The 113,201-nt window shown below is 72.6% G+C and carries 99 protein-coding genes, 1 pseudogene and 2 riboswitches (2 of these 102 running past the window's edge); of the genes and pseudogenes, 44 read left to right on the plus strand and 56 right to left on the minus strand.

Features of this window, described 5'->3' with window-relative positions:
* Window positions 1–253: the 5' portion of a DUF7144 family membrane protein gene (locus NI25_RS09640; RefSeq protein ID WP_061442063.1), read on the minus strand. The gene continues 212 nt to the left of window position 1, outside the view; 253 of the gene's 465 nt are visible here — the first part of the coding sequence; it begins with the start codon at window positions 251–253; its stop codon lies off the left edge, out of view.
* Between the two features lie 293 nt (window positions 254–546).
* Here NI25_RS09640 and NI25_RS09645 point away from each other — a divergent pair, with 293 nt between their 5' ends.
* The 7 genes from NI25_RS09645 (at window position 547) to NI25_RS09675 (ending at window position 6,136) form a co-directional block, all read left to right on the plus strand.
* Entirely contained in the window at window positions 547–1,896 is a 1,350-nt protein-coding gene (locus NI25_RS09645) for a chloride channel protein (RefSeq protein ID WP_061442064.1), read from the plus strand.
* Between the two features lie 134 nt (window positions 1,897–2,030).
* Window positions 2,031–2,516 carry a potassium channel family protein gene (locus NI25_RS09650; RefSeq protein WP_228956378.1) on the plus strand — a complete coding sequence of 162 codons (486 nt, stop codon included), beginning with the start codon at window positions 2,031–2,033 and terminating at the stop codon, window positions 2,514–2,516.
* Window positions 2,517–2,591: 75 nt separating this feature from the next.
* Entirely contained in the window at window positions 2,592–3,185 is a 594-nt protein-coding gene (locus tag NI25_RS09655) for a MerR family transcriptional regulator (protein ID WP_061442065.1), read from the plus strand.
* Window positions 3,186–3,255: 70 nt separating this feature from the next.
* Window positions 3,256–3,442: riboswitch (cobalamin riboswitch) on the plus strand.
* Window positions 3,443–3,471: 29 nt separating this feature from the next.
* Entirely contained in the window at window positions 3,472–4,170 is a 699-nt protein-coding gene (locus tag NI25_RS09660) for an energy-coupling factor ABC transporter permease (protein WP_061442066.1), read from the plus strand.
* On the plus strand, window positions 4,167–4,523 hold the full coding sequence (locus NI25_RS09665; RefSeq protein WP_061442067.1) for an energy-coupling factor ABC transporter substrate-binding protein: 357 nt from the start codon (window positions 4,167–4,169) through the stop codon (window positions 4,521–4,523). The genes NI25_RS09660 and NI25_RS09665 overlap by 4 nt, the downstream gene beginning before the upstream one ends.
* Complete coding sequence (gene cbiQ, locus NI25_RS09670; protein WP_061442068.1) at window positions 4,524–5,273, plus strand: cobalt ECF transporter T component CbiQ; 750 nt, start codon at window positions 4,524–4,526, stop codon at window positions 5,271–5,273. It begins immediately after the preceding gene.
* Window positions 5,270–6,136 carry an ATP-binding cassette domain-containing protein gene (locus NI25_RS09675; RefSeq protein ID WP_061442069.1) on the plus strand — a complete coding sequence of 289 codons (867 nt, stop codon included), beginning with the start codon at window positions 5,270–5,272 and terminating at the stop codon, window positions 6,134–6,136. The genes cbiQ and NI25_RS09675 overlap by 4 nt, the downstream gene beginning before the upstream one ends.
* A gap of 20 nt (window positions 6,137–6,156) precedes the next feature.
* Here NI25_RS09675 and NI25_RS09680 read toward each other — a convergent pair whose 3' ends face one another.
* The 4 genes from NI25_RS09680 to NI25_RS09695 all read right to left on the minus strand — a co-directional run bounded on the left by NI25_RS09680 (window position 6,157) and on the right by NI25_RS09695 (window position 11,670).
* Entirely contained in the window at window positions 6,157–7,779 is a 1,623-nt protein-coding gene (locus NI25_RS09680; RefSeq protein ID WP_061442070.1) for an MFS transporter, read from the minus strand.
* A gap of 187 nt (window positions 7,780–7,966) precedes the next feature.
* A complete protein-coding gene (locus NI25_RS09685; protein ID WP_061442071.1) occupies window positions 7,967–8,614 on the minus strand; it encodes a TetR/AcrR family transcriptional regulator in 648 nt (215 codons plus the stop codon).
* 192 nt (window positions 8,615–8,806) lie between these two features.
* On the minus strand, window positions 8,807–11,107 hold the full coding sequence (locus tag NI25_RS09690) for a glycosyl hydrolase family 18 protein (RefSeq protein ID WP_061442072.1): 2,301 nt from the start codon (window positions 11,105–11,107) through the stop codon (window positions 8,807–8,809).
* 98 nt (window positions 11,108–11,205) lie between these two features.
* Complete coding sequence (locus NI25_RS09695; RefSeq protein WP_228955267.1) at window positions 11,206–11,670, minus strand: ATP-binding protein; 465 nt, start codon at window positions 11,668–11,670, stop codon at window positions 11,206–11,208.
* Between the two features lie 144 nt (window positions 11,671–11,814).
* On the opposite strand from NI25_RS09695, the gene NI25_RS09700 reads away from it, so the two are divergent.
* On the plus strand, window positions 11,815–12,633 hold the full coding sequence (locus tag NI25_RS09700) for a helix-turn-helix domain-containing protein (protein ID WP_061442073.1): 819 nt from the start codon (window positions 11,815–11,817) through the stop codon (window positions 12,631–12,633).
* Window positions 12,630–12,878: a DUF397 domain-containing protein gene (locus NI25_RS09705; protein WP_061442074.1), complete on the plus strand. Its 249-nt coding sequence runs from the start codon at window positions 12,630–12,632 to the stop codon at window positions 12,876–12,878. The genes NI25_RS09700 and NI25_RS09705 overlap by 4 nt, the downstream gene beginning before the upstream one ends.
* On the opposite strand, the gene NI25_RS09710 is transcribed toward NI25_RS09705, so the two are convergent.
* The 4 genes from NI25_RS09710 to NI25_RS09720 form a co-directional block, all read right to left on the minus strand.
* Window positions 12,865–14,022: an FAD-dependent monooxygenase gene (locus tag NI25_RS09710; protein WP_061442075.1), complete on the minus strand. Its 1,158-nt coding sequence runs from the start codon at window positions 14,020–14,022 to the stop codon at window positions 12,865–12,867. The two genes, NI25_RS09705 and NI25_RS09710, sit on opposite strands and share 14 nt — an antisense overlap.
* On the minus strand, window positions 14,019–15,425 hold the full coding sequence (locus NI25_RS09715; RefSeq protein ID WP_061442076.1) for an MFS transporter: 1,407 nt from the start codon (window positions 15,423–15,425) through the stop codon (window positions 14,019–14,021). The genes NI25_RS09710 and NI25_RS09715 overlap by 4 nt, the downstream gene beginning before the upstream one ends.
* Entirely contained in the window at window positions 15,422–15,544 is a 123-nt protein-coding gene (locus NI25_RS40470) for a hypothetical protein (RefSeq protein ID WP_267886330.1), read from the minus strand. The genes NI25_RS09715 and NI25_RS40470 overlap by 4 nt, the downstream gene beginning before the upstream one ends.
* Window positions 15,545–15,703: 159 nt before the next feature.
* Window positions 15,704–16,879, minus strand: coding sequence for a serine hydrolase domain-containing protein (locus NI25_RS09720; RefSeq protein WP_061442077.1), 1,176 nt, complete (start codon window positions 16,877–16,879; stop codon window positions 15,704–15,706).
* Window positions 16,880–16,983: 104 nt separating this feature from the next.
* Here NI25_RS09720 and NI25_RS09725 point away from each other — a divergent pair, with 104 nt between their 5' ends.
* Window positions 16,984–18,411: an MFS transporter gene (locus tag NI25_RS09725; RefSeq protein ID WP_078884574.1), complete on the plus strand. Its 1,428-nt coding sequence runs from the start codon at window positions 16,984–16,986 to the stop codon at window positions 18,409–18,411.
* Here the strand turns inward: NI25_RS09725 and NI25_RS09730 are convergent.
* Entirely contained in the window at window positions 18,378–18,974 is a 597-nt protein-coding gene (locus NI25_RS09730; RefSeq protein ID WP_061442078.1) for a TetR/AcrR family transcriptional regulator, read from the minus strand. The two genes, NI25_RS09725 and NI25_RS09730, sit on opposite strands and share 34 nt — an antisense overlap.
* A 147-nt stretch (window positions 18,975–19,121) precedes the next feature.
* Between NI25_RS09730 and NI25_RS09735 the strand changes: the two genes are divergently transcribed.
* The 5 genes from NI25_RS09735 (at window position 19,122) to NI25_RS09755 (ending at window position 24,270) form a co-directional block, all read left to right on the plus strand.
* A complete protein-coding gene (locus tag NI25_RS09735; RefSeq protein WP_061442079.1) occupies window positions 19,122–20,687 on the plus strand; it encodes a class I adenylate-forming enzyme family protein in 1,566 nt (521 codons plus the stop codon).
* A 24-nt stretch (window positions 20,688–20,711) separates the two neighbouring features.
* Entirely contained in the window at window positions 20,712–21,917 is a 1,206-nt protein-coding gene (locus NI25_RS09740; RefSeq protein WP_061442080.1) for an acyl-CoA dehydrogenase family protein, read from the plus strand.
* Between the two features lie 51 nt (window positions 21,918–21,968).
* Complete coding sequence (locus NI25_RS09745; RefSeq protein ID WP_061442081.1) at window positions 21,969–22,757, plus strand: OBAP family protein; 789 nt, start codon at window positions 21,969–21,971, stop codon at window positions 22,755–22,757.
* A gap of 85 nt (window positions 22,758–22,842) precedes the next feature.
* Entirely contained in the window at window positions 22,843–23,463 is a 621-nt protein-coding gene (locus NI25_RS09750) for a LysE family translocator (protein ID WP_061442082.1), read from the plus strand.
* Between the two features lie 27 nt (window positions 23,464–23,490).
* A complete protein-coding gene (locus NI25_RS09755; RefSeq protein ID WP_078884575.1) occupies window positions 23,491–24,270 on the plus strand; it encodes a GNAT family N-acetyltransferase in 780 nt (259 codons plus the stop codon).
* A 26-nt stretch (window positions 24,271–24,296) separates the two neighbouring features.
* On the opposite strand, the gene NI25_RS09760 is transcribed toward NI25_RS09755, so the two are convergent.
* A complete protein-coding gene (locus tag NI25_RS09760; RefSeq protein WP_061442083.1) occupies window positions 24,297–25,724 on the minus strand; it encodes a non-reducing end alpha-L-arabinofuranosidase family hydrolase in 1,428 nt (475 codons plus the stop codon).
* Window positions 25,725–26,132: 408 nt separating this feature from the next.
* On the opposite strand from NI25_RS09760, the gene NI25_RS09765 reads away from it, so the two are divergent.
* The 6 genes from NI25_RS09765 to NI25_RS09785 all read left to right on the plus strand — a co-directional run bounded on the left by NI25_RS09765 (window position 26,133) and on the right by NI25_RS09785 (window position 31,177).
* On the plus strand, window positions 26,133–27,566 hold the full coding sequence (locus NI25_RS09765) for an endo-1,4-beta-xylanase (protein WP_061442084.1): 1,434 nt from the start codon (window positions 26,133–26,135) through the stop codon (window positions 27,564–27,566).
* A gap of 136 nt (window positions 27,567–27,702) precedes the next feature.
* Window positions 27,703–28,542: a helix-turn-helix domain-containing protein gene (locus tag NI25_RS09770; RefSeq protein WP_061442085.1), complete on the plus strand. Its 840-nt coding sequence runs from the start codon at window positions 27,703–27,705 to the stop codon at window positions 28,540–28,542.
* Window positions 28,543–28,645: 103 nt separating this feature from the next.
* Window positions 28,646–29,119, plus strand: a complete 474-nt coding sequence (locus tag NI25_RS09775) for a cupin domain-containing protein (RefSeq protein WP_061442086.1) — start codon at window positions 28,646–28,648, stop codon at window positions 29,117–29,119.
* Window positions 29,116–29,835 (plus strand): SGNH/GDSL hydrolase family protein, encoded by a 720-nt coding sequence (locus NI25_RS09780; RefSeq protein ID WP_061442087.1) that lies wholly within the window; start codon window positions 29,116–29,118, stop codon window positions 29,833–29,835. The genes NI25_RS09775 and NI25_RS09780 overlap by 4 nt, the downstream gene beginning before the upstream one ends.
* Window positions 29,836–29,897: 62 nt before the next feature.
* The gene (locus NI25_RS37465) at window positions 29,898–30,140 is read left to right on the plus strand and encodes a DUF6411 family protein (protein ID WP_078884576.1); all 243 of its coding nucleotides are present in this window, start codon (window positions 29,898–29,900) and stop codon (window positions 30,138–30,140) included.
* Window positions 30,141–30,292: 152 nt separating this feature from the next.
* Window positions 30,293–31,177, plus strand: coding sequence for a hypothetical protein (locus NI25_RS09785; RefSeq protein WP_233520708.1), 885 nt, complete (start codon window positions 30,293–30,295; stop codon window positions 31,175–31,177).
* A gap of 60 nt (window positions 31,178–31,237) precedes the next feature.
* Here NI25_RS09785 and NI25_RS37470 read toward each other — a convergent pair.
* From NI25_RS37470 to NI25_RS09855, 15 genes and pseudogenes are all read right to left on the minus strand, one after another.
* A pseudogene (locus tag NI25_RS37470) lies at window positions 31,238–31,384 on the minus strand (toxin); the annotation flags it as partial.
* A gap of 1 nt (window position 31,385) precedes the next feature.
* Complete coding sequence (locus NI25_RS09790; protein WP_107071679.1) at window positions 31,386–32,762, minus strand: class I SAM-dependent RNA methyltransferase; 1,377 nt, start codon at window positions 32,760–32,762, stop codon at window positions 31,386–31,388.
* A 53-nt stretch (window positions 32,763–32,815) separates the two neighbouring features.
* On the minus strand, window positions 32,816–34,888 hold the full coding sequence (locus NI25_RS09795; RefSeq protein WP_061442089.1) for an APC family permease: 2,073 nt from the start codon (window positions 34,886–34,888) through the stop codon (window positions 32,816–32,818).
* A gap of 303 nt (window positions 34,889–35,191) precedes the next feature.
* Complete coding sequence (locus NI25_RS09800; RefSeq protein WP_061442090.1) at window positions 35,192–36,079, minus strand: lysophospholipid acyltransferase family protein; 888 nt, start codon at window positions 36,077–36,079, stop codon at window positions 35,192–35,194.
* A 100-nt stretch (window positions 36,080–36,179) separates the two neighbouring features.
* A complete protein-coding gene (locus NI25_RS09805; protein WP_061442091.1) occupies window positions 36,180–36,860 on the minus strand; it encodes a DUF1295 domain-containing protein in 681 nt (226 codons plus the stop codon).
* A gap of 42 nt (window positions 36,861–36,902) precedes the next feature.
* Window positions 36,903–38,129, minus strand: coding sequence for an aromatic ring-hydroxylating oxygenase subunit alpha (locus NI25_RS09810; protein ID WP_061442092.1), 1,227 nt, complete (start codon window positions 38,127–38,129; stop codon window positions 36,903–36,905).
* Between the two features lie 76 nt (window positions 38,130–38,205).
* Window positions 38,206–41,046: a PEP/pyruvate-binding domain-containing protein gene (locus NI25_RS09815; protein WP_061442093.1), complete on the minus strand. Its 2,841-nt coding sequence runs from the start codon at window positions 41,044–41,046 to the stop codon at window positions 38,206–38,208.
* A gap of 20 nt (window positions 41,047–41,066) precedes the next feature.
* On the minus strand, window positions 41,067–42,155 hold the full coding sequence (locus tag NI25_RS09820) for a class I SAM-dependent methyltransferase (protein ID WP_061442094.1): 1,089 nt from the start codon (window positions 42,153–42,155) through the stop codon (window positions 41,067–41,069).
* Window positions 42,143–42,985, minus strand: coding sequence for a thioesterase II family protein (locus tag NI25_RS09825; protein ID WP_061442095.1), 843 nt, complete (start codon window positions 42,983–42,985; stop codon window positions 42,143–42,145). Before NI25_RS09825 ends, NI25_RS09820 begins: the two co-directional genes overlap by 13 nt.
* A complete protein-coding gene (locus NI25_RS09830) occupies window positions 42,972–44,015 on the minus strand; it encodes an NAD-dependent epimerase/dehydratase family protein (RefSeq protein WP_061442096.1) in 1,044 nt (347 codons plus the stop codon). The genes NI25_RS09825 and NI25_RS09830 overlap by 14 nt, the downstream gene beginning before the upstream one ends.
* A gap of 3 nt (window positions 44,016–44,018) precedes the next feature.
* The gene (locus NI25_RS09835) at window positions 44,019–50,930 is read right to left on the minus strand and encodes an aminotransferase class I/II-fold pyridoxal phosphate-dependent enzyme (RefSeq protein WP_324610069.1); all 6,912 of its coding nucleotides are present in this window, start codon (window positions 50,928–50,930) and stop codon (window positions 44,019–44,021) included.
* A gap of 27 nt (window positions 50,931–50,957) precedes the next feature.
* Complete coding sequence (gene redM / locus NI25_RS09840) at window positions 50,958–52,556, minus strand: L-proline--[L-prolyl-carrier protein] ligase RedM (RefSeq protein WP_061442098.1); 1,599 nt, start codon at window positions 52,554–52,556, stop codon at window positions 50,958–50,960.
* Window positions 52,557–52,671: 115 nt separating this feature from the next.
* Entirely contained in the window at window positions 52,672–54,585 is a 1,914-nt protein-coding gene (locus NI25_RS09845; RefSeq protein ID WP_061442099.1) for an aminotransferase class I/II-fold pyridoxal phosphate-dependent enzyme, read from the minus strand.
* Complete coding sequence (locus NI25_RS09850) at window positions 54,582–54,845, minus strand: acyl carrier protein (protein ID WP_061442100.1); 264 nt, start codon at window positions 54,843–54,845, stop codon at window positions 54,582–54,584. Before NI25_RS09850 ends, NI25_RS09845 begins: the two co-directional genes overlap by 4 nt.
* A 71-nt stretch (window positions 54,846–54,916) precedes the next feature.
* Window positions 54,917–55,924, minus strand: a complete 1,008-nt coding sequence (locus NI25_RS09855; protein WP_061442101.1) for a beta-ketoacyl-ACP synthase III — start codon at window positions 55,922–55,924, stop codon at window positions 54,917–54,919.
* 372 nt (window positions 55,925–56,296) lie between these two features.
* Here NI25_RS09855 and NI25_RS09860 point away from each other — a divergent pair, with 372 nt between their 5' ends.
* The 7 genes from NI25_RS09860 to NI25_RS09890 all read left to right on the plus strand — a co-directional run bounded on the left by NI25_RS09860 (window position 56,297) and on the right by NI25_RS09890 (window position 62,198).
* The gene (locus NI25_RS09860; RefSeq protein WP_061442102.1) at window positions 56,297–56,542 is read left to right on the plus strand and encodes an acyl carrier protein; all 246 of its coding nucleotides are present in this window, start codon (window positions 56,297–56,299) and stop codon (window positions 56,540–56,542) included.
* Window positions 56,539–57,762: a beta-ketoacyl-[acyl-carrier-protein] synthase family protein gene (locus tag NI25_RS09865; RefSeq protein WP_061442103.1), complete on the plus strand. Its 1,224-nt coding sequence runs from the start codon at window positions 56,539–56,541 to the stop codon at window positions 57,760–57,762. The genes NI25_RS09860 and NI25_RS09865 overlap by 4 nt, the downstream gene beginning before the upstream one ends.
* 135 nt (window positions 57,763–57,897) lie before the next feature.
* Window positions 57,898–58,338, plus strand: a complete 441-nt coding sequence (locus tag NI25_RS09870; RefSeq protein ID WP_061442104.1) for a DUF6041 domain-containing protein — start codon at window positions 57,898–57,900, stop codon at window positions 58,336–58,338.
* 7 nt (window positions 58,339–58,345) lie between these two features.
* Window positions 58,346–59,236, plus strand: a complete 891-nt coding sequence (locus NI25_RS09875) for a DUF6206 family protein (protein WP_061442105.1) — start codon at window positions 58,346–58,348, stop codon at window positions 59,234–59,236.
* The gene (locus tag NI25_RS09880; protein WP_061442106.1) at window positions 59,223–60,020 is read left to right on the plus strand and encodes a 4'-phosphopantetheinyl transferase family protein; all 798 of its coding nucleotides are present in this window, start codon (window positions 59,223–59,225) and stop codon (window positions 60,018–60,020) included. Before NI25_RS09875 ends, NI25_RS09880 begins: the two co-directional genes overlap by 14 nt.
* A 26-nt stretch (window positions 60,021–60,046) precedes the next feature.
* Window positions 60,047–61,291, plus strand: a complete 1,245-nt coding sequence (locus tag NI25_RS09885) for a hypothetical protein (protein WP_061442107.1) — start codon at window positions 60,047–60,049, stop codon at window positions 61,289–61,291.
* A 253-nt stretch (window positions 61,292–61,544) separates the two neighbouring features.
* The gene (locus NI25_RS09890) at window positions 61,545–62,198 is read left to right on the plus strand and encodes a helix-turn-helix transcriptional regulator (protein WP_061442108.1); all 654 of its coding nucleotides are present in this window, start codon (window positions 61,545–61,547) and stop codon (window positions 62,196–62,198) included.
* 82 nt (window positions 62,199–62,280) lie between these two features.
* Here the strand turns inward: NI25_RS09890 and NI25_RS09895 are convergent, their stop codons facing one another.
* From NI25_RS09895 to NI25_RS09910, 4 genes are all read right to left on the minus strand, one after another.
* The gene (locus NI25_RS09895; RefSeq protein WP_061442109.1) at window positions 62,281–62,601 is read right to left on the minus strand and encodes a RedY protein; all 321 of its coding nucleotides are present in this window, start codon (window positions 62,599–62,601) and stop codon (window positions 62,281–62,283) included.
* Between the two features lie 22 nt (window positions 62,602–62,623).
* Window positions 62,624–63,799: an L-prolyl-[peptidyl-carrier protein] dehydrogenase gene (redW, locus tag NI25_RS09900; RefSeq protein ID WP_061442110.1), complete on the minus strand. Its 1,176-nt coding sequence runs from the start codon at window positions 63,797–63,799 to the stop codon at window positions 62,624–62,626.
* A complete protein-coding gene (locus NI25_RS40115; protein WP_420710809.1) occupies window positions 63,796–66,870 on the minus strand; it encodes a polyketide synthase in 3,075 nt (1,024 codons plus the stop codon). The genes redW and NI25_RS40115 overlap by 4 nt, the downstream gene beginning before the upstream one ends.
* A gap of 97 nt (window positions 66,871–66,967) precedes the next feature.
* Entirely contained in the window at window positions 66,968–67,774 is an 807-nt protein-coding gene (locus NI25_RS09910; RefSeq protein ID WP_228955312.1) for an AfsR/SARP family transcriptional regulator, read from the minus strand.
* A 518-nt stretch (window positions 67,775–68,292) separates the two neighbouring features.
* On the opposite strand from NI25_RS09910, the gene NI25_RS09915 reads away from it, so the two are divergent.
* Window positions 68,293–68,964 (plus strand): potassium channel family protein, encoded by a 672-nt coding sequence (locus NI25_RS09915; protein ID WP_061442112.1) that lies wholly within the window; start codon window positions 68,293–68,295, stop codon window positions 68,962–68,964.
* Complete coding sequence (locus NI25_RS09920; RefSeq protein WP_061442113.1) at window positions 68,964–69,644, plus strand: potassium channel family protein; 681 nt, start codon at window positions 68,964–68,966, stop codon at window positions 69,642–69,644. The genes NI25_RS09915 and NI25_RS09920 overlap by 1 nt, the downstream gene beginning before the upstream one ends.
* Before the next feature lie 101 nt (window positions 69,645–69,745).
* Here NI25_RS09920 and NI25_RS09925 read toward each other — a convergent pair whose 3' ends face one another.
* From NI25_RS09925 to NI25_RS09960, 8 genes are all read right to left on the minus strand, one after another.
* The gene (locus NI25_RS09925; RefSeq protein ID WP_061442114.1) at window positions 69,746–70,558 is read right to left on the minus strand and encodes a DUF3159 domain-containing protein; all 813 of its coding nucleotides are present in this window, start codon (window positions 70,556–70,558) and stop codon (window positions 69,746–69,748) included.
* A gap of 3 nt (window positions 70,559–70,561) precedes the next feature.
* Entirely contained in the window at window positions 70,562–70,960 is a 399-nt protein-coding gene (locus NI25_RS09930; protein WP_078884578.1) for an OB-fold nucleic acid binding domain-containing protein, read from the minus strand.
* A 94-nt stretch (window positions 70,961–71,054) separates the two neighbouring features.
* Window positions 71,055–71,738, minus strand: coding sequence for a response regulator (locus NI25_RS09935; protein ID WP_061442115.1), 684 nt, complete (start codon window positions 71,736–71,738; stop codon window positions 71,055–71,057).
* Complete coding sequence (locus NI25_RS09940; RefSeq protein WP_061442116.1) at window positions 71,735–74,305, minus strand: sensor histidine kinase; 2,571 nt, start codon at window positions 74,303–74,305, stop codon at window positions 71,735–71,737. Before NI25_RS09940 ends, NI25_RS09935 begins: the two co-directional genes overlap by 4 nt.
* A gap of 133 nt (window positions 74,306–74,438) precedes the next feature.
* Entirely contained in the window at window positions 74,439–75,131 is a 693-nt protein-coding gene (locus NI25_RS09945; protein ID WP_061442117.1) for an ABC transporter ATP-binding protein, read from the minus strand.
* A 276-nt stretch (window positions 75,132–75,407) separates the two neighbouring features.
* Entirely contained in the window at window positions 75,408–76,160 is a 753-nt protein-coding gene (locus tag NI25_RS09950; RefSeq protein ID WP_061442118.1) for a DUF3710 domain-containing protein, read from the minus strand.
* 1 nt (window position 76,161) lies between these two features.
* On the minus strand, window positions 76,162–76,713 hold the full coding sequence (gene dut / locus NI25_RS09955) for a dUTP diphosphatase (protein WP_061442119.1): 552 nt from the start codon (window positions 76,711–76,713) through the stop codon (window positions 76,162–76,164).
* Window positions 76,710–77,294, minus strand: a complete 585-nt coding sequence (locus tag NI25_RS09960; protein ID WP_061442120.1) for a PaaI family thioesterase — start codon at window positions 77,292–77,294, stop codon at window positions 76,710–76,712. Before NI25_RS09960 ends, dut begins: the two co-directional genes overlap by 4 nt.
* 57 nt (window positions 77,295–77,351) lie before the next feature.
* On the opposite strand from NI25_RS09960, the gene NI25_RS09965 reads away from it, so the two are divergent.
* Window positions 77,352–77,816 carry a DUF3093 domain-containing protein gene (locus tag NI25_RS09965; protein ID WP_061442121.1) on the plus strand — a complete coding sequence of 155 codons (465 nt, stop codon included), beginning with the start codon at window positions 77,352–77,354 and terminating at the stop codon, window positions 77,814–77,816.
* A 277-nt stretch (window positions 77,817–78,093) separates the two neighbouring features.
* Here NI25_RS09965 and NI25_RS09970 read toward each other — a convergent pair whose 3' ends face one another.
* The 4 genes from NI25_RS09970 to NI25_RS09985 all read right to left on the minus strand — a co-directional run bounded on the left by NI25_RS09970 (window position 78,094) and on the right by NI25_RS09985 (window position 81,679).
* Window positions 78,094–79,059: a hypothetical protein gene (locus NI25_RS09970; RefSeq protein WP_061442122.1), complete on the minus strand. Its 966-nt coding sequence runs from the start codon at window positions 79,057–79,059 to the stop codon at window positions 78,094–78,096.
* 13 nt (window positions 79,060–79,072) lie between these two features.
* Window positions 79,073–79,369 (minus strand): DUF4193 domain-containing protein, encoded by a 297-nt coding sequence (locus NI25_RS09975; RefSeq protein ID WP_003993510.1) that lies wholly within the window; start codon window positions 79,367–79,369, stop codon window positions 79,073–79,075.
* Window positions 79,370–79,774: 405 nt separating this feature from the next.
* Window positions 79,775–81,019, minus strand: a complete 1,245-nt coding sequence (locus tag NI25_RS09980) for a sensor histidine kinase (RefSeq protein WP_061442123.1) — start codon at window positions 81,017–81,019, stop codon at window positions 79,775–79,777.
* A gap of 6 nt (window positions 81,020–81,025) precedes the next feature.
* Window positions 81,026–81,679 carry a response regulator transcription factor gene (locus NI25_RS09985; protein WP_003993508.1) on the minus strand — a complete coding sequence of 218 codons (654 nt, stop codon included), beginning with the start codon at window positions 81,677–81,679 and terminating at the stop codon, window positions 81,026–81,028.
* Between the two features lie 427 nt (window positions 81,680–82,106).
* Here NI25_RS09985 and NI25_RS39665 point away from each other — a divergent pair, with 427 nt between their 5' ends.
* On the plus strand, window positions 82,107–82,280 hold the full coding sequence (locus tag NI25_RS39665; RefSeq protein WP_007387792.1) for a hypothetical protein: 174 nt from the start codon (window positions 82,107–82,109) through the stop codon (window positions 82,278–82,280).
* A gap of 297 nt (window positions 82,281–82,577) precedes the next feature.
* Here NI25_RS39665 and NI25_RS09995 read toward each other — a convergent pair whose 3' ends face one another.
* Complete coding sequence (locus NI25_RS09995) at window positions 82,578–83,396, minus strand: inositol monophosphatase family protein (RefSeq protein ID WP_061442124.1); 819 nt, start codon at window positions 83,394–83,396, stop codon at window positions 82,578–82,580.
* Window positions 83,397–83,404: 8 nt separating this feature from the next.
* Window positions 83,405–84,532: a ferrochelatase gene (locus NI25_RS10000; RefSeq protein ID WP_061442125.1), complete on the minus strand. Its 1,128-nt coding sequence runs from the start codon at window positions 84,530–84,532 to the stop codon at window positions 83,405–83,407.
* Window positions 84,533–84,705: 173 nt separating this feature from the next.
* On the opposite strand from NI25_RS10000, the gene NI25_RS10005 reads away from it, so the two are divergent.
* Both NI25_RS10005 and NI25_RS10010 read left to right on the plus strand, forming a co-directional pair.
* Entirely contained in the window at window positions 84,706–85,983 is a 1,278-nt protein-coding gene (locus tag NI25_RS10005; RefSeq protein WP_061442126.1) for an MFS transporter, read from the plus strand.
* Entirely contained in the window at window positions 85,904–87,262 is a 1,359-nt protein-coding gene (locus tag NI25_RS10010) for a D-arabinono-1,4-lactone oxidase (RefSeq protein ID WP_061442127.1), read from the plus strand. Before NI25_RS10005 ends, NI25_RS10010 begins: the two co-directional genes overlap by 80 nt.
* On the opposite strand, the gene NI25_RS10015 is transcribed toward NI25_RS10010, so the two are convergent.
* Complete coding sequence (locus NI25_RS10015; RefSeq protein ID WP_061442128.1) at window positions 87,186–88,064, minus strand: hypothetical protein; 879 nt, start codon at window positions 88,062–88,064, stop codon at window positions 87,186–87,188. The genes NI25_RS10010 and NI25_RS10015 overlap by 77 nt on opposite strands.
* 472 nt (window positions 88,065–88,536) lie before the next feature.
* On the opposite strand from NI25_RS10015, the gene sepH reads away from it, so the two are divergent.
* The gene (gene sepH / locus NI25_RS10020; RefSeq protein ID WP_061442129.1) at window positions 88,537–89,595 is read left to right on the plus strand and encodes a septation protein SepH; all 1,059 of its coding nucleotides are present in this window, start codon (window positions 88,537–88,539) and stop codon (window positions 89,593–89,595) included.
* Window positions 89,596–89,659: 64 nt separating this feature from the next.
* On the opposite strand, the gene NI25_RS10025 is transcribed toward sepH, so the two are convergent.
* Window positions 89,660–90,511, minus strand: a complete 852-nt coding sequence (locus NI25_RS10025; protein WP_061442130.1) for a sulfurtransferase — start codon at window positions 90,509–90,511, stop codon at window positions 89,660–89,662.
* 251 nt (window positions 90,512–90,762) lie between these two features.
* Here NI25_RS10025 and NI25_RS10030 point away from each other — a divergent pair, with 251 nt between their 5' ends.
* Window positions 90,763–91,566 carry a VOC family protein gene (locus tag NI25_RS10030; protein ID WP_061442131.1) on the plus strand — a complete coding sequence of 268 codons (804 nt, stop codon included), beginning with the start codon at window positions 90,763–90,765 and terminating at the stop codon, window positions 91,564–91,566.
* Between the two features lie 77 nt (window positions 91,567–91,643).
* Window positions 91,644–92,519 (plus strand): PhzF family phenazine biosynthesis protein, encoded by an 876-nt coding sequence (locus NI25_RS10035; RefSeq protein WP_061442132.1) that lies wholly within the window; start codon window positions 91,644–91,646, stop codon window positions 92,517–92,519.
* Window positions 92,520–92,564: 45 nt separating this feature from the next.
* Here the strand turns inward: NI25_RS10035 and NI25_RS10040 are convergent, their stop codons facing one another.
* From NI25_RS10040 to NI25_RS10055, 4 genes are all read right to left on the minus strand, one after another.
* On the minus strand, window positions 92,565–93,215 hold the full coding sequence (locus tag NI25_RS10040) for a thymidine kinase (RefSeq protein WP_061442133.1): 651 nt from the start codon (window positions 93,213–93,215) through the stop codon (window positions 92,565–92,567).
* A gap of 41 nt (window positions 93,216–93,256) precedes the next feature.
* The gene (locus NI25_RS10045; RefSeq protein WP_061442134.1) at window positions 93,257–94,450 is read right to left on the minus strand and encodes an alkaline phosphatase family protein; all 1,194 of its coding nucleotides are present in this window, start codon (window positions 94,448–94,450) and stop codon (window positions 93,257–93,259) included.
* Complete coding sequence (locus tag NI25_RS10050) at window positions 94,450–95,046, minus strand: DUF5998 family protein (protein ID WP_061442135.1); 597 nt, start codon at window positions 95,044–95,046, stop codon at window positions 94,450–94,452. The genes NI25_RS10045 and NI25_RS10050 overlap by 1 nt, the downstream gene beginning before the upstream one ends.
* A 94-nt stretch (window positions 95,047–95,140) precedes the next feature.
* A complete protein-coding gene (locus NI25_RS10055) occupies window positions 95,141–98,377 on the minus strand; it encodes a bifunctional GNAT family N-acetyltransferase/acetate--CoA ligase family protein (RefSeq protein WP_061442136.1) in 3,237 nt (1,078 codons plus the stop codon).
* Between the two features lie 202 nt (window positions 98,378–98,579).
* Between NI25_RS10055 and NI25_RS10060 the strand changes: the two genes are divergently transcribed.
* On the plus strand, window positions 98,580–98,861 hold the full coding sequence (locus NI25_RS10060; RefSeq protein WP_007445064.1) for an HPr family phosphocarrier protein: 282 nt from the start codon (window positions 98,580–98,582) through the stop codon (window positions 98,859–98,861).
* A gap of 127 nt (window positions 98,862–98,988) precedes the next feature.
* Here NI25_RS10060 and NI25_RS10065 read toward each other — a convergent pair whose 3' ends face one another.
* The 4 genes from NI25_RS10065 to NI25_RS10080 all read right to left on the minus strand — a co-directional run bounded on the left by NI25_RS10065 (window position 98,989) and on the right by NI25_RS10080 (window position 103,683).
* A complete protein-coding gene (locus NI25_RS10065; protein ID WP_061442137.1) occupies window positions 98,989–99,684 on the minus strand; it encodes a GntR family transcriptional regulator in 696 nt (231 codons plus the stop codon).
* 125 nt (window positions 99,685–99,809) lie between these two features.
* Window positions 99,810–100,562, minus strand: a complete 753-nt coding sequence (locus tag NI25_RS10070; protein WP_061442138.1) for a M23 family metallopeptidase — start codon at window positions 100,560–100,562, stop codon at window positions 99,810–99,812.
* A gap of 12 nt (window positions 100,563–100,574) precedes the next feature.
* Window positions 100,575–100,739, minus strand: a riboswitch (cyclic di-AMP (ydaO/yuaA leader).
* A 191-nt stretch (window positions 100,740–100,930) separates the two neighbouring features.
* Entirely contained in the window at window positions 100,931–102,319 is a 1,389-nt protein-coding gene (locus NI25_RS10075; protein ID WP_061442139.1) for a M16 family metallopeptidase, read from the minus strand.
* Window positions 102,316–103,683 (minus strand): M16 family metallopeptidase, encoded by a 1,368-nt coding sequence (locus NI25_RS10080; protein ID WP_061442140.1) that lies wholly within the window; start codon window positions 103,681–103,683, stop codon window positions 102,316–102,318. Before NI25_RS10080 ends, NI25_RS10075 begins: the two co-directional genes overlap by 4 nt.
* Window positions 103,684–104,019: 336 nt before the next feature.
* Here NI25_RS10080 and NI25_RS10085 point away from each other — a divergent pair, with 336 nt between their 5' ends.
* Window positions 104,020–106,476, plus strand: a complete 2,457-nt coding sequence (locus tag NI25_RS10085) for a DNA gyrase/topoisomerase IV subunit A (RefSeq protein ID WP_061442141.1) — start codon at window positions 104,020–104,022, stop codon at window positions 106,474–106,476.
* A gap of 6 nt (window positions 106,477–106,482) precedes the next feature.
* On the opposite strand, the gene NI25_RS10090 is transcribed toward NI25_RS10085, so the two are convergent.
* Window positions 106,483–107,586 carry a CobW family GTP-binding protein gene (locus tag NI25_RS10090; protein WP_061442142.1) on the minus strand — a complete coding sequence of 368 codons (1,104 nt, stop codon included), beginning with the start codon at window positions 107,584–107,586 and terminating at the stop codon, window positions 106,483–106,485.
* A 318-nt stretch (window positions 107,587–107,904) separates the two neighbouring features.
* On the opposite strand from NI25_RS10090, the gene NI25_RS10095 reads away from it, so the two are divergent.
* Window positions 107,905–108,483, plus strand: a complete 579-nt coding sequence (locus tag NI25_RS10095) for a DUF6082 family protein (RefSeq protein WP_061442143.1) — start codon at window positions 107,905–107,907, stop codon at window positions 108,481–108,483.
* Between the two features lie 100 nt (window positions 108,484–108,583).
* A complete protein-coding gene (locus NI25_RS10100) occupies window positions 108,584–108,820 on the plus strand; it encodes a hypothetical protein (protein WP_079187841.1) in 237 nt (78 codons plus the stop codon).
* Window positions 108,821–108,958: 138 nt separating this feature from the next.
* On the opposite strand, the gene NI25_RS10105 is transcribed toward NI25_RS10100, so the two are convergent.
* Complete coding sequence (locus NI25_RS10105) at window positions 108,959–110,131, minus strand: citrate synthase/methylcitrate synthase (RefSeq protein ID WP_061442144.1); 1,173 nt, start codon at window positions 110,129–110,131, stop codon at window positions 108,959–108,961.
* A gap of 133 nt (window positions 110,132–110,264) precedes the next feature.
* Here NI25_RS10105 and NI25_RS10110 point away from each other — a divergent pair, with 133 nt between their 5' ends.
* The 3 genes from NI25_RS10110 to NI25_RS10120 form a co-directional block, all read left to right on the plus strand.
* Window positions 110,265–111,530 carry a citrate synthase gene (locus tag NI25_RS10110; RefSeq protein WP_061442145.1) on the plus strand — a complete coding sequence of 422 codons (1,266 nt, stop codon included), beginning with the start codon at window positions 110,265–110,267 and terminating at the stop codon, window positions 111,528–111,530.
* A gap of 54 nt (window positions 111,531–111,584) precedes the next feature.
* Window positions 111,585–112,532 (plus strand): sucrase ferredoxin, encoded by a 948-nt coding sequence (locus tag NI25_RS10115; protein WP_061442146.1) that lies wholly within the window; start codon window positions 111,585–111,587, stop codon window positions 112,530–112,532.
* A 133-nt stretch (window positions 112,533–112,665) separates the two neighbouring features.
* Window positions 112,666–113,201, plus strand: the beginning of a protein-coding gene (locus NI25_RS10120) for an ATP-binding protein (protein ID WP_078884580.1). The gene runs 1,207 nt beyond the window's last position; the window shows 536 of its 1,743 coding nt (coding positions 1–536); it begins with the start codon at window positions 112,666–112,668; its stop codon lies off the right edge, out of view.

Genomic DNA, 113,201 nt, shown 5'->3' on the forward strand with positions numbered 1-113,201 from the left:
TGACGTGGAGGATCCCCCAGCCGGTGAGGTTCATCTCGTAGACGTAGGTGCCGATGCGGGCGTAGACGTCGTCCTCGGCGATGGCCGCGATGCCCTGCAGGACGGCGAGGGCGCCGTTCAGCAGCAGCAGTACGCCCGCGAAGACGACGCCGCCGGTCACCCAGCCGCTGGCGCGGTCGCCCGAGCGCTGTGCCCAGGAGGCGTCGCCGCCGTGGGACGGCCGGCCGGGAGAGGGTTCGGCGTGCTGGCTCATGAGCGGAGTCCTTTCTGTGTCCCCCGTACGGGGCGGCTGCCCACCGGCGCCGACGGCACCGACAGGTCTGTTAGAGCCTGCGGGCGTCCGCGGTCCCCGGCCACGTGGGTCCGCCGGACGGGTGAACCGCCCTCGGGCGTGCGCATGCGGGTGCCCGCCGACTGGCGTTGACTGAGGCCACCCGCGGCCACGGGTGACGCGAGGGCCGGGGCGGAAGAAGGAGGGCGTGTGACGAGTCGGCCGCTGCCCCGGCGGGGCCCGCTGTCCGGGCGCGGACGGCGCGCACGGGTTCCGTGACCGCGCCGGCGAACGCCGTTCCGGACCGGGCCGAGCAGTCGCTGCGGCAGACCCTGCTCAGCCCCGGCTACCGGCGGCTGTTGCTGCTGTGCGTGCTGCTCGGCGTTCCCATCGCGCTGGCCTGCTTCTTCTTCGTCGGGCTCCAGCACGAGTTGCAGCACTGGGTGTGGACGTCGCTGCCCGAGGCGGCCGGTTACGACACCCCGCCCTGGTGGTGGCCGCTGCCCGCGCTGTTCCTGGCCGGGCTGATCCTGGCGCCGATCGTGACCCGGATGCCGGGCGGCGGCGGCCATCTGCCGGTGAACGGCCTGGGCGGCGCGCCCGTCGGCCCCCGTGCCCTGCCCGGCGCGGTGCTCGCCGCGCTGGCCACGCTGCCGCTCGGCGTCGTACTGGGCCCGGAGGCCCCGCTCATGGCGGTCGGCAGCGGGCTCGCCCTGCTGGCGCTGCGGCGGGCGGGCGCGGGCGCGGACCAGCGGGCCAGCGCGATCCTCGCCACGGCCGGCTCCACCGCCGCGATCTCCACCATCCTCGGCGGCCCGATCGCGGCGGCGGTCCTGCTCGTCGAGGGGGCGGGGCTCGCCGGGACGCAGCTGGTCGCGCTGCTGCTGCCCTGTCTGCTGGCCAGCGCGACGGGCGCCCTGGTCTTCACCGGCTTCGGGCAGTGGACGGGGCTGAAGATCGGCGCGCTGGCCCTGCCCGAGCTGCCGCCGCAGGCCGGTCCCGACGCGGGCGACTTCCTGTGGGGCCTCCCCACGGCCGCCCTGATCGCCGTACTGGTCACGCTGGCCCGCGGGCTGGGGCACCGCACGGTCACCTGGACCCGACACCGCACGGCGGCCCGCACCGTCGTCTGCGCCACCGCGGTCGGCGTCTGTGTCGCCGCGTACGCGCTGATCACGGGCCGTTCCCCGGCCGGGGCCGCGCTGTCCGGGCAGGCCACCCTCGCCGAGCTGGCCGCGCACCCGCACGCCTGGTCCGTGGGGGCGCTCGTCGCGCTGGTCGCGTGCAAGGGGCTGGCCTGGGGCATCGCGCTGGGCGCCCTGCGCGGCGGCCCGATCTTCCCGTCCGTGCTGCTGGGCGCGGCGACCGCCCTGGCCTGTTCCGGCCTGCCCGGATTCGGCGCGGCCCCGGCCCTCGCCCTCGGCATCTCCGCCGCGGCGGCCGCGGTGACGGGGCTGCCGCTGGCCAGCGCGGTCCTGGCGGTGCTGCTGATGGGGCGGGACGCCCACGACCAGATGCCGCTGATCGTCATGGCCTCGGTCGTCGCCTTCGTCGTCGCCCAGCTGGTGCGCCGGGACGGCCCGGGAGCGGGCGGGGCGCCGCCGACGGGAGCGGCGGAACGGTGACCGACCCGACCGGCCCTGAAGACCCCGGCCCCACGGACCGGACGGACCCCGCGGCCCGCGAGGCCCCCGCGGACGGAACGGACGGCCGGGACGCCCACCGCCGTACCGGCCGGGACGCCGTCGGGCCCTGGCTCGTGCGGGTCGGGATCGCGGCCGCCGTGGTCGTCGCCTACTTCCTGCTCCCCCTCGACCACCTGGGTCCTCAACGCCCCGTGCTGAGCTGGGTGCTGTTCGCCGTCCTGCTGACCGTCGTGGCCGTCCTGCTGCTCCGGCAGATCCGGCACGTGCTCCTCGACCGTCCGGACAGCCGGCCCGGCGTGGTCATCTCCCTGCTGATCGTCCTGTCCGTGCACGTCTTCTCGGCGGCGTACTACACCCTGGCCAAGCAGCCGGGCGAGTTCAGCGGGCTGCACACCAGGATCGACGCCCTGTACTTCACCGTGGTGACGCTCGCCACCGTCGGGTACGGCGACATCACCCCGCGGGGCCAGGCCGCGCGGGTCGTGACCGTCCTGCAGATCACGTACAGCTTCGTCTTCCTCACGGCGGCCGCCACCGCGCTGACCACCCGGATGCGGGACATGGTGGTCCGACGGCCCGAGCGGGGCCGCTTCCGCTGAGGCGGGCCTTGAAACTGCCGCCGCGTCACCTCCTGGCCTCGGTCGCACACGCGCGGAGGAGCCCGGAGGAACTGCATGACCCACACGACCGGCGGCACCCGGCGCATCGGCGAACTCGCGCGGGAGACCGGGCTGAGCATCCGCGCCCTGCGCCACTACGACCGGCTCGGGCTGCTCACCCCCTCTGCCCGCAGCGAGGGCGGCCACCGCTGCTACGACGCCGACGACGTCCGGCGCCTGCACCGGGTGCTGGCGCTGCGCAGCTTCGGGCTCCCCCTGGCGCAGATCCGCGCGGTGCTGGACGACGAGCCGGACCACGATCCGGCGGAGCTGATCCGGCGCCGGCTCGACGTCGTCGAGGAGCGGCTGCGGCAGACCGCCGAGCTGCGGCTCCGGTTGCTCGGCGCGCTGAGCGCGCTGGACGCCGCGGCCGACGGTTCGACCGAGGCTTATCTGGACGTGATCGAGGAGATGACCGCCGTGGAACGCCCGCTGACGCCGCAAGAGGTCGCCCGCCTGGGCGAGGCGCGCCGCCGCTGGGCCGCGTCGCTCGGCGAGGAGGAGCTGCGTGCGCTGCACCACAGGCGCGCGGAGATCTTCGCCACGATGGGCGAGGACGAGAGGCGGCTGATGTCCGAGCGGCGACGCCAAGCGTTTCCGCAGCCCTGAGGCGTGTGGGGCGGTCCGGAGGGGTGTCCGTCCGGCCCGAGGCCCGCTTGTGCCCACCCCCGTGGGAGCACTACTGTCGCCACGCCTTGGTGAACGGGAAATCCGGTGTGATGCCGGTGCGGCCCTCGCCACTGTGAATCGGGAAGTCCGGCTCCGGCCCTCGCGGGCAGCCACTGGATCGCTTGCGATCCGGGAAGGCGGAGCACGGGCGGTGGTACCCGTAAGCCAGGAGACCGGCCAAGGCGCGTCGTCCATCCACGAGGTGCTGGAGAGGGTCTGCTGAGCCATGCACATAGCCGAGGGCTTTCTGCCGCCGGCGCACGCGATCGCCTGGGGTGTCGCGTCCGCGCCGTTCGTCGTCCACGGAGTCCGGTCACTCACCCGTGAGGTCAGGGAGCACCCGGAGAGCACGCTGCTCCTCGGCGCCTCCGGAGCCTTCACGTTCGTCCTGTCGGCCCTGAAACTGCCGTCCGTCACCGGGAGTTGCTCGCATCCGACGGGCACCGGTCTGGGCGCGATCCTGTTCCGGCCGCCGATCATGGCGGTCCTGGGCACCATCACCCTGCTCTTCCAGGCGCTGCTGCTCGCCCACGGCGGGCTGACCACGCTCGGCGCCAACGTCTTCTCGATGGCGATCGTCGGCCCCTGGGCCGGGTACGGCGTCTACCGGTTGCTGCGCCGCTGGGACGTGCCGCTGATGGTCACCGTGTTCTTCGGCGCGTTCGTCGCCGACCTGTCCACGTACTGCGTGACCAGCGTGCAGCTTGCGCTGGCCTTCCCCGACCCGAGCAGCGGATTCCTGGGCGCGCTCGGCAAGTTCGGCTCGATCTTCGCCGTCACGCAGATCCCGCTCGCGGTCAGCGAGGGCCTGCTCACGGTGATCGTGATGCGGCTGCTCGTGCAGTCCAGCAAGGGCGAACTGACCCGGCTGGGCGTGCTGCTGACCCGGTCCGGCGAGCAGAAGCGGGAGGCGGTGGCCCGATGAGCCGCAACGCGAAGATCAACGCCCTGCTGCTGCTCGCCGTGGCCGCGCTGGCCGTACTCCCGCTGGTGCTGGGGCTGGGCGACCACAAGGAGGAACCGTTCGCCGGGGCCGACGCGGAGGCGGAGACGGCGATCACCGAGATCGAGCCGGACTACGAGCCGTGGTTCTCCCCGCTGTACGAACCGCCGTCCGGGGAGGTCGAGTCGGCGCTGTTCGCGCTGCAGGCCGCGCTCGGCGCGGGCGTGCTGGCGTACTACTTCGGGCTGCGCCGGGGCCGGCGGCAGGGCGAGCAGCGGGCGACGGCGGCCTCCGAGGCCGCGTCGGTGTCGCGGGACATCCCCGAGGGCGACTGAGTGCTGCCGATCGACGCGGCGGCGCACGGCAGTCGCTGGCGCCGCCGCCATCCCGTGGACAAGGCCGTGCTCGGTCTCGGCCTGACCGTGCTGGCGATCTCGCTGCCGCCCTGGCCGGGCGCGGCACTGGTGCTGGTGGCGGCGCTGGCGGTACTGCTCGGCCCGGCGGGTGTGCCGGGGCGCCGGCTGTGGCGGGCGTACCGGGTGCCGCTGGGTTTCTGTGTGACGGGTGCGCTGCCGTTGCTCGTCCAGGTCGGGGGGCCGGACGGGTTCCTGACGGCGGCCGACGGCGACGCGGTGCGCGCGGGCGAGCTGCTGCTGCGCACCTCGGCGGCCTCGCTGGGGGTGCTGCTGTTCGCGTTCACCACGCCGATGTCCGACCTGCTGCCGCGCCTGGTGCGGGCCGGGGTGCCGGCGCCGGTCGTGGACGTGGCACTGGTGACGTACCGGATGAGTTTCCTGCTGCTGGACTCCGTGCGCCGGATCAGGGAGGCACAGGCGGCACGGCTCGGGCACACCACCCGGGCCGCTGCCTGGCGTTCGCTCGGCGGGCTGGGCGCCACCGCGTTCGTGCGGGCCTTCGACCGGGCGGCGCGGCTCCAGTCGGGGCTCGCCGGGCGCGGGTACGACGGCACCCTGCGCGTGCTGGTGCCCGAGGCCCGCGTCTCGGTGCCGTTCACGGCGGCGAGCGTCGCGCTCCTCGCGGCGCTGGCCGGCCTCACCCTCGTACTGGAAGGACCCCTGTCGTGAGCGAACCGGTGCGATCACCGGAACCGGCCCCCGCCCCTGCCCCGGCCTTGGTCGCCCTGCGGGGCGCGTCCTTCGCCTACGAGGAGGGCCCCGAGGTGCTGACGGGGCTGGACTTCGCGGTGCGCGAGGGGCGGGCGCTGGCGCTGCTCGGCCGCAACGGCAGCGGCAAGACCACGCTGATGCGGCTGCTCAGCGGCGGACTCAGGCCGCGCACGGGGACGTTGACGGTCGGCGGGGAGCCGGTGACCTACGACCGCAAGGGGCTGACCCGGCTGCGGACCACGGTGCAGTTGGTGGTGCAGGACCCGGACGACCAGCTCTTCGCGGCCTCGGTCGGCCAGGACGTGTCCTTCGGGCCGCTGAACCTCGGTCTGCCCGACGCGGAGGTCCGCTCCCGGGTGGCGGAGGCGCTTGCCGCCCTGGACATCGCGGGGCTGGCCGACCGGCCCACGCATCTGCTGTCGTACGGGCAGCGCAAGCGGACCGCGATCGCCGGGGCCGTCGCGATGCGGCCCCGGGTGCTGATCCTCGACGAACCGACCGCCGGACTCGACCCGGACGGGCAGGAGCGGCTGCTCGCCACCCTGGACCGGCTGCGGGCCGCCGGCACCACCGTGGTGATGGCCACGCACGACGTCGATCTCGCCCTGCGCTGGTCGGACGACGCCGCCCTGCTCACCCCGGGCGGTGTGCGCACCGGCCCGGCCGCCGCGACGCTGGCCCGCACCGACCTGCTGCGCCAGGCCGGGCTGCGGTTGCCGTGGGGCGTCGCGGCGGCCGGACTGCTGCGGGCGCGGGGGCTGTTGCCCGACTCGGCGACCGGTCCGCGCACGGCCGAGGAACTGGCGGCGCTGGCCGACTGACGGAACGCGGGCCCGGGGGGTCAGCCCCCGGTGCGGCTCGGCTCGGCGTCCCGGTGCCGGGCCGTGCGCTGCGCGGACTCCTCCTCGGCGGCCCGCCGGGCCCGGCGGCCGGGCAGGACGGCCAGGACGACGGCCGTCCCGGCGGCCATGATGATGCCGCCGACCAGGCTGGTCGTCGAGACGCCGTGGGCGAAGGCCTTGTGCACGGCGTCGGCGAGGGCCTGCGCCTGCTCGGGGCCGGCGGCCGGGTTGGCGGCGAGGCGCTCGGCGACCGCCAGTCCCCCGCCCACCGAGTCCTGGGCGGTGTCCAGCGCGGCGGCCGGGAGCCGGTCGCCCACCAGGCCGGACAGTTCGTCGCGGTAGGAGGTGCCGAGGAGCGAGCCCAGGACGGCGATGCCCAGCGAGCCGCCGAGCTCCAGCGCGGTGTCGTTGGCGCCGCCGCCGACGCCCAGTTCGCTCTCCGGGAAGGATCCCATGATGGTGTCGGTGGCCGGGGAGACGCTGAGGCCGATGGCGAGGCCGAGCAGCAGCATCGGGGCGAGGAAGTCGGCGTAGGTGGAGCCCTGGTCGATCAGGACGAGCAGGAAGACGCCGACCGTGCCGATCGCCATGCCGGAGCCGACCATGGCCCGCACGCCCAGCTTCGGGGTCAGCCGCCCGGTCACCGCCGCGCCGACGAACACGGCACCGGCCAGCGGCAGCAGCCGTACGCCGGTCTCCAGCGCGCCGTAGCCGAGCACGAACTGCAGGAACTGGGTGGCGTAGTAGATGGCGCCGTAGGTGCCGAAGAAGAAGAACAGCACCGCCAGCATGGAGCCGCTGAAGGGCCGCAGCAGGAAGCGCCGGACGTCCAGCATGGGGTGCGGGTGGCGCAGCTCCCAGGCCACGAAGGCGATCAGTCCGACCCCGGCCACCACGGCCGCGGCGACGGGACCGGCGCCCCAGCCGAAGTGCGGGCCCTCGATGGTCGCGTAGACCAGGCTGCCCACGGAGACGATGGAGAGCAGCCCGCCGACGTAGTCGATGCGGCCCGCGCCGGCCGCCTTCGACGGCGGTACGAGGATCAGCGCGCCGACGACGGCGAGGACCGCGACGGGGACGTTGACCAGGAAGGTGGAGCCCCAGGCGTGGTCCTCCAGGAGCCAGCCGGCGACCAGCGGCCCGACCGCGATGGCGAGTCCGGAGGTGGCGGTCCAGGCCGTGATGGCGCGGGCCCGCTCCCCCTTCGGGAAGACCGCGACCAGCAGGGACAGCGTGGCCGGCATGACCACGGCGGCACCGACGCCCATGATCGCGCGGGCCGCGACGACCAGCCCCGTCTCGTGCACCAGGCTGCCCATCACCGAACCGCCCGCGAAGATCACCAGACCGGTGACGAGGGCACCGCGACGGCTGTACTTGTCGCCGATCGCGCCGAGCACCAGCATCAGCGCGGCGTACGGGACGGTGTAGCCGTCGATGACCCATTGCAGGTCGCTGCTGCTCAGGCCCAGGTCGGCGGTCATGTCCGGGGCGGCCACGATCAGGGACGTGTTGGCCATGACGACGATCAGCAGGCTCAGGCAGAGCACCAGGAGAGCCCACCAGCGCCGGGCGTAGGGCCCGGGCATCTTCTCGACGGGGGTGGTGGCCAGTAGGGGCATGAGGGCTCCCGGGAAACGAGCGAGGGCGACTTAATTGCCCATAGACGTGCAGACAAGAGCAGAGTAGTTTGTTGCACACGGGCGTGCAAATAAGGCGCCCACCGGTCGGGGGCGCCTGCTGAACGGGAGGGGGCCTACTCGGCCGGGACGGACTACTCGGCCGGGACGGCTACTCGGGCGGGAGGGACTACTCGGCCGGGACGGGCTTCGCGAGTACCGCCGGGCTCACGTTCTCGACCACGGCCCGCGCGGACCGCTCCGGAACCCCGGCCGCGATGAGGATGGCGGCTGCCGCCCGGGTGCCGTCGTCCTCCAGGGCACCGGTGTTGACCTGCTCGAGGAGCGCGACGACCATCGCCTCGAGACCCGCGCTCAGTACTGCGGGCGGCAGGTGGGCCGGGAAGACCCCGTCCCGCTGGCCGCGCTCCAGGATGGCGGTGACCTCGGCGCGGGCCGGGGCCAGGATCTCGGCCACGCGCTCCACACCCAGGTCGTGCCGGGCCAGGGCGAGCAGCATGCGGTAGCGGTCGCCCACGGGCCACATCAGCAGCGTGAAGTGCGCGAGCGCGCGGTCGGCCGGCTCCGCAGCGTCCGCCGCGTCGGCCATCGCGGAGCGCAGCACCTCGGACGCCTCCTCGGCGAGGGCTTCGAGGAGCGCGGCGCGCCCCGGGAAGTGACCGAAGAGGGTGCGCCGTACGACACCGGCGGCGCGGGCCAGCTCCTCCAGGGTGGTGTCCGGGTTCCGCCCCAGCTCCCGGCGGGCGGTGGCCAGGATGCGCGCCCGGTTGGACCGGGCGTTGCGTCGCTGCGGCTCGCGGGCGACGGGCTTGCTCACGGGAACCTCGGGGCGGGACGGTGCGGGGCGGGGGGCAGAGCCCGCTGGTACGGGGGGCCATTCTGGCACGGCGGTCCCGCACCGGGCCGCACCGCCACCGCTCCCGCGGGGGGCGACCGGCCCTGCCGCCCTGCGGGGCCGGTCGGCCCTGCCGCCCCCGGGTGAGGGCGGCAGGGCCGGTCGCGCCTCGCCTCACTCCAGTCCGTCGTCCAGCGCGGTCATGAGCCGGCCGTCGGGGGCGTCGCCGGACATCTCCCAGACGAAGCCGCCCAGCAGTCCCCTGGACTTGACCCAGTCGGTCTTCTTGCCGATCGACCAGGTGTCGTCGAAGGACCACCACTGGCCGCCCGGACCGGTGTAGCCGAACGTGGACACCGACTCCTCGTCGTGGTGGACGGTCATGGACGGGTAGCTGGCGATCAGGTTGCCGTAGCCGCGGACCCCGGCCTCGGCGGGGAACTGCCCGGGTGCCGCGCCGTTGGCGTCCTGCCACTCACCGGCGACGCCGCCCTCGCTGACGCCCTGCCAGCCGCGCCCGTAGAAGGGGAAGCCGACCGTCAGCTTGCGCGGGTTGACCCCGGCGTCGAGATACGTCTGGATCGCGTTCTCGATGCTGAAGTGGAAGGGGTAGGGGTCCTCCGCGTCCGCGTAGAGGTTGGACGCGTGTCCGGTGCGGCTGGGCTCCCAGGAGTCGTCACTGCCCGAGCCGTGGAAGTCGTACCCCTGCACGTTGGCGTAGTCGAGGGAATCGAAGATCTTGGTCAGGTCCCAGCCGGACTCGATCTTCGCGGGGTCGGCCGGGGTGAAGGCGGTGAGCAGCTTGTGCTCGCCGCCGAGCGCGTCGAGCTGCCCCCGGAACTCGGCGAGCAGCGCGGTCAGGTTGTCCTTGTCCTGGGCGCCGTAGTGGTTGCCCGGGTGGCCCTCCGCGCCCGGCCACTCCCAGTCGATGTCGATGCCGTCGAAGATGCCGGCCGCGGTGCCGGGACCGCCGGCGCCGTTGTAGACGGGCAGGTTGCCCTTGATCCACACGTCGATGCAGGACTCGACGAACTTCTTCCGGGACTCCGGTGTGGCGGCGGCGTCGGAGAAGAACTTCGAGTACGTCCAGCCGCCGAGGGACACGACGACCTTCAGGTGCGGGTACTTGGCCTTGAGCTTCTTCAGCTGGTTGAGGTTGCCGCGCAGTTTGCCCCAGCCGTCGTCGGCGACCCCGTCGACGGACTGGGCGGCGGACATGGGCCGCGCGTAGTCGGCGTCCGCGTCACCGGCGCCGGTGCCCTCGTCCGGGTCCTGCGGGTTGCCGGAGGTGCCCTTGGTGACGCCCGCCTGGCAGGTGAGGTTGGTCGGGTCGAGGTTCTCGAAGGCGTAGTTGACGACGTCCAGTTGCTTGGCGGCGCCGGAGGTGTCGAGGTTCTTCACGAAGTACTGGCGTCCGTAGATGCCCCACTGCACGAAGTACCCGACCTTGAGCTGCTTGCCCTCGCCCGCCATGTCGTCGGTGGTCACCTTCACGGCCGCGGAGGCCGCCGAGGAGTTGTCGGCGGTGTCCCGGGCCTTGACGGTGAAGGTGTAGGCGGTGGCCGGGGAGAGGCCGTCCACGGTGGCGGTCGCGGTGTCCGCACCGACGGTCTTGACGAGGGTGCCGCCGCGGTAGACGTCGTAGGCGGCCACGGCCACGTTGTCGGTGGCCTTGTCCCAGGCCAGGTCGACGCTGTAGGCGGTCTTGCCGGTGGAGCGCGGGTTGCCCGGCGCGGTCGGCGGCGTCGGGTCGGTCGACGGGTCCACCGTCTCGACGGTGAGCGGGGCACTGGCCGGCCCGACGTTGCCGCGCTTGTCCGTGGCCCGGACGGTGAAGGTGTAACTCGTCGCGGGGGTCAGATCGGTGACGGTCGTGGAGGTACCGCCGGTGGTGGCGACCGTCTCGGTGCCCCGCAGCACCTCGTAGGTGGTGACGGGGTGGTCACCCGGCTCGGCCGCGGCCCATTTCAGCGCGACCGTGTGCGCGGTGACCGCGGTCGCCTCCGGCGCGCCGGGAGCGGCCGGCGGTATGTCGGGGCTGCCGTCGCACTTGTCGCCGTTGATCGTGCAGCCGGTCGGGGTGCCGACCGGGCCGGTCGCCGAGAACTGGTAACTGTAGGGCTCCGTGGTGCCGCCGGCCGGCACCTTGCCGTTGTAGTAGGCGTTCTCGACGGTCACGTGGCTGCCGGAGACGGTGGCCTCGCCGTAGAGGTGCCCGCTCACGGACACGCCGGGCGGCAGGTCGAACTCCAGGGTCCAGCCGTCGGAGGCGGCCGTGCCGTTGTTGTGGACGACGTACTTGCCCGTCCAGCCGGACCCGTTGCTCTGGGAGCTGAAGGTCGCCGTCAGCGTCCCGGCCGCCTGCGCCGGCGTCGCGAGCGCGGTGAGCGCCGCGAGCGGCAGCAGCAGCGCGGTCAGCAGGGCGGCGATGCGCGATCTCGTACCGGTCAGTGGTGGTCTGCGCCTGTGGTACATGGCTCTCCCTGTGGTGGTGGGGTGGTACAGGGGTGAGGTGAACCGTGCGCGCGTGAGGGAGTTGAGCGCCCACAACGTAGAAGGTCTGGACCAATGCGTCAACAGGCGAGGGGCGGTGCCGAGTACTCCGCCCACACCGTCTTGCCCGGCCCTCCGGGCCGCGGGTGCCGGCCCCAGCGCTCGGCGAGCGCGGCGACCAACAGCAGCCCCCGGCCGCCGGTGGACTCGTCGTCGGGTGCGCACACTCCCTCCGGCTCCGGCGGCAGGCTCTCGCCACGGCTGTCGGTGACCTCGATCCGCACAGTGCCGCAGGGCGCGTTCGCGTGCAGGCGCAGGTGAAAGTCCCGGCCGGGGACGTGGCCGTGCCGCACCGCGTTGGCGGTCAACTCGCCGAGCACCAGCACGATCTCCTCGTGCGGACGGGTGCCGTACGGGATGCCCCAGGTGTCCAGCCGGTGCGCGGCCAGTCGGCGGGCGAGGCGGGCACCGCGCGGAGTGGAGGTGAAGCGCATCTCGAACGTACGCCTCAAGGCACCGGGGGCGAGGACGGGTTGGTTCGTCATGCCGACAACGGTGCCGTCGGTCGCGTAGCGTGACCAGTGGTGACGCACCGACGCGGCCCGGTGTACGCGCGGCGCCGCCACGGGTACGAGCCGCGCGGCGTAACGGGTCCGCCGGGACGGCGTTGGGGCAGGGAGGCGGTGCCGATGAGCGAGGGTGCGGACACGTCCGGACAGACGGTGGTCGCCGCGTTCGGCCAGACGATGAAGACCCTGCGGGTGCGGGCGGGCCTGGAACGCGAGGAGTTCGGGCGCCGGATCGGCTACTCGGCGGCCACCGTGGCGTCGTACGAGCAGGGGCGGCGCATCCCCGCGCCCAGGACCATCGAGCGGGCGGACGAGGTCCTGGACGCGGGCGGGTTGCTGACCGTGTGGAAGGAGCAGGTGGAGCGGGCGCAGTATCCGGTGTTCTTCCAGGGGATGGCGGCGTTGGAGAAGGAGGCCCTTGAGCTGCTCATGTACGACACTCACGTCGTCAACGGCCTCCTTCAGACCGAGGAATACATGCGGGCCCTCCTCGCCATGCGGCGCCCGCCACTGGATCAGGAGACGATCGAGCAGCGTGTGATCGCCCGGCTCGCCCGGCAGGACTTGTTCGACCATCAGGCCGCTCCATTACTGAGCTTCGTCATGGACGAGGCAGTGCTGCTTCACCGATACGGCGGCAAGACCGTACTGCGGGGACAGTTGGAACACCTGCTGCTGGTCGGCGACAAACGCAACGTGGAGATCCAAGTCATGCCGGTGGACTGCGAGGACAACGCGGGCGTGAACGGACCCTTCACCGTGGTCACCCGCAAAGACGCCAAGAAGTTCGTGTACTCCGAGGCTCACGCGACCAGCACCCTGGAGACCGACCCGGAGCAAACGGGGCTCGCGGCGGCCCGCTATGGGATTATCCGATCGCAGGCTCTCAGTCCGCGAGAGTCACTGAAGTTGATCGAAGGGTTGTTGGGATCGCTATGAACAACGCTGAATCCGCGGCCATCGCGTCCGACCTCACCTGGTTCAAGAGCAGCTACAGCGGAACAGAAGGCGGCCAGTGCCTCGAAGTCGCGTGGCTCAAGAGCAGCTACAGCGGAACCGAAGGCGGCGACTGCGTCGAAATAGCCGCAGGCACACACGCTGTCCTCGTCCGGGACTCCAAGGCCGCGCCCGGCCCCGTGATCCGCGTGTCGCGCGAGGCGTGGGCGGGGTTCATCCGCCGCTGAGCGCGCGCAGCCGTTCGTTGCGCTGCTCCAGGGCCTCGGCCGTGGTCGGGAACAGGGTGCCGCCGCCCGCGCCGACCCGGTCCTGAGTGCGGGTCACGAGGTCACGCGCCCCGCGCTCGTACGCGGCGAAGCCCGCCATGTGGTCCCCGTCGGCCAGGGCACCGGCCAGGTGGTACGCGCCGATGAGGGCGAGGCTGGTGCCCTGTCCGGTGAGGAACGACGGCGCGTGCGCGGCGTCGCCCGCCAGCGCCACCCGGCCGCTGGACCAGCGGGGCATGCGGATCTGGCTCACCGCGTCGAAGAACAGGTCGTCCGCGTCCTCCAGGGCCGCCAGGATGTCCGGGACCTTCCACCCGGCGTCGGCGAACACCTCGGCGACCAGGTCCCGTTGGGCCTGCGGATCGCCGAACGCGTCGTGGGGCGGTTCGGGCCGGGCGAAGTTCAGGAAGGCGTGTACCTCGTCGTCGTCTCCGACGGCGTAGAGCGCGGCGGTCCTGCCCGGGGTGTTCCACATGACCGTCTCGTGGGACAGGCCGAGGGTGTTGGGCATGGTGAACACGGCGAAGCAGTGGCCGAGATACCGGTGGAACCGCTTCTCGGGGCCGAACACCAGCTCCCTGGTGCGCGAGTGCATGCCGTCCGCGCCGAAGACCAGGTCGAAGGTACGGCTGCCGCCGCCGCGGAAGGTGACGTCGACGCCGTGCCCGGACTGGTCGAGGGTGTCGACGGAGTCGTCGAACAGGAACTCCACGTCGTCCCGGACCGCCGTGTACAGCGCGTCCGTGAGGTCTCCGCGCCGCACCTCCAGGTCCCGCCCCGTGGCACCGCCGGTGACGGCGTGCGGGTGCAGGGAGGCGATCTCACCGCCGTCCGCGTCGAGGAAGGTGAGGCGGCGCAGGTCGATGTGCGCGTCCCGCAGTCGCGGCAGGAGCCCCATCCGCTCCACCACGTCGAGGGCGGGGCCGCGTACGTCGATGGGGTAACCGCCGCTGCGGATCGTGCGCGCCTTCTCGACGACGGTGACGGCGTATCCGTGGCGGTTGAGCCAGTGGGCCAGGGCGGGGCCGGCGATGCTGGCCCCGGAGACGAGGGCCGTGGGCCTGGGCTTGGCGCGGTGCTTGGTGCGGGACGCGGTGCGGGTCATGCGGTGACTCCCTTGCGCAGGGTGCGGGTGACGAACAGGGCCAGGGACGTGACGACGCCGGCGACGACGAATCCGGTGACGTAGGCCGATTCGGCGGCGACCTCCGAGCCGGAGGGGGTGGCGGCGGTGAGGAGCGCGCCGCCGAGCTGGCCGCCGACGGCGTAGCCGAGGACGCGGCTCACGAGGATCAGGCTGGTGGCGATGCCGGTGTCGTTACGGTCGACGGCGGTGGCGGTGCTGGTCATCATCGCCGTGACGCACAGCCCGTTGGCCAGCGCGATCAGCGCCTTGCCGACGACGAGGTGCCAGACCTCGCTGTGCACGGCCGCCAGGGCGACCAGGGAGACGGCCATCATGACGACGCCGGCGGTGACGACGGCCCGGGAACCGAAACGCCGGTCGCCCATGCCGCCGAGCGGCCCGGCCAGCGTCGCGGCGACGGCGCCGGGCAGCAGGAAGACGCCGATCTCGGTGGCGCTCGCTCCGAAGCCGTATCCGTCGCCGCGCTCGTCGAGCAGCTGGGGGACGAGGTAGACCGCCATCGCGGTGCCGAGGCAGATCACGAAGGTCAGTACGCACGCCTTCCAGATCGCGGGCCGGGCCAGCATGCGCAGGTCGATCATGGGCGAGGCGGCACGCCGTTCCACCCGCACCCAGCCGGTGACGAACGCGGCCAGGACCAGCACGAGGGCGACGAGCACGAGCGGCTGGGAGGCCGCTTCGGGCGCCAGCGCGAGGACGAGCATGAGCGTGACCAGCATCCCGCTCAGGAGCAGCAGGCCGGGCCAGTCGATCCCCGCACCGTCCGTCCGGCCCGGCGGATCGGCGGGCATCAGCCTGTTCACCAGCAGGGTGGCCCCGACGACCGCGATCGTCGGAAGGGCGAACATCCAGTGCCGGGAGAGCTGTTCGGCCACCGGACCGGCCGACAGCATGCCGACCATGCCGCCCCCGACGAAGAGGCCGCTGACCACGCCGATGGCCACCTTGGACTCACCCGCGGGGAGGTGTTTGCGGACCACGATGAACGACAGGGGCAGCGCGCCCACCATCGCGCCCTGGAGGACCTGACCGAGCAGCAGCACGGGCAGGTTCGGGGCGAGGGCGGACACCGTGCCGCCGGCCGAGACCACCGCCATCAGCAGGATCAGGACCCGCTTGCCGCCGTAGCGGTCACCGAACTTGCCCGCCAGCGGGGTGACGAGCGCGCCGGTGATGAGGAGGACGATGCTGAGCAGGGCCCCCTCCGACTGGCTCATGTCCAGTTCGCGTTCCAGGAGCGGGATCGTCGGTGACACCACCGATTCCAAGGCGCCCGTGGACAGCGCCAGCAGGCCGAGGGCCCCGACCGCGGCCTTCCCGATGCGGGCCGGTGGCGCGAGGGTGGTCGTCGTCGCGGTCATGAGCGACCGGCCGCGGTCGCACCGGCCGGCTCACCGGTGCCGTGCGCTTCCTGCTCTCCCTGCTCTTGCTGCTCTCCCTGCTCTTGCTGCTCTTGCTGCTCTTGCTGTCGGGTCGTCATCTCTGCCTCCTTGTCCGTGCGGGCGCCGTCCGCGGGCGGTACGGCGGTCCCTGGGCGACGGGAGGCAGAGTGCGGTGACGCCCGCGCGCCGGGCGTCATACCCGGGAGCCAACGTGGAGGTACTACCGGGGTAGGGGGTGGGGACGGCGACCGGGTCGGTCAGAGGTGGGTACCGATCCGCAGGAAGGCCTGGAGGAGCGGAGCGGGCGGTACGGCCGGGGAGACGACCTGGGAGCCGAAGTGGACGGCGACCATGTCGAGGCCGGGCGAGACGAGCAGCCGCTGGCCGTGGATGCCGCTGGCCAGGTAGGAGCCGTAGGGGTCGTTCGGGATCCACCACAGGTCGTGGTAGGAGAGCGTGGCCGGTGAGTCGGGCGGCGCGGCGGGGAACCGGACCCGGCGCGGATACCCGTCGGGGACACCGCTGGTGATCGTCGTCGCCACCTCCTCGGGCACGACCTGACGGTCGCCGACGGCTCCGCCGCAGCGCAGCATCTCGCCGAGGCGGGCGACGTCGCGCGCCGTGGCGCTGAAACCGCCGCAGGCCGCCTCCACGCCCTCGCCGTCGAGGACGTAGTAGGCGTCCTCCTCGGCACCGATCTTCGACCAGATCATCTCGCTGAGCAGCGCGGAGGTGGTGAGTCCCGTGACCCGGCGCAGCACCTCGGCCAGCGCCTCGACGTTGCCGTTCTCGTAGCGGAAGCCGGTGCCCGGCCGGCCGGTGGCGCGGGCCGTCAGGAGGTGTTCGCGGATGGTGGTGGGCCCGTTGTAGCCGAACGGCCGCAACTGCGGGGCGACGACGGCGTGGTAGCGCTGGGCTTCCATCGCCTTGTCGAAGGGGCGGCCCGCGTAGCCGACCTCGGTGCCCATGTGCAGCAGGTCCTGGACGGTGGCGTCGCCGAAGGCGGTCCCCGCGAGTTCGGGGACGTAGCCGTGGACGGGGGCCGACCGGTCCAGGAGTCCCTGGTGGGCCAGGGTCGCCGCCATCAGACCGAGGTACGACTTGGCCGCCGAGGCGTTGAAGTGCGGGGTGTGCGCCTCGGTGCCGTGCCGGTAGGTCTCGTGGACGACCGCGCCCCCGTGCAGCACGAGGAACGCGTCCGTCTCGGCGGCGGCGAACAGGTCCTCGAGCTTGGTGGTGGTGCCGCCGAGCTCGATGTCCAGCGCGTGCAGATCGGCGGGGCGCCCGGGCAGGTCGCGGGCGGGCTCCGGGCCGCGCCACACGCGGCGGCTGGGGGCCAGTTCACGGCCGGCGGACGTGAAGCGGCGGATCCAGGCGGGGTCCGTGTAACCGCGGGTCCAGCGGAGATCACCGAGCCGCGTCGGGTCGTTCATGGACAACTCTCCCCCTCCAGGGTCTTGAACAATGACGCCGCTAACGTACAACCTGTTCGACATCGGGGGACAGAGTCCTTCCTCCAGAGCCGCAGGAGAGCCCCATGGTCGAACCGTCCACACCCGCGCCGCCCCGCGAGCCCGCCGCCACGGCACCACCGCGGCCGGTGTTCGACCGCCGACGGGCCTGGCTGATCACCGCGTTGATCGTGGCGTTCATGCTGATCAACTACGCGGACAAGTCCGTCCTGGGCCTGGCGGCCGTGCCGATCATGGACGAACTGGGGATCAGCAACAGCACGTACGGAATGATCTCCAGCTCGTTCGCCCTGCTGTTCAGCCTCTCCGGGCTGATCGTCGGCTTCGTCTCGGCGCGCGTCTCCAGCCGGGTCCTGCTGTTCACGATGGCCGTCGTCTGGGCGGTGGCCCAACTGCCCGTGCTGGTCGTGGCGTCGGTGCCGGCCCTGGTGGCCGGACGCGTGCTGCTCGGGGCGGCGGAGGGGCCCGCGGCCTCGATGTCGATGCACGCCCTGTACAAGTGGTTCCCGGCGAACCTGCGCGGCCTGCCGTCAGCGCTGCAGATCAGCGGTGCCGCGCTGGGCACGCTGTTCGCGGCGCCGGTCGTGACCTGGCTGATCACCGGTTTCGGCTGCCGCTCCGCCTTCCTGGTGCTCGCTGTGACGAGCGTGGTGTGGAGCCTGGTCTGGTGGAGGGTGGGGCACGACGGCCCCTACGGCGAGGACCGCGCGCCGGGCGCCGATGACGACGCTTCGCGCGACCGCGACCGCGACCGCGCCCCCGCTCCGCGGAAGCGGCTGCCGTACCGGCACCTCCTGCTGAACGGCACGGTCCTCGGCAGCGTCGCCGGGGCGTTCGGCGCCTCCTGGGCGCTGGCGTTGAGCCACGCCTGGCTGCCCGTCTACCTGCGCACGCAGCTGGATCTGACGCCGGGCGCCGCCGCCGGGCTGATCAGCGCGATCTCCGGGTTCAGCCTGGTGCTGCTGCTGTCGGTGCCGCCGCTGGTGGACCGGCTCCGCCGCCGCGGCCGCTCCGCCCGATGGTCGACCGGCGCCCCCCAGGGGATCGCGGTGGTCCTGGCGGCCGTGGCCATGGCGACCTTTCCCTTCGTCGACGGGACGGTGCCCCATCTCGTCCTGCTCGCCCTGGCGTTCGGCGGTCACGCCATCGTCTTCCCGCTGCACTACATGACCGCCTCCGCCGTGGTCCCGCCGCTGCAGCGCGGGGCGGTCTTCGGCGTCGTCGCCGCGACCGGCACCCTGCCGGGCCTCGTCGCCCCCTACCTGACCGGGCGCCTGCTGGACTCGGCGGACTCCGCCGGCGCCGGCTACACCCACGCCTTCCTGCTGTCCGCCGCCGTCATGCTGGTCTGCGGGTTTCTGGCGCTGGTGGCCATCCGACCGGAACGGGACGCGCGACGGCTGGGCCTGGCCGTCCGGGCGGACGGCCCCCGGACAAACGCCTCCCGGGCGGACGCCCCTCAGGCGGACGGCTCGAAGCCGCTGGCCCAGTAACGTCCGCGCATCGCCAGGTCGAGCAGCATCCGCACGACCTCCTCCGCGGGCAGGGACGGCGTCTCCTGCTCCACCCACCAGCGCAGTACGCCGAGCTGCTCGCCCACCCAGACCCGGGCGAGCAGCTCGGGGTCGATGCGCGGTTCCACCGCGTTGCGCTCCGCGCGGGCGCGGAACTCCTCGGCCGTCACGCGTGCGCAGGCGTCGGCGAACATCTGGAGCGGCTTTCCGTCACCCTCGCCGCGCAGCACGATCCGGTACAGGTCGCGCTCCTCGCGCGCGTGCCGCAGCATCTCGAGGACCGGCTTGCCCGTGAAGCCGACCGCGCTGTCGGCCATGGCGGGGGCCAGCCGCTCGGCGAGCCCGGCCAGCAGGTCGTCCGTCACCCGGGCGAACAGGTCCTCCTTGTCCCGGAAGTGGGCGTAGAAGGTGGCGCGGGCCACGTCCGCCCGCTCGGTGATGTCCTCCACGGTCAGCGCGGTGAAGCCGCGCTCCAGGACCAGTTCGACCAGGGCGGCGCCCAGGGCACGGCGCGACCGCCTCGTCCGTCTGTCCTCGGCCATGGGCCCTCCTCGATCGTCCCGCCCGGTGCGGTGCCCAGTGTAGGAGACTCTTGACACTCAACCAGTTAATGAACAACCTGTCTGTAATTGATCTGACTGTCGACTTCCGACTCCCACCGCCCTGTACCCGCTTACGGAAGCAGCCCCATGAACCTCGGCACCTACCTGACGCGCAGCGCCCGCTACTGGCCCCAGGCCCCGGCCCTCGTGTGCGGCGACCGCTCCTGGACCTTCGCGGAACTGGACGGTTCGACCGGCCGCCTGGCCTCCGCCCTCCGCGCCCGTGGCCTGCGCCCCGGCGACGCGGTGGCCTCGCTCGCCTGGAACCGCGGCGAGCTGGTGGAGGTGGAGTTCGGCCTGTACAAGGCCGGGTTGACGCGTGCACCGATCAACGCACGCCTCGGCCGCGGCGAGATCGAGCACATCCTGCGCTACGCCCCGGTCCGCGCCCTGATCTTCGACGCCGCCCACCGCGAGGACGCCCTGGCCGCCATCGCCGCGGCCGGCACCGGCTGCCTGCCCGTCCCGCTGGACGCCCCCTCGGCACCGGGCCCCGACGAGGTCCCGTACACGACGCTCCTCCAAGAGGGCGACGAGGCACCGGACCTGGTGGAGGTGGGCGAGGACCAGCCCTGTGTCCTGAACTTCACCTCCGGCTCCACGGGGGCGCTGAAGGCCGCGGTGCAGACCGTCGGCAACCGGCTCGCCAACATGCGCAAGCTGCTGATGTCCGACGAGTCCCGCCCCCGCCCCGGCACCCGCTATCTCGCCTGCGGCCCCATCACCCACGCCACCGGAATGGGCCTGCTGGCCGGCGTGTTCGGCGGCTCGACGACGTACGTCCTGCCGGCCTGGAGCCCGAAGAGCTTCCTGGAGACGGTCGAGCGGGAGCGCATCACGGCCACCTTCCTCGTGCCGGCCATGGTGAACACGGTGCTCGCCCACCCGGGAGCCGCCGACCACGACCTGTCTTCGCTCACCAGCGTGCGCGTCGGCGGCGCCCCCATCTCGCCCCAGCGGCTGCGCGACGCGGTCGAGTTCTTCGGCCCCGTGGTCGCCCAGGGGTACGGCCTCGGCGAGACGACCAGCGTGGTCGCGGGCCTGAGCGGCGCGGAGATCGCCCGCGCCGTGAAGGAGGACGCGGAGCTGCTCCAGTCCTGCGGCCGGGCCACGTACGACACCGAGGTGCGCGTCGTCGACGAGGCGGGCCGCGAACTGGCACCGCGCGAGGTCGGCGAGGTCATCGTGCGCGGACCCGACTGCGTACGGGAGTACTGGCGGGAGCCGGAGCTGTCGGCCGAGACGTTCCGCGACGGCTGGGTGCACACCGGGGACCTGGCGTGGATGCGGGAGGACGGCTACCTCTTCCTCGTCGACCGCAAGAAGGACATGATCATCTCGGGCGGCTTCAACATCTACTGCACCGAGGTCGAGGCCGCGCTCTACGAGCACCCCGCCGTCCAGGAGGCCTGCGTCGTCGGCGTCCCGGACGAGCAGTGGGGCGAGGCCGTCAAGGCCGTCGTCGTCCGCCAGGCCGGGAGCGAGGTCGCCGCGGAGGAGCTGATCGCCTTCTGCGCCGACCGCCTGGACCGCTTCAAGAAGCCGCGCTCGGTCGACTTCACGACCGGACTCCCCCACAACCGCAACGGCAAGCTCGACCGCAAGGCCGTCCGCGAGCCGTACTGGGCCGACGCCACCCGCCGCGTCAACTGAACGATCCCTCTGAGGAGTTATGCAGTGACCTTCTCCCTCCGCCCCGCCCACGACGACCCGAGCACCGCCGAACTGGTCGAGCGCCTGCGCGACTACCTGGACGGCGAGCTGGCCGACTACGAGCGCGAACGCGGCATCACCCACGCCGCCCGCCTCACCCGCGCCGACCTCGAACCGGTCTGGCGGCGCAGCCGCGAACTCGGCTTCTACGGCATCCACCTGCCCGAGGAGTACGGCGGCCAGAACCTCACGTACACCCAGCTCGCCGCGCTCAAGGAGGAGGTGGGCGCCTCCGGACGCGTCCTGTCGCACTGCGTCCTCGGCGACATGGGCGGACCGCTGCGCGCCGGCGACATCCTCAAGCACGCCACGGAGCAGCAGCTGGACACCTATCTGCTGCCCCTGATCCGCGGCGAGCGGGCCTGCTGCTTCTCCCTCACCGAGACCGACGCGGGATCCGACGTCCGTTCCATGCGCACCGTCGCCGTACGCGACACCGGCGACGGCCGCGACGGCTACCGGCTGACCGGCCACAAGGTCTTCTCCTCCGCGGGCCCCTTCGCGGACTTCGCGATCGTCGTGGCCCGGATGGCCGGGACCGGGGAGCGGGAGGGCGACAAGCCGCGGTTCTCCGCCTTCCTCGTGGACCTCGACAGCCCCGGCTGCCGCGTCGAGGACGGCGCGACGCCGATGTCGGGCGAGCACATCGAGAGCGACGTCGTCCTTCAGGACTGCTACGTCCCCGCCGCGAACCTGCTCGGCGAGGAGGGCGCCGGCATGCGCATCGCCCTCGGCCGTGTCACCACCAACCGCCTGCTGCACTGCCCCACCGTGCTGGGCGCCACCCGCCGCGCCCTCCGGCTCACCCTGGACCGGACCCGCACCCGCCAGGTGGCCGGGCAGCCCCTGCTGATGCTCCAGGCCATCCAGCACAAGGTCGCCGACATGGCCACCGAGCTGTACGCCGCGCGCTCCATGACCTACGCCGCGCTCGCCGCCCTCGACCAGGGCCGCGAGGTCCCCGCCGAGGCCTTCATGTGCAAGCTGTTCGTCGCCGAGTCCGCCTTCCGGATCCTCGACCAGGCCGTACAGATCCACGGCAAGGAGGGGCTCACGCAGGGCAACGAGATCGAGTACCTGTTCCGCAAGATCCGTATGTTCCGCGTGCTCACCGGAACGTCCGAGATCCAGCGCAACGGCATCGCGAAGGTCCTCGCCTTCCAGCACTGATCCGGCACAGGCGGCGCGTTACGGCCACCCGGCGCAGGGGACTCGCCGCCCATGACACTCACACGGCGCACGCACCGCTCGCGCGGCTCCGGCCCGGGGGCGGCCACGAGCATCGGCCTCGGTGCCGCGGCAGGCCTCACGGCGGCGGCCGGTCTCCTGCTCGGCCGCAAGGCGGCCACGGCCGGCCGGATCGGCAAGGGGCACCCGCTCAAGCACCGCGCGCTGGACCTGGCGGCCGGGGCCCTGCAGCGGAAGTACCCGCTGGAGGCGATGAGCACGTACCTCAACGGCTTCCACATGTACGCCGACGACATGGGCCGGCAGGTGGAGGCCACGCACCTGTGCATCCACCTCCGGCACGACCTGCACCAGTGCGTGATCTTCGACCGCAACGCGCCCGACGCCCGCCTGATCGGCATCGAGTACATCATCACCGAGGAACGCTTCCGCTCCCTGCCCGAGGACGAGAAACGGCTCTGGCACAGCCACCACTACGAGGTGAAGTCCGGCATCCTCACCGCCCCCGGCATCCCCGACCTGGCCGAGCACGCCTACTTCGAGGACCTCGTCACCACCTACGGCAAGACGTTCCACACCTGGCAGTACGACCGTGACGACTTCCCCTACGGCATCCCCCAGCTCATGATGGGCTTCACCGAGGACGGACAGGCGTCGGACGAGATGATCCGGGCCCGGGACGACAGGCTCGGCCTCTCGACACCGGGCAAGCGCGAGAGGCGGGCGGACATCCCCGTGCCGGACGTGGCCCCGGGCGCCAACGCGTGGGAAAGCGGCCGCACGGTGCAGACCCGCATCGAGGAGACCGGCTTCAAACGCTGACCGCGCGCCCGTCCGCTCCCTCCACCGGGCGGTTACGGGCAAGGCCGCCGACCGCGCCCGACGGTGCGGATGTGACACTGGGCGTGTGCTCGTACAGTTCTCGACCGCGGCCGGTGTCCTGGCCGTGCTGACCGTCGTGCCCGGGCCGGACATGGCCGTCGTGACCAAGCGTGCCGTCGCCTCCGGCCCGCAGGACGGACTGCGGACCGTGGGCGGGATCACCGCGGGACTGCTGGTCTGGGGCGTACTCACGGTGGCCGGCCTCGCCGCCGTCCTGGCCGCGTCCGCCGCCGCGTACACCGTGGTCAAGCTCGCCGGCGCCGCCTACCTGGTGTTCCTCGGCGTCCAGGCACTGCTGCAGAGCCTTCGCGGCCGCTCCGAGACACCGGCCGCGGCCGTCGCCCGGCCGCGCGGCAACCCCTGGCGGACGGGCCTGGTGAGCAACGTCCTCAATCCCAAGATCGCCGTCTTCTACACGGGCCTGCTGCCGACGCTGGCCCCGGCCGGGCTCGCCCCGCACACCGGCATGGCCCTGCTGGTCCTCGTCCACGCCCTGCTGACCTCGGTGTGGCTCGGCGGGTACGTCCTGCTGCTGTCCAGGGCGCGCGCCTTCTTCGAGAGGCCTGCCGTACGCCGTGGCATGGACCGGGTCACCGGCGTCGTACTGATCGGATTCGGACTGAAGGTCGCCGCGACCCGGCCCTGAGCAGCCCCACCGGGAAGGGAGAGCCCGATGACGAACGACAACGCCCCGGTACTGGGCAATCCGGTACACGCCGATCCGGTACTCGGTGACCCAGTACCCGGTGACCCGGTGCTCGACGACCCGGTGCTCGACGACCCGGTGGGTCAGTCGCTCGGCGCCCGGCACGCGCCTCTCGCACGCCGCCTCGGCCGGGCCGCCACCTACCTCCCGGACGTGGCGACCTTCTCCGCCGTGTCCACCGACCCCGACGCGGCGGACTGGGCCGACCTCGCCGAGCTGCTCGGCTCCGGTGCCTTCGCCGACATGTTCAGCTGCCCGGCCCTCCCCCCGCCGGATTGGGAGCCCGTCTTCAGCCTCGAAGGCCGCCAGATGATCTGGTCCGGAGCCGCCCGTCCCGACCGGCCGGGCTCGGAGCCCGCCGCGGGCGTGGCCGAGCTGGGCGCGGACAGCGTGCCCGAGATGCTCGACCTCGTCGCGCGGACCGAGCCCGGGCCCTTCCGGCCGCGCACCCGCGAACTGGGCACGTACCTGGGCGTCCGGGTGAACGGCACCCTGGTGGCGATGGCCGGGGAGCGCCTGCACCCTCCGGGATGGACCGAGATCAGCGCCGTCTGCACCGCTCCCGAAGCCCGCGGGCAGGGCCACGCCGCCCGTCTGATCAGCGCGCTCGCCGCCCGCATCCTGGCGCGCGGCGAGCGCCCTTTCCTCCACGTGGCCGAGACCAACACCGGCGCGATCGCGCTGTACGAGCGGCTCGGCTTCCGGACCCGGCGGCCGGTGACCTTCCGCGGCTTCCGCACTCCCTGAGACCGCCGCCCAGATCCTTCTCCGGGTCAGCGCCGCAGGGTGAGGACTCCCGGCCGCCACGGCAGTTGGTCGTAGGGTCCGCCCGCGTTCGGGGACTTGCCCTGGTAGAGGAACTGCAGGTTGCAGGGGTCGATGGTCATGGTCTGGTCGGGGTTGTCGCGGACCAGGTCGCCGTGGCTGATGTCGTTGGTCCAGGTGGCGCCGCTGTTGGCCTTGCCCGCGAAGGGGTTGCCCTCGCTCGCGGCCTGCGGGGTCCACGAACCGCTCAGGCTGGAGGCGGTGAAGGAGCGGAAGTAGCGCCCGTTCGCGCCCATCGCCTCGACGATCATGAGGTACTGGTTCTGACCCTTGACCTTGTAGACCTGTACGCCCTCGAACAGGTTGGCCTTCGTGTCGCTCATGACCGTCGTGTACGAGGACCCGAAGTTGCCCGGGAAGTTCCCGATCGGCATGCTCGCCCGGTAGATCTTGCCGTTGTCACCGGCGAAGAACAGGTACATGTTCTGGCCGTCGGCGATCAGGGTCTGGTCGATCGGTCCGGTGTCGGAGCCGGAGATGCTCCCGGTGAACAGCGGCTGCGGTGCGGACCAGCCGTTGGGGTTGGTGGGGTCGCTGGACGTGCGGTAGATGAAGGGCCACGCACCCCACTGGTACGCCAGCACCCAGACGTTCTTGGGCGCGAAGTAGAACAGCGTGGGCGCCACCGCGGCCTGGCTCATCCCGGTCTGGCCGGCCGACGCCATGTCCGACCAGTTCGTGAAGGGGCTGAACATCATCGAACCGTAGGAGGATCCCGACACGTTCGAGGCGTAGACCAGGTGCTTGCCGTTGTGCGTGACGGTGGTGAAGTCCTTCACCGCGGCCCACCCGTTCGCCGGCTGCGCGAGCACACCCGTCGACGTCCACCGGTACGTCGACGGAAGGGAGCACGAGCCGTCCGTCGGCGGCGTCCCGGTCAGCCCGGTCCACTTCTGGTTGCTGCCGCCGTTGCACGTCCCGATCTGCACCGCCGTGCCGTTGGCCGTACCCGCGCCCGCGGCCTCCAGGCACAGCCCGGACTCCGCCCCGACGACCGTGCCGTCGGAGTTCACCCGCCACTGCTGGTTCGCACCGCCGGAGCAGGACCAGATCTGCACCCGCGTACCGGGCGCGGTGGCGTGCCCCGGAACGTCCAGGCACTTGTCGCCGTACACCGTCAACTGGTCGGCGTCCGTCGAGGTCCACTGCTGGTTGGCCCCGCCCCAGCAGTCGTACATCTGCAGCAGCGCGCCGTCGGTCTGGCTGCCGCCCACCACGTCGAGACACCGGTTGGAGCCGACACCGCGCAGGGCGCCACTGCCGGCTGCCTGAGCGGGGGCGGCCACGAGTGTCGCCGCCAGCGCGGCCAGAGCCGCGACCACGGCGGCGAGCACCGCGGACGCACGCCCGCGACTGGATCTTCTACCTCTGTGCATGGGAACTCCCTTGCAATGGAGTGACACAGCCTGTTCGCAATCTCGAACATCGGTCGGAGTGTCGAGCGCTCCGCATCCTAGAGAGCCGATGAGCGTCGTCAATACCTCTCGCACGTATCGCCCGGCATGGCGAAAGCTTTCAGGCCGCCTTCTTGCGCGATACCGCGCTCTACCAGAACGCCCCAGCCTCAAAGGCCCACACTGGGCCAGGGCTTGTTCCACGAATACCGAGACCGAAACTTTCGAAAAGAATCAGAAACTTTCTGTGTCGAAAGTATTGACCGGGCACCGTCAAAACCGAATCATCCCTGTCTGGGAAACCGGCCGCAGATCGACATCCCGAACAGGCCGCCACCGCGCATCCCCGCGCTCCAGCCCTCCCGTGACCACTACCTTGGAGGCACAGCCATGGGCTCATACGCCCTCCCCAGACCCGACATCCGCCGGAAGGCGCGCGGCCTGCTGCTGGCGCTGGTCGTCGGCGCCCTCGGCACGGCCACCGCACTGGTCTCGCCGCCGGCCGCACACGCCGCCGAGAGCACGCTCGGTGCCGCGGCGGCGCAGAGCGGCCGCTACTTCGGCACCGCCATCGCCTCGGGCAAGCTCGGCGACTCGACGTACACGTCGATCGCGAACCGTGAGTTCAACATGGTGACGGCCGAGAACGAGATGAAGATCGACGCCACCGAACCGCAGCGGGGGCAGTTCAACTTCTCCGCCGCCGACCGCGTCTACAACTGGGCCGTGCAGAACGGCAAGCAGGTGCGCGGTCACACCCTGGCCTGGCACTCCCAGCAGCCCGGCTGGATGCAGAGCCTCAGCGGCAGCGCACTGCGCCAGGCGATGATCGACCACATCAACGGCGTGATGGCCCACTACAAGGGCAAGATCGCGCAGTGGGACGTGGTGAACGAGGCCTTCGCCGACGGCAGTTCGGGTGCCCGGCGGGACTCCAACCTGCAGCGCACCGGCAACGACTGGATCGAGGTCGCCTTCCGCACCGCCCGCGCCGCGGACCCGAACGCCAAGCTCTGCTACAACGACTACAACGTGGAGAACTGGAACTGGGCCAAGACCCAGGCCATGTACTCCATGGTCCGCGACTTCAAGCAGCGCGGCGTGCCGATCGACTGCGTCGGCTTCCAGTCGCACTTCAACAGCGGCAGCCCCTACGACAGCAACTTCCGCACCACGCTGCAGAACTTCGCCGCCCTCGGCGTCGACGTGGCCATCACCGAACTCGACATCCAGGGCGCCCCGGCCTCGACGTACGCCAACGTGACCAACGACTGCCTGGCCGTCGAGCGCTGCCTCGGCATCACCGTCTGGGGCGTGCGCGACAGCGACTCGTGGCGATCGGAGCAGACGCCGCTGCTCTTCAACAACGACGGCAGCAAGAAGCCCGCCTACACCGCCGTCCTCAACGCGCTCAACGGCGGCGACACCACCACGCCCCCCGCGGAGGGCGGACAGATCAAGGGCGTCGGTTCGGGCCGCTGCCTGGACGTGCCCAACGCGAGCACCACCGACGGCACCCAGCTCCAGCTGTGGGACTGCCACAGCGGCAGCAACCAGCAGTGGGCCGCCACCGACGCGGGCGAGCTGAGGGTCTACGGCGACAAGTGCCTGGACGCCGCCGGCACCGGCAACGGCTCCAAGGTCCAGATCTACAGCTGCTGGGGCGGCGACAACCAGAAGTGGCGCCTCAACTCCGACGGATCCGTCGTCGGCGTCCAGTCCGGCCTCTGCCTCGACGCCGTCGGGAACGGCACGGCCAACGGCACCCAGATCCAGCTCTACACCTGCTCCAACGGCAGCAACCAACGCTGGACCCTCACCTGACGTGACAGCCTGCCGGTCCCGGGTCGCCGCCACGGTGGCGGCGGCCCGGGACCGTCCGTCGCGGGAGGGCGCCTCCGGCGACCGGTCGCCCTTGGACGGTGCCCTTCCTGGACCGGGCGGCTCGTACACTGACGAAATGGAGGGGCATACGACCACCCCCGGGACCGCTGCACGTCCGGCGCCCGTCTTGCGGAAGTACGTCGACTCGTATGTCGGCTTCGACCTCCGCGGGCTTCCTACGGGGGTGCACTGCGGCCCGCCGAGCCGCGCGCTCACCGCGGTGATCAGCCTGTCGGATCCTCTGGAAGTGGCGGCGGGCGTCGACGACGGGTCACCGGTCACCCGATTCGACGGCGTGGCCGGCGGCCTGATGCGCCGGTCCGTCGCGATTCACCACGACGGCCGCCAACTAGGAGTCCAGGTAGCGCTGACACCACTCGGGGCCCGGGCCGTCTACGGCGTGCCCGCCGCCGAGCTCGCCCACCGACTGGTCCCGCTCGACGAGCTTCTCGGAACGCTCGCCGACGAGCTGGTCGACCGGCTCCGGTCGGCGTCGACGTGGGCGGCGCGGTTCGCCGCGCTGGACGAACTGCTCCTCCGAGCGGTCGGCCGCGGCCCCTGCGGCGACCGTGTGCGCGGGGTGCGCCCCGAAGTGGCCGAGGCGTGGCGCCGCCTCGTCGCCGCGCGGGGCCGCGCCCAGGTCGGTGCGGTCGCCGCGGAACTGGGCTGGAGCCGCCGGTACCTCACCGAGCGGTTCCGCGGTGAGGTGGGGCTGTCGCCGAAGACCTTCGCCCGAGTCCTGCGCTTCGAGCACGCGCACGAACTGGCGGCGGCGCGGGACCCGCTCCCGTGGGGCGATGTGGCAACCGTCTCCGGCTACGCCGACCAGGCCCATCTCGTGCGGGACTGGCGGGAGTTCACGGGACGGTCACCGACGGCCTGGCGCCGCGGTGAGGTCCTCCTCGGAGCCGGCTGACCGCCAACTGCCGGCCCGTACCCGTCGCCCGCCGGCCCGTCACGCCTGCGTCTGTTCCCTTTTCTTCAAGACTGCCCCGTCGCCGCGGTGGACGATCGTCGGCATGGGACTCGTCAACCACGAACACAACGCCGCCACGGACTTGCGGACCACCCCTGTGCACCTCGGACTGGGTTCGAGAGCGAAACCCGTCGAGGGCTTCGCCTGGGACCCGGAGGCGCTCCAGGCCTACAGCGCCGCGGTCGCGGAGGACGGCGCCGAGGGCCGGATGGTGATGATCTTCGACGGCGACGGGCTCGGCGAGCACTGGGAGAGCCACCCTGCGGGCGACGAACTGGTCGTCTGCCTCACCGGGTCCGTGACGGTCACCCGCGACGTGGACGGGATGCCCGACCGCATACTGCTCGGACCGGGCGAGGCCACCGTCAACCCGGCCGGGGTGTGGCACGTGGTCGACATGGAGGGCCCGTCGTCCATCCTGACCATCACCGCCACCCTCGGCACCGACCACCGTCCTCGGACCGACACCCGCCCGGCCGGGGGCGTCGGCACGCCCAGCCCGGAGGAAGCGCCGTGACGACACGCGTCGCGTGCCTCGGCGACAGCCTCACCCGCGCGCAGATCAGCGCCGACTACCTGGACCTTCTCGAACGACGCCACGCCCCCGGCGACGTGCGGCTCGCCCGTTTCGGCGCCAACGGCGACTTCACTCACAACCTCCTGCAGCGCCTCGACGCCGTCGTCGGGGACCCACCCGATGTGATCACCGTGTTGATCGGGACCAACGACGCCCGAGCGAGCCTCGCCGGCTACCCCGTCGAGCGGGCCATGAAGCGCAAACGGCTCCCCCGTCGCCCCTCGGCAGGCTGGTTCCAACAGTGCCTGGGAGCCGTCGTCACACGGCTGCGGGCGGAGACCGACGCGACGATCGGCCTGCTGTCGCTGCCGGTACTCGGCCAGCAGATCGACGGAGCGGCGGCACAGGCCTCGCAGGCGTACAGCCGGATGATCGCGGAGGTCGCCGCCACCCACGAGGTGGCCTACCTTCCGCTCCACGAACGTCAGATCGAGGAACTGCGCCGAGCGGACCCGTCGCCGATTCCGTACCGCGCACCGACGCCCGCAGCGGGCCTCGGCGTCCTCCTCCAGCACGCGGTGCTGCGCCGCAGCCTCGACACGATCTCGCGGCGGCGGGGTCTCGTGCTCACGACCGACCACGTCCACCAGAACAGCCGCGGCGCCGCCCTCATCGCCGAGGTCATCGACGCCGGTCTGCCGGCCCGGAGCGCGTAGCCGGTTCAAACCGCGACTCCCGGGCATTCGAGCAAACACGTCTCAAGCCCGGGAGGTTCATCGTGGTGATCATAGGAATCGTCGCCGTGTGCGTCGTTCTCGCCGTTCTCGCCTTCTTCGTGCCGCGGCTCTCCCGCCATCCGCAACGAGGGACCCAGCGCACGCTCGGCGCCGGGTCCCGAGCCGGAAGCAAGGCCCCCGGTATCCTCGGCCGCGCCTTCAGCAAGCCCTTCCGCAGCAGCTCCAAGGCCGTTGGCCGCAGCAGCTCTGCCGGCCGACGGGCCCGTGGCCACATGCCGTTCTGAACCGGCGCGGCACTCCGCCATGAACGCGATTTCTCCGAAACATCCCCAAAGTCCTTATCCTGTAGGTGTGTTGTGAATCGCCTGGGGCATTCGGTATGTCACGCAGACATGAAGTGACGACGGCCGCTACTCGTTGAGGAGGGGCCGGGAAGATGGGGATTCACATGCGTGTCAAGGGGACGAGGACGGGTGCGATCGTGGTGTCCGCCGTCATGGGGACCGTCGTCCTGTCGGGGTGCGGAGGAGACGGCGAGTCCGAGGCGAAGGGGAGCGACGCGTCGCAGAGCGCGAGCGGCAGCGACGGCGCCCGCGAACAGGGCACGACGAAGGTGCGGGCTGCCTACGACAAGACGGCCGAGGCCGAGTCGGCGCGGATGGCGATCCGGATGAAGCTCTCGGCGGAGGGCAAGACGATCACCTCCGACGGCAAGGGCGCCATCGACCTGGCCGAGGGTGACAGCGTCATGAAGGTCACCGCACAGGGCGAGAGCATTGAACAGCGCGTCGTCGACCAGGTGCTCTACCAGAAGTCCCCCGACCAGAAGGCCCCTGGCGGCAAGTCCTGGATCAAGATCGACCTGAAGAAGGTGGCCGCGCAGCAGGGCCTGAGCAACCAGCAGATCGGCGACCCGGCGCAGACCGCCGCCTACTCCAAGGCGATCACCGACAAGGACGTCAAGAAGGTCGGCACCGAGAAGATCGACGGAGTCAACACCACCCACTACAAGGTCACGGTGGACGTCTCCAAACTGCCGGGCGGCGACCGGATGAGCCAACAGCTCGGCCCTACGCTGCCCATGCAGGTCTGGCTCGACGACGAGGGCCGGCTCCGGCAGCAACAGATCGACATGACCCTCAAGGCTCCCGCTTCGGCATCGGCGAAGCCGGACAACAGCGCGTCTTCGAATCAGCTCAAGATGAGCACCGTGATGCAGTTCTCCGACTTCGGCACCGAGGTCGACGCCGAGGCGCCGCCGGCCGAGCAGGTGACCGACATGACCGGTCAGGCACTGCAGGACGGAAACAAGCAGGGCTGACCGCCGAGCGGAGACAGCTCGTGGGCAGGGCACGGCACGTGCGTGTCCTGCCCACGAACGTCAGGAATAGGGGAACCAGACCGCCAGACGCTTGGCAATGGCCGGTACATCGACATTGTCCTGCGCGACGTCCTCGACGAACGGGCCGGCAACGGAGACGGGCGGCGGGACGGTACGGGCGCTCACGCCGTTGAACCGCAGGAAGACATCAGGAACCTTTGCCCACCGGTTCCAGAATCGCGACGCACTCCACATGATGCGTCATCGGAAACAGATCGAACACCCGCAGCATCCGTACCCGGTACCCCCCGTCCCGGAAGTAGCCCAGGTCACGGGCGAGGGCGGCCGGGTCGCAGGCCACGTAGGCGATTCTGCGGGCGGCCAGGGACGACAGGTGCTGGACCGTCTTGCGGCCGGCGCCCGCGCGGGGCGGGTCGAGGACGATGAGGTCGACCTCGTCGATGCCGGTGCGGGGCAGGACGGACTCGACCTTGCCCTGCTCGATGCGGACGCGGTCGAAGCCGGCGAGGTTGTGGCGGGCGTCCTCGACGGCGCGCTTGCCGGACTCGATGCCCAGGACCGCGCCCTGGTCGCCGACGCGGTCGGCCAGGGCGCCGGCGAAGAGGCCGACGCCGCAGTAGAGGTCCAGGGCCATGTCGCCCTTGCGGGGCAGCAGGCCCTGCATGACGGCCGTCACCAGGGTGTCGGCGGCCTTCGGGTGGACCTGCCAGAAGCCGCCGGAGCCGACCCGGTAGGTGCGGCCGTCGGCACGCTCACGTACGAAGGGGCGGCCGTGGACGCGGTGGACGCCGCCGTCCTTCTCACCGACGCGCATGACCGAGACCGGGCGGTCCAGTTCCACGATGGGCAGGCGGGCGCCGGGGCGCGGGGTCAGGATGACCTGGCGGTCCTGGGAGCCCGTCGCCGCGATCGCCTCGACGGACGCCATGCCGGGCCAGTCCCGCGCCTCGATGCCCAGCTCGCTGACACCCTCCGCGGCGATCATGCAGTGGTCGACGGGCTCCACCTCGTGGGAGCGGTGCTTGCGCAGGCCCGCGCGGCCCTCGGAGTCGACGGCGTACTGGACGCGGGTGCGCCAGGAGGGCACCTGTCCGGCGGGGACCTTGTCGCCCTCGGCCGGCATCACCGTGCCGTCCCAGCCGGCCTCCTCGGGGGTGAGGCCCGCCAGGCGCTGGAGCTGTTCGGCGACGACCTCGCCCTTCAGCCGGCGCTGGGCGCCCGGCTTGGCGTGCTGCCAGTCGCAGCCGCCGCAGCGGCCGGGGCCGGAGAAGGGGCAGGGGGCCTCGATGCGGTCCTTGGAGGGGTCCAGGATCTCGACCGCGTCCGCGCGCAGGAAGCGGGCGCCCTCCTCGCCCTCCGTCACCCGGGCGACGACCCGCTCGCCGGGCAGCGTGTGCCGGACGAACAGCACCTGGCCCTCGGACGTGCGGGCGATGCAGTGGCCGCCGTGGGCGACGGGGCCGACCTCGACCTCGTACTCCTCCCCCACCAGCGAGACCGGCTGCGAGACCGGCGGCGCTGCCGCTCGCGATTCCGCCTGCGACTTCTTCGGTTCTGCCTGCATGGCGGGGTGACTCCAGAGAACGGGGGGACGACCAAGGACAACAGCCGTCCAGTCTACGTGGACGAGGAGGAGTCCTTGGGACGGTCCTGGTGAGGGTGCTGGGCCGGGCCGCGCCGTACCGCGCCGGGGGCGTTCCAGTCCTGGCGCTTGCGGGCCCGGCGCCGGGCCGCCTCGGAGGACTCCAGCTGGTAGGGCACCGACGTGACCATGACGCCCGGTGTGAACAGCAGGCGGCCCTTGAGGCGCAGCGCGCTCTGGTTGTGCAGCAGGTGCTCGTACCAGTGGCCGACGACGTACTCGGGGATGATGACCGAGACCGCGTCGCGCGGGGACTCCTTGCGCAGGCTCTTGACGTACTCGATGACCGGCCGCGTGATCTCGCGGTACGGCGAGTCGAGGACCTTCAGCGGTACGGCGATGCCGCGGCGCTCCCACTCCTCGCGCAGCGCCTTGGTCTCGGCCGGGTCGACGTTGACGCTGAGCGCCTCCAGGCTGTCGGAGCGCATGAGCTTGGCGTAGGCGAGGGCGCGGAGCGTGGGGCGGTGGATCTTGGAGATCAGGACCACCGAGTGGACGCGGGAGGGGCGCACCATGTCGTCGCTCTGTGCCTCCTCGGGGTCCTCGGGGGCGGCGATCTCCTCGGCGACGCGGTCGTAGTGCTTGCGGATCGCCGTCATCGTCGCGAAGAAGATGCACATGCCGAGCAGCGCGACCCAGGCTCCGTGGGTGAACTTCGTGGCCAGGACGACGACCAGGACGAGGCCGGTGAAGAAGGCGCCGAAGGCGTTGATGGCGCGGGAGCGGATCATGTGGCGGCGCCTGGCCTGGTCGCGTTCGCCGGCCAGGTTGCGGTTCCAGTGCCGGACCATGCCGATCTGGCTGAGCGTGAAGGAGACGAAGACGCCGACGATGTACAGCTGGATCAGCCGGGTCGAGTCGGCGCCGTAGACGACGACCAGGAGCATGGCGGCGCCGGCCAGGAGCACGATGCCGTTGGAGAAGGCCAGGCGGTCGCCGCGGGTGTGGAGCTGGCGCGGCAGGTAGCGGTCCTGGGCGAGGATCGAGCCGAGCAGCGGGAAGCCGTTGTAGGCGGTGTTGGCGGCCAGGAAGAGGACCAGCGCGGTGGCGGCGGCGAGGATGACGAACAGGAAGCTGCCCTCGCCGAAGACCGCCTCGGCGACCTGCGAGATCACGGGGTGCTGGACGTAGTCGGCGCCGACCGCGACGCCGTTGTGGAAGAGCTCGGTGGCCGGGTTCTCCGACATGCGGACGTCGGTCGTGGCGGCCAGCGCGATGATGCCGCAGAACATGGTGACGGCGAGCAGGCCCATCATCGCGAGCGTGTTGCCCGCGTTCTTGGACTTGGGCTTGCGGAAGGCCGGGACGCCGTTGGAGATCGCCTCGACGCCGGTGAGCGCCGCGCAGCCGGAGGAGAAGGCGCGCAGGAGGAGGAAGACCAGGGCGAAGCCGGCGAGGCCGCCGTGCTCCGGTTTGATCTGGTAGTCGGCGGTCGGGGCGCGCATGGTGTCGCCCAGGACCAGGCCCCGGAACGCGCCCCACACGATCATGATGAAGACGCCCGCGACGAAGACGTACGTCGGGATGGCGAACAGGGTGCCCGATTCCCGCACCCCGCGCAGGTTCATCAGCGTCAGCAGCAGGATGACGGCGACCGCGCACAGGACCTTGTGCTCCACGACGAAGGGGATCGCCGAGCCCAGGTTCTCGATGCCGGAGGAGATGGAGACGGCGACCGTCAGGACGTAGTCCACCAGCAGGGCGCTGGCCACGGTCAGACCGGCCTTCGGGCCCAGGTTGGTGGTGGCCACCTCGTAGTCGCCGCCGCCGCTCGGGTAGGCGTGGACGTTCTGGCGGTAGGAGGCGACCACCGTGAACATCAGGACGACGACCGCGACCGCGATCCAGGGGCTGAAGTGGTACGCCGACACGCCCGCGATGGACAGGACCAGCAGCACCTCGCCGGGCGCGTACGCCACGGAGGAGAGCGGGTCGGACGCGAAGACGGGCAGGGCGATGCGCTTCGGCAGGAGCGTTTCCCCCAGCCGGTCGCTGCGCAGTGCGCGCCCGATCAGGATCCGTTTGGGCACGTCGGTCAGTTTGGACACAACAGAGGATCGTAAGCGTTCGAACGGGCGACCGCGCAACCGCCACCCCCGATCGGTGCCGGTCTGCCCTACGGGTGAATTCACGGGGCGGTTCGGCTGGGGATGGGACGGGCGGCGGCGTTCGCATGGCTATATGACCAACACCGCCCGTCGCCCTGTGAGGGAGATCCCATGCATCTGTCCGCGGAGCTGATCGGCGGCGTGGTCACGCTCGTCGGTCTCGGTGTCCTGGCCTTCGCCAGCATCCGCAGCATCGGCCGGCGGGGGTCGTCGGCGGAGGGGTGAGGGGGCGCCCGGGAGAACTCAGGAGAACGGGGACTCGCGGCCTTCCAGCATCTCGTTGAGCGTGTGCTGGATGGTGTCCTTCACCTCGCCCGCGAGCTTCTCGACCATCAGCGGGTCCTCCGCCGCGTCCTCGGGGAAGGCGTCGGTGTGGATCGGGGCATCGAAGCGGATCGTCCACTTGGTCGGCATCGGGATCAGGCCGAGCACGCCGAGCAACGGGAACGTCGGGGTGATCGGGAAGTACGGCAGCTTCAGCATCCGGGCCAGGGTCGGGGCGGAGCCGATCATGGGGTAGATCTCCTCGGCGCCGACGATCGAGCACGGCACCATGGGGCGCCGCGAGCGCAGCGCCACCGCGGCGAAGCCGCCCCGCCCGAAGCGCTGGAGCCGGTAGCGCTCCTCGAAGGGCTTGCCGAGCCCCTTGTAGCCCTCCGGCATCACGCCGACCAGTTCCCCGGAGCCGAGCAGCCGCAGGGCGTTCTCGGGGCAGGCCCGCACGTGGCCCGCCTTGCGCGCGAGGTCGCGGACGACGGGGAGCTCGAAGGCCAGGTCGGCGGCGAGCAGCCGCAGCCTGCGGTGGGCGTCGTGGTGGTCGCGCAGGGCCACCTGGAGCATCAGGGCGTCCAGCGGCAGGGTGCCGGAGTGGTTGGCCACCAGCAGCGCGCCCCCCTCGGCGGGTACGTGCTCCAGGCCCTCCACGTCGACCCGGAAGTACTTCTCGTACAGCAGCCGCAGGACGGGGAGCAGGTAGTCGTCGGTCAGCTCCGGGTCGAAGCCGAAGTCGTCGACGGCGCCCTCGTCGGAGGTCAGCCGGGCGAACGCGTCCGCGCCGCCGGCCAGGACCTCGCGCAGCACCTCGGCGGTCAGGGACGCCTCGGCCTCTCCGAAGGGGATGTCTCCGGTCATGCGTGCCTCGTCTCGGTTCTGTGGGTGGGTCTGGGGTCTCCGCCCGGTACGGCGGCCCCCTCGCCGGGAGGGGGCCGCCGAACGCGCGTGACGGGCGGGGTCAGTACACGAACGGGACGAACTTGGCCGTCCGGGACGCGTACTCGTCGAAGGCCTCGCCGTAGCGCTCGGCGAGGTACTTGTCGAGCATGGGGATGTTCAGGAAGACGAACATGCAGACCATGATCAGCGGGATGGCGAACGCCCACACCGTGCCGGTCACCAGCGCGAATCCCGAGAAGAGCACGGCGTCACCGAAGTAGTTGACGTGCATGGAGTACTTGAACAGGCCTTCGGTGTAGAGCTTGCCCTTGTTCTCCGGGCGCTTCTTCCAGAGTTTGCGCTGGTACTCCGACCCCGTGTTCAGGTAGGACCCGAAGAGATAGAGGGCGACGCCCAGCCAGGTGAACACGCTCACGCCGGCGTCGTTGGTGCCGCCGAAGTACGCCATCGTGCCGTGGATCACCAGGACCCAGATGCCGATGGTGAACGCCTCCGACCACTCCATCTTGCGTTGCAGCATCACGAAGTTCGTCGCGATGAAGCGCAGCAGGTAGAGCACCGACAACGCCGCCAGCAGGACCCGGCGCACGGTCGCCGCCTCGTCGAAGTCGGTGCCGAACCAGTCCGCCACGGTGTCCGCGCCGCCGAAGAGGAACCACACCGCGATGGCCACGGCGACGGTGTTGAACGTCGTCACCACCGTCTTGGGGCCGGTCGACGCGTCGTATCCGCCGTACATCTCTCACTCTCGCTCTCTCTTGTCCGTCCCCCGTCTTCGGGTCTACGGGCGCGCGGCCGCGTCCTCCTTGGGCTTGGCGCCGCGCCGTGTGCCGCCGGTTCCCCGGCCGCCCGCCGTGGCACGGGCCGGCGTGCCGTTGCCGGCCGTCGCGTCCGGCGCGGGCGCCGGTTCCCGGACCGGCTCGCGGGCCGCGTCCCCGGTCCGCGCCGGGGCCGGTGCCGGTTCCCGTGCCGCGGCGGCGTCCGCGAGCAGCTTGGCGCGCATCGAGATGTACTTGGCGTTCATCTCGTCGACGGGGATGAACTTGTTCACGCCGCCGGCACTGATCTTGGGCTCCTGGTGCTCCATGATGCGGACGTCCTGGGGGTCCTGCACCCACTTCTCCATGTAGAGCGACGCCCAGGGCAGCAGCCGGCGCAGCGGTTCGATCCGCAGGACCGGCTTGACCTGTTCGTACTCGTACCAGCGCAGGATGTGTTCCGTGTTCTCGTCGTCGATCGGGACCAGCCAGGAGGTGGTCTCGAACTGCTCGGTCTGCACGTGCACCATGCACGGGAAGGTGAACGTGATGACGTAGTGGGTGGTGTTGGTCGGGTCGTCCTCCTGGCAGTGGTCGAAGGAGTAGCGGATGGTCTGGCCCTCCGCCTCCGTCTCCACCTTGTGGTTGGTGATCCGGGTGGCGGCCAGGTAGCGCTCGCGGCCGTCCAGCCCGAACTTGCTCGGCGTGCCGTACAGGAGCAGGTAGTCGATGTAGTTGAACCAGTGGTCCCGGTGCACGTAGGTCACGTGGTAGAACTCGAGCAGGCTCTCGATGTAACGGGTGTAGTGCACCGGACGGGTCCAGCGCTTGGTGGCGTAGAGCTTCCGGTTCTCCGTCACCTCGGCCGGGGCCAGGACGGGCGGCAGGTCGGCCGCGGGACGCTCGTCGCCCCACCACATCCACACCAGCCCGAACCGCTCCTGGACCGGGTAGGTGGGCACGCGCAGGGAGCCGGGGATGCGGGCGCCGGAGCCCATGGCCGGGATCACCCGGCAGGCGCCGTCGGCTCCGTAGCGGAAGCCGTGGTACGGGCACTCGATGGTGTTGCCCTTCATGCGGCCGTCGCCGAGGTTGGCGCCCTTGTGCGGGCAGCGGGCGCCCTGGCAGACGAGGTTTCCGTCGATGTCGCGCCAGAGCACGATGTCCTGGCCCATGCGGCGCAGACCGAGGGGTTTGTCGTTGCGCACCTCCTGCGCCTCGACGATGGGGTACCACTGGTTGGGGATCATCGGGTCGTCTCCCGTCTGGGTGGGAATCCGCCCCGTGCGGGGCGGTCGTGGTCTCTCGTTGCGGCGGTGGCGGGGCTCAGTCGTGGGCGGCGTCGGCCGGGCTCGCGTCGGCTCCGGGCGTGCTCCGCGCGTCGGCGTCCGCGCTCCCGGCGCCCTCGGTGTCCGCGCCCCCGGTGTCCGCGCTCTCGACGACCTCGACCGTGCCCGCGTCGCCGTCGACCACGATCAGGTCGCCGGTGTTGATGCGCTGGGTGGCGTCCTTGGTGTTCACCACCGACGGCACGTGGAACTCGCGGGCCACGATGGAACTGTGCGAGAGCATCGACCCGATGTCGGTGACGACCCCGCCGGCGATGGCGAACAGCGGCGTCCAGGAGGCGTCCGTGTACCGGGTCACCAGGATCTCCCCGGCCTCGAACTCGTCCGCCTGCCACACCAGGTCCTCGACGATGCGGGCGCGGCCCACGATCCGGCCGGGGCTGGCGGCCAGCCCTTCGAGACGGGCGCCGTCGGCGGCGGGCCGCACCGAGGCGGTGATGTCGTGCACGCCGACGAAGGTCAACGGCGGTTCCGGCAGCCGCTTGTTGTGCTCGTGCAGCCGGCGGGCCGCGTCGATGCGGGCCCGGTCGAAGACGCGTACGGCGTCCTCGTCGCCGGCGAGGTAGCGGCGCACGTCCTCGAAGTCCAGGTGGGCGACCTCGTCCAGGGAGTGCAGGACGCCGTCGGCGACCAGGCGCCGGCCGACCTCGTAGACCACGTTCCGCACCAGCCAGATGGAGGTGATCATGGACATCCGAGTCGTCTCCCGCAGCTCGCTGCACAGGGCGTAGAGGGAGATGACGGTGTCCAGGATCTGGCGCTTGGGCATCGGCAGCCGGTCCAGCACCTCGCGGGAGTCGTCGGACCAGCCGCTGCTGCGCCGCAGGATGTCGTCGATGGAGAAGCCGTCGGCGACGTAGCGCCGGATCATCTGGAAGATGTACGACGGGTCGTCTATCCACCGCGGGTGGGTGATCTCCATCTCCTGGTGGCCGCGCGTGCCGTTGGCGCGCAGGAACGGCTCCATGTGCCGGTCCCAGAAGCGCCGTCCGGCGGGGTCCTCGCGCAGCAGCCGGGCGATGTCCTCCAGCGGCTCGTCCTTGATGATCTTCAGGACGGCCGGGTCGTTCTTGGCGGCCTGGGCGACCGCCCAGACCTCCTTGGCCGACTCGACGGTGCGCAGGCTGGACATGTCGGTCTTGACGCGGTTCTGCAGGCCGGTGCCGTCGCTGCCGAGCCAGCGGGCGCACAGCTCGGTGAGCAGGCCGTAGAACGCGAACGCGTTGATGTAGTACGGCATGTAGCCGACGTGCATGTCGTGGAACCAGGCGAGGTCGCGGTGGAGCTCGCCGTGCAGCTCGCGCCGGCTCATCCGGGTCAGGTCCAGGCCGCGGGCGCGGTCGAACTCGTAGAGGCGGGCGTCGACCATCTGCTGCGACCGGGACTTCATCTGCGTCATCTCACGGGCCGTGTGCTGCAGCCAGTGGACGGTGGACAGCAGGTCCTCCATGCCGCCGGGGAAGGTGCCGAACGGGTTCTCGTAGGTGGAGAGGTCCACCTCCTCGCTGACGAAGCGGCTGGTGAAGTGGCGCTGGTCGCGGGTGGGCAGGCACTGGGCCAGCAGGTAGGAGCTGTAGGAGATGTTGAGGTAGACGTGCCCCTGGTAGAAGCCCATGTGCAGGTCGGCCTCGCCGGTGTCGCGCACGCCCAGGGCACCGGCGCAGTCCGTGTGGACGTTGCGCTGGTAGTAGCGGGCGAAGCTCAGGCCGAGCGGGGTCATCAGGCCGACGAAGATCTCGCCGATGTCCATGCGCGACCACAGGGTGCCGTTCAGGATCGGCTCCGGCTGCGGGGCGACGTACGGGCTGAGCGCGCCGGACGGGGCCGGGGGGGCGGTGGGGCGGGTGGTGATCGGACGGGTCTGGAACAGGTGGAAGGCGCCGTCGCGCACGCCCCACTCGATGTCCTGCTCGCTGCCGTAGAGGTCGCGGATGCGGACGGCGAGGGCGCCGAGTTCGCGCAACTGGTCGTGGGTGAGGCAGGGGACGCTGCGGGAGGCGGCGTCCACCTTCGTCATGCCGATGCGGCCGGGCTCCAGCGGCGCGCACTTGGTGACCTTGTAGCGCACCCGCTCCTCGACGACCTCCAGCTTCTCGTCGTCGACGACGAAGAAGTCGCTGGAGACCTGCCCGGAGACCAGTCCTTCGCCCAGGCCCTGGCAGGCCTCCACGACGAGGCGGTGCGGGCGCGGGTTGACCGGGTCGACGGTGAACATCACGCCGCTGACGTCGGTGTGGATCATCTCCTGGACGACCACGGCGAGGGAGTCGGGGGCGTCGGTGTCCCGGTACACGGTGGCGCGGTCGGACCACAGGGAGGCCCAGCAGCGCAGGACCGCGTCCAGTACGTCCTCGTCGCCGCAGACGTCGAGGACCGTGTCGTGCTGGCCGGCGAAGGACTGGGCTGCGGAGTCCTCCCGGAGTCCGGAGGAGCGCACCGCCACTCGGGGGCGGCCCATGCTGCCGTAGGCGTCGAGGACGGCGTCCGCGATCGGGGCGGGCATCCGGGTGCCGAGGATGCGCTCGCGCATCGTGCGGGGTTCGGCGCCCGGTGCCTCGGCGGCGATCCCGGTCTCCCGCAGGTAGGCGTCGAAGAGGGCGGTGGTCAGGCAGAACGCGGGCGGGACGGGCAGTCCGGCGGCGGAGAGCTCGGCGAGGCGGGTGCCCTTGCCGCCGAGTTCCCCGCGGTGGTCCGTGGCCGGGGCGCCCGTGCCCAGGGTGACGACACAGGCGGCGTATCCGGCCGGGTCGGTGACCGGGCTCGCGGGGCGCTCTCCTGCCGCGGCGGCGGTCGTCGAGTCGCTGACGTGCGTGTCCATGGCGGGTGTCTCCTAGGCGGTCAGGCGTACGCGACGCGCTTGCTGGTGCCCGTGAAGGCGTGGAACTGCTCGCCCGGGACGATCCGGGTGGCCTCGACGTCGTCGAACCCGGCCTGACGGAGCTGGTCCACCAGCTCGTCGGCCTGCGGCAGCGGGCCGCCGAAGTCGGCGTAGGTGAACCAGAGGTTGAGCGCCTCCAGGCCGATGTTGCCGCCCTTGCACGAGGTGGTGAGCAGCAGCCGGCCGCCGGGCGCCAGCAGGTCGTGGGCCCGGCGCAGGGCGTCGACGCGCTCGGCCTCGGGGAAGTAGTAGATGTTGTTGTGCAGGGTGACCAGGTCGAACTGGGGCTGCGCGTCGAGAGTGCGCAGGTCGGCCTGGCGGGTCTCGACCCGGTCGGTCAGCCCCCACTCGGCCATGTTCGCCGCGGCGCTGTCCGCCACGTCCTGCTGGAGGTCGACGGCGAGCGCCGACAGGCGGGGGTTGAGTTCGGCGGCGTAGCGGACGTAGGCGCCGCTGCCGCAGCCGACCTCCAGGAGCCGTACCGGCGCGTCCCGGTCCAGCGTGCGGGCGATGGCCTCCTCGACCAGCGGCTGCACCACCCGGGTGGAGCGGGCGATCACCAGGCCGTCCTGGTCGTCGAGGGAGAAGCGGCGGCCCTCGCGCAGCATGCGGGGTGCGTTGAGCAGAGCGGGCACGTGGAAGCGCAGGACTTCCTCCAGCGCCGCGGCGATGGCGTCGTTGCCGGGCTGGGCGAGTGCCTTGGCGGGCAGGCTGCGCAGCTTGTAGCAGCCCTCGCGCTTGGTGAGGTCGCCGAGGCGGATGCCCATGTCCAGCCACTCCTTGAGGCGCGGCCGGTCCTCGTCGGCGATGCGGAGCCGTTCCGCCAGCGACTCCAGGTCGCAGGGGCGCACGGCGAGTGCGTGGAGCACGCCCGAACTCGCGGCCGAGGCCAGGAAGGCGGCCCGGTACACCGGCTCCACGAAGCCCTTGGACAGGGCGAGGAGCAGCGGCATGTGCGGGTTGCCGAGCACCTTGGTGACGGTGCGCAGGTCGGTCAGCGGCGCCTCGACGCGGCTGCCGACGCTCTTGGCCAGGCTCAGAATGTCCATGTTGCTTCCCTTGTTGCCTTCCTGTGCGGGGTGGTGCCGAGGGCGTCGAGTTCGGTGCCCAGGTGGGCGAGCAGCCGGTCGCGGGACGGGCCGCCGTTCAGGAAGAAGTGGTTGCCCGGCAGGTGGCGGCGCAGGAACGAGCCCGTGGTGTAGGGCCGCCAGGCCTCGACCGCCTCCGGGGCGGCGATGGGGTCCTCGGTGGCGGAGAACGCGGTCGTCGGGCAGTCCAGCGGCGGCCGGGGCTGCCAGCGGTAGCGCTCGCAGGCGCGCAGGTCGGCGCGGAGCACCGGGAGCCTGCGGTCGAAGTAGGCGGCGCCGAGGGTGTCCGCGTCGTCGAGGCCGCCCAGGTCCCGGATCACCTCGCGCAGTCCGGCGTCGGACAGGGTGTGGTCGGCGCGGTCGCCGTACAGGTGCGGTGCCCGGCTGCCGGAGACGAACAGGTGCCGGGGGGCCGGCAGTGCGCGCCGGCGCAGCAGGCAGGCCACCTCGTAGGCGAGCAGGGCGCCCATGCTGTGCCCGAACAGGGCGTAGTCGTGGACCAGCCCGTGCTCCTCCAGGGCGTCCGCGACCGCTTCGGCGAGGGGCGCCATGGTGTCGTACGGGCGTTCGCGCAGCCGCAGTCCGCGGCCGGGCAGTTGCACGGGGACGACGGCGACGGCGTCGCCCAGGTGCTCCTGCCAGCCGCGGAACGCGGAGACCGTGCCCCCGGCGTAGGGGAAGCAGACCAGGCGCAGCGGTGCGGTCGCCGGGTCGGGCTGCCCGGCGGCCGGTGACGCGACGGGGCGGGGAAACCAGGCGGACCGCTGGGAGAGCAGGTCAGCGGGCGACATGGGCGCGCCCCTCCGCCGAGTCGAGCCAGGCGACGGTGCGCCGCATGCCCTCCTTGAAGTCGACCTCGCCCTTGAAGCCCAGCTCCTCCTGGGCCCGCCCGATGGGGTAGGACTGGTCGCGGTCGAAGAGGTGGACCGCGTGCCGGGTCAGCACGGGCCGCGAGTCGATGCGCAGGACGCCCCACAGCTTCTCGGAGACGGTGGCCACCGCGGTGGCGACGGGCGTGGGCAGGCTCAGCCAGGGGGCCTTCACGCCCAGGCCCTCGGCGAGTGCCTCGACGTACTCGCGCCAGGTGGTGTCGTGCGGGTCGCGCAGGTTGTAGGCGCGGCCCGCGGTGTGCTCGCCGGTCGCTGCGGCGATGATGCCGTCCACGGCGTTGGAGACGTAGAGCAGTCCGGCGGGCACCCGGCCGCCGCGGATGTAGACCATCTGCTTGCTCAGCAGCAGGTTGGCGATCTCGATCACGAAGTCCTTGCTGCCCGGGCCGTAGACGGAGACGGGGCGGACCACGGTGACGGGCAGGCCGGTGCGTTCGGCGGCGGCCCACACGGCGCGCTCGCCCAGCATCTTGCTGCGGTTGTAGGGCAGGCCGATGTCGCGCGGGGCGGTGGTCTCGTCGCAGGGCCGCTCGGGGTAGCCGTAGACGTCGGTGGTGCTGAGGTGGACCAGGCGCTCGACCGTCCCGGCCTCGTGGGCGGCGTCCACGAGGTTCTTGGCGCCGTCCACGTTGACCGCGCGGAACCGGTCCCACGGGCCCCAGTCGGCCGAGAGTCCGGCGCAGTTGTAGACGTGGCGCACTCCGTCGGTGGCGCGGCGCAGGCTGTCGGTGTCACCGAGGTCGCCGACGGTGACCTGGGCGGCGGCCCCGGCGAAGGCCGCGCGGTCGCTGGTGGAGCGCGCCAGGACGCGGACGCGGTGCCCGCGCTCGGCCAGCCGGTGCACCAGGTGACCGCCGATGAATCCGCTGGCGCCGGTGACCAGGACGTCGGGGGCGGCGGCGGACGGGCTGTCTTGGCTGAGTGAGGACATGGATCACACCAGGAGGTCGAGGGAGTGTTCGAGGTCTGCTTCGCTGTGGTCCGCGTTGATGAAGAAGCGGAGCCGGCACTGGTCGCGCGGGACGGCGGGGTAGCCGATCGGCATGACGTTGACGCCGCGCTCCAGCAGCGAGTTGGAGAGCGCCATCGTCTTCTCCCAGTCGCCGGTGATCACGGGGATCACGGCGGAGAGGCGGGAGACTCCGACGTCGAGGCCGCGGGCGCGGGCGCCGGCCCGGAAGAACTCGGCGAGTTCCTGGACGCGTGCGACGCGTTCCGGCTCGTCCTGGACGACGCGCAGCGCCTCCAGCGCGGCGGCGGCGTTGGCCGGGGAGATGCCGGTGGAGAAGATGTGCAGCGGCGCGGTGAACTTGAGGTACTCGATGATCGGGCGGCGGGCCGCGATGTAGCCGCCGAGGCTGCCCAGCGCCTTGCTGAGGGTGCCCATCCACAGGTCGACGTCGGCCGGGTCGGTGCCGTAGTGCTCGCCCACGCCGCGGCCGGTGCGGCCCAGGACGCCGATGGAGTGCGCCTCGTCGATCATCAGCATCGCGCCGTGCCGCTTCTTGACCTCGATGAAGCGCGGCAGGTCGGGAATGTCGCCGTCCTGGCTGTAGGCGCCCTCGATGACGACCAGCGCCCGGCGGTGCGAGGCCCGGGCGCCGGCCAGGATGCGGTCCAGGGCGGCCCAGTCGTTGTGCGGGAAGGACCGGCGCCGGGCGCCGGAGAGGATGCAGCCGCGCACGGTGCTGTCGTGGATCCACGCGTCGTGCACCACCAGGTCCTCCGGGCCGAACAGGTGGCCGACGGTGGCGACGTTGGTGGCGTGGCCGCCGGAGAACACGATGGCCGCCTCGGCACCGATGAACCGGGCGATCTCGGCTTCGAGTTCGTGGTGCAGCGGGGTCTCGCCGAACAGCAGCGGGGTGGCGGAGGCCGAGGTGCCGTAGCGGTCCACGGCGTCCTTGGCGGCCTGGCGCACCCGGGGGTGGTGGGAGAGCGCGAGGTAGTTGAAGGCGGCGAAGTTGACGACCTTGGTGCCGTCGACCGTGGCGAGCGCGGAGTTGAAGCCCTCGTGGGTGCGGCCGTAGGGGTTGGAGCCGCTGGTCCGGGTCTGCCGGAGCCTGCCCTGGAGTTCGGCGTACTCCGCCCAGTCCTCGAAGGTGTGCTCCTGGCGGACGGGGGCGGCGGCGGACGCCGGCGCGGGGGCGGCGGACGCGGGCGCCGGGGTGGGGGCCGCCTGGGCCGGGGCGGGCGGCGTCGGGACCGGGGCGGGCGGCGTCTGGACCGGGGCGGGCGGCGTCGGGGAGGGGAACGGGAACGCCTGCTGCGGGAACGGCTGGGGGACGTAGTAGGCGTACGCGGGGGCGCCGTGCGGCGGGTAGCCGTACGGGTACGGGTACGGCACCCCCGGCTGCGGGACGGGAGCGGCGACGGCGTAGCCGTGCGGCGGGGCCGGGAAGGCGCCGTAGGGGCCGTACTGGGGTGCCGGGGCGTGCGGCGCCGCAGGTACGGCCGCTGGAGGGGCGGCCGGCGGCGCGCTCGCGCCGGTGCCGGCACCGGCGGCAGGGGTGGCGTCGCGGTCGTCGCCCGCGGAGAGCCGGCCGATGATGTCCTGCACCGTGGGGTCCTCCGGCACGTCCTGGAGCGTGTGCATCCGTTGGGGGAAGCGGTCGGTGAGACGGCGCTGGAGGTCGGTCCGCATCAGCGAGTCGAACCCCAGGTCGAGACCCAGCCGGGCGTGCACCGGCAGGTCGGCCACGGGGAATCCGCAGACGGCTGCGACGGCGTCGAGCACGGTGCGGGAGACCTCGCCCGCCGGGTCCGTCTCGGCTGTGCTCGTCGCCGTGGGCTGGGACGGCATGGGATCGCCTTCCTGGTCGGGAGTGGGAGCGTGGAACCGGTAGGTCCGGCGCTCGAAGGGCGTGTGCGGCAGCGGGACGCGGGCGGGCGGGTGCTCGCCGTCCAGGGCGGACCAGTCCACGCTCCCGCCGGCGCAGTGGTGGGCGCCCAGCGACCGGAGCAGGGTGCGCCGGCCGGGGGCGCCGCGGCGCAGCGAGGGCAGCCACAGCGTCGGGCGCCCGTCGCCCGCCGGGGCGTCGGCGACGGCGGCCCGGCCCAGGTTCAGCAGGGTCGGGTGCGGGCCGATCTCGACGAAGGCGTCGCAGAACAGACCGCCCTCCGTGTCCCGGTCGCGCAGGCGGGCGAAGCCCTCGGCGAAGCGCACGGTGCCGAGCAGGTGCCGGACCCAGTACTCCGCGTCCACCCGCTCCACCGGTTCGCCGGTGGCGTCGGAGATCCAGGGGATGCGCGGGGCGTGGAACTCGACGGCGCGGGCGGCCTTGCGCAGCGGCTCAGCGGCGCCCGCCATCAGCGGTGAGTGGAAGGCGTGCGAGACGACGAGCGGCCGGACGGTGACCCCCTTGCGCTCCAGGTCGGCACGGAGCGCCGCGACCCGGTCGGCCGCGCCGGAGAGCACCAGGTTGCGGGGCCCGTTGACCGCGGCGAGCGCCACCTCCTCGTGGCCGGCGGCGATGTCGCGCACCGTCTCCGGGTCGCCGACGCAGGCGATCATCGCGCCCTCGCCGGGCTGCTCGTCCATGGCGCGCCCGCGGACGACCGCGAGCGTGAGGGCGTCCTCCAGAGAGAGGACGCCGGCGACGCAGGCGGCGGCGAGCGCGCCGACGCTGTGCCCGAGCACGGCGGCCGGGCGCACTCCGCAGCTCTCCCACAGGTCCGCGAGGGCGACTTCGAGGGCGACCAGGGCGGGCTGGCAGTAGCGGGTGCGGGCCAGGTCCTCGGCGTGCTCCGGGTCGAAGAGCAGGCCGAGCAGCGGGATCTCGCCCAGGTCGCGCAGGACCGCGTCGGCGCGCCGCAGGGTGCGGGCGAACACGGGGTGGGCGTCGTACAGGTCGCGGCCCATGCCCGGGTACTGGGTGCCCTGGCCGCCGAAGAGGAAGGCGACGGTGGGTGCGCCGCCGGGCGCGGGTTCGCCGCGGGCCACGTCGACGGCGGGCTCGCGACGGATCAGCGCGTCCAGCGCGGCGTCCAGTTCGTCCCTGGTCCCGGCGGTGAGGACCGCGCGGTGCGGCAGCGGGGAGCGGCCGGTGCTGGCGGAGCGGCACAGGGCGGCGAGCGGCACGTCGGGGTGGGCGGCGAGGTGGGTGCGGTAGAGGCCGGCCAGGGTGGTCAGGGCGGTCTCGGTGTGCGCGGACAGGGCCAGGGCGTGCACCGTGCCGTCGGGGGTCTCGGACGCGTCGGCGGGGGCCTGGGGTTCGGGCGCGGACTCGACGATCACGTGGGCGTTGGTGCCGCCGAAGCCGAAGGAGCTGACGCCGGCGCGCAGGGTGCCCTCGGCGGGCAGGGCCCTGCGGGTGGTGGGCACGGTCAGGCCCGAACCCGTCCAGTCCAGGTGCCGGTTGGGGGTTTCCAGGTGCAGCAGCGGCGGTACCTCCCGGTGCCGTACCACGAGCACCGCCTTGATCAGCCCGGCGATGCCCGCGGCCGCCTCCAGGTGGCCGATGCCGGTCTTGACGGAGCCGACCGGGCAGGGCGCGTCGGCGGGGCGGCCCCGGCCGTAGACACCGGCCAGCGCCTCCCATTCGACGGGGTCGCCCAGGGCGGTGCCGGTGCCGTGCGCCTCGACGAAGTCGATCTGCCCGGGTTCGACCCCGGCCCGCTCCAGCGCCCCGGTCATCACGGCGCGCTGGGCGGTGGTGCGGGGCGCGGTCAGGCCGTTGGCCCGGCCGCCGTGGCCGAGCGCGGAGCCGGTGAGCACGGCGTGCACGCGGTCGCCGTCGGCCAGTGCGGCGGACAGCGGTTTGAGGCACACCAGGCCCGCGCCCTCGCCGCGCACATAGCCGTCGGCGCCGTCGTCGAAGGTGCGGCAGCGTCCGCCGGGGCCGAGCATCCCGCCCCGGGCGAGCGCCGCCGAAAGGCCCGGGGCCAGCATCAGGTTGACGCCGCCGGCGAGGGCGATACCGCACTCGCCGTCCCGCAGGCTGCGCAGGGCGGTGTGGACGGCGGCGAGCGAGGACGAGCAGGCGGTGTCGAGGGCGAGGCTCGGCCCGCGCAGGTCGAAGAAGTAGGAGAGCCGGCCCGCCGCGACGGACTGGGCGTTGCCGGTGGCCGAGTACATGTCGACGACGTCGGGGTGGGGCATCTGGAGGTCGGCGTAGTCGTGCCCGCTGACCCCGACGAAGACGCCCGTGTCCGAGCCCGCCAGGGAGGAGGGAGCGATGCCCGCGTCCTCCAGGGTCTGCCAGGCGACCTCCAGGAGCAGCCGCTGCTGGGGGTCCATGCGTTCGGCCTCGCGGGCGGAGATGCCGAAGAAGCGGGCGTCGAAGTCGTAGACGTCGTCCAGGAAGCCGCCCGGGCGCCCGCCGGGACCCGCGACGTCGGCCGCCCGGTCGGCGGGGGCCTCGCCCACGGCGTCCCGGCCGTCCCGCAGCAGCCGCCAGTAGCTGTCGGCGTCGGGGGCGCCGGGGAAGCGGCAGCCGATGCCGACCACGGCGACGGGCTCGTCGGCGGGGGTGCGGCGGGCGGTGCCGCGCGGACGCGGGTGCGGGGCGGCGTCGGTGCCGGGGGCCGGGGTGCGGCTCCCGGCGCCCCTCGTCGCGTCGGCGGTGACGTGCGCCGCCAGGGACTCGACGGTCGGGTGGTCGTAGACGGTGGCCGGCGTGACGGGGGTGCCGAGCCAGTCGCCGAACCGGTCGGCGAGGGACACCGCCTGCTTGGAGTCCAGGCCCAGGGAGGTGAAGGGCACGGTCGGGTCGATCACCGAGGGGCGCAGGCCCAGCCGGGCGGCGACGGCGCGCCGCAGCCAGGTCACGGCCTCCGTCCGGGTCCGGCCCGGCGCGGGTGCCGGCGTGGCGTCGGCCAGGGCCGTCCGGCACAGTGCGGTCAGGGCGTCGGCGCCGTCCGGTTCGGGGCCGGACAGGAGCGTGCCGACGTCCAGGGCGACGCCGAGGCCGTCGGCCAGTGTGCGTACGGCCGTCAGCAGCCGTGAGTAGCGCGGGGCCCCCTCGGCGGCGTGCGAGGCGGCGAGGGCGTCGGCGACGAGGGCGGCCGTGCGCTCCGGTGCGCCGGGGCCCGAAAGGCGCGGCCCGGTGGCGTCGGGGAGTGTGCCGTCCTGGACGACGCTCGCGGCCACCACGGGCAGTTCGAGGTCGAGCAGTTGCTGACGGCAGGCGCTGCGCTGGATCTTGCCGCTGGTGGTGCGCGGCACCGAGGAGCGCCTGAGCAGCACGACGGTGTGCGGAGTCACCTGGTGCTCGTCGGCGATGGCGGTGCGCAGACGGGCCAGCAGGGCGTGCGGGTCCCCGGCGCCGGGCCCGCCGATCTCGTAGGCGAGCGCCAGTTGTTCGCCGTCCTCGGTGGGGATGCCGAACGCGGCCCCGTGCCCGGCGCGCAGACCGGCGCCGACGCGCTCGGCCGTCTGCTCCACGTCCTGCGGATGGATGTTGCGGCCCTGGACGATGATCACGTCCTTGGTCCTGCCGACGACGAAGAGCTGGCCGTCGTGGCGGAACCCGAGGTCTCCGGTGCGCAGCCACGCGGTGTCGGGTCCGTCCTCGACGCGGGTGCCGAAGACGTCCGCGCCGGCCCCGGGGCGCTTCCAGTAGCCGCGGGCGACGTTCGGTCCGGTCACCCGGATCTCGGCGACGGTGCCGTCGGGGACCCGGTGGCCGGTGGCGGCGTCGACCAGCGCGACCTCGACGTCGTCGACGGGTGCTCCGCAGCCGACGACGCGGGTGGTGCGTACGCTGCCCGGATCCGCCCGGCGTGCGGTGCCCGCCTCCAGGGCCGCCGCGTCGAAGGACTCCACCACGGGTGGCTCGGCCGGTTCGGCGCCGGTGACCATGAGGGTCGCCTCCGCGAGGCCGTAGCAGGGCAGCAGCGCGGTGCGGTCGAAGCCGGCCGGTGCGAAGTACTCGGCGAACCGGTCGAGGGTGTCGGGGCGGATCGGCTCGGCCCCGTTCAGGGCGAGGCGCCAGCGGCTGAGGTCCAGGCCGGCCCGCTGTTCGGGGCTGATCCGGCGCAGGCACTGCTCGAAGCCGAAGTTCGGCGCGACGCTGGTGGAGGCGCCGGTGCGGGAGAGGGTCTCCAGCCACAGCAGCGGGCGCTGCACGAAGGTCATCGGGGCCATCAGATGCGCGGGGAAGCCGCCGTACACCGGGGTGAGGATGCCGCCGATGAGGCCCATGTCGTGGTACGGCGGCAGCCAGGACACCATGCCGGAGCCGGCGTCGTGGCCGAGCCTGAGGTGGATGGAGCGCAGGTTGCGCACCAGGTTGCCGTGCTCGACCATCACGCCCTTGGGCGCGGCCGTGGAGCCGGAGGTGTACTGGAGGAAGGCCAGGGAGTCCGCCGTGAGGCCGGGGTCCTCCCAGGGGGCGGTGGAGTCGCCGGTGTAGAGGTCCTCGGTCACCAGCCAGCGCACGTCGTCGAGTTCGGCGCCGACGTGTCCGGTGCCGCGGGCGGCGACCGCCTCGCGGACCTTGCCGGTGGTGAGGGCGTGGGTGGCGGCGGAGTCCCGGGCGATGGCGGCGAGGCGGGGCACCGTCTGCCCGAACCGGGCGTTGTCCGGCGGGTAGGCGGGGACGGCCACCGCACCGGCGTACAGGCAGCCGAAGAACGCGGCGAGGTAGTCGAGGCCCGGCGGGTGCAGCAGCAGGACGGGGCCCTGGCCCACCTGCTCGCGGCGCAGGTGGGCGGCCACCTCGCGGGCGTGCAGGTCGAGTTCGCGGTAGGTCCAGGCGACGGAGGTGCCGTCGCCGTCGATGAGGAAGCGGTGGGCGAGGGCGTCCGGGGTGTGCTCCGCCCGGTGCCGCAGCAGGGCGGTGACGGTCTCCGGTTCGGGTCCCTGCCAGTGCGCGCGTATCGGCTCCGTCGGCCCCTGACTCACGTTCTTCTCCATGGATCGCCGGGCCACTTAGCGGGCCGTTCCGAGCGGTGCGTCGGCGCGCGGGTCCGCGTCGAGGCCGAGTCGGCGGTAGTCGGTCTTGCCGTTGGGGTTGAGGGGCATCCGGTCCAGGCGGACGGCGCCGTGCGGGACCATGTAGGTCGGCAGGTGCCGTGCGCAGTGCTGCTTGAGCTCCACCAGGCCGATCCGGTCGGCGCCCTCGCGCAGGGTGTAATAGAGCCTGAGCCGCGCCCGGGGGCCGGAGCCGTCGACCAGGACGGCGGCGTCGGCGATGCCGGGGTGGCGCAGCGCGGCGGCCTCGATCTCGCCCAGCTCGATCCGGTAGCCGGAGAGCTTCACCATGCGGTCCTTGCGCCCGCGGTAGACGAGCCGGCCGTCCTCCTCGTAGCTGACCAGGTCGCCGGTGGGGTGCACGCCCCGGCAGTGGGCGGTGGAGACGGGCTCCTCGGCGCGCCGCCAGTAGCCGGGGGTCACACACACGCCGGACACGTGGAGTTCGCCGATGGCGCCGGGCTCGCGGACGGTGCGGCCGGCGTCGTCGACGACGGTGGTCGTGGCGCCGGTGATCGGCAGCCCGATCGGTACCGGGGTGGCGCGGTGCAGGTCCTCGGGGCGGACCCGGTGGTAGGTGCAGACGTTGGTCTCGGTGGGGCCGTAGAGGTTGTAGAGGGGGGTGCCGGCGGGGAGCAGTTCGCTGAGCGCGCGCAGCTGCGGGACGGGGAAGACCTCGCCGGCGAAGAGGACGTAGCGCAGGCTCGCGGCGTGCTCGGGCGTGAGCGCGGCGGAGGCGGTCAGCAGGTGCAGGACCGACGGGACGGAGTACCAGACGGTGACCCGGTGCCGGCGGATGCCCTCGGCCAGCGCGGTCACGTCCTTGGTCGCCGCGTCGGGGACGATCCACAGCGCGGCGCCGCAGGACAGCGCGGTGAACAGGTCGAAGGTGCTCAGGTCGAAGTTGAACGAGGCGTGGCCGGCGAACACGTCGTCGGGTCCGACGTCCAGTTCGTTGCGGGCCCAGGCCACGAAGTTGGCCAGTGAGCCGTGCGAGATCTGCACGCCCTTGGGCGTGCCGGTGGACCCGGAGGTGTAGAGGACGGCGGCGAGGTCGCCGGGGGTGAGGGAGGGCAGCAGCGTGACCCCGCCCGCGCGGCCCTGCTCCCAGCTCTCCCAGGTGGCGACCGGTGTGCCGCCCACGGCGGTGGGCAGCCCGTCGCCGACGGCCACGACCGTGGTGACGGAGGCCGGCAGGTCGTCGTCGCCGAGCAGGGCGGCGTGGTGCGCGTCGGTGAACAGGACGACGGGTTCGGCGTCCGCCAGGATGGTCCGCACCCTGCTCACCGGCTGGCCGCCGTCCAGGGGGACGTAGGCGCACCCTGCCTCCAGGGCGGCGACGATCGCCTCGGCGTAGCGCGGCTGCTTGTCCATCCAGATCGCGATGCGGTCGCCCGCGCGCGCCCCGAGGCTGAGCAGGTGGGCGGCCACGGCCTCGACCCGGGCGGTGAACTCCCCGTACGTCAGGGGGTCGGAGCCGACGAAGGCGGGCCGGGAGGCGTGCTGCGCGGACGCGGCCCTGGGCAGGCGTATCACGGAGGGAGTGGTGGCGCTCATGGGGTGTGGGCCCTTCTCCTTGACGTGCGTGGGTGGCTCGGGGCCCGGGCCCCGTCCGGCAGGGAGGGGGCCTGCCGGTCGGGGGCCGGACGTGCGGGGCGGACGGAGACGGCCGCTACGGGGTGCCGGGCAGCACCCCGGTCTCGCGGGCCGCCTCGACGAAGATCCCGGCGGCCTCGTCCAGGTCCTGCGGGGTGTGCTCGCAGGTGACGCTGACGCGCAGGCGGGCGTCGCCGAGGGGGACGCCGGGGTAGACCACGGTCTGGCAGAACAGGCCGCGGGCGCGTACGGCCCGGCCCATCTCCATGGCGCGGCGTTCGTCGCCGATGACGATGGGCAGGATCGCGCTCTCGGAGTGCTCCAGGTCGAACCCGGCCTCCAGCAGCCGGTCGCGCAGCGTGCCGATGTTGGTCCACAGCCGCTTGAGGCGTTCGGGCTCGGCCTCGATGACGTCGATGGCGGCGATCAGGCCGGCCGCGACCCCGGCGGGGATGTTCGCGGCGAAGACGTAGGAGTTGGAGTAGTAGCGCAGGTACTCGACGACCTCCTCCTCGCCGACGACGAACCCGCCCATGCCGGCCAGGGTCTTGCTCATGGTGCCCAGCTCCAGGTCGACCTCGCCCTTGAGGCCGAAGTGCTCGGCGGTGCCGGAGCCGCGGACGCCGAGGACGCCGGTGGCGTGCGCGTCGTCGATCATGACGCGGGCGTCGTACTCCTTGGCCAGGCGGACGATCTCGGGGAGGTCGCAGACGTCGCCGTGCATGCTGAAGACGCCGTCGGCGACGATCAGCCTGCCGCCGGTGCCCTCCGCGGCGCTGCGGCTGAGGATCCGCTCCAGGTCGGCCATGTCGTTGTGCCGGTAGATCTTGCGCACCGCGCCGGAGAGCCGGGCGCCGTCGACGATGCTCATGTGGTTGAGGCGGTCGACGACGAGGGTGTCGTAGCTCTTGACCAGGGCCGAGATGGCGCCGAGGTTCGCGGAGTAGCCGCCGGGATAGACGATGCAGGCGGGCCGCTGTTTGAAGGCCGCCAGCCTGCGCTCCAGTTCCTTGTGCAGCATGTTGGTGCCGCCGATGAACCGGGAGCCGGTGTGGGTGGCGCCGTAGGTGCGGGTGGCGTCGCAGACGGCCTCGACGACACTGGGGTGGTTGGCGAGACCGAGGTAGTTGTTGGAGGCGAACATGAGGAACTCGCGCTTGCGGCCCTCCAGTTCGTCGAAGATGACGGCACGGTTGCCGCACTTGGAGTGCAGCGGCATGCCGTACCAGTACAGGCGGTCCTTCTCGCGGGAGCGCAGGTAGCCGGCGAAGCTGCGGGTCTTGGCGAACAGGTCGGGGTCGCGCTGCTCGGTGAAGTCCTTCATGGAGCGGTGGTCCCAGCCGTCCCCGTCGGCTCCGGGCGCCGAGCCGGGGGTCTGCCGAGGCTGGTCCGTGCCCGCGCCGTTGCCCGTGTCCCGGGCGGCGGTGTCGCAGGCGCGCAGCGCGTCGGCCAGGGTGCGCAGGGTCGTGGCACCGGAGAGGTCCGGGGCCGCGCCGGTGATCCCGAGCTGCTCGGTGGCCTCGGCGACGACGGAGGTCAGGACAACCGAGTCGACGCCCAGCTCGCCCTCCAGGTCGGCGTCGAGGGCGAGTTGGTGGCGCTGGTACTGGGTCTGCCGCATGGCGGCGGCGACCACGGCCTCGGTGACGGGGTCGTCCGCTCCCCCGTCGGCGGCGGGCGCGGCCCCGGCGGTGGCGGACGCGGACCCGGCGGTGGCGGACGTGTCGGCGTCGGCCAGCGCGGTCCGTACGGCGTCCACGAGTTCGCCGATGGTCGCCGAGCCGGCCGGCAGCTCGGCGGAGAGGGCGAAGTGCTCGCGGACGGAGGCCAGGACGGACTCCATGATGACCGAGTCGATGCCGAGATCGGCCTCGAAGTGGCTCTCCGGCCGCAGGTGGGCGACGTCGTACAGGGTGCGGGCGGCGATGACCTCCACGACGCCGTCGCGGATGCGCGCGGTGTCCGGGTGGGTGTCCACGGGATTCGTCATGCGGCGCTGCCCCCCTCGGTCTGCCGGAGCCGGTCGACCAGGGCGCAGATCGCGTTGACGGACCGGAAGTTCTGCGGGGTGACCTCGGGCAGGGGCACCGTGACGCGGAACTCGCCCTGCAGGTAGTGGACGAGGTCGAAGATGGCGGCGGAGTCGATGATGTTGAGCTCCGCGATGGGGGTGTCCGGCTCCAGGCCTTCGGCGTCGCCGCCCATCCAGGCGTCGGCGATGTAGTCGGTGATCAGTTTCCGAGGAGTCATGGTCGTCCTTGGTTCATCGGTCGTCTGCACGCGCTGGGATCGGACTCCGCTCCGGGTCCGGCCCGCCGCCCTCAGACCGGATCGATGGCGGGCCAGGTCAGTGCGGCGGCGCCCCAGGTGAGTCCGCCGCCGAACGCGGTGAGCAGGATCCGGTCGCCGGGCCGGATGGTGCCCTGGGCATGCGCGTGGTCGAGCGCGAGGGGGATGGAGGCGGCCGCCGTGTTGCCCACCTCGGCGATGTTGCCGACGCTGCGCTGTCGGGGAATGCCGATCTCGTCGGCCAGTCGTGCGGTGATGCGGTGGTTGGCCTGGTGGCTGACCAGCCAGTCCACGTCCTCCAGTTGCCAGCCGGCCCGGTCGAGCACGCTCGCCGCGCACTCGCCCATGCGCTGGACGGCGAGCCAGAAGACCCGCTTGCCCTCCATGGTGAAGTAGCGGTCGGCGGAGTCGGCCGGTGCCGTCTCGCCCGGCCGCGGGGGGCCGCCGGCCGGCACGGTGATCAGGTCCACGCCGGTGCCGTCGCTGCCCAGCCGCAGCGGGCCGAGGGCGCCGGTCTCGTCCGCCTCGCCGGCCCGCAGGACGACGGCTCCCGCGCCGTCACCGAAGATCACCGAGGTGGACCGGTCCTCGGGGTTGAGGATCCGGGAGAACGTCTCCGCGCCGATGACGAGGACCCGTTCCGCGGCACCCGAGGCGATCAGGCCGGACGCCGTGGCGAGCCCGTAGAGGAACCCGGAGCACACCGCGGCGACGTCGAACGCCGTGATCGGGCCGGCCCCCAGCCTGGCCGCCACCGTCGGCGCGGTCGCCGGGCAGGGCCGGTCCGGGGTGGTCGTGGCCACGATGACCGCGTCGATCGCGTCCGGGGTCAGACGCGCGGACTTCAGCGCCCGCTCGGCGGCGCCCACCGCCAGGTCGGAGGTGCGGGTGCCGTCGTCGGCGACGTAGCGCTGCGCGATGCCCGTCCGCGCCCTGATCCAGGCGTCCGAGGTGTCCATGGTCCGTTCCAGCTCGGCGTTGGTGACGCACCTGGACGGCAGACAGGAGCCGATGCCGGCTACCACGGACGCCCGGCTCACCGGGCACCGCCCACGGAGCGGCTCCGGTGTGCGGTCTGCCGGCACGTGCGGCGGCGGAGACGGGAAACCACGTGTGTGCTCCTCGCGTGATGGACGGTTTACCGGCCGGCCGGTGCGGGGAGTAACCCGGGCACCCCGGCCGCACCGAGTCTGGCCGGGTCCCCTGACCGGGCGCTGACGTCCCGCTGACCGCGGCTCCCGTCCGGCGGGCGCAGCGCCCCGGGGTCAGCCAGCCGTCAGCGGGCCGTCAGCGCACCGCCCCAGACTTGACGCAGCGTCGCATCGCCGCCGCACGCCGCACGCGCACCACCCCGTCGGCGGGCCGGGGCGGCATGCGGCGACCGATCCACCCAGGAAAGGCGGACCACACTGATGAGCACCACCTACGACAGGCTCGTTGATCTGCTGGTCGACGGTTTCGCGGTGGACCGCGCTGCGATCCGTCCGGACGTGACCTTCGAAGAGCTGGAGATGGACTCGCTGTTCCTCGTGGAACTGCTCCTCGTCATCCAGTCCGAGTTCGGTGTGAAGATCAGCGACGACGCCGCGGTCCCGACCGACACCATCGCCCACGCGGTGGCGCTGGTCGACAGCGAGATAGCGGCCACGGCGTCATGACCGACCGCTCCGTTGCCGTGACCGGACTCGGTCTGGTGACCGCGGCCGGACTGGGCGTCGACGCCACCTGGGAAGGGGTGCTGCGCGGGGAGTCGGCGGGAGCCAAGGACGACCGGCTCGCGGGACTGCCCGTGGACATCGCCTGTGCGGTGCCGGGCCTGGACCCGGCGCGCCACGTGGACCGGCGCAGCAAGCTGGTGCACGACCGCTTCGTACAGCTGGCGATCGTGGCCGCCCGGGAGGCCGTGGCCGACGCCGGACTCGATCCGCTGACCTGGGACGGTGCCCGGGTGGGCGTGGTCGTGGGCTGCGGGCTGGGCGGCGTGTCGACGTGGGAGACCCAGCACCGGCGGCTGCTGGAGCGCGGTCCCGAGGCGGTCTCCGCGCTGCTGGTGCCGATGCTGGTGCCCAACATGGCGGCCGGGCACCTCGCGATGGACCTGCGGGCCCTCGGCCCCAACCTGGTGACCGCGACCGCCTGCGCCTCGGGCGGCACCGCGCTCGGCACCGCCGCCCGGCTGCTGCAGGACGGGACGTGCGACATCGTCGTGGCCGGTGGCAGCGAGGCCGGGGTCAGCCCGCTCATGGTCACCGGCTTCGCGCAGATGGGCGCGCTGTCCCGCCGGGTCGGGGAGCCCGCGGCGGCGTCCCGGCCCTTCGACGCCGACCGGGACGGCTTCGTCATCGGCGAGGGCAGCGGCATGCTCGTCCTGGAGCGGCCGGCGGACGCCGAGGCGCGCGGCGCCACGGTCCGTGCCCGGCTCGTGGGTCACGGCGCGTCGGCCGACGCCCACCACGTCACGGCACCCGATCCCGAGGGCGCCGGCGCGCAGCGGGCGATGGAGGCGGCCCTGGCCCAGGCAGGCGTCTCGGGCCGCGACATCGACCACGTGAACGCGCACGGCACCTCGACGCCGCTCAACGACGCGGTGGAGGCCGCGGTGCTGGGCCGGCTGCTGGGCGACGGGGCGACCGTCACCTCGACCAAGGGTGTCCTCGGGCACACGCTGGGCGCCGCCGGTGCCATCGAGGCGGCGCTGACCGTGCTGTCCGTCGAGCGGTCCACCGTCCCGCCGACCGCGAACCTCCGGCGGCAGGACCCCGCCGTCGACCTGGACGTGGTCGCCGGCGCCCCGCGGGAGCAGAAGGTGGAGTTGGCGATGAGCAACTCCTTCGGCTTCGGCGGGCAGAACGCGGTCCTGGTCTTCGCCTCCCCGTAGAGCCCGCCCGGCGGCCACCGCCCCCGGCCGTCTCCCCGAACGCGTACGCGCGGACCCGTACGCGCGGCCCCGTACCCCGTCACGAGCGTCCCCCGTTCGGGGCGCCCCTCGTCAACCTCCGGAAGAAGCTGTCCCGTGACCGGACGAAACCTGATCCTCCAGCGCATCGTCGGCGCCCTCTACATCCTTGCGGGGATAGGCAAGTTCTTCCCGCAGCTGGAATCGGTGGAGGGGCGCCTGGACGACGCCTCGGAAGCCAACCAAGGAACCGTGATCTCCGGCTTCGTGGACTGGCTGGACGGCCACCCCACCGGCGTCATGTGGTTCGTCGCCGTCGCGATGGTCGCGGCGGGCGTGGCTCTGCTGTGGAACCGCCGGGGCCTGGTGATCGCCGCGCTCTACGGACAGTTGCTGATGCTGGTGATGTTCGTGATCATCCTGGTGAGCAGTGTCCCGCAGATCCTGGTGATGGACGCCGCGTTCTTCGCCGCCGCGATCTACCTCTTGTACCGGTACCACTCGTCGCCGGGCGGGCGGTTCGCCGCGCCGTCGGGCCCGACCCGGGAAGCCCGGTGACCCGGCCATGACCTTCTCCGTACCCTCCGACGCGCTCGACACCCTGGAGGACGAGGTCACGCGGGCGCTGCGGACCACCGACGACCGGGCCCTGACCATCCTCGGCTACGGGGAGGTGACGCTGGTGCTGCGCCTGGAGACCGACGCGGGCGCGTTCGCGTGCAAGCGGCTGCCCGTCTTCCCGTCCCCACAGCGGCTGGACCGGCACTCGGCCTTGGTCGACGACTACATCACCCGGCTGGACAAGGGCGGCGTCTCGGTCGCCGAGACCCGCATGTGGCACCGGCCGCTGCGGGGCGGCCGGGCCGTCGCCTACTGCGTCCAGGAGGCGCTGCCCGAGGAGCGGCTGTGCTCGCGCCTGCTGCACACGGCCGGCGAGGCCTGGTGCGACGGGTTCTTCGAGCGGTTCCTCGACCGCGTCGAGGCGACCGTGACGCCCCGGCTGGGGCTGGACGGGCAGGCGTCCAACTGGATCGAGGTCGACGGCGAGTTGGTGTACCTCGACGTGACGACTCCGCTGATGCGCGACGAACGCGAGCGGGAACTCCTCGACGTGCCCCTGTTCTTCACCTCGCTGCCGTGGCTGCTGCGGGACGTGGTGCGGCTGGCGATGACGAAGTCGATCTTCGACAAGTTCTACACGCCGCGCGGAGTGGTCCTCGATTTCCTCGGCAACCTGCACAAGGAGCGGCTGGAGTGGCTGGTCCCCCGCTTCCTCGAGCAGGCCAACGCCCGCCTGGACCGGCCGCTGGACGCCGAGGAGGTCAGGGCCTACTACCGTGAGGACGCGCGGATGTGGGAGCTGATCCAGCGGCTGCGCAAGGCGGACCGCTTCGTCCACAACAAGGTGCTGCACCGGCCCTACCCGTTCCTGCTGCCCCGTCATGTCGCCCGGTGAGACCGCGACGGCCCGCACGGCGGGCGGCCTCGCGGACCAGGTGGTGCTGGACGTGTCCCGGCCGCTGCGGGTCACGCATTTGACGCCGGCGGCGCGGCGGCTCACCCTCGCCGTGGTGTCCATCGGCTGGCTGCGCGGGCGGAGCGAGGAGGCCCTCGCCGAACTGCGCGCGCGGTACCTGACGCCCGCCGAGGCGGAGCGGGCCGCGATGCTGCACGCGCCCCGCCGCAGGCACGAGTGGCTGGCCGGCCGGCTCGCGCTGAAGCACGCCGTCAGTGCGCACGGCCGGCGGCACTGGCATGTGGACCGGGCGCCCGGCACCGTCGAGGTGCGCACCGTGGTCGGGGGCATCCAGGCGGGAAGGCCGGTGGTGGACGCGCCCGTCGAGGTGGGTCTGACGCACTCGGGGGACTTCGCGGTCGCGGTGTGCGGACCGCACGCGATCGGCGTCGATCTGGAGTACGACCGGCCGATGCCGCCGACCCTGGCCAGGGTGCTCGACCGGGAGTGCGACCCGGGGGCGCCGTCACCGGACGCCCGGCGGCTGGCGGCCATGCCGCCGGCCCTGCGCTGGACGTGCAAGGAGGCCGTGCTCAAGTACTACGGCTTCGGACTGCGGGTCGACGCCCGCGAGGTGGCGCTGACCGGCTGGCTGCCGGACGGCCGCTTCACCTGGCGGCCCGGGGGCGGGCTGCTGCGTCACGCCCCCACCGCCGAGACGCGGCGGCCGACGGGATGGGCGGGCGCCGTCCACGGCCACCACCTGGCTCTCGTGGGGCGATGAGCCCGGCTTTCGAAGAGGAGACCGTCATGACGACCCGCAGCTCGGACCACGCCGCCGCGCCGGTGTCCACGTTCGCACAGGCTCTTGAGGCGGCGGCGGGGACGGCGGCGCTGAGTCCCTCCTCGCACAACTGCCAGCCGTGGGGCCTCGCCCGTGCCACGACCACGGCGGCGCGGCGGGCGGCGGCGGACCTGACCGGCCAGGACGCGGACGAGTACCTGGTCCTGGCACTGGACCGCGAGCGGGAGCTGACCGCGCTGGCCGCCCATGCCGTCGAGATGGAGGTGAGCTGCGGCATCTACTGGCGGATCCTGCTGCGCGCCCTGGCGGCCCAGGGCTGGACGGCCGCCGCGGTGCGCACCCTGGACGGCGACGGCTTGACCGGCAGTGGGGACGAGACCGGATCCGGGGGCGGGTCCGGATCCGCGAGCGGCTCCCGGGGGGCGTCCGGGGCCGTCGGTGGTGCTCTGCTCGGTGCCGGGTGGCCGGCGGCGTGGACGCCGCTGTGCGTGGTGGCGCTGCGCCCCGGGACGCCGTCCGCGGAGCGGCTGGACGACCTGCGCGAGACCGCGCTGGCCCGCCGCACCCACCGCGGGCCGTACCGGCCGGCGCCGGTCTCCGCGGAGCTGCTGCGCGACCTGGCGAAGACCGCCTCGCCGGAGGGCGGGAAGGACGCGGTCCGCCTGCGGCACCTGACCGAGCGGCGGGACCTGCGCGCGTTCGCCGCGTTCGTCGCCCGGCACGCGGGCCTCGACTTCGCGCACCGTGCCGCCTGGCGGGAGACCCACTCCTTCCTGCGCCGGGACCTCGCGGACGCCGCCGCGCGGGGAGACGGGTTCACACTGGAGCAGCTCTTCGGGCCGATGTCCCGGCCGCGCCGGGCCGCGATGCGCCGCGCGCTGGCGCCGGCCACGATGCACCTGCTGGGGAAGGTCGGCTACCACCGGGTGCTGGCCGCCGGGCTCGCCGACATCGTGCGCCGCACTCCGGCCGTGGTGACCATGGGTTTCGCGGAGCGGGCGCCCGCCCGGGCGGAACTGCTGCGCGGCGGAGCGCGACTGGCCGACTACTGGTGGCGGGCGACCCGGCACGGGCTGTCCCTGCACCCCGTCAGCATCGTCATCCAGCACGAGGACCTGCGCGTCCGGCTGGAGCGCGAGCTGTCCCTGCCCGGCGGCCGCACGTTCTTCGTGAGCCGGATCGGTGTCGCCGGACGTCCCGCGCCGCACTCCCACCGGCGCGACGACGCCGCCGGGCACGTGGCGATCTGAGGCGGACAGGCACGCGACCAGCGGCATTCACAAGATTCCCGACAAGATCTTCATCAGGGTGAAACAGATTCGTATCAGGCTGTCACCCGGACGTCACAAGCCACTCTCCAGGCGCGCACAAGCGTGCTAAGTTTGGCCGCATGACGCATATCGGGGGAATCGCAAAGAAAGGCGTCCGGCTCCGAGCGGTCACCGCCGGGCCCGATCCGCAGCATATGAGCCATTCAGATCCCTCCCGTCCGAAAGCCCGCGCATGACGACCCGTGTCCTGGTGTGCTGCGACCGCCTCATCATGGGCGAGGGAATGCGTGCACTGCTGGAGCGGCACCATCTGAAGGTGCAGGTGGAGACCACCCTGCGTGGCTCGCTCAGCACCGCGGCGGAGACCGGGCCCGACGTCCTGGTCGCCGTCGCGCCCCTGGTGACCCTGGACAACATCGACAGACTGACCGAGCTGGCCCGCCTCGGCAAGACGATTCTCCTGAGCAAACCGGAGAACACCCATCGCGCATTCGAGGCACTCCGTGTCGGAGTACGCGCTGTATTGTCGGCGGAAACATCGGTCGAAGAGCTGGTGCACGTCATCAAAACCATCACCGAAGTGAACGCCATAATCGCCCCGGAAGAGGCCCAGGAGGCCTTGACGCGCTATTGGCGGAGCAAAGCACCGAAGAATCTCCGCCCGGACCTGACTCCGCGGGAAACAGAAGTGCTTATTTTACTGACCCAGGGGAAGACGAACACCGAGATGGCCGGGCACCTTTCCGTCTCGTCCACCACGGTCCGGTCGCATGTGCACCGGGTCCTGCGCAAACTGGGTGCGGCGACCCGCGCCCAGGCCGTCGCCATCGCCTACGAGTCGGGGCTCCTGGGCACCTGCCCGGGCTACGGCTCTCCGACACGCTGAGATTCCCGCGCCTCCGGGGGGGCCGGACGGCTACGCCGCCGTTCGGTCCCCCGGGGCTCCGCCGTGCCGGCGGACCGCCGCGTCAGGGCCGTGCCACGTAGCCCGGTTCCACGCGTTCGCCGCTCATCTCCTCGACAACCGAGGCCATCGTGTCGAATGCGGCGACCAGGCCCTGAAAGGCTTCCGATTTCATGTCCCTGGAGAATGCGTCCAGCGTGCTCACCGTGATGGTCTCGAAGTAGTGGAATGGAGCGTCCCGTTCCGTGCTCACCCGCTGCACCGCGAAGGCGCGCACACTGGGCAGGAGCGGACAGGTCGCGTAGTCGACGTCCCGGACCCAGGCCTCGAAACGGGCCGGGTCCACTCCGTCGTGCAGACGAATACGGTGGATGATGACGTCCATGTCTGGTTTCTCCCCTGTGCGTTCAGCGGCGTGCCGCGGGACGCCGGCGCCCCAGGCCCAGCGCTCGCGCTACGTTGTTCTTCTGGATCTCGTTGGTACCGGAGAAGATCCGGGCGGGCAGCGCGTCCCGCAGCAGGGTCTCCGCCTCCCCGTCCAGCACGCCCAGCGCACCCCGCACCTGGACGGCGTCCAGCCCGAGTTGCACGGCGGCCTCGCTGACCGCGATCTTCGCGAGGGCCGGGCCGATCTCGTCCGCCGTGCCGTCGGCCAGTGACCGCGCCGCCCGGTAGAGCAGCAGCCTGGCACCCTCGTAGCGGCCCAGCATGTCGACGATGCGGTGACTGACCGCCTGGAACTCCCCGATGGGCGAGCCGAACTGCTCCCGGTCCCGGGCGTGTTCCACCGTGGACTCCAGCACCCGGCGCATCGCTCCGAGGTAGGCCGCGAAGAGGCAGGTGCGCTCCCATTTCATGGACCCGGAGAAGATGCTCGCCCCGGCACCCTCCGCCCCCAGTACCGCGGCGGCCGGGACGGGGCAGTCGTCGAAGTGGACGTCGGCCGTCGGGGAGCCGCGCAGCCCGACCTTGTCGTACGGCTGCCCCACCGTGAGCCCCGGGGTGGATGCCTCGACCAGGAAGGTGGTCAGCCCGAAGAAGCCGCCGTTCGGGTCGGTGGCGGCCTGCACCACGAACATGTCGGCCACCGGGGCGTTGGTGATGAAGCACTTGGAACCGTTGAGGACGTAGCCGCCGTCGACGGCCCGGGCGCGGGTGCGCAGACGCAGCGCGTCCGACCCGGCCTCCGGCTCGGTGATGGCGTGCGCGGCGATCCGCTCGCCCGAGCTGAGGGCCGGCAGCCACGCGGCGCGCTGCTCCTCGGTGCCGAACTCGACGATCGGCATCACGGCGGCGAACAGGTGCGCGGCGACCGAGAAGGCGAAGCCGGTGTCCGCGCAGCCGTACCCGAGCGCCTCCATCGTCGCGGCCGCGGCCACCGCGTCCAGGCCGCTGCCGCCGTACTCGCCCGGCACGGTGGTGCCCACCAGGCCCTGTTTGCCTGCCAGGCGCCAGCGCCGCCGGAAGTCGTCGGCGTCGGCGAAGCGTCCGGAAGAGTCCAGCTCGCGCCGGGCGAACCGCACGACCATGTCGCGCATCTCCGCCGTCTCGGCGTCGAACCCGGCCTCGAAATCGAAGTTCATCGCGTTGCGTCCGTGCCTTCCTCGATGAGCAGGTGGTAGTTGATGCCGCCGGTTCCGAACGCGCTCACCGCGGCGCGCCGCGGCCGGTCCGGCCCGGCGGGCCAGGGCAGGGCCTGCGTGGCCACCCGCGCCGGGACGGCGTCCAGGGCGAGGTCGGGGCTGAGTTCGCTCAGGTTGACGCTGGGCGGCAGGGTCGTCTGCCGCAACGCCTGGAGCGTGCGCAGCAGTCCGGCCGCGCCGGCCGCGGCGAAGGTGTGGCCGAGGAAGGACTTGGCGGACCCGATGTGCAGCGGTGCGCCGCGCCGCCCCGTGCCGTACACCTGAGCGACGGCGGCGACCTCCACCCGGTCGCCCAGCCGGGTCCCGGTGCCGTGGGCCTCCAGGTAGTCCACGTCGTCCGGTCCGAAGTCCACCTGGGCGAAGGCCTGCCGCACCGCCCGCGCCTGGCCGTCGGCGTCCGGCGCGATCAGCGACTTGGCGTCGTTGGAGGCACCGACCGCGCGGAGCACGCCGAACACCGGGTCGCCGTCGCGCCGGGCGTCCGCCAGGCGCTTGAGCAGGAACAGCGCGCAGCCGTCGCCCGGGGTGAAGCCGTCGGCCGCCGCGTCGAAAGGGGTGATCCTGCTGTGCGACAGCAGGCCCAGCGCGGAGCACAGCACCATGTCCCGTGCGTTGCAGGGCAGTTCCACTCCCCCGGCGACGGCGTAGTCGGCGGCGCCGGCGCGCAGTCGTCCCACCGCGACGTCGAGCGCCGCCAGCGAGGAGGCGCAGGCGGCCTCCACGGCCACCGGTACGGCGTCCAGGCGGTGTTCGTTGCCGACCAGGGCGGCGATGCCGCTGGCGACGCTGCCGTCCCAGGCGGCCGGCACGTCGACCGGGCCCGGATCCGCGAACCGGTCCCGCACCAGCTTGGTCAGCGTCTCGACCTCGTCCGGCCCCAGCCGGCCGAGCGCGGCGAGGGAACGGACGTCCGCCTCCAGGTCGTCCAGGCACAGGCCCGTGTGCAGCCGGCGTTCCCTGGACAGGCCCAGGTTGCTGCCCACGGCCACCGTGCCGACGCCCTTGAGCGAGTGCGGCGGGCGCCCGTGGCGGGCGAACATCTCGGTCGCCACGTCGAGTGCGAGGCGCTGGGCCGCGTCCATCGCCGCGTACCGGTGGGGCGGGATGCGCATCCCGGCGGGCGGCGCGTCCGGCACCGGGACGGGCGCGCCGAGGTCGGTGTAGCTGCGGCCGCGGGCGAGCGCGCCCGGCGCGTGGTAGAGGTCGCGGTCGAAGGACTCGGCCGGCAGCGGCCCGATCCGGTCCCGCCCGGAGAGCATGGTCCGCCAGAAGCCGTCCGCGTCGGGCGAGTCGGCGAACCGCCCGCCGAAGCCGACGATCGCGACGGGCTCCCCGACACCGCGCACCGGCGCCGCGGCACCGCCCCGCACCGGCGAACCGGCTCCGCCGCGTACGGGGGAGCCGACGGCACCGCCTCCCGGCAGACCGGCGCCGCCCCCTCCGGGCAGACCGGCGCCACCGTCCCCGGACGCGTCGGCGCCACCGCGCACGGCGGCTGCCCCCTCGGCCCCGGGGCTCACACCGGCCGGGCCGACCCGGGCACCGGCGTACGGGCCGGCCAGGGCGCCGTCCGCCGAGCCCACCGACGCACGGGCCTGCGAACCACTCACGGTCCCGTCCCCCGAGCCGGCCGCGACGCCGTCCGGCGAGCCGGCGGCAGGTTCCGGAGTCCCGGCGGCAGCCGGTACGTGCTCTTCGAGCAGCACGTGGCAGACCGTTCCGGTCAGCGAGGAGCCCAGCACCGCCGCCCGGCGGGGCGTGCCGTCCGCGGGCGGTCCCCACGGCTCGGCCGTGCGCGGCGCCCGGAACGGCTCCGCGGTCGCGGCGGGCCCGGTGCCGGTCCGCGCCGGGGGCACGGTGCGGTGGTGCAGGGCCAGCGCCGCCTTGGTGACACCGGCGAGCCCCGCGTTGGCGAAGGTGTGGCCGAGCCGGTCGCGCACGCTGCCCAGGGCCACCGAGCCCCGCGGCGCGCCGGCGTGGAGCGCGGCGATGGCCTCCTGCTCGGCGCGCCCCAGCGCGTCCGTGCCCTGCCCGGCGCACTCGACGAGGCCCACCGACCCGGGCGCGACGCCCGCCGTACGGTGCGCGGCCTCGGCGACCGCCCTGCGGTGCCCGGCCGACAGCGAGTGGCGGAAGGTGCCCGGCCGCCCCTCGTGCCGCAACGCGCAGTCCAGGACCGACGCGTACACGCGGTCGCCGTCCCGCCGCGCGGTCGAGCGGCGCTTGAGCAGCAGCGCCCCGAGTCCCTCGGCGAGTACGGGGGCGTCGCCGGCCCCGTCCGGTCCGGCCGCGAATCCCTTCGCCGCCAGCGCCCGCCGCGCGAACCGGCCCTCGTCGCGCTGCCCCACCACGACCAGCGCGGCGTCGGTCAGCCCGGCGCGCAGGCTGTCCACGGCATGGGCGAGGGCCCAGTACGAGGTGGCGTCCGCCGACTCGACGGCGAGGGTGCGTCCGCGCAGCTTGAAGGCGGACGCGATGCGCGCCGGGATCGTACTGGCCATTTCGCCCACCCGGTCGTGCGGGGAGGCGCCGAGCCGGCGTGCCAGTACGTCGTTGAGTTCCCGCTCGGCCTCCCGCGGGTCGGTGCCGGTGTCGCGCCAGGTGCCGTCCGCGAGGACCTCCGCCAGGTCCCGGGCGTAGCGGGCGCCGTCGACGCGCAGCGCGTTGGCGTACTGCCGGTCCAGGCCGAGGCAGGTGCCCACGACGACATCCGTGCGGGCCGGGAGGCCGCCGGAGCCCGAGGCGTCGTCGAGGCACTGGCGGGCCGCCTCCACCATGAGCAGTTGCAGGCGGGCCATGGAGGCCGCCTGGGCCGGCGGGATGCCGAAGCGCGCGACGTCGACCTCGATGTCGCCGAGGCTCGCCGGTGCCGATCCCGCGTCGGCGCCGGACGGCGGGGCGTCGGCGATCAGCAGCCGCCACAGCTCCTCGATGCCGTGGGCGCGGGGGTGAAGGGCGGACATGCCGACGATGGCGATCGGTTCCGGGGGGCAGGGCGGCGCCGGTGACACCGGCGCCGCGCCCCCGTCCGTGACTGTTTCCTTGTCTGACAACTTCTCGTTCCTGTTCACAAGGGCGCCGGCCGCGCGACCGGCCCGAACGGGGCCGTCAGGCGGTGAGCAGGCCGCTGTCCGCCGGCGGTTGCGGTTCCCGCCGCAGCGTGGACGGCACCTTCAGAACCGGGTCCTGCGCCAGGATCTCGGCGTGCCGTCGGCGCAGCAGCGCTCCCGGCTGGACGCCCAGCTCCTCGTCGAGCCGCTTCCGGGCCAGGTGGTACGACTCCAGCGCGTCGCCCTGGCGTCCCACCCGGTAGAGGCCGACCATCAGCAGCTCGCAGAACCGCTCGCGCAGCGGGTACTGCGCCACCAACTGCTGGAGCATGGCGATCGCCTTCGCCTCGCCGCCGAGCAGGAACAGCGCGCTCACCAGGTCCTCCAGGGCCGTGAGCCGGCGCTCCTCGAACAGGGCCGCCGCGCCCCGGCAGCGCCTGCCCTCGCCCGCGTCGATGAGGGCGGGGCCGCGCCACAGCCGCAGCCCCGCCTCCAGCAGTTCGACGGCGCGCGCCGGGTCGGCGGGGAGCACGGCGGCGCCCTGCGAGACGAGCCGCAGGAAACGGTTGCCGTCCACGCACTGCGGGTCGATCTCCAGGAGGTAGCCGCCCAGAACGGAGCGCAGGATGCCCCGGGTCCGCTCGGGGCAGGCGCGCTCGTTGATCACCTTCCGGGCGCGCGCGGCGTGCGCCTGGAGGGCGTTGAGGACGTTGTCGGGTGGGGTCGTGCCCCAGAGTTCGTCCACCAGGTCCGCGAGCGACACGGCTCGGCCCGCGTCGACGGCGAGCGTCGCCACCAGCGTGCGGACCTTCCCGGCTCGGATCCCGCCGCCGCCGTGCGGCGTGTTGATCGATACCGGTCCCAATATGTTGATTTCCACACATCCCCCGAGGTTGTACAGGCTGTATCCATCGTCCGAGGGGTCTGCCACGCGTGCTGCCGGACAGCTCGGTGTGCCAGGTCGCCCTCGCGTGCTCCCCGCACTCCCGTGAGCGGACGGGGTGCTGGTCTGCGGCGGTCCCGATCGGCCCCGAAGGACCGCCGCCCGGTTTTTGGCTGGCTCGCAGCCAGTTCTCTTCCGGGGTCCATCGTGACAAGCGCTCCCCGACCCGTCATCCACCGAACGATCGGATTCCGGCCTCAACACAGGACCGGCGAAGGGAGACGGCACCGTCAATGTGTTGAGGCACGGCCGCGTTGCGGTTCAACAGAACTGAACGACGCGAACCGACCACCCCGGCGGGGTCCGGCGGCGGCGGACCGGCATGATGGTGCCCCGCGGCCCCCAGCGGGGCCGCGGATGTTTGCCCGTCGAGCCGAAAGAGGAAGATGAACGGGATGTTCACCCCGGTAAGAGGGCTGAGAAGAAGAGTGGTGTGAGCCGTGCACATTGTCATCATGGGCTGCGGGCGGGTGGGCTCGGCGCTCGCCCAGACCCTGGAGCAGCAGGGGCACACGGTCGCCGTGATCGACCGGGACCCCACCTCCTTCCGGCGCCTCGGTTCCTCGTTCGGCGGCCGCCGGGTCACCGGGATCGGTTTCGACCAGGACACCCTGCGCGAGGCGGGCATCGAGGAGGCCGGCGCCTTCGCCGCCGTCTCCAGCGGTGACAACTCGAACATCATCGCCGCCCGTGTGGCGCGCGAGATGTTCGGCGTGGAGAACGTCGCCGCCCGTATCTACGACCCGCGCCGTGCCGAGGTCTACCAGCGCCTGGGCATCCCCACCGTGGCCACCGTCCGCTGGACGGCCGACCAGATGCTGCGCCGGCTGCTGCCCTCGGGTGCCGAGCCGCTGTGGCGCGACCCCACCGGCGGTGTCCAGCTCGCCGAGGTGCACACCTCCTCGGCCTGGGTCGGTCACAAGATCAGCCGGCTCCAGGAGGAGACGGGCGTGCGGGTCGCGTTCGTCACCCGGCTCGGGGAGGCGATCCTGCCCTCCTCGCAGACCGTCCTGCAGGAGGGTGACCTCGTGCACGTGATGATGCGTACCGACGAGGTCCACAAGGTCGAGGCGGCGTTCGCCAAGGGTCCCGAAGAGGAGGGCGGTCACTGATGAGGGTCGCCATTGCCGGAGCCGGCGCGGTCGGCCGTTCGATCGCGGGCGAGCTGCTGGAGAACGGCCACGAGGTCCTGCTCATCGACAAGGCGCCGACCGCCATCTCGGTCGAGCGCGTCCCGATGGCGGAGTGGCTGCTCGCCGACGCGTGCGAGATCACGTCACTGGACGAGGCGGCGCTCCAGCGCTGCAACGTCGTCATCGCCGCGACGGGCGACGACAAGGTCAACCTGGTCGTGTCCCTGCTGGCCAAGACGGAGTACGGCGTCCCGCGCGTCGTCGCCCGGGTGAACAACCCGAAGAACGAGTGGCTCTTCAACGAGTCGTGGGGCGTGGACGTCGCCGTCTCCACCCCGCGGCTGATGTCGGCCCTGGTGGAGGAGGCGGTGAGCGTCGGCGACCTGGTCCGGCTGCTGCGCTTCAGCCACGGCGACGCCAACCTGGTCGAGCTGACGCTGCCGGAGGAGTCGGCCCTGGCCGGTACCCAGGTCGGCGACGTCCAGTGGCCCGAGGACACCTCGCTGGTGACGATCATCCGCGGCACCCGGGTGCTGACGCCGTCCCGGGAGGACTCCCTGGAGGCGGGCGACGAACTGCTCTTCGTCGCCGCTCAGGCCCGTGAGGAGCAGCTGGAGGACCTGCTGTCGGCCCGGCGACGGCCCGACGGCGTGGTCTGACCGGCACCGGGATCCGTCCGGCACGGAGGGTCCGTTCACGGCGGTGGGGGCGCCCGGAGAGTTCCGGGCGCCCCCACCGCCGTGCTGCGCCGTCCCGGCCGTCAGGCCTTGCGGTGCCTGCCGCCGCGCAGGTCCGCGGCCTCGCCGTCGCCCTCGGACGACCCCGGCGGCAGAGTCCCGGCGGCCTCCTGCTCGCGCCGTTCCCGCTCGGCCTTCTCCGCCTTCTCGGCCTTCTCCGCCGCCTCCATCTCCGCGAAGACGTCGATGGGGGCCGGCGCCTTGGCCAGGAAGACCCAGGTCAGCCAGACGGCGAGCAGGAAGGGCGGGATCTTCAGGGTGACCAGGACCCAGCCGAGCTGCTCCGTGTCCGCCCACCAGTACAGCGGGAAGAGGATGGCCGACTTGGCGAGCAGGATGAAGCCCCAGGCGTAGCTGGCCTTGGTGTACGCCTTCTTGCGGCCCGGGTTGCGGGTGCGCCAGGACAGGTTCTCCTTGAAGACCGGGCCGAGGATCAGGCCGATCAGCGGAACCCCGGCGAGCGAGGTGACGATGTACGCCAGCGCCAGACCCAGGGTGTAGAGCATGCCCGGCAGATAGAAGTTCTTGGCGTTGTCGGTCATCATCGCGAAAACCACGCCGAAGGCGACGCCGAAGACCCCGCTGAACGCGTGCTTGACGGTGTCCTTCATCGCCAGCCGGACCACGACCAGCACCACCGACACGGCCAGGGCCGCGATCGCCGACATGTGCAGGTCGTTGTTGAGCGTGAAGATGGTGACGAAGAGCAGTCCCGGCAGCACCGTCTCGACCATGCCGCGCACGCCGCCGAACGCCTCGAACAGCGCGGCCTCCGTCACCGCCCGGGCGTCGTCGGCCTCTGTCGTCTCTTCGGTCGGCTTGTCGAGCGACGTCACCGGCTACTCCCGTCCGAGGGGTCTCAGTTCGTATTTCGGGTTGAAGAGCACCCGGCGGCCGTGACTCATCGAGATCCGGCCCGATGCGATGAGCTTGCGCCCCGGCTCTATGCCCACGATGGAGCGTCTGCCCAGCCACACCACGTCCAGGGCGGCGGAGCCGTCGAACAGCTCGGCCTCCAGGGCCGGAACGCCCGCACGCGGCCGCAGGGTGACCGTGCGCAAGGTACCAGTTACCGACACGACCTGCCGGTCCTGGCAGTCTCCGATACGGGTGCAGCCGGCGGTGTCGGCGTCCTCGCGCAGTTCCTCCGACTCCAGCTCCTCCTGTGACGAGGAGAGCCGGTCGAACATGCGCCGGAACCGGCCCACCGGCTTGTCGGAACGCGGAGCAGCACTCATATCTGAAGCGTACCGGGGCCCGCCGACAGCCATGCCCCCCTCTCGGGACGGGATGGCGAGGCTCACTCCCCCCTCACCCGGCGTGCGCTCCCGCTCACTTCTCGAAGCGGTACCCCATGCCCGGCTCGGTGATGAAGTGCCGCGGGTGCGCGGGGTCCGCCTCGAGCTTGCGGCGCAGCTGGGCCATGTAGACCCGCAGGTAGTTCGTCTCCGTCCCGTACGACGGCCCCCACACCTCCTGCAGCAGCTGCTTCTGGCTCACCAGGCGCCCCGTGTTGCGCACCAGCACCTCCAGCAGATGCCATTCGGTGGGCGTCAGACGTACGTCCTTCCCGCCCCGGTTGACCTTCTTCGCGGCCAGGTCGACGGTGAACTCCGCGGTGTCCACGACCACCTCGTCCTCGCCGCCCGGAACGGGTTCGGCCCGGCGGACGGCGGCCCGCAGCCGGGCCAGCAGCTCGTCCATGCCGAAGGGCTTGGTGACGTAGTCGTCGGCGCCCGCGTCGAGCGCCTCGACCTTCTCGTCGGAGGAGTGCCGGGCGGACAGCACCAGGATCGGCACCCGGGTCCAGCCGCGCAGCCCCTTGATCACCTCGACGCCGTCCATGTCGGGCAGGCCCAGGTCCAGCACCACCACGTCGGGGTGGCGGGCGGCGGCGAGCCGGAGTGCGGTGGCGCCGTCGTGGGCGGCGTCGACCTCGTAGTGGCGCGCCTTGAGGTTGATCACGAGGGCGCGCACGATCTGCGGTTCGTCGTCGATCACGAGGACGCGGGTCATCCGGCGGCCTGCCTTTCTGCGGTCGCGCTTTCTGCGGTCACGAGGTCGGGGGTCGTCGCGGGGGAACCGGAAGAGCCCGCCGCGCGGAGGGTCAGGACCATGGTGAGGCCGCCGCCGGGCGTGTCCTCCGCGTTCAGTGTGCCGCCCATCGCCTCGGCGAAGCCGCGGGCCACGGCCAGGCCGAGCCCCACCCCGGCCCCGCGCGGGGCGTCGCCGTAGCGCTGGAAGGGCTCGAAGATGCGGTCCTTCGCGTCGTCCGGCACGCCCGGCCCGCGGTCGACGACGCGCACCTCGACGCGGTCCGCGAGGGCGCTGGCGGTGACCAGGACGGTCCGGTCGCCGGGGCTGTACTTGACGGCGTTCTCCACCAGGTTGGCCATCGCCCGCTCCAGGAGCCCGGCGTCCACGGCGACCATGGGCAGCGTCTCCGGGATGTCCAGCTCCGCGCTTCCCTCGGGCACCCCGCCGAGCGCCATCGGCGCCACCTCGTCGACGTCGATCTCGCGGATCAGCGGGGTGACCGTACCGGTCTGGAGGCGGGACATGTCGAGCAGGTTGCCCACGAGGTGGTCGAGCCGGTCGGCGCCCTCCTCGATGCCTTCGAGGAGCTCCGCCCGGTCCTCGTCCGACCAGGCCACGTCGTCCGACCTGAGGCTGGTCACCGACGCCTTGATGCCGGCCAGCGGGGTGCGCAGGTCGTGGCTGACGGCGGCCAGCAGCGCCGTGCGGATCCGGTTGCCCTCGGCCAGGGCGCGGGCCCGGTCGGCCTCCTCGCGCAGGCGGCGCCGGTCCAGGACGACGGCGGCCTGGGCGGCGAAGGCGGCCAGGACCCGGCGGTCCTCGGCGGGCAGCACGCGGCCGGTCAGTGCGAGGGCCATGTGGTCGCCGACGGGCATGTCCACGTCGGCGTCCTCCGGGCGGCCGACGGGCGGTCCCGACCCGGCGCGGCCCGCGCAGGTCCAGGGGGCCATGTCGCCCTCCCGCTCCAGGAGGGCGGCGGACTCCATGCCGAAGGTCTCGCGGACGCGTTCGAGGAGTGTCTCCAGGCTGGTCTCGCCGCGCAGCACGTCACCGGCCAGGAAGGACAGGATCTCCGACTCGGCGCGCAGCCGGGCGGCCTGGTGGGTGCGGCGGGCCGCGACGTCGACGACCGAGGCGACGGAGAGCGCCACGCCCACGAATATGGCGAGCGCAAGCATGTTCCTCGGGTCGGCGATGGTGATCCGGTTGACGGGCGGCGTGAAGAACCAGTTCAGCAGCAGCGACCCGACCGCCGCAGAGGCCAGCGCCGGGTACAGACCGCCGAGCAGGGCGGCCGCGACGGTCAGCGCCAGGTAGAGCAGGACGTCGTTGGCGAGTCCGAGGTGGACGGTGCTGAGCAGCAGCGTCAGCAGCACCGGTCCGCCGAGGCCCGCGAACCAGCCCCAGACGATCCGGGAACGGCCGAGCCGCGCGCCCCTGGCCACCGGCAGCCCGCGTCCCTTGGCGACCTCGTCGTGGGTGACGATGTGGACGTCCAGGTCGGGTCCGGACTCGCGGGCGACCGTGGCACCGACGCCGGGGCCGAAGACGTACTGCCAGGCCTTGCGGCGCGAGGAGCCCAGGACGATCTGGGTGGCGTTGACGCCGCGGGCGAAGTCGAGCAGGGCGGCCGGTATGTCGTCGCCCAGGACGTGGTGGAAGGTGCCGCCGAGGTCCTCCACCAGGGTGCGCTGGACCGCCAGCTCCTTCGGGGAGGCGGAGGTCAGCCCGTCGCTGCGGGCTATGTACACGGCCAGCACCTCGCCGCCGGCGCCCTTCTCGGCGAGGCGCGCGGCCCGGCGTATCAGCGTCCGGCCCTCGGGGCCGCCGGTCAGGCCGACCACGATGCGTTCGCGCGAGCCCCAGATCTTCGAGACCCGGTGCTCGCTGCGGTACTGCTGGAGGTACTCGTCGGCCCGGTCCGCCACCCACAGCAGCGCCAGCTCGCGCAGGGCGGTGAGGTTGCCCGGGCGGAAGTAGTTGGACAGCGCCGCGTCGACCTTGTCCGGCTGGTAGATGTTGCCGTGGGCCATGCGCCGGCGCAGCGCCTGCGGCGACATGTCGACCAGTTCGATCTGGTCCGCGCGCCGCACCACCTCGTCGGGCACCGTCTCGCGCTGCCGTACTCCGGTGATCGACTCCACGACGTCGCCGAGCGACTCCAGGTGCTGGATGTTGACGGTCGAGACGACGTCGATCCCGGCGGCGAGCAGTTCCTCCACGTCCTGCCACCGCTTGGCGTTGCGGACGCCGGGGACGTTGGTATGGGCCAGTTCGTCCACCAGGGCCACCCGGGGTGCGCGGGCCAGGACCGCGTCCAGGTCCAGCTCGGTGAAGACCGCGCCGCGGTACTCGACCTCCCGGCGCGGGACCTGTTCCAGGCCCCGCAGCATCACCTCGGTGCGGGCCCTGCCGTGGTGCTCGACGAAGGCCACCACGCAGTCGGTGCCCCGTTCGACGCGCCGGTGCGCCTCGGACAGCATGGCGTACGTCTTGCCGACGCCCGGCGCCGCGCCGAGGTAGATCCGAAGCTTGCCGCGTCCCATGGCCTCATTGTCTTCCGGTCACCGCTGAGTGCGCAGCGTCGACCCTACGACCCGCAATCGCGGCAAAAGGGGCGGGGGTGCCGATGCCGGTCGTCTTTGACGGAACCCTGACGGCCGCCCGCCCCCGGTGGCGTCACTGCTCGACGATCTCCCCGTCGCGCAGCTCCAGCACCCGGTCGGCGAGGTCGAGCAGGGCGGCGTCGTGGGTGGCGACCAGGGCGGTGACCCGCTCGCTGCGTACGACGGCCCTCAGCAGCTCCATCACGGAGTGCCCGGTCTCCGCGTCCAGCTGGCCGGTGGGCTCGTCGGCGATCAGCAGCGCGGGGTCGTTGGCGAGGGCGCGGGCGATGGCGACCCGCTGCTGCTGGCCGCCGGACAGTTCGCCGGGGCGCTGGGCGGCGTGGCCGGAGAGGCCGACGAGGGCGAGCAGCAGCTCGACGCGCTCGTCCCGCTCGCGCGGTGCGGCCCGGCGCAGCCGCATCGGGACGCCGACGTTCTCGGCGGCGGTGAGGATGGGGACGAGTCCGAAGGACTGGAAGACGAAGCCGATCCGGTCCCGGCGCAGGGCGAGCAGTCCGTCCTCGTCCAGCTCCGCGAGGTCCCGGCCGTCGACCTCGACCCGCCCGGCGTCCGGCGTGTCGAGGCCGCCGACGATGTTGAGCAGCGTGGTCTTCCCGGAGCCCGACCTTCCCTTGAGGGCGACCAGCTCCCCGCGCGGCATGTCGAAGGAGACGCCACGCAGCGCGTGTACGGCGGCGCTGCCGCGACCGTACGACTTCCGTACGTCCTCGACGCGCACCATGGTCCCGGTGGCCACCCGGCTCATCTCGCGCCCTCCCCCGCCGTACGCCGTGAAACCGGGCGCCAGTATCACCGGCGGAGGCGGACGGGTTCAACGGCCGGGGCCGGATCGCCCGCGGCGGCGCCCCGCCGACGATGCCCATGGGCATCAGGTGGGCGCCTTCGCCGCCGGTCTCCGAGCCACGCGTGGCACCGGCCCCGGACGATCGCGCACCCGCCCCGACGCCGACGGCCGCACCCCCGCCGTGGGGGCGCGGCCGTCGTGGCGCGCGTACGGCGCAAAGCCGTACCAAGTCTTTGCCTAACGCACCTCGGTGATCTCCGGTCCGCGCTGGAGCTGGCCCATGCCGCCGGCGAAGCGGGAGCCCTCCTCCTGCTGGACGCCCTCGGGGACCATCTGGGCGTCGTTCGGCAGCTTGAGGACGATCGGGTCGCGCGGGGCCATCGGGCCCTCGCCGCGGACGACGACCGTGTCCCGGAAGATCTGCTCCAGCAGACCGGCGGCCTGCGGCTGCACCGCGCCCTGGCCCGAGATCACACCGCGCAGGAACCAGCGGGGCCCGTCCACGCCGACGAACCGCACGACCTGGAAGCCGCTGGTGCCGTCCGGCAGCTGCACCGGGACCTGGGCCCGCAGCTCCCAGCCCAGGGGGCCCTCGACCTCGTCGACGATGCCGCCCTGCTGGGTGATGCCGGAACCGATCTCCTCGCGCACCTCGGCCCAGATGCCCTCGCGCTTGGGCGCGGCGAAGCCCTGGAGCTGGATGGCGCTGTCGCGCAGTACGACGGTGGCGGCGACGATCGCGTCACCGGCGACCTCCACCCGCAGTTCCATGCCGTCGACCCCGGGGACGAACAGGCCGCCCAGGTCCACCCGGCCCTCGGCCGGGTCGCGGACCTCGCTGCTGTCCCAGGGCCCGTCGGGGCGCGGCTCGGGCTCGAGCCGCACGCGTTCGCGCTCTCCGTCCGCCTCGGTGTCGACGCTGTCGACGACCTGCTCGGTCTCGCCGGCCGCGTCCTCGGCGGCATCCCTCTTCTTGCGACGTCCGAACACGTCACTGTCCTTCCCGGTCGGATACGACCGAAGCGTATCGATTCCCACCCGTCGGGCCGCCGTCGGCGACCTGACCGCTTGTGCCGCTTGCACGGTCCAACCCGGCGTGGCCACCGGTGGACCCGAAGCCCCCCTCGGCCCGCGTCGAGTCGGGAAGTTCCGCGACCTGACGGAAGCGGACCCTCTCGACCTGCTGGACGACCAGTTGGGCAATCCGGTCGAAGCGCTCGAACCGCACGCTTTCGCGCGGGTCGAGATTCACCACGATCACCTTGATCTCCCCACGGTACCCGGCATCAATCGTCCCCGGGGCATTCACGAGGGCGACACCGCAGCGGGCGGCCAGACCGGAACGTGGGTGCACGAAGGCCGCGTACCCCTCGGGGAGCGCCACAGACACGCCCGTGGGCAGAACGGCGCGTTCGCCGGGCGCCAGTTCGCAGCCGACGGTGGTGCGCAGGTCGGCGCCCGCGTCGCCGGGCTGTGCGTACTCGGGGAGCGGCACGTCGGGGTCGACGCGGCGGACCAGGACCTCGAGGCCGGCACGGCTCACGGGTTCACCTCGAAGGCGCGGGCGCGGCGGAGCTGGTCGGGGTCGTCCATGGCGGCGCGGATCTCCTCCTCGCGGCCGTTCTGGACGAAGTGCTCGACCTTGACCTCGATGAAGAGGGCGTCGGCGCGGACGGCCACCGGGCCGTCGGGCCCGCCGATCCGTCCGGTGGCGGTGGAGTAGATCTTCCGGCCGGCCACCGCGGTGACCTCGGCCTCCAGGTACAGCGTCGTGTCGACGGGCACCGGCCGCAGGAAGTCGGTCTCGAGCCGTCCGGTCACCGCGATGGTGCGCAGCAGCCAGTTCAGCGAGCCCAGGGTCTCGTCCAGGGCGGTGGCCAGCACGCCGCCGTGCGCCAGGCCGGGGGCGCCCTGATGGGCGGGGCGGACGACGAACTCGGCGGTGATCGACACGCCTTCGCCCGCCCGTGCCTGGAGGTGCAGTCCGTGGGGCTGGTCTCCGCCGCAGCCGAAGCACTGGCCGTAGTGGGCGCCGAGCAGTTCGCCGGGGGCGGGCGCGTCGGGGTGCCGTACGGGTTTCACGGCGTCGGCGGGGGGCTGAAGACCTGGGGAAGTACCACTCACAGGCGCAGACCTTACCCGTGCGTCGGCCGAACACCGATCCCGTGCCAAGCTTGGTTCATGCAGCTCTCCACGGCTCCGTACGAAGAACGCCTCACCGCGCCCCGCTCCTGGTGGCTCGTCTCCTTCCTGGTGGGGCTGGCGTTCGCGCTGATCCTGCTGCCCTTCGGCACGCTGCCGATGCTGGGCGGCCTGGCGGGCGGCACCGCGGTGGCGGCGGTGGCGGCCAGTTCGTACGGCGCGGTCCGCATCCGCGTCGTGGGCGACTCGCTGATCGCGGGCGAGGCGCGGGTGCCGGTGTCGGCGCTGGGCGAGGCGGAGATCCTCGATCCGGAGGAGGCCCGCGCCTGGCGCACGTACAAGGCCGACACCCGGGCGTTCCTGCTGCTGCGCGCCTACATCCCGCGGGCCGTGCGCGTGGTGGTCACGGACCCGGAGGACCCGACTCCGTACCTGTACTTGTCGACGCGCGAGCCGGAGCGGCTGATCGAGGCCCTGACGGCGGCGAAGGCGGCTGCGGCCTAGGGCCGGTCCGGCGGATCAGGTCGCAGGACAAGGCACGGCACCTCGTCGACGCTGGTGAGCGGGGTCTGGTGCGTGCAGCCGCAAGGCGGAGGAGGGCGTCGACGCGGAGCGTCGGCGACCGACGACAACGCCGCGGACGCGCGTGCCAGGCCCCGCGTCCGGGGCATGATCCGCCGGACAGGCCCTGGCCGGCGCCTGTCCGGCTGGTCTGCGGCGGGGTCGTCCGGACGGGCCCGCGCGCACCGCGGTCACGTGGGCGGCCGTGCGGCCGGAGCCGTCAGCCGCCGTCTGCGCCGAAGTTTTCCCCGTGGCCGCCGGGGCCGGTGCCCTTGGGAAGGCCGTTGGTGATCTCGCCCATGTCCAGGGCGTCCTGCGGGCGTTCCAGCGCGGGCAGGTCCTCCAGGGCGCTCCAGGCGACCTGGTGCTTGCGCAGGTCGGCGCGGATTCTCGCGGCCAGCTTTCTGGTGTCGCGGCGGTTCATGACGGCGCCCACGGCCGCGCCCACCATGAACGGCATCAGGTTCGGCAGGTCGCGCACCATCCGCTTCATGATCTGCTGGCGCAGCTGGCGCTTCATGTGGCTGTTCATCGCCGCGCCGAGGGTCGACGGCTTGGACACGTCGACGCCGCGTTCGTCGGACCACGAGTTCAGGTACGCCGTGCTGCGCTGCGCGAGGCCGCCGGGCGGGCGTACGCCGTAGACCTCGTGGAGTTCGGCGATCAGCTTGAGCTCGATCGCCGCGACGCCGGTGATCTCGGCGGCCAGTTCGGTGGGCATCGCGGGCGGTACCGGCAGCATCGCCGCCGCTCCGATCCCCGCTCCCACGGTCGCCGTGCCCTTGGCCGCGCCGGCCACGAGCCGGTCGGCGAGCTCCTCCGGACCGAGGCCGGGGAACTGCCTGCGCAGCGTCGCCAGGTCGCGTACGGGCACGCGGGGCGCCAGGTCGATGATCCGGTCGGCGAGGTGTCCCAGGGCCGCTCTGGCGCGGGCGCCGCCGTTGCGGACGCCCTGGCCCGCTTTCTCCCGGAACGCCGCTGCCCGGCGCCGGGCAGCGGGTGCCGGAGGCTGCGTGGTCGTCGGGAGGTCACTCCGGTCGGCCACTGGCTCGAGCGGGGCCTTCCCCGTGTCGGTCGGGCCCCGCTCGTCGTCACGCGCGCTGTACGGGCCGTCGGACGGCCCTTGGTCCGCTCCTCCTCGCCTGGAGAAACGGCGCTTCCAGGGAGGGGTCGAGCCGGTGGTCACGGCCGACCCCGCCTCAGTCGCAGTCGCGGCAGATCGGCTGGCCGTTCTTCTCCCGGGCCAGCTGGCTGCGGTGGTGCACCAGGAAGCAGCTCATGCAGGTGAACTCGTCCTGCTGCTTGGGCAGCACACGGACGGCCAGTTCCTCGTTCGAGAGGTCGGCGCCGGGAAGCTCGAGGCCTTCCGCGGCCTCGAACTCGTCGACGTCGACGGCCGAGGCGGACTTGTCGTTCCGCCTCGCCTTCAGCTCTTCGAGGCTGTCCGAGTCGACGTCGTCGTCGGTCTTGCGTGGAGTGTCGTAATCGGTTGCCATGGTCGCTCTCCCCCTCTGGGTGTCTGCGGTGTCTTCAGCGCACGTAACGCGTGAGAGGCCGGACTTGTGCCCGACCCGAGGCGGAGATTTTGCCTCACATCAAGGTCTGTTACTCAATCGACACCCAACCGGACCTCTCATGAGTGATCGGCTTGGATGGCGATGGGGACCGTACACGGTCCGAATGCCGCACTTCAAAGGCGTCTCACCGTGTACTTCCCGTGATCCGGACCCTCGAAAACCGGGATTTTCCCGGCTTTCCGACAGGGTGCATGATCACGGAGAGTAGAGGGCGGGAAAGTCCCCGTTGTGATCGATCACACATGCGACTCCCGGCCCGGCGACCTCGAAATTCCGCTCAAAGCGAACATCCCCGGGTCTCGGTGAGGTGTCGGGGTCATGATCTCAGACCGGCAGTGTCACGCGCATCACGAGCCCTCCGCCCTCGCGCGGCCGGGCGTAGATGTGCCCGCCGTGCGCCCGGGCCACGGACCGCGCGATGGACAGTCCGAGCCCGACGCCCTTGTCGCTGCCCGTGCGCTCGGTGCGCAGCCGCCGGAACGGCTCGAAGAGGTTGTCCACCTCGTACGCCGGTACGACCGGGCCCGTGTTGGTGACCACCAGGACCGCCTGACCGCCCTCCACGGCCGTGGTGACCTCCACCCAGCCCTCTTCGGCCACGTTGTAGCGCACGGCGTTCTGGACGAGGTTCAGGGCGATGCGCTCCAGCAGGACGCCGTTGCCCTGGACCACCGCGGCCTCCCGGGTGCCGCGGATCTCCACGCCCTTGGTCTCGGCCTCGGCGTGCACCTGGTCGATGGCCTGGCCGGCCACCTCGGCGAGGTCCACGGGTTTGCGCTCGACGATCTGGTTGTCGCTGCGGGCCAGCAGCAGCAGTCCCTCGACCAGTTGCTCGCTGCGCTCGTTGGTCGCCAGCAGGGTCTTGCCGAGCTGCTGGAGCTCCACCGGGGCGCCCGGGTCGGACAGGTGCACCTCCAGGAGGGTGCGGTTGATCGCCAGGGGCGTGCGCAGCTCGTGGGACGCGTTGCCGACGAAGCGCTGCTGGGCGGTGAAGGCCCGCTGCAGCCGCTCCAGCATGTCGTCGAAGGTGTCCGCCAGCTCCTTCAGCTCGTCGTCCGGACCGTCCAGCTCGATCCGCCGGGAGAGGTCGGAGCCCGCCACCGCGCGCGCGGTGCGGGTGATCCGGCCCAGCGGGGACAGGACGCGGCCGGCCATGGCGTAGCCGAAGGCGAAGGCGATCACGGCGAGGCCGAGCAGCGCCAGCAGGGAACGGCTGAGCAGGTTGTCCAGGGCCACCTTGCGCTGGTGGTCCATGCAGTCGCTGATCGCCGCGTTGAAGTCGGACAGCGACAGACCGCCGTTGTCGACCACGGGGCACGTGCTGCTGGAGACCTTGAGGTCGGTGAAGTCGACGATCTTGTACAGCGGTTCGTTGCCGGTGCGCACCGCCTGGGCGGCGAGCAGGTAGATGATCGACAGCAGCAGGATGCCGGCGATCAGGAACATGCCGCCGTACAGCAGCGTGAGCCTTATCCGGATGGTGGGCCGCAGCCAGGGCAGGGGGGTGACCGAGCGCGGGTCCCACGTGGGCTTCGGGGGCGCGCCGGGGGGCGCGGGTGTCGTCGCCACGGCCGGTCAGATCCGGTAGCCGGAGCCGGGGACGGTGACGATGACGGGCGGCTCGCCCAGCTTGCGGCGCAGGGTCATGACGGTCACGCGCACGACGTTGGTGAACGGGTCGGTGTTCTCGTCCCAGGCCTTCTCCAGCAGCTGCTCGGCGGAGACCACGGCGCCCTCGCTGCGCATCAGGACCTCGAGCACGGCGAACTCCTTGGGCGCGAGCTGCACCTCCTTGCCGTCGCGGAAGACCTCGCGGCGGTTGGGGTCGAGCTTGATCCCGGCGCGCTCGAGGACGGGCGGCAGGGGCACGCTGGTGCGCCGGCCCAGGGCACGCACGCGGGCGATCAGCTCGCTGAACGCGAACGGCTTGGGCAGGTAGTCGTCGGCGCCGATCTCCAGACCCTCGACCCGGTCGCTGACGTCGCCGGAGGCCGTGAGCATGAGCACGCGCGTGGGCATGCCCAGCTCGACGATCTTGCGGCAGACGTCGTCGCCGTGCACGAGGGGAAGGTCGCGGTCGAGGACGACCACGTCGTAGTCGTTGACGCCGATGCGCTCCAGGGCGGCCGCACCGTCGTACACGACGTCGACGGCCATGGCCTCCCGGCGCAGTCCGGTGGCCACCGCATCGGCGAGCAGCTGCTCGTCCTCGACGACGAGTACGCGCACGTCGCTTGTCCTTCCTGTGTCCACCCGCGTAGCGCTTGTCGGACGCACGAGGGCAGGGGGCTGGTGGGTGTGTTGCCTCCATCCTGCCCTTTTCGGCCATAAGTCGGCTGTAAGCCGGGTGAGGGGCCGGTGACGAAGAAGGGTGCGGAAAGGCCGCGGAAGCGGGAATGAGAGATTTTCTCGCGCGGTTGAGGTTTCCGCGAAGGGGAGCTGGGGGAGGACGGCTTTACACCCCGCGATCACGCTCTGCCTGTACCGCGTTACCGCGCGGTACGCCGCGGTCCGCTTCCGCAGAGCGGGCGTGGGTGTCCGGCACCGTCGCCGCCCGGCCGGGCAGCGCTGGGCACTCCACCGGAGACGTGATCGCCCCTTCCGATCGGCACACCCCCGTGCCAACGACCCACGACCCAGGACGAGGGGGCGCAGCATGGACGCTTTCACCGCAGGACTTCTGCAGCGCATAAAGACGACCGAGTCCGACCTCTCCCGGGCCCGCGACGAGGGCGACGAGTTCCTTGTCGAGGTGGAGCTGGGCGAGCTCGACGATCTGCGCCGTCTCGCTGCCGAGCACGGTGTGGAAGTCAGCGCGACCAACGCCTGACCGGCCCGCGGAGACAAGCCCCGGCGAGATCCAGCGCCGGGGCTTCGTCGTGCGCCATGCCGTCCGGCGGTGCGGCGACCGTTCTGGCGGGTCGGGCGGGGCGGGCGGCCGGCGCGCACAGAGCGGGTGACCGCGCCGGGGTGGGCGGTCCGGACACACGTGCACGGCACGTCGGCGGGCGCGCCGCTCCGCCCGCACACGCGCCGTGCACCGGCGCCCGCGCCCCACGGTGTCGACGCGGTGCCCTCCCCCCGTGCCGGGGACACACTGCACCCGATCCGCCCGACCGCCGGAGGCCTACGCCCCGAAGTCCGTCAGGAGCTGCTGGAGGGGCTCGAAGACGGCCGGGGTGGCGGCGATGGTGAGGGTGCCGCCGGGGCGCTCACCGGGGCGTCCGCCGGTCACCGCGCCCGCCTCCCTGGCGATCAGGTCGCCCGCCGCGAGGTCCCAGGGGTGCAGACCACGCTCGTAGTAGCCGTCCAGGCGCCCCGCGGCCACGTCGCACAGGTCGATCGCGGCCGAGCCGCCGCGCCGGATGTCGCGGACCAGCGGGATCAGCCGCCGCGCGATCTCGGCCTGCTCCGCGCGGACGTCGGCGACGTAGTTGAAGCCGGTGGAGACCAGCGCCTGGTCCAGCGGGGCGGCGGACCGGCAGGTGAGCCTGCGTTCGCCCTCCCAGGCGCCCGTCGCCCAGGCTCCGCCGCCCAGCACCGCCTGGTACGTCTCGCCCCGCATCGGGGCCACGACCACGCCGGCCACCCGCTCGCCGTCCTGCTCGGCGCAGATGGAGACGGCCCAGGTGGGCAGTCCGTAGAGGTAGTTCACCGTGCCGTCGAGGGGGTCGACGACCCAGCGGACGCCGCTGGTGCCCTCCGTGGCGGCGCCCTCCTCGCCGAGGAAACCGTCGTCGGGACGGCGCTCGGCGATCAGCCCGGTGATCAGCTTCTCGGCCGCGATGTCCATCTCGGTGACCACGTCGATCGGGCTGGATTTGGTGGCGGCGACCGCGAGGTCGGCCGGGCGGCCGTCCCGCAGCAGCTCGCCCGCGCGGTGGGCGGCCTCCTGGGCGATCTTCAGCAGGTCGGTGTGGAGCGGGTCGGGCGTCACGTCGGTCACGGGGCTCCTCACGCGTAGGGGCTGTCGGCGCCCGCGGCGGCGGGCCGGGGGGTACGGGCGGGGCAGCAGCCGACCGGGCACAGGTCGTGGCTCGGGCCGAGCGCGCCGAGGGCACACGGCGCGACCTCCTGCCCGCGCTCGGCGCCCGCGCGCTCCAGGACCAGGTCGCGGACGGCGGCGGCGAACCGCGGGTCGGCGCCCACCGTGGCCGAGCGGCGCACCGGCAGCCCCAGCTCCCCGGCCTTGGCGGTGGCCTCCGTGTCGAGGTCGTACAGGACCTCCATGTGGTCGGAGACGAACCCGATGGGGGCCATCACCACGGCGGGGACACCGGCCGCGTGCCGCTCCTCCAGGTGGTCGCAGATGTCGGGCTCCAGCCACGGGATGTGCGGCGCGCCCGAGCGCGACTGGTACACGAGCTGCCAGGGGTGGTCGGCCCCGGTGCGCTCGCGCACCGCGTCGGCGATCAGCCGCGCCACGTCCAGGTGCTGACGTACGTACGCCCCGCCGTCGCCGTGCTCCTCGACCGGTCCGGAGGTGTCGGCGGCGGAGTCGGGGATCGAGTGGGTGCAGAACGCGATGTGCGCCCCCTCCCGGACCTCCTCGGGCAACTCGGCGAGGGAGCGGACGACCCCGTCGACCATGGGCTCGACGAAGCCGGGGTGGTTGAAGTAGTGCCGGAGCTTGTCGATCCTCGGCGGTTCCAGGCCCTCCGCCTCCAGGGCGGCGAGCGCGTCCGCGAGGTTCTCGCGGTACTGGCGGCAGCCCGAGTACGAGGCGTAGGCGCTGGTGGCGAGGACCAGGATGCGGCGGCGGCCGTCGCGGACCATCTCGCGCAGGGTGTCCGTCAGGTACGGCGCCCAGTTGCGGTTGCCCCAGTAGACCGGCAGGTCCAGGCCGTGCTCGGCGAAGTCCTTGCGCAGGGCGTCCAGCAGGGCGCGGTTCTGGTCGTTGATGGGGCTGACCCCGCCGAAGAGGAAGTAGTGCTGGCCGACTTCCTTGAGGCGTTCCTTGGGGATGCCGCGTCCCCGCGTCACGTTCTCCAGGAACGGGACCACGTCGTCCGGGCCCTCCGGGCCGCCGAACGAGAGCAGGAGCAGGGCGTCGTAGGGGCTGGCATCGAGCACGTCTGGCATGTCTCGATCCTGCCACCCGGCACTGACAGCGGGGAAACGGTGGGGTACCGACCGTGCGTATCAGCAGGTCCGAGGGGGTGTCTTCGGACGTGGTGACGAGTAAGCTGTATTGACTGCGTTCGCACCTTACTCAGCCGTCACCACACCGTCACTGAGCCGCTTCGGAGACCTCGTTGGCCAGTCCCTACCGCGCCCTGTTCGCCGTCCCCGGCACCAAGGGCTTCTCCGCCGCGGGCTTCCTCGGCCGGATGCCGCTGTCGATGATGGGCATCGGCGTGGTGACGATGATCTCCCAGCTCACGGGGCGGTACGGACTGGCCGGGGCCCTGTCGGCGACCATCGCGCTCGCCGCCGCCGTGGCGGGCCCCCAGGTCTCCCGCCTGGTGGACCGGTACGGGCAGCGCAGGGTGCTGCGGCCGGCGACCCTGGTGTCGCTGACCGCGGCGGCGCTTCTGCTGGCGGCCGCGCACTTCGAGTGGCCGGACTGGGTGCTGTTCGTCGCCTGTGTCGGCATCGGCTGCGTGCCGAGCCTCGGCGCGATGGTCCGGGCCCGCTGGGCGGCCCTGTACCGGGGCACGCCGCAACTGCACACCGCGTACTCCTTCGAGTCCGTGGTGGACGAGGTCTGCTTCATCTTCGGCCCCATCGTCTCCATCGGCCTGTCCACGGCCTGGTTCCCGGAGGCCGGGCCGCTGCTCGCCGCCTGCTTCCTGGCGACGGGCGTCTTCTGGCTGACCTCGCAGCGCGCCACCGAGCCGGAACCGCACCCGCGCGAGCACAAGGGCGGCGGCACCGCACTGCGCTCCCGGGGCCTGCGGGTCCTGGTCGGCACGTTCGCGGCCACGGGAACGATCTTCGGCGCCATCGACGTGGTCACCGTGGCGTTCGCCGAGGAGGAGGGACACAAGGCCGCCGCCAGCCTCGTCCTCGCCCTCTACGCGGCGGGATCGTGCACGGCGGCCATGGTCTTCGGGCTGATGCGCTTCGCGGGACCGCCGGAACGCCGCTGGCTCCTGGGCGTGTGTGCGATGGCCGTGAGTATGATCCCCCTCCTACTGGTCGGAAACTTGCCGTTCCTGGCCGTGGCGCTGTTCGTTGCGGGCCTGTCCATCGCTCCCACGATGATCACGACGATGTCCCTCATCGAAGAGCACGTACCACGCACGCAGCTCACCGAGGGCATGACCTGGGTGAGCACCGGACTCGCGGTCGGGGTCGCGCTCGGCTCCTCCGCGGGCGGCTGGGTGATCGACGCCTCCGGGGCGCGTGCCGGGTACGGGGTTCCGGCGGTGGCCGGGGCCGTCGCGGTCGCGGTCGGTTTCCTCGGGTACCGCCGGCTCAAGCGGCCGGAACCGCGTCGGGGAGGGACCGTTGAGCAGCACACGCACGGCGAGCGGCAGGGCGAGCGGACGGCCGAAGGGGCCGAAGGTCCGGAACGGCACATGGCGTAACTGGGGCGGCAACATCACGGCGCGCCCCGCGCGGGAGGTCGCTCCCGCCTCCGTCGACGAACTGGCCGACGCCGTGCGCAGGGCGGCCGAGGACGGGCTGCGGGTCAAGGCGGTCGGCACGGGCCACTCGTTCACGTCGATAGCGGCGACGGACGGCGTGTTGATCCGCCCTCAGCTGCTGACGGGCATCCGCAGCATCGATCGCGACGCCATGACGGTCACGGTCGAGGCCGGCACCCCGCTCAAGAGGCTCAACCTGGCGCTCGCGCGGAAGGGCCTGTCGCTCACGAACATGGGCGACATCATGGAGCAGACCGTCTCGGGCGCCACCAGCACCGGCACCCACGGCACCGGCCGTGACTCGGCCTCGATCGCCGCCCAGATCCGAGGCCTGGAGCTCGTCACGGCGGACGGCTCGGTGCTGACCTGCTCCGCGGACGAGAACCCCGAGGTGTTCGCCGCGGCGCGGATCGGCCTCGGCGCACTGGGCGTCGTCACGGCGATCACCTTCGCCGTGGAGCCGGTCTTCCTGCTGACGGCCCGCGAGGAGCCGATGCCGTTCGACCGGGTCCTGTCCGACTTCGACGCGCTGTGGTCCGAGAACGAGCACTTCGAGTTCTACTGGTTCCCGCACACCGGCAGCACCAACACCAAGCGCAACAACCGCAGCGCCGGTCCCGAGCAGCCGGTGGGCCGGTTCCAGGGCTGGGTGGACGACGAGTTCCTCTCCAACGGCGTCTTCCAGGCGGCCAACTGGCTCGGCCGCGCGGCGCCCGCCACCATCCCGGCGATCGCCCGGATCTCCAGCAGGGCGCTCTCCGCGCGGACGTACACGGACATTCCCTACAAGGTCTTCACATCCCCGCGCCGGGTGCGGTTCGTGGAGATGGAGTACGCCGTTCCGCGCGAGGCCGTCGTCGAGACGCTGCGCGAACTGAGGGCGATGGTCGACCGTTCGCGGCTGCGGATCAGCTTCCCGGTCGAGGTGCGCACGGCCCCGGCCGACGACATCACGCTGTCCACCGCCTCGGGGCGCGACAGCGCGTACATCGCCGTGCACATGTTCCGGGGCACGCCCTACCAGGCGTACTTCACCGCCGCCGAGCGCATTTTCACGGCGCACGGGGGCCGGCCGCACTGGGGCAAGGTCCACACCCGGGACGCCGAGTACTTCTCCCGGGTGTATCCGCGCTTCGGCGAGTTCACGGCGCTGCGGGACCGTCTTGACCCGGACCGGCTGTTCCTGAACGACTACTTGCGCCGGGTTCTGGGGCCGTAGCCGAGGCGTCCGGCTCGGGGGTTCCGCCACCGTCCCCGGCGCCCTCGTCGCCGGTGGCGTCCGGGGCGGGCGTCGGGCTGGACACCGTACCGCCGCTCTCCGCGGAGCCGCCGTCGGGCGAAGGGCTCTCGGCGGACCCGTCCGGGCTCCCGGAAGGCGTGGCGGCCGGTGCGTCGTTCCCCGTGCCGGAGTCCTTTCCGTCACCCGGATCACCGGAGCCGCCCGAGCCCCCGCCGTCCCGCACGTCCTCGGAGCCGCCGGAGTCCCCCGAGGGAGAGGCGGACTTGTTGTGACCGGTGAATGCGCTGCCGACGGTGGTGCTGTGCCCGCCGCTCAGGTTCTGGCCGGAGGCGACCTCGTACACGGTGATCCCGGCCATCGTGACGCCGAAGACGAGGGCCGCCGCGACCAGCGGGCGGCGCCATCCCCTGGTCCGCGCGCGGTAGACGGTGCCCTCGGTGAAGTCGCCCGAGGCGGAAGCGGAACCCGGGCCCGAGACCGCGGCCGGGACCGACGCGGCCCTTCCGCCGATCCGCACGGCGGCGACGGTGCGCTTCACCCGGATCTGCTCCCCGGTGCGCTTGAAGAAGTGCTGGAGCACCGAGCCCCCGCAGGTGGCGACGACACTGATCAGACCGGCACCGGCGATCGTGCCGTAGACGCCGAAGGAAGAGGCGAGTTTGGCGGCCACCACCGCGGCCAGGGCGCTGCCCGCGACCTGGGGGACACTCAGGTCGATTCGCCTGGACTCCCCCTTCGAATGCATGTCCGCCTCACCCGTGCCATCGGACCTTTCACGCATCGTCGGACCTTGCCTGCCTTTCCCGTACGGGAGCGATCAACTGCACGAGAAAGGGACGTGCGGCCGAAACCATTAGTTCCGTTTCTGGTGATTGCGTGAAGTACGCCACGTCCAAGATCGCGGAAATCCGGCCACGGACGGCCAAGGACCACCTCTTGCCAGAAGTTGGGCGGCGTGCCAATCCACGCACGTGGTCCGAATGGAGTACTGTTGCGAGCCCTGGAGCCGGTCTCCCGACAAGGGGTCCGGCACCGCGAAGGACCGCCACGAGGGGGACAGTTGCACAGGGTGACGGAGTTGGTCACTTAGCGTTGCGAACAGGTAACCGTGCCATAACGGCGATCCAGGGCCCGCGCCCGACACGCCGGGCAACTCGGCAAGGTTGTGGCAGGCTGCACCCGGGCAGGCCACACTCGACAGAGCGGAAGCAGCGACGCACGTGACGTCGGCAGGCACCACCCGGGAGGTCCCCATGCCCGAACTGCGTGTCGTGGCCGTCTCGAATGACGGCACACGGCTGGTGCTGAAGGCTGCGGACAGCACGGAGTACACGCTTCCGATCGACGAGCGGCTCCGGGCCGCCGTGCGCGGCGACCGTCCCCGCCTCGGCCAGATCGAGATCGAGGTGGAGAGCCATCTCCGCCCCCGCGACATCCAGGCGCGTATACGAGCCGGCGCGACCGCGGAAGAGGTCGCGCAGATGGCCGGCATTCCCGTCGACCGCGTACGGCGCTTCGAGGGTCCCGTGCTGGCCGAGCGCGCCTTCATGGCGGAGCGGGCCCGCAAGACCCCCGTCCGCCGCCCCGGTGAGAACTCCGGCCCGCCCCTCGGCGAGGCCGTCCAGGAGCGGCTGCTGCTGCGCGGGGCCGACAAGGACACCGTCCAGTGGGACTCCTGGCGCCGCGACGACGGCACCTGGGAAGTCCTGCTGGTCTACCTGGTCGCGGGCGAACCGCACTCGGCGAGCTGGACGTACGACCCGCCGCGGCGCCTCGTGCAGGCCGTCGACGCGGAGGCGCGCGCGCTGATCGGCGAGTCCGACGACCTGGCCGCGCCGGAGCCCAGCTTCCCGTTCGTGCCGCGCATCGCCCGGCTGCCGCGCGACCGGCCGCTGGACCGCACCCTCGACCGGGAGCAGCGGGAGCGTCCGAGTCTGCCCCCGCCGCCGGCCGAGCCGTCCGACGACACCGCGGCCACCGCCTCGGGCGAACGCGAACGCGACTCGCTCACCAGCCTGCTGGAGGCCGTACCGAGCTTCCGGGGCGACCTGGTGGTGCCCGAGCGCGCGCCGGAGCCGGTGGAGGAGCCCGTCGAGGAGCCCGAGGTGGAGGAGCCTCCGGCACCCGCGGCGTCGGCCGGTTCCGCCTACGCGGACGTGCTCATGCCGCGCTCGGTGGCCAGCCATCGCGACCGCCTCACCGGTTCCACCGACCGTCAGGCCGAGGCCGACGGTGTCCGGCCGGGCCGCCGCGCGGCGGTGCCGAGCTGGGACGAGATCGTGTTCGGGACGCGGCGCAAGAAGCAGGAGTAGCCGGCTCCGACCGAGCGACCGAAGGGGCCGCACCGCCCGGTGCGGCCCCGACCTCCGTCTGCCCCTACTGCGGGTCCGGCCCCACGGCGACCGGCCGTTCCGGATCCGACGACCACTCGGACCACGAACCCACGTACAGCGCCGCCGGAATGCCCGCCACCGCCAGCGCGAGCACCTCGTGGGCACCCGACACGCCCGAGCCGCAGTACACACCGACCGCGCCGTCCTCCGTGGCGCCCAGACTCTTGAAACGCGCCCGGAGTTCCTCGGCCGGCAGGAAGCGCCCGTCGGGGGCCACGTTGGCGGTCGTGGGTGCGGACACGGCACCCGGGATGTGGCCGCCGACCCGGTCGATCGGCTCGACCTCGCCCCGGTAGCGCTCCCCCGCGCGGGCGTCGAACAGCACCCCGGAACGGGCCAGCGCGGCGGCTTCGTCCGCGTCCAGCAGCCCCACCGCGCCCGGCTCGGGCACGAAGTCGCCCTCCGCGGGCGTCGGGACGTCCGTCGACAGCGGCCCCTCCCAGGCCGTCAACCCGCCGTCGAGGACTCGCGCGTCCGGGTGACCCGTCCAGCGCAGCAGCCACCAGGCACGGGCCGCCGCCCACCCCTGTCCGCCGTCGTAGACGACGACCGGCCGGCGCGGCGACACGCCCGCCCGGCGCATCGCCGCGCCGAACTCCGCCACGTCGGGCAGCGGATGCCGGCCGCTCGCGCCGGGCGCGGAGGCGAGCTCCCGGTCCAGGTCGACGTAGACGGCACCGGGCAGGTGCCCGGCCGCGTACTCGGCCCGGCCGTCGAACGGCGCGGCCCCGGCCGCCTTCGCCGTGCTCAGTTGCCAGCGGACGTCGAGCAGGACGGGCGGGTTGGCGCCCGCCAGTTCGTCGACGAGTTCGGATGCGGAGATGATGGCGTTCATGGCCCCCATCCTGGCGTACCGAGTGGCCGAGGCGTCGATGTCGGGCTACTCTGCCCGCCGGACAGTACCGGTCACGAGGCGTACGGGTTCGGCCACATGCTGTACTGCCCTGGCAGGCGGGCTGCCCCACGAGCGCGACCCCGCCCGAAGCGCCGCACCGGATCCGGTACCGGCTTCGGTGCGCAAGCCGCGAGAGCCCACCGGAGCGGAAGCGGACGCACGGCCCGCGGAGGGCCGAGAAGAGGGTGACGATGACCGACGCACGGGGATCGGACGGCCGGATCGGCGAGACGAACGCCCGGCCCGCGCCCGGCACACCCTGCTGGGTGAGTCTGATGGTGCACGGACCGGCCGCCACCCACGACTTCTACGGAGCCCTGTTCGGCTGGGAGTTCCGGCCGGGACCCCAGCAACTGGGCCCGTACGCGCGGGCCCTGCTCGACGGGCGCGAGGTGGCCGGCATCGGCCAACTGCCCCCGGACCGGCAACTGCCCACCGCCTGGACGCCCTACTTCGCCTCGGACGACGTCAACCGCACGGCCGAGACGGTGCGCCTGTGCGGCGGCACGGTCGGCGTCGGTCCCCTGGACGCGGGCGAGGCGGGCCGCATGGCCATCGGTTCCGACCCGGCGGGTGCCGTCTTCGGCATCTGGCAGGCGGCCGCCCACCTCGGCACGGCCGTCGCCGGGGTCCCCGGCACACCGGCGTGGAACGAGCTGCTGACGTACGAGACGACGGGCGTCGCCAAGTTCTACGAGACGGTGTTCGGCTTCGAACTGGCCCCCGAGACCTCCGCCGGCCGCGACTACGTCACCCTGCGCCTGGACGGCCGCCCGGTGGCCGGCATCCACGGCGTCGGCGACGCCCTGCCGCGCGACCGGGGGCCGCACTGGATGACGTACTTCGAGGTGGCCGACACGGACGCGTCCGTCAGGCGGCTCGTCGGGCTGGGCGGACATGTCCTGACGCCCGCCCGGGACACGGCTCACGGACGGGTGGCGACGGTGGCGGATCCGGAGGGGGCGCGGTTCACGCTGTTGCGGCGTCCGCGCTGAGAAGGCGTCCTCCCCGAGAAGGCGGGCGCGTCCGGCGCTGCCGGAATACGCATGCCCGGCCCCGTGTTGGCGCGATCATGACGACGAATGCCGCGGGACCCGAGGTACTGCGCTACACCGCCTTCTCCAGCACCCCCGAGGGCGGAAATCCCGCCGGTCTCGTGCTGGACGCCTCCGGTCTCGACGACGCCGGGATGCTGGGCATCGCCGCCGGGCTCGGGTACTCCGAGTCCGCGTTCCTGACCGCTCCCCCGGAGGGTTTGGGCGGCGAGGAGGGGCGGGCGTACAGCATCCGTTACTTCAGTCCCAAGGCCGAGGTTCCCTTCTGCGGGCACGCCACCGTCGCGGCGGCCGTCGCGCTCGCCGAACGGATCGGTCCGGGGGAGCTGGTGTTCGCGACGCGCGCCGGTACCGTGCCGGTGACGGTGTCCGAGGAGGGCGGGGCGTTCCGGGCCACGCTCACCAGCGTCGAGCCGCACGTCGAGGAGGTCTCCGACGCCGACCTCGGGGAAGCGCTCGCCGCGCTCGACTGGCCGGCCGCCGATCTCGACCCGGCCTTTCCGCCCCGGATCGCGTTCGCCGGGGCACGTCACCTGGTGCTCGCGGCGGCGACCCGCGCCCGCCTCGCGGAGCTGGCGTACGACTTCGCCCGCCTCGAAGCGCTGATGCACCGGCTGGACCTCACCACGGTGCAGTTGGTGTGGCGGGAGTCGGCCACCGTCTTCCACGTCCGTGACCCGTTCCCCGTCGGCGGTGTCGTCGAGGATCCGGCGACCGGTGCCGCGGCCGCCGCGTTCGGCGCGTACGCCCGTGAGCTGGGCCTGGTACCCGCGGACGCCGTCCTCACCCTCCACCAGGGCGAGGACCTGGGCCGCCCCGGCGAGCTCACGGTCACCCTGCGGGCGGACGACCCCCGCGTCCGGGTCGGCGGCTCCGGCACCCGCATCGGCTGAGCGGCCGCTCCCCGCCCCGACGCGGAGCGTGCCCGGTCGGACGCGTCAGCTCGGGGAGACGGGCAGCACGTCCGGCGACAGGGCCGCCGCCCGGGCCGTCGCGGCGGTCGTACGGCGGCGGTGGTGGCGGCGGCACAGCACCTCGTAGCCGATCTCGTCCGGGGACTGGGCGACGTCGCCGACGACCACCTGGGCGCCCTCGACGACCATGACGCCGCCGACGGTGCGGGCGTTGTGCGTGGCGCGGGCGCCGCACCAGCACAGGGCCTCGACCTGGAGCACCTCGACGCGGTCCGCGAGTTCCACCAGGCGCTGGGAGCCGGGGAAGAGCTTGGAGCGGAAGTCGGTGGTGATGCCGAAGGCGTACACGTCGACGTCGAGGTCGTCGACCACGCGCGCGAGCTGGTCGATCTGGTCCGGGGCGAGGAACTGCGCCTCGTCCGCGATGACGTAGTCCACCCGGCCGCCCTGCGAGAGGTGGTCCACGACGTGGGCGTAGAGGTCCTGGCCGTCCCCGACCTCCACCGCGTCGGTGACGAGACCGAGCCGGGACGAGAGTTTGCCCTCGCCCGCGCGGTCGTCGCGGGTGAAGATCATGCCCGCCAGTCCGCGCGCCGAGCGGTTGTGCTCGATCTGGAGAGCCAGTGTCGACTTCCCGCAGTCCATCGTTCCGGAGAAGAACACCAGCTCGGGCATGAGGGGTTGGGCACCTTTCGGCGGTGGAGGGGCTTGCGGGGTCAGGAGCGTACTTCGAGCAGCGGGACGAGCTGCTCGGCGGGGGTCATCGAGCCGTGGTTGCCGACCATCGCCGACTCCTTGGGCTCGCGCTCGGAGGCGATGAGCAGGACGTCGTCGCGGGCGGCGGCGACCACGTCGCCGATGCGGGCGTACACCCGGTCGTCGATGCGGGGGCCGAACCAGCCCGCCGCGATCGCCTCGTCCCGCGAGGCCACCCAGAACTGCTCGCCGAGCACCTCGCGCCAGCAGGTCAGCACGTCGCTCCGGGCGCCGGGGACGGCGTAGACGTGGCGGGCGCGGCCCTCGCCGCCGAGGAGGGCGACGCCCGCCTTCAGCTCCCAGTCCTCGTCGAAGTCGATGCGGTGCTCCTCGTCGAAGGGCACGTCGACCATGCCGTGGTCGGCGGTGACGTACAGGGCACTGCGCGGCGGCAGTTGCTCGGCGAGGCGCTGCACGAGCCGGTCGACGTGGCCGAGCTGGCCGCGCCAGGTGTCGGAGTCGACGCCGAAGCGGTGGCCGGCGCCGTCGACCTCGGCGTAGTACGTGTAGACGAGGGCGCGGTCGGCGCGGGCCAGCTGCTCGGCGGCACAGTCCATCCGGTCCTCGCCGGACAGCCGTCCGTGGAACTCGCCGCCGCTGAGCGCGACCTTGGTCAGCGGGGTGTTCGCGAAGGTCGGTGAGGAGACCTGGGCCGCGTGCACGCCCACCTCGTGGGCCAGGCCGAAGACGGTGGGGTACGGCTGCCAGGGGCCGGGCGCGGTCCAGGGCTGCCAGCGGAGCTGGTTCATCAGCGCGCCGGTGGCGGGGTCGCGCACCGTGTAGCCGGGCAGGCCGTGGGCGCCCGGCGGGAGTCCGGTGCCGACGGAGGCGAGGGAGGTCGCCGTCGTGGCCGGATAGCCGGCGGTGATGGGACGCCCGGTGCCGCCGCGCGAGCTGTCCAGGAGTGAGGTGAGGAACGGGGCGTCGTCGGGGTGCGCGCGCAGTTGCTCCCAGCCGAGGCCGTCGATCAGGAAGACGCAGTTGCGGTCGGCGGGGGTCAGCTCGGTGATGCCCGCGGTCATGCCGGGGACGCCGAGGCCGGCGGCCAGGGTGGGCAGCAGGTCGGCGAGGGACCCCGTGCCGTACTCGGGTACGGGGGCGGAGTCGACGGGGAGCGGTTCCGGGTGGGTGTCCCAGGCGGTGTGCTGCACCATCAGCGGGCGGAGTCCGCGGTCGCCTCGGAGAGGGCCTGGGCGAAGGCGAGGGCCTGGCGCACCGTCTCGGAGCCGTCGCCGGCCTCGCTGACGCGCAGGCTGAGGTCGTCGGCCGTGGAGCTGCCCGTGTAGCCGTGGTCGGCCTCGCAGTTGGGGTCGCCGCAGGCGGCCGGTTCCAGGTCGAGGCGGGAGACGGCCCCCCAGCCGATGGTCAGCACGATCTCGCGGGGCAGGGTGCCCGGCTTGTACTGCTCCGGGTTGGCGACGACGCGGCTGACGACGATGGACGAGATCCGGCCGAGCTTGACGGACTCCGTGGACGTGGTGGCGTACGGCGTCGGGGAGGTGTCGTCGGCGGCCTGCTCGTCGGTGTGGCTGACGATGAAGCGGTTGCCGGTGAGGACCAGCACGGTCACGTGCCGGCGCACCTCGTTCTGGTCGAATGTCGTTTCCTGGTGGACCAGGTACGACCGCACGGGCTCGCCGCCCACGGCGGCCTCCACCGCCTCGGCCACGAGGGCCGGGTAGTAGCCACTGCGCTCGATCGCCGCTCGCAGCCCCTGGGTCGTCGTACTGGTCTTGGCCATGCCGTCCATCCTACGGGGACCCGCTGACTGCGAGGGACGCTCCTGCGCTACCCGTCCCGGGCCGCGCTCGGTGTGGGGGCCGGGCTCCTCCGGCGGCGGCGGGTCAGTACGCCGGCATGGTCCGCGGGCCCAGGTCGTCCCTGGCGGGAGGGGGTGCGAGGCGGACGGAGGCGCCGAGGACGCTCAGGCCGTGCGGGGCGACCACGACCGGCTCCAGGGTGACGGCGACGACCTCCGGGTGATCGTCGACCAGCCGGGAGACCCGCAGCAGCAGCTCTTCCAGGGCGGCGGCGTCGACGGGGGCCGAGCCGCGCCAGCCGAAGAGGAGGGGTGCCGTGCGGATCGAGCGGATGAGCGAGGTGGCGTCCCGGTCGGTGACCGGGATCAGCCGGTGCGCCATGTCGCCGAGCAGCTGCGTGGCGGCGCCGGCGAGGCCGAAGGAGAGCACCGCGCCGGCCGCCGGGTCGATGACCGCCCGTACGACGGTGTCGACGCCGCGCGGGGCCATGCCCTGCACCACCGGGCGCAGCTCCGCGGGTTTTCCGAACAGCTCGGTCAACTCGGCGTAGGCACGGCGCAGCTGCTCCTCGTCCGCGAGGTCGAGGCGTACGCCTCCCAGGTCCGCGCGGTGACGCAGGTGCGGTGCGGTGGCCTTGAGGGCCACGGGGTAGCCGAGGGTCCGGGCGGCGGCCGCGGCGTCGTCGGGGGTGGGGGCGGGCAGGGCGCGGTGGACGCGGACGCCGTACCTGCCGAGCAGGTCGCAGGTCTCCCGGTCGCCGAGGGTGAGCCCCTGCCCGCGCGCGAGGAGGCCGGCTATCTGCTCGGCGGCGCCCTTCTCGTCGATGTCCTCGTACTCGGGCACCTTGCCGGGATCGGCGGCCTCGCGCCGCCACTGGGCGTAGGCGACGGCCTCGCCGAGGGCGCGGACGGCACGCTCGGCGGCGGGGTAGGCGGGGATCAGGCGGGCCCCTGCCGGGGCCGGGGCGGCGGGCTGCGACGGGGGCGGGGCGGCGGACGAGCCGGACGAAGCCGCCGCGGCCCCGCCTGGAGCGGCGTGGGGCGTGCTGCTCGGACCACCCCGGAAGGGGCTGCTCGGGGCCGCCCCAGACGGAGCGTCCGGAGCGGTCCCGGCGACGCTGCCCGGAGCAGCGCCAGAAGAGGTGCCGGGAGCGGAATCGGCGGCGGTGCCCGGAGTCGCCCGGGGCGGGGCGCCCTGAGCTGCCGGAGAGGCGGGGCCCGGAGCGGCCTGTGGGGCGGCGCCCGGAGCGGCCTGTCGGGCGGCGCCGGGAGCGGAATCAACCGTGGGGCTCGGCGCAGCCGGAGCAGCGGAGCCGGGCTCGACCCGAGAGGCAGTGCCCGGCACAGCCGGAGGGGCCACGCCGGGAGCGGAATCAGCCGCGGCACCCGGCGCAGGCGGAGCGGCGGGGTCCGGCGCAGCCGGTGCGGTCGGGCCGGGGCCGGCCTGGGGCGCGGTGCTTGTCGCCGCCGACAGGGCCTCCGCCAGGCCGCCCAGCTCCACGTGGACCACGAGGACCGGTTTGGTGGGGACCGCGGCCGCCGCCGAGCGCAGCGCCTCGGCCAGTGCGGCGTCCCCGGCGGCCCCCTCCCCCACCGTCGGGATCGCGGTCACCACGACCGCGTCGCAGGTGTCGTCGGCCAGGGCCCTGGCCAGGGCGGCGTGGAAGTCGTCGGCCGACGCGGCGGTCGTCAGGTCCAGCGGGGGCTGCGGGCGCAGGCCCTCGGAGAGGCACGCGTCGTACGTGAGCAGCCCCAGGGACTCGGAGTTGCCCAGGATGGCCACCCGCGGTCCGGTCGGCAGCGGCTGGCGGGCGAGCAGCAGTCCCGCGTCGACCAGCTCCGTGATGGTGTCGACCCGGATCACGCCGGCCTGGCGCAGCAGCGCGGAGACCGTCGCGTGCGGCAGCCGTGTCGCCCGTACGGCGTGTCCCTGGGGTGCCACGCCGCCGTGCCGTGCGCCCTGCACGACGACCAGGGGTTTGGCCGCCGCGGTCCGCCGGGCGAGGCGGGTGAACTTGCGCGGGTTGCCGATGGACTCCAGGTACATCAGCGCGACGTCGGTGTCCGGGTCGTCGTACCAGTACTGGAGGACGTCGTTGCCCGAGACGTCGGCGCGGTTGCCGGAGGAGACGAAGGTGGAGACGCCGGTGTGGCCGGTGACTCCGCCGCCGCGCCGGTGCAGCCGGGAGAGCAGGGCGATGCCGATGGCGCCGGACTGCGCGAACAGGCCGATCCGTCCGGGGCGCGGCATCTCGGGGGCGAGGGAGGCGTTGAGCCGCACGTCAGGGGACGTGTTGACGATCCCGAAGGCATTGGGCCCGATGATCCGCATGCCGTACGTGCGCGCCTGGCGCACGAGGGCGCGCTGGCGTTCACGGCCCTCGGGGCCGCTGTCGGCGTACCCGGCGGAGATCACCACGAGACCCTGCACGCCGTGCTCGCCGCACTCGGTGACGACGTCGGGGACGTGCGCGGCGGGCACGGTGACGACGGCGAGGTCGACGGGCCCGTCGATGTCGCGCACGGAGCGGCACGCCGGGACCCCGTCGAGTGTCTTCTGTTCCTCGGGAAACGCCCTGTTCACGGCGTACAGGCGGCCCGTGTAGCCGGCGTCCCGGATGTTGCCGAGGATGCTGCGGCCGACGCCGCCCGGGGTGCGGCCGGTGCCGACGACCGCGACCGAGCCGGGCTGCAGCAGCCGCTGGACGGAACGGGCCTCCGCGCGCTGCTCGCGCCCGTACTGCACGGCGAGCGAGCGGTCGGTGGGTTCGAGACCGAACTCCAGGCGGACCACACCGTCCTCGAAGCTCCGCTTCTGGGTGTACCCGGCGTCCATGAAGACTTTGATCATCTTGGTGTTGGCGGGCAGCACCTCGGCGGTGAAGCGGCGGATGCCGCGCTCGCGGGCGACGGCGGCGATGTGCTCCAGGAGGGCGGAGGCGACGCCGCGTCCCTGGTGGGCGTCCTGGACGAGGAAGGCGACCTCGGCCTCGTCGGCAGGTGCGGTGGCCGGTGTTCCGCCGGCGCCGATCCGGTCGTAGCGTACGGTGGCGATGAACTCGCCGCCGATGGTGGCCGCGAGTCCCACCCGGTCCACAAAGTCGTGGTGCGTGAAGCGGTGGACGTCCTTGGCGGACAGGCGAGGGTACGGCGCGAAGAAGCGGTAGTACTTCGACTCGTCGGAGACCTGCTCGTAGAAGCTGACCAGGCGCTCGGCGTCATCAACGGTGATGGGGCGGACGCGCGCGGTGCCGCCGTCGCGCAGCACCACGTCGGCTTCCCAGTGGGCGGGGTACTCGTGCCGGTCCGACGAGGTCTGCATGGGCCCCAGACTACGGCTCGCGCACGACAACGGCGCGGGGCAGTCTGTGGACAACGGAATCCCGGACCGAGGCCGCGGTCCGGGCACCGCGCGGGACGGCGCACGCGGTCGTCCCGGCTTGCTTCACGATGTGGGAAACTGGTCTAGACAAGACTGGTCTAGACAACTTCAACCCCTCTGAACACCTGAAGGGCAGCATCACATGGCTGAGCGCCGCGTCAACGTCGGCTGGGCCGAGGGCCTCCACGCCCGCCCCGCCTCCATCTTCGTCCGAGCCGCCACGGCCACAGGCGTCCCGGTGACGATCGCCAAGGCCGACGGGTCCCCCGTCAACGCGGCCTCCATGCTGGCCGTCCTCGGCCTCGGCGCCCAGGGCGGCGAGGAGATCGTCCTCGCCTCCGACGCCGAGGGTGCGGAAGCCGCCCTGGACCGGCTGGCGAAGCTGGTCGCCGAGGGGCTCGAGGAACTTCCCGAGACCGTCTGACGGACAAGGGAACGGAACAGCAGCACCGAAAGGCCCGCCGGTGTCACCGCGCGGGCCTTTCACCTTTTCCGTTCCGAGCGCCGGAAAAGCGGCCCGTAATTCCCCGCTCCTTTGTACGGCACTTGTGTTACTGCAACAGCCCCGCCGTGTTTACGGAATGTTGCGCATTCCTCACGCGCTCCGTCAGCCCGCCGCCGGGGGCGAATCGCAGCCGGTATGCCGATGCCGACCGTTCGGTGTGCAGCGTCATGAGCGCCCGGGCTCGTTCACTGTCGCCCCGGGCCACCGCGTCGACGATCGCACCGTGCTCCGCCCAGTGCTGCACGGGTCCGGCCGGGGCCTCCTGGACGTACATCCAGGCGATCTTGTGGCGCAGCTGGGTCAGGAGTGCGGCCAGGGAGGGACTGCCCGCCGCCCGGACGAGGGTCTCGTGGAACCAGCCGCCCAGCGGGCGCAGATCCTCCCCGTTACTCTGCCTGGCCCTCTCCTGTCCCAGCCTGACCAGGCCGCGCAACACCTTGAGGTGGGCCTCGGTGCGCCGCCGGGCGGCCCGGGAGGCACCGAGCGGCTCCAGGAGGGTGCGGGTCTCCAGCAGGTCGGCGGCCTCCTGCTCGGTCGGTTCCGCGACGCAGGCACCCGCGTGCCGCCGGGTCACCACGAAACCCTCCGCCTCCAGCGTGCGCAGGGCCTCGCGCACGGGAACGCGCGAGACGCCGTAGCGGCGGGCGAGGATCTCCTCGGTGAGCCGGCTCCCGCGTCCGTGGACGCCCGCGACGATGTCGTCCCGGATCGCCGTACACACCGAATGCGCCGGAATACGCATGACCGACCTCCGCCTTGATTCCTGAAACGCCGACGATGGACGCATTCAGCGACTCTAGGCCAATCAAGCGAATAGGGAATACCAAAAGCCCCGACTCAGGGAGACGGGGCTTTCGGATGCGGCCGTCAGACGTTCACACCGTGCGAGCGGAGGTAGGCGACGGGGTCCATGTCCGAGCCGTATTCGGGGCTCGTGCGGGCCTCGAAGTGCAGGTGCGGTCCGGTGACGTTGCCGGTGGCGCCGGAGAGGCCGATCTGCTGACCGGGCTCGACCGACTGGCCCACCGAGACGCCGACGGAGGACAGGTGCCCGTACTGCGTGTAGGTGCCGTCGTGCATCTTGATGACGACCTGGTTGCCGTACGCCCCGCCCCAGCCGGCCTCGACGACGGTGCCGACGCCGACCGCGTGCACGGAGGTGCCGCTGGAGGCGTGGAAGTCGATGCCGGTGTGGCTGCCGGAGGACCACAGGGAGCTGCCCGCCTGGTACGCGGTGGAGACGTAGGAGGCGGTGATCGGCGCGACGAAGGTGTTGAGGCGCTTGCGCTCCGCCTCCCGCGCGGCGCGCTCCTTGGCCTCGCGCGCCTCCTTGGCCGCCTCGGCCGCCCGCTCGCGGGCCGCCTCGCGGGCGGCGGCGTCGACGGCCGCCTGCTTCTGGGCGACGGCCTGGGCGTCGATCTCGTCGGCTATGGAGTCGCCGATGGTGACGACCGGGGTGAGTCCGCTCTGCTCCGCCTCGGGCTCGGCGGCCAGCGCCGGAGCCGCGAGGGTGCCGACGACGCCGGTGGTGGCGAGGGCCGCGACACCCGCCGCGCGGGCGGTGGTGCGGTGCACCCGGCTGGGACGGCGGTGCTTCCCGGTGGCGCGCGTGAACGCCATGTAGAGGCTTGTCCTTTCCTTCCCTCTCGCCTACCGGGTTAGCTGACGGGTTCGGAGGTGGAAGGTCTCCTACGGACCCCCTCGCTGCGCGCGCGGGCGTCCGATTCACCCCAGGGACTGCGATGGGTCCCCGGCTCCCCTGGCTCGCGCCGTACGGGGACTCGGCGATGACTGTCCGGTGCCGCGGGTGCGGCGCACTGCCTGACGAACAGCCCGGAAGACGCTAAACGCGGCTGTGTTCAATCCTCAAACGCAACAGGCCTTTTGTAGCGCACGCCACAGGGCAGACAGGCAGCCACTGCCCCAATCCGGACATACGGCGGCCCTGGTGACACTCCGGTCACCAGGGCCGCCGCACGCGGGGGCCGCTACTCGGCCGCCACCACGGTGACTTCACCGATGCCGAGGGACTCGACGGGCTCCTTGATCTGCGCCGCGTCGCCGACGAGGACGGTCACGAGGCGGTCCACCGGGAAGGCGTTCACGACCGCCGCCGTGGCCTCCACGGTGCCCGTGGCGGCGAGTTGACGGTAGAGCGTCGCCTGGAAGTCGTCGGGCAGGTGCTGCTCGACCTGGTCGGCGAGCGTGTCCGCCACGGCCGCCGCCGTCTCGTACTTGAGCGGAGCCACGCCCACCAGGTTCTGCACGGCCACGTCGCGCTCGGCGTCGGTGAGCCCCTCCGCGGCGAGCTTGCGCAGCACCGTCCACAGGTCCTCCAGGGCGGGACCGGTGTTGGGGGTGTCGACGGAGCCGCTGATGGCGAGCATCGCGGCGCCCGTGCCGTCCGGCGCGGACCGCAGGACCTGGCCGAACGCCCGTACGCCGTAGGTGTATCCCTTCTCCTCGCGCAGGACGCGGTCCAGGCGCGAGGTGAGGGTGCCGCCGAGGCAGTACGTGCCGAGCACCTGCGCGGGCCACACGCGGTCGTGCCGGTCGGCGCCGGTGCGGCCGATCAGCAGCTGCGTCTGGACGGCGCCGGGACGGTCCACGATGACGACCCTGCCCCGGTCGTCGGCGGCCACCGGGGGCACGGGGCGCGGCTCGGCGGCCGAGCCGGTCCACGCGCCCAGGGTGTCGCCGAGCAGCGCGTCCAGGTCGACGCCGGCGAGGTCGCCGACGATGACCGCGGTGGCCGTGGCGGGGCGGACGTGCCGCTCGTAGAAGGCGCGCACGGCGGCCGAGTCGACGGCCGCGACGGTCTCCTCGGTGCCCTGGCGCGGGCGCGACATGCGCGAGTCGGACGGGAACAGCTCCTTGGAGAGTTCCTTCGCGGCGCGGCGGGAGGGGTTGGCCAGCTCGTGCGGGATCTCGTCGAGCCGGTTGCGCACCAGCCGTTCGACCTCGCCGTCCGCGAAGGCGGGCGCCCTGAGGGCGTCGGCGAGCAGGCCGAGCGCCTTGGCGAGGCGCGAGGCGGGCACCTCCAGGCTCAGCCGGACACCGGGGTGGTCGGCGTGCGCGTCGAGGGTGGCGCCGCAGCGCTCCAGCTCGGCGGCGAACTCCTCGGCGGAGTGCTTGTCGGTGCCCTCGGAGAACGCCCGCGCCATGATGGTGGCGACGCCGTCGAGACCGGCCGGCTCGGCGTCGAGGGGTGCGTCGAGGAGCACCTCGACGGCGACGACCTGCTGGCCGGGGCGGTGGCAGCGCAGCACGGTCAGGCCGTTGTCGAGGCTGCCGCGCTCGGGGGCGGGGAACGCCCAGGGCCTGGGCTCGCCGGCCTGCGGCTGTGCGTGGAAGTCCATGGTGGCGAGCTCGGTCACTTGGCCGCCTCCTCGTTCTCGTCGGTGGCGTCGGTCGGTGCGGCGTCGGTTTCGCCGGCCGGGGCGGTGGGCTCGTAGACGAGCACCGCGCGGTTGTCGGGGCGCAGGCGGGCCTTGGCGACCTCCTGGACCTCCTCCGCGGTCACCTCCAGCACCCGCTGGACGGCGGTGAGGGCGAGCTGCGGATCGCCGAACAGGACGGCGTACCGGCACAGTTCGTCGGCGCGGCCGGCGACCGTGCCCAGACGGTCCAGCCACTCGCGCTCGAGCTGGGCCTGGGCGCGCTCCATCTCCTCGGCCGTGGGGCCCTCCTCGGCGAACCGGGCCAGCTCCTCGTCGACGGCCGTCTCGATGACCGGCACCTCGACGTCGCCGGAGGTCTTCACGTCCAGCCACCCCAGGGAGGGGGCTCCGGCGAGGCGCAGCAGGCCGAACCCGGCGGCCACGGCCGTACGGTCGCGCCGCACCAGCCGGTTGTAGAGGCGGGACGACTCGCCGCCGCCCAGGACGGTCAGGGCCAGGTCGGCCGCGTCGCACGCGCGCGTGCCGTCCTCCGGCAGGCGGTAGGCGGCCATCAGGGCGCGGGCCGGGACCTCCTCCTCGACGACCTCGCGCAGCTGCTCGCCCATGACGTCGGGGAGCGAGCCGTCGCGGGGCGGCTGCTTGCCGTCGTGCGAGGGGATGGAGCCGAAGTACTTCTCGATCCAGGCCAGCGTCCGCTCGGGGTCGATGTCGCCGACGACCGACAGCACGGCGTTGTTCGGCGCGTAGTAGGTGCGGAAGAACGCGCGCGCGTCCTCCAGGGTCGCCGCGTCCAGGTCGGCCATCGAACCGATCGGCGTGTGGTGGTAGGGGTGGCCCTCCGGGTAGGCGAGGGCGGTCAGCCTCTCGAAGGCCGTGCCGTAGGGGACGTTGTCGTAGCGCTGGCGGCGTTCGTTCTTGACGACGTCCCGCTGGTTCTCCATGGACTCCTCGTCCAGGGCGGCGAGCAGGGAGCCCATGCGGTCGGCCTCCAGCCACAGGGCGAGCTCCAGCTGGTGGGCGGGCATGGTCTCGAAGTAGTTGGTCCGCTCGAAGCTGGTGGTGCCGTTGAGCGAGCCGCCGGCGCCCTGCACCAGCTCGAAGTGGCCGTTGCCCTTGACCTGGGCGGAGCCCTGGAACATGAGGTGCTCGAAAAGGTGAGCCAGGCCGGTGCGTCCCTTGACCTCGTGGCGCGAACCGACGTCGTACCAGAGGCACACCGCCGCGACCGGGGTCAGGTGGTCCTCGGAGAGCACCACGCGCAGGCCGTTGGCCAGGCGGTGCTCGGTCGCTGTCAGGCCGCCGGAGCCTGCCTGGGCTGTGGCCGTGTGACCCATGGGCATGTACGTCCCTTCGATCGCGAAATATCTGGTGGGATCACTGGGTGAACCACCGGGTGGAATCAGCGGGCGGAACTGCGGAATTCCGCCGATCCTGCCACTGTATGCAAGCGTGCGGGCCGCCGGTGGAGTTCCCGGACCTCGTACGCCGAGAGCGAGCACGCGGTTGACGGGCCGCCGGGACGACTGCGCGGACGGTGCCGCGGCACGAGGGCGTACTCTGCGGGCAGCGCCGGGCCGGGCAGCCCGTGACGGGTCCTGGTCGGTCGCTGTCAGTGCCGCAGTCCACAATGGACGGCGTCAGATCACCGTTCACGCTTCAGCAAGGAGCCGGCAGCGATGGCCCGCCGTAGTACGAAGACCCCGCCGCCCGACGACTCGTACGAGGAGAAGATCCTCGACATCGACGTCGTCGACGAGATGCAGGGCTCCTTCCTCGAGTACGCGTACTCGGTCATCTACTCCCGTGCGCTGCCGGACGCCCGCGACGGCCTCAAGCCGGTGCACCGCCGCATCGTCTACCAGATGAACGAGATGGGCCTGCGGCCCGAGCGCGGCTACGTGAAGTGCGCCCGCGTCGTCGGCGAGGTCATGGGCAAGCTGCACCCGCACGGCGACGCGTCGATCTACGACGCGCTGGTGCGCATGGCCCAGCCGTTCTCGATGCGCGTCCCCCTCGTGGACGGCCACGGCAACTTCGGCTCGCTGGGCAACGACGACCCGCCGGCCGCCATGCGCTACACCGAGTGCCGCATGGACGAGGCCGCGGGCCTGATGACGGAGTCCATCGACGAGGACACCGTCGACTTCGCCCCCAACTACGACGGCCAGGAGCAGGAACCGGTGGCGCTGCCCGCCGCCTTCCCGAACTTGCTGGTCAACGGCGCCTCGGGCATCGCGGTCGGCATGGCGACGAACATGCCGCCGCACAACCTGCGCGAGGTGATCGCGGCGGCCCGGCACCTGATCCGGTATCCGAACGCCGACCTGGACGCGCTGATGAAGCACGTGCCCGGCCCCGACCTGCCCACGGGCGGCTGCATCGTCGGCCTGCCCGGCATCCGGGACGCGTACGAGACGGGGCGCGGCACCTTCAAGATCCGCGCGACGGTGTCGGTGGAGACGGTCACGGCCCGCCGCAAGGGGCTCGTCGTCACCGAGCTGCCCTTCGCGGTCGGCCCCGAGAAGGTCATCTCGAAGATCAAGGACCTGGTCGGCTCGAAGAAGCTCCAGGGCATCGCGGACGTCAAGGACCTGACCGACCGCGAGCACGGACTGCGGCTGGTCATCGAGATCAAGAACGGCTTCGTGCCCGAGGCGGTCCTGGAGCAGCTCTACAAGCTGACGGCCATGGAGGAGTCCTTCGGCATCAACAACGTCGCCCTGGTGGACGGCCAGCCCCTCACCCTGGGCCTCAAGGAGCTGCTGGAGGTCTACCTCGACCACCGCTTCACCGTCGTCAGGCGCCGCAGCGAGTTCCGCCGCAGCAAGAAGCGTGACCGGCTGCACCTGGTGGAGGGCCTGCTCACCGCCCTGGTCGACATCGACGAGGTCATCCGCCTCATCCGCTCCAGCGAGAACTCCGCGCAGGCCAAGCAGCGCCTGATGGAGCGCTTCTCGCTGAGCGACGTCCAGACGCAGTACATCCTGGACACGCCGCTGCGCCGCCTCACCAAGTACGACCGCATCGAGCTGGAGTCCGAGAAGGACCGGCTGAACGCGGAGATCGAGGAGCTGACCCGCATCCTCGACTCGGACGCGGAGCTGCGCAAGCTGGTCTCGGCCGAACTGGCCGCGGTGGCGAAGAAGTTCGGCACCGACCGGCGCACCACGCTGCTGGAGTCGAGCGCCGCCCCGGTCGCCGCGGTGCCGCTCCAGGTGGCGGACGACCCGTGCCGGGTGCTGCTGTCGTCGACGGGCCTGCTGGCCCGCACCGCGAACGACGAGCCCCTGGTGACGGAGGCGGGCGCCAAGCGGGCCAAGCACGACGTGATCGTCTCCGCGGTGCCGGCCACGGCACGCGGCGAGGTGGGCGTGGTGACGTCCGCGGGGCGGCTGCTGCGGGTGAACGTCGTGGACCTGCCCCAGCTCCCGGAGTCGCTGCCGACGCCGAACCTCGCGGGCGGTGCGCCGCTGGCCGAGTTCGTGTCCCTGGAGGACGACGAGGACGTGGTCTGCCTGACCACGCTGGACGAGTCCTCGCCGGGGCTGGCGCTCGGGACGGAGCAGGGCGTCGTCAAGCGTGTGGTGCCCGACTATCCCTCCAACAAGGACGAGTTGGAGGTCATCACGCTCAAGGAGGGCGACCGCATCGTCGGCGGTGCCGAGTTGCGCACCGGCGACGAGGACCTGGTCTTCATCACGGACGACGCTCAGCTCCTGCGCTACCAGGCCTCGCAGGTCCGCCCGCAGGGCCGTCCGGCGGGCGGTGTGGCGGGCATCAAGCTCGCCGACGGCGCCAAGGTCATCTCCTTCACGGCGGTGGACCCGGCGGCGGACGCGGTGGTCTTCACCGTGGCCGGATCGCGCGGCACGCTGGACGACTCCGTGCAGACCACGGCCAAGCTGACGCCCTTCGACCAGTATCCGCGCAAGGGCCGCGCCACGGGTGGTGTGCGCTGCCAGCGGTTCCTGAAGGGCGAGGACTGCCTGGCCTTCGCCTGGGCGGGCGCCACCCCGGCGCTCGCCGCGCAGAAGAACGGCACGCCTGCTCAGCTCCCGGACATCGACCCGCGCCGCGACGGCTCGGGCGTGTCGCTGCCGAAGACGGTGTCGGTGGTGGCGGGTCCGGCGTAGGGAGGCCTACGGGACGTCCGGCGGCTCCTGGCCGTCGGGCTCCTCGCCGTCGGGCACGTAGCGCAGGACGCCCCACATGCCGTGTTCGTCGGCGGGCGGGGCGTCGGCGTCCCGGCGGCACGCGGCGAGTTCCTCGCCGAGGGCGGCCGTGTCGATGCCGGTGCCGATGAGGACGAGCTGGGTCCGGCGGACGCCGGTGACTCCGTCGGTGCCGGTGGCCTCGGTGGCGGCCCAGGGTTCCGGGTAGAAGCGCAGGAAGCGTCCGACGGCGTGGACGGCGTACCGGTTCCGCGTGTCGTACGGGCCGAAGTCGACGTATCCCTTGATGCGGTACAGACCCTCGGGCCGGCTGTCGAGGAAGCGCATCAGCCGGCGCGGGTCGAGCGGGCGGTCGGAGACGAACGACAGGGTGTCGTAGGCGGCGTGCAGGTGTCCGGCGTGCGCGCCGCCCCCGGAGTGGTCGTGCAGGTCGTCGAAGGACAGCTGCCCCACCCGCTCCTCGCTGGGCCGGCAGTCGTAGAGGAACTCGGGGTCGACACGGCCGTAGGTCGCCGGTACGACGGCGGCGCCGTCGCCGAGCGACCGGACCAGGGCGAGCACACGCTCCGGGTCGGGGGCACGGTCGGTCTTGTTGACCACGACCAGGTCGGCGAGGGCCAGATGCCGGTCGATCTCGGGGTGCTTGGCGCGGGTGTCGTCGAACTCCGCGGCGTCGACGACCTCGACGAGACCGCCGTAGACGACCCGCGGCTGCTCGCTGGCGAGCAGCATGCGCACCAGCTCCTGCGGTTCGGCGAGGCCGCTGGCCTCGATGACGATGACGTCGATGCCTGCCTCGGGCCGGGCCAGCCGCTCCAGGTACCCGTCGAGTTCGCTCGCGTCGACGGCACAGCACAGGCATCCGTTGCCCAGCGACACGGTGGAGTCGCCGAGGGCGCCCGCGACGGCCATCGCGTCGATCTCGATCGAGCCGAAGTCGTTGACGATGGCGCCGATACGGCTGCCTCCGCTGCGGTGGAGGAGGTGGTTGAGCAGGGTCGTTTTCCCGGAGCCGAGGAATCCGGCGAGTACGACGACCGGGATCTGCTGCGGAGTCGGGCGCTGCCCCACCGTGCGACCTCTCTCTCACCCACGCGTACGCCGGCCCGTGGCAGGGCGTACATCCACGTACGGAATTGCCTGCTCAGGATACGAGCCGGCGCAGTACCCGCGGAGTGAACGATTGTTAGCAGCACTTGATGGGCAGACGTTTTGCATGGCGCCGGACCGTGCGACCCTCGCTTCCCTCCGTGCGCCGCCTCTCCGCCTCCCCGTCGATCAGAGCCGCTCGGCACTCTGGAGGCGGCAGCACCACGCATCGCTCGCCGGTCCCCGTCAGCCGACCCGCACTCGACGACCGGTGGGCGGTCGCCTGATTCGGGGGTTGACATGGCCACACGGAAGAACGTCACGGGGAGGTTCTGCTCCGCCACGGCCGGGATGCTGGTCGCCACGGCGGGGCTGACACTGGCCGCGCGCCAGCGGCGACTGGAGGCGGAACGCCTCGGTCTCAGGCGGCTGGAACTGGAGGAAGCGGCCTCCCGGCGCAGGGCACTGGCCCACCAGCAGCGCATGCACTGGGAACTGCTCACGAGGGCGATGGACGACGCGTCCCTGGCTGCCGTGATCGACACCTACGACAAGGACATCCCCGCGGAGAAGCGGCGCCAGTTCTTCTACGCCAACGCCTGGTACGTCAACCTCTACTACCTTTACGAAGCGGGCCTGCTGGACCAGCAGGAGCTGTTCGGGCGCCTGCGTGAGATCTTCCAGACGCCCCTGATGCGGGAGTACTGGGAGGCGTCCAGGGCGCAGCGCGCGACGCTGGACGAGTCGTCCGACGAGAGGCGGATCGGGGCCATGGTGGACGGCCTGATCATGGAACTGGACGAGGCGGACACGGACGAGTGGTGGGTGGTCGGCACGCCTCCGCCCGCCTGGGAGGGCACCTCGTCCTCGGGCGAGTGAACCTCTCGCCACATTTCGGCCATGCGGTCACACGGGACGCACTGATCACAGTACGGTGCTGCCGACCAGCGTGCCCAACCCGTGTAAGGACCGGTACCCCTTGAAGATCGTGCGCCGCATCGGTGTGCCTCCGAGCTCGCGTGGCAGTACGTCGGGAGCCAACTGCCCGGATCTGTTCGAACTGAGCGACGGCAATTTCGCCGTGATCGGTACGGAGGCCACCGAGGCCCTCGAGCGTGAGCTGCCCGCCGACGCTTCCCGGGCCGACTACGAACGCATCGTGGTCATCAGCCGGGAGACCCTCATCCGGGCCAAGGCGGACATCCCCGACGCCTGACGTCAGCCGTGTCCTTGGCCGTCCCCGCCGCCGATCGCGCACGGACCCCACTCCCGGCGAGCAACCCGGCACCCCGTCCTTGCTCGACGCTCCCCGACCTGGCCTGGCGCCCGAACGGCACCAGGCCGCTCGCTTTCCTCAGGCCACCGCCGGTACGCCGACCGGCGCTCCCGGCCCCACATACCGGGCCGCAGGCCGGATGATCTTCGAGTCGCGCGCCTGCTCCAGGATGTTCGCGCTCCAGCCCACCACCCGCGCCGCCGCGAACGTCGGCGTGAACATCTCACGGGGCAGACCGCACAGCTCCATGACCACGCCCGCGTAGAACTCGACGTTGGTGTGCAGTTCGCGCCCCGGTTTCAGCTCCGCGAGGATCGCCTCGACCTGCCGCTCCACCTCGACGGCGAACTCCACCCGCGGACCGCCGAACCGCTGCGCCACCTCCCGCAGCATCCGCGAGCGCGGGTCCTCCGTGCGGTAGACCGCGTGGCCGAAGCCCATGATGCGCTCACCGGCGAGCACCCGCTCGCGGATCCACCCGTCGATGCGGTCGGGCGTGCCGATCGCGTCCAGGGTGTCCAGCGCCCGGCTGGGCGCGCCGCCGTGCAGCGGGCCGGACAGCGCGGACACCGCCCCGGCCAGACACGCCGCCACGTCCGCACCCGTCGACGCGATGACCCGTGCGGTGAAGGTGGACGCGTTGAACCCGTGGTCAATGGTGGAGATCAGGTACTGCTCGACCGCGCGCGTGCGCACCTCGTCCGGCTCGGCACCGGTCACCATGTAGAGGTAGTTCGCCGCGTACGACAGGTCCTCGCGGGGTTCCACCGGCTCGAGCCCCCGCCCCAGCCGGTACAGGGCGGCGAGCAGTGTCGGCACGGCCGCGGCTGCGACCAGGGTGTCCTGCCGGCGCTGGTCCGCCGACAGGTCGTACACCGGTCTGAAGCCCAGGGCCGCGCCCAGCAGGGACAGACCCGTGCGCATCCCCGCGAGCGGCCCGGAGCGCCCGCCGGCCGCGGCGATGGCGGGCAGTGCCTCGCGCACCGTGCCGGGGAGCCTTCGCATCGCCGCCGTCTCGGCGGCGAAGGCGGCGCCGCGCCGTGCGTCGGGGAGTTCTCCGTGGACCAGGAGATGCCAGACATCCTCGAAGCCGCGGTTCTGCGCGAGCTCGACGGCCGAGTACTGCCGGTAGTGGTAGAAGCCCTCGAGCCCTCGCACGTCGCCGACCTCGGTGTCGGCCACCACGACACCGGCGAGTCCGCGCGGCACCTCGACGAGCGATGCGGGGGCTGCGGTCCTATTGACGGACATGATTACCTCCTCGAACTTGATACAACTGTCCATACTTGACTGCAACCCTGTCAATATTGATTGAATCCAAGTTGAATCAATGGGTCTGCTCCATGGCTCAACACAACCCCCCTCCGACGGATACGGTGACCCCATGCGTGATCAAGAGCCCGGCCGTCCCGACGCCGGCGAGCGGCGCCTGACCACCCGGGAGGCGGCCGAACTGCTCGGGGTGAAACCCGAGACCGTCTACGCGTATGTGAGCCGCGGCCAGCTCGGCAGCCGGCGCACGCCCGGCACGCGGGGCAGCACCTTCGACGCCGAGGAGGTCCGGGCCCTCGCCCGGCGCAACCGGCGCGACGGCGGCGGCCCCGCGGCCTCGGCCGCCGGTCAGGAGCTGACCGTGCGCACCCGCCTCACGCTCATCGAGAGCGACCGGTACTACTACCGGGGCGTCGACGCGGTCGAACTCGCCGCACGCCACACCTACGAGGAGGTGGCCGAGTGGCTCTGGACCGGGCAGCTGCGTCCGGGCACCGCCTTCTCGGCGCCGGAACCCTCCGTGACCGCTGCCCGCCGGGCCGTCGACGCCCTGCCCGAACACGCCGGCCCCGCCGACCGGCTCCGCGTGGCGGCGATCGCCGCCGCGGTCGCGGACCCGCTCCGCTTCGACCTGTCGGAGGGTGCGGTGCTGGGCACGGCCCGCATCCTCGTCCCCACCCTCGTCGCCGCGCTGCCCCCGGTACTGCGCGACGGTGACGACCGGGCCCCGATCGCCCACCGCCTGTGGACCCGGCTCAGCGGGCGAGAGGCCGACGAGCCGACGCTGCGCGCCCTCGACACGGCGCTCTGCCTCCTCGTCGACCACGATCTGGCGGCCTCCACGCTCGCCGTGCGCGTCGCCGCTTCGGCACGGGCCCACGCCTACGCCGCGGTGTCCGCCGGGCTCGGCGTCGTCGAGGGACCGCTGCACGGCGCCGCCGGAGGACTCGCCCACCGGATGCTGCTGGACGTGCTCGAACTGGGCAGCGCGGGTCCGGTGGTCGCGGAGGAACTGCGGGCCGGCCGGCGCGTCCCGGGACTCGGCCACCGGCTCTACCCCGGTGAGGACCCACGCGCGGGTGCCCTGTTCGCACTCCTGGAGGACATCCCCCGGGCGGCGCCCGCGCTCGCGGCGGCCAGGGACATCCAGGCCACCGCTGCCCGGCACACCCCGCTGCACGCCAACGTCGACCTGGCGCTCGCCGTGCTCACCGCGTCGTCCGGCATGGCACCCACCGCGGCCGAGACGATCTTCGCGGTGGCCCGTACGGCGGGCTGGATCGCGCACGCCCTGGAGGAGTACGGGGAGCGCCCCCTGCGGATGCGGCCGAGCGGGCTGTACTCCGGTCCCAGGCCGCCGCGCCCCCTACCGGAGTAGCGTCCGGGCGCGGCTGGACGTCGCCGTGGCGCAAGTCAGGTTAGGCTCACCTCTGTGAGTACGTGCTCAGTGGTCTCCCGGGACCTCGACGAGCCCCTTACGGGCACCGCACCCGTCGCGAGGACCTGGTTGCTGCTCGAACAGCCCGGCCCGTGGGGCGCCAAGGCGCTCACCTCGAGCCACCTGGACCCCGCGCTGGGGCGTGCCCTGGACGCGGCGGCGAGGGGGACGGGCGTGCGCATCGCGCTCATCCGCCGCCCCGGGCGCCACGCGGACCGGGGCACGCCCGCCGAGCGCAGGGTGTACGCGGCGCACACCGTGCCGGGCAACGTGTGGCTGCACGGGACCGCGATCGGGGACCCCCGCCGGCTGCTCGGCCTAGATTTCGCGGCACTCGGCCGGGGCGACCACCACACCTTCGACTCGGTGCTGGACGGCGCCCCCCACCAGGGCGATCCGCTCGCGCTCGTCTGCACCAACGGCAAACGCGACCGGTGCTGCGCGCTCCTCGGCAGGCCGCTGGCGGCCGAGATCGCCGCCTCCGGAGCCGACGGCGTCTGGGAAGTCACCCACCTGGGAGGCCACCGCTTCTCGCCGACCGTGCTGGTACTGCCGCACGGCTACGTCTACGGGCGCATCCAGGCACACGCCGTCAAGGAGATCCTGCACCGTGCGCGGGAGGACCGGATCGTCGTGGAGGGCTGCCGCGGGCACTCCGCCTGGGAGCGCCCGGGCCAGGCGGCCGAGCTGGCCCTGCGGTCGGCCGTCGCCGAGGACGCGGCGCAGGCACTGACGGTCGTACGGACGGACGGCGCCGCACCGCGCTGGGAGGTGACCCTGTCCCACTCCGACGGCCGGCGCTGGCGGGTCACCGTCGCACAAGGGGCCTCGGCACCCCCGCGACCGGAGAGCTGCGGAGCGTCGGTGCTGGGCTCGCCGGCGCGGATGGAGGTCACGTCGGTGCGCGAGCTGCCGGTGCCGGCGGCGGCACTGGCGAGCTGAGGCGCGGACGACCCTGGAAGCCGGCCGCAGCTCGGCGGCCCTCTCGGCCGCCAACGCGGGCAGAGCCGCCGGGCGGGAGATACACGCCACACCCCGCTCCGGCCGGCCGTGGTCCCCACGTACCGTCGTGGCCATGAGCTCCACTGCCCCCGTACGCCGACGGCGCCTGGGCCTGCCGCGGCGGGTGTTCTCGCAGGTGCTGCTGATGCAGCTGGCGATCGCCGCGGGCGTCGCCGTACTCGCGACCGGACTGTTCCTGGCACCGCTCGGGGACCAGCTGGACGACCAGGCGATGCGCCGGGCGCTGGCGATCGCGCAGACCACCGCGCAGCAACCGCAGGTGGTGCGGGACCTGCGGACCACCCGGCCGGCGGCGGACGGTCCGGTGCAGCGGGAGGCGGAGCGGGTGCGCAGGGCCACCAAGGCGGAGTACGTCGTCGTGATGGACCGCGAGGGGGTGCGCTGGTCGCACACCGACCCGGAGCGGATCGGCCAGGTCGTCTCGACCGACCCGGGGCAGGCCCTGGCGGGACGCGAGGTCATGGAGATCGACAACGGCACCCTGGGCCGTTCCGCCCGCGGGAAGGTCCCCTTGCGCGACAGCGACGGCGCGATCGTAGGGGCGGTCTCGGTGGGCATCGCCTACGACAGCGTGCGGGCGCGGCTGAT

It is taken from the genome of Streptomyces sp. CCM_MD2014, assembly GCF_000772045.1.
GTDB lineage: Bacteria > Actinomycetota > Actinomycetes > Streptomycetales > Streptomycetaceae > Streptomyces > Streptomyces salinarius.

What these genes read in the sequence shown, in the direction of transcription:
- NI25_RS09655 (WP_061442065.1), top strand. Translation starts at nt 2,592, where the DNA reads ATGACCCACACGACCGGCGGCACCCGGCGCATCGGCGAACTCGCGCGG.
- NI25_RS09660 (WP_061442066.1), top strand. Translation starts at nt 3,472, where the DNA reads ATGCACATAGCCGAGGGCTTTCTGCCGCCGGCGCACGCGATCGCCTGG.
- NI25_RS09665 (WP_061442067.1), top strand. Translation starts at nt 4,167, where the DNA reads ATGAGCCGCAACGCGAAGATCAACGCCCTGCTGCTGCTCGCCGTGGCC.
- NI25_RS09680 (WP_061442070.1), bottom strand. Translation starts at nt 7,779, where the DNA reads ATGCCCCTACTGGCCACCACCCCCGTCGAGAAGATGCCCGGGCCCTAC.
- NI25_RS09690 (WP_061442072.1), bottom strand. Translation starts at nt 11,107, where the DNA reads ATGTACCACAGGCGCAGACCACCACTGACCGGTACGAGATCGCGCATC.
- NI25_RS09695 (WP_228955267.1), bottom strand. Translation starts at nt 11,670, where the DNA reads ATGACGAACCAACCCGTCCTCGCCCCCGGTGCCTTGAGGCGTACGTTC.
- NI25_RS09700 (WP_061442073.1), top strand. Translation starts at nt 11,815, where the DNA reads ATGAGCGAGGGTGCGGACACGTCCGGACAGACGGTGGTCGCCGCGTTC.
- NI25_RS09705 (WP_061442074.1), top strand. Translation starts at nt 12,630, where the DNA reads ATGAACAACGCTGAATCCGCGGCCATCGCGTCCGACCTCACCTGGTTC.
- NI25_RS09710 (WP_061442075.1), bottom strand. Translation starts at nt 14,022, where the DNA reads ATGACCCGCACCGCGTCCCGCACCAAGCACCGCGCCAAGCCCAGGCCC.
- NI25_RS09715 (WP_061442076.1), bottom strand. Translation starts at nt 15,425, where the DNA reads ATGACCGCGACGACGACCACCCTCGCGCCACCGGCCCGCATCGGGAAG.
- NI25_RS40470 (WP_267886330.1), bottom strand. Translation starts at nt 15,544, where the DNA reads ATGACGACCCGACAGCAAGAGCAGCAAGAGCAGCAAGAGCAGGGAGAG.
- NI25_RS09720 (WP_061442077.1), bottom strand. Translation starts at nt 16,879, where the DNA reads ATGAACGACCCGACGCGGCTCGGTGATCTCCGCTGGACCCGCGGTTAC.
- NI25_RS09725 (WP_078884574.1), top strand. Translation starts at nt 16,984, where the DNA reads ATGGTCGAACCGTCCACACCCGCGCCGCCCCGCGAGCCCGCCGCCACG.
- NI25_RS09730 (WP_061442078.1), bottom strand. Translation starts at nt 18,974, where the DNA reads ATGGCCGAGGACAGACGGACGAGGCGGTCGCGCCGTGCCCTGGGCGCC.
- NI25_RS09735 (WP_061442079.1), top strand. Translation starts at nt 19,122, where the DNA reads ATGAACCTCGGCACCTACCTGACGCGCAGCGCCCGCTACTGGCCCCAG.
- NI25_RS09745 (WP_061442081.1), top strand. Translation starts at nt 21,969, where the DNA reads ATGACACTCACACGGCGCACGCACCGCTCGCGCGGCTCCGGCCCGGGG.
- NI25_RS09755 (WP_078884575.1), top strand. Translation starts at nt 23,491, where the DNA reads ATGACGAACGACAACGCCCCGGTACTGGGCAATCCGGTACACGCCGAT.
- NI25_RS09760 (WP_061442083.1), bottom strand. Translation starts at nt 25,724, where the DNA reads ATGCACAGAGGTAGAAGATCCAGTCGCGGGCGTGCGTCCGCGGTGCTC.
- NI25_RS09765 (WP_061442084.1), top strand. Translation starts at nt 26,133, where the DNA reads ATGGGCTCATACGCCCTCCCCAGACCCGACATCCGCCGGAAGGCGCGC.
- NI25_RS09770 (WP_061442085.1), top strand. Translation starts at nt 27,703, where the DNA reads ATGGAGGGGCATACGACCACCCCCGGGACCGCTGCACGTCCGGCGCCC.
- NI25_RS09775 (WP_061442086.1), top strand. Translation starts at nt 28,646, where the DNA reads ATGGGACTCGTCAACCACGAACACAACGCCGCCACGGACTTGCGGACC.
- NI25_RS09785 (WP_233520708.1), top strand. Translation starts at nt 30,293, where the DNA reads ATGGGGATTCACATGCGTGTCAAGGGGACGAGGACGGGTGCGATCGTG.
- NI25_RS09790 (WP_107071679.1), bottom strand. Translation starts at nt 32,762, where the DNA reads ATGCAGGCAGAACCGAAGAAGTCGCAGGCGGAATCGCGAGCGGCAGCG.
- NI25_RS09800 (WP_061442090.1), bottom strand. Translation starts at nt 36,079, where the DNA reads ATGACCGGAGACATCCCCTTCGGAGAGGCCGAGGCGTCCCTGACCGCC.
- NI25_RS09805 (WP_061442091.1), bottom strand. Translation starts at nt 36,860, where the DNA reads ATGTACGGCGGATACGACGCGTCGACCGGCCCCAAGACGGTGGTGACG.
- NI25_RS09810 (WP_061442092.1), bottom strand. Translation starts at nt 38,129, where the DNA reads ATGATCCCCAACCAGTGGTACCCCATCGTCGAGGCGCAGGAGGTGCGC.
- NI25_RS09815 (WP_061442093.1), bottom strand. Translation starts at nt 41,046, where the DNA reads ATGGACACGCACGTCAGCGACTCGACGACCGCCGCCGCGGCAGGAGAG.
- NI25_RS09820 (WP_061442094.1), bottom strand. Translation starts at nt 42,155, where the DNA reads ATGGACATTCTGAGCCTGGCCAAGAGCGTCGGCAGCCGCGTCGAGGCG.
- NI25_RS09825 (WP_061442095.1), bottom strand. Translation starts at nt 42,985, where the DNA reads ATGTCGCCCGCTGACCTGCTCTCCCAGCGGTCCGCCTGGTTTCCCCGC.
- NI25_RS09830 (WP_061442096.1), bottom strand. Translation starts at nt 44,015, where the DNA reads ATGTCCTCACTCAGCCAAGACAGCCCGTCCGCCGCCGCCCCCGACGTC.
- redM (WP_061442098.1), bottom strand. Translation starts at nt 52,556, where the DNA reads ATGAGCGCCACCACTCCCTCCGTGATACGCCTGCCCAGGGCCGCGTCC.
- NI25_RS09845 (WP_061442099.1), bottom strand. Translation starts at nt 54,585, where the DNA reads ATGACGAATCCCGTGGACACCCACCCGGACACCGCGCGCATCCGCGAC.
- NI25_RS09850 (WP_061442100.1), bottom strand. Translation starts at nt 54,845, where the DNA reads ATGACTCCTCGGAAACTGATCACCGACTACATCGCCGACGCCTGGATG.
- NI25_RS09860 (WP_061442102.1), top strand. Translation starts at nt 56,297, where the DNA reads ATGAGCACCACCTACGACAGGCTCGTTGATCTGCTGGTCGACGGTTTC.
- NI25_RS09865 (WP_061442103.1), top strand. Translation starts at nt 56,539, where the DNA reads ATGACCGACCGCTCCGTTGCCGTGACCGGACTCGGTCTGGTGACCGCG.
- NI25_RS09875 (WP_061442105.1), top strand. Translation starts at nt 58,346, where the DNA reads ATGACCTTCTCCGTACCCTCCGACGCGCTCGACACCCTGGAGGACGAG.
- NI25_RS09880 (WP_061442106.1), top strand. Translation starts at nt 59,223, where the DNA reads ATGTCGCCCGGTGAGACCGCGACGGCCCGCACGGCGGGCGGCCTCGCG.
- NI25_RS09885 (WP_061442107.1), top strand. Translation starts at nt 60,047, where the DNA reads ATGACGACCCGCAGCTCGGACCACGCCGCCGCGCCGGTGTCCACGTTC.
- NI25_RS09890 (WP_061442108.1), top strand. Translation starts at nt 61,545, where the DNA reads ATGACGACCCGTGTCCTGGTGTGCTGCGACCGCCTCATCATGGGCGAG.
- NI25_RS09895 (WP_061442109.1), bottom strand. Translation starts at nt 62,601, where the DNA reads ATGGACGTCATCATCCACCGTATTCGTCTGCACGACGGAGTGGACCCG.
- redW (WP_061442110.1), bottom strand. Translation starts at nt 63,799, where the DNA reads ATGAACTTCGATTTCGAGGCCGGGTTCGACGCCGAGACGGCGGAGATG.
- NI25_RS09920 (WP_061442113.1), top strand. Translation starts at nt 68,964, where the DNA reads ATGAGGGTCGCCATTGCCGGAGCCGGCGCGGTCGGCCGTTCGATCGCG.
- NI25_RS09930 (WP_078884578.1), bottom strand. Translation starts at nt 70,960, where the DNA reads ATGAGTGCTGCTCCGCGTTCCGACAAGCCGGTGGGCCGGTTCCGGCGC.
- NI25_RS09935 (WP_061442115.1), bottom strand. Translation starts at nt 71,738, where the DNA reads ATGACCCGCGTCCTCGTGATCGACGACGAACCGCAGATCGTGCGCGCC.
- NI25_RS09940 (WP_061442116.1), bottom strand. Translation starts at nt 74,305, where the DNA reads ATGGGACGCGGCAAGCTTCGGATCTACCTCGGCGCGGCGCCGGGCGTC.
- NI25_RS09945 (WP_061442117.1), bottom strand. Translation starts at nt 75,131, where the DNA reads ATGAGCCGGGTGGCCACCGGGACCATGGTGCGCGTCGAGGACGTACGG.
- NI25_RS09965 (WP_061442121.1), top strand. Translation starts at nt 77,352, where the DNA reads ATGCAGCTCTCCACGGCTCCGTACGAAGAACGCCTCACCGCGCCCCGC.
- NI25_RS09975 (WP_003993510.1), bottom strand. Translation starts at nt 79,369, where the DNA reads ATGGCAACCGATTACGACACTCCACGCAAGACCGACGACGACGTCGAC.
- NI25_RS39665 (WP_007387792.1), top strand. Translation starts at nt 82,107, where the DNA reads ATGGACGCTTTCACCGCAGGACTTCTGCAGCGCATAAAGACGACCGAG.
- NI25_RS10000 (WP_061442125.1), bottom strand. Translation starts at nt 84,532, where the DNA reads ATGCCAGACGTGCTCGATGCCAGCCCCTACGACGCCCTGCTCCTGCTC.
- NI25_RS10015 (WP_061442128.1), bottom strand. Translation starts at nt 88,064, where the DNA reads ATGCGTGAAAGGTCCGATGGCACGGGTGAGGCGGACATGCATTCGAAG.
- sepH (WP_061442129.1), top strand. Translation starts at nt 88,537, where the DNA reads ATGCCCGAACTGCGTGTCGTGGCCGTCTCGAATGACGGCACACGGCTG.
- NI25_RS10025 (WP_061442130.1), bottom strand. Translation starts at nt 90,511, where the DNA reads ATGAACGCCATCATCTCCGCATCCGAACTCGTCGACGAACTGGCGGGC.
- NI25_RS10030 (WP_061442131.1), top strand. Translation starts at nt 90,763, where the DNA reads ATGACCGACGCACGGGGATCGGACGGCCGGATCGGCGAGACGAACGCC.
- NI25_RS10035 (WP_061442132.1), top strand. Translation starts at nt 91,644, where the DNA reads ATGACGACGAATGCCGCGGGACCCGAGGTACTGCGCTACACCGCCTTC.
- NI25_RS10040 (WP_061442133.1), bottom strand. Translation starts at nt 93,215, where the DNA reads ATGCCCGAGCTGGTGTTCTTCTCCGGAACGATGGACTGCGGGAAGTCG.
- NI25_RS10045 (WP_061442134.1), bottom strand. Translation starts at nt 94,450, where the DNA reads ATGGTGCAGCACACCGCCTGGGACACCCACCCGGAACCGCTCCCCGTC.
- NI25_RS10050 (WP_061442135.1), bottom strand. Translation starts at nt 95,046, where the DNA reads ATGGACGGCATGGCCAAGACCAGTACGACGACCCAGGGGCTGCGAGCG.
- NI25_RS10055 (WP_061442136.1), bottom strand. Translation starts at nt 98,377, where the DNA reads ATGCAGACCTCGTCGGACCGGCACGAGTACCCCGCCCACTGGGAAGCC.
- NI25_RS10060 (WP_007445064.1), top strand. Translation starts at nt 98,580, where the DNA reads ATGGCTGAGCGCCGCGTCAACGTCGGCTGGGCCGAGGGCCTCCACGCC.
- NI25_RS10065 (WP_061442137.1), bottom strand. Translation starts at nt 99,684, where the DNA reads ATGCGTATTCCGGCGCATTCGGTGTGTACGGCGATCCGGGACGACATC.
- NI25_RS10070 (WP_061442138.1), bottom strand. Translation starts at nt 100,562, where the DNA reads ATGGCGTTCACGCGCGCCACCGGGAAGCACCGCCGTCCCAGCCGGGTG.
- NI25_RS10080 (WP_061442140.1), bottom strand. Translation starts at nt 103,683, where the DNA reads ATGCCCATGGGTCACACGGCCACAGCCCAGGCAGGCTCCGGCGGCCTG.
- NI25_RS10085 (WP_061442141.1), top strand. Translation starts at nt 104,020, where the DNA reads ATGGCCCGCCGTAGTACGAAGACCCCGCCGCCCGACGACTCGTACGAG.
- NI25_RS10095 (WP_061442143.1), top strand. Translation starts at nt 107,905, where the DNA reads ATGGCCACACGGAAGAACGTCACGGGGAGGTTCTGCTCCGCCACGGCC.
- NI25_RS10105 (WP_061442144.1), bottom strand. Translation starts at nt 110,131, where the DNA reads ATGTCCGTCAATAGGACCGCAGCCCCCGCATCGCTCGTCGAGGTGCCG.
- NI25_RS10110 (WP_061442145.1), top strand. Translation starts at nt 110,265, where the DNA reads ATGCGTGATCAAGAGCCCGGCCGTCCCGACGCCGGCGAGCGGCGCCTG.